This window comes from Streptomyces sp. NRRL WC-3626 (assembly GCF_000718785.1).
Taxonomy (GTDB): domain Bacteria; phylum Actinomycetota; class Actinomycetes; order Streptomycetales; family Streptomycetaceae; genus Streptomyces; species Streptomyces edwardsiae.
This window is the reverse complement of the sequence record NZ_JOCA01000005.1, coordinates 115,344-230,413: the sequence shown is the minus strand read 5'-3', so window position 1 is coordinate 230,413 and position 115,070 is coordinate 115,344. Positions and strand designations below refer to the sequence as shown.

The window sequence follows — 115,070 nt, the reverse complement described above, 5'->3', positions numbered from 1 at the left end:
CGCAAGGGACGTTTCGGCCGCTCTCGCGGACACCTGGCACGCGGCCGGCGGCGACGCCACGGGCGCGACGTTACCGGGTCCGCCCCCGGCACCGCTCACCGCCCCGGCGCCGCCCGCGCGCGGGGTCCTCGGCCGTGGCCGGAACCGGCGTACGAGTGCCTCCGGCATGGCGGAGCGGACGGCCCGGGATTACCGGAATGTGAATTCTTGCCACTGGCACAACCAACTACCAAGCAGCCGCCGCTTTCCACTGGACGACACGTCGAGTGCGGAGTTTCCTGGCATACGGGGGGTGTGCGGGCGCACTGCACGGGGGCCAGGGAATCGGACACCGCGGCAACTTCTCGGCTGATTGGGGCGCTTACCTATGACACCTACGCTCGTGCGGCAGCACCCGCCTCGCACGGGGGCCGCCCCCCGCGTGGACCCGCGCGCACGCGCGCGTGACTGGTCCGAGATCCAGGAGCGGATGCTCGTACCGCTCTACGAGGCCGTCTACGAGCGACTCGACGTGGGACCCGCGACACGCGTGCTCGGCCTCGGCTGCGGCTCCGGACTGGCCCTGCTGATGGCGGCCTCGCGCGGTGCGAAGGTCACCGGTGTCGACACCTGTGCCGACCGGCTGGACCTCGCACGCGAGCGCCTGCTGCCCGAGGACCGGGACGCGCACACGCGTGACGCCGCGCGCATCGTGCACGGCACGCCCGCACAGGCCGCGCGCGCGGACGCCTACACCGTGGTGACGGCCTTCGAGCCGATCGGCTGCCTCTTCGGCGACGCGGAGGGGCTCGGCGATCTCCTCGCCGAGGCGGTCCCGCTGGCCGGGCGCGGAGCGGCCGTGGTGCTGTCCGGCTGGGGGCCGCCCGAGCGGTGCGCCACGACGTCCGTGCTGCGGGTGGCCGCCAAGCTGGCGGAGCCGCTGCGCGGCACCGGCACCTGGCGCCCCACGGACCGCGACGACCTGGAGCGGGTCGCCGCGCGCGCGGGACTGCGGCCGGACGGCTCCGGGCGGGTGGCCTGCCCGTTCGGCTACGCGGACGTGGACAGCGCGGTACGGGGCCTCAAGTCGACGGGGCTGTTCGACCCGGCGGTCACCGCCACGGACCAGGCGCAGGTCGACAAGGAACTGGCGGAGGCCCTGCATCCGTACCAGCGGCCGGACGGGACCGTGTGGATGCCGAACGTGTTCCGCTACCTCGTCGCACGCACCCCCTGAGAACGGAACCGGGGCGCCCCTCGCACGAGGGGCGCCCCGAAGACGTACCGGTGTGGGCGTCAGCCCATGAACTTCTTGAACTCGTCGGGCAGTTCGAAGTCCTGGCCGCCCTGCTGCGGCAGCCCGAAGGCGTTCCCGCCCTCCGCGGCGGCGGCGCGGCGCGCGGCCTCCTCCTGCTCCTGCTGCTTGCGCTTCATCGGGTTGCCGGAGCGCTGCTTGCCCTTGGCCTGCTTCTGCTTCTTCTTCGTCCGGCCCGGACCGCCGCCCATGCCCGGCATCCCGGGCATCCCCGGCATGCCGCCGCCCTGAGCCATGCGGGACATCATCTTCCGGGCCTCGAAGAACCGCTCGACCAGGCCCTTCACCGCGCTGACCTCGACACCGGAACCCTTGGCGATACGGGCACGGCGTGAGCCGTTGATGATCGTCGGCTCCTGGCGCTCGGCCGGGGTCATCGACTTGATGATCGCCGCGGTGCGGTCGACGTCCCGCTCGTCCAGGTTGTTGATCTGGTCCTTGATCTGACCCATGCCGGGCAGCATGCCGAGCAGCTTCGAGATGCTGCCCATCTTCCTGACCTGCTCCATCTGGGCCAGGAAGTCGTCCAGGGTGAAGTCCTGGCCCTTCTTCGACGCCAGCTTGGAGGCCATTTTCTCGGCCTCTTCCTGACTGAACGTCTTCTCCGCCTGCTCGATCAGGGTGAGCAGGTCACCCATGTCGAGGATGCGGGAGGCCATCCGGTCCGGGTGGAAGGCGTCGAAGTCGCCGAGCTTCTCACCGTTGGACGCGAACATGATCGGCTTGCCGGTGATCTGCCGGATCGACAGGGCGGCGCCACCGCGCGCGTCACCGTCGAGCTTGGAGAGCACCACGCCGTCGAAGCCGACGCCGTCGCGGAACGCCTCGGCGGTGTTGACGGCGTCCTGGCCGATCATCGCGTCGACGACGAAAAGGATCTCGTCCGGGGAGACGGCGTCGCGGATGTCCGCAGCCTGCCGCATCATCTCCTGGTCGATGCCCAGGCGGCCGGCGGTGTCCACGATCACGATGTCGTGGACCTTGGTCTTCGCGAACTCGATGGAGTCCTTGGCGACCTTGACCGGGTCACCCACACCGTTGCCCGGCTCGGGCGCGTAGACGGCGACACCGGCGCGCTCGGCGACGACGCTCAGCTGGTTGACGGCGTTGGGGCGCTGGAGGTCGGCGGCGACCAGCACCGGCGAGTGGCCCTGCTCCTTCAGCCAGTGGCCGAGCTTGCCCGCGAGGGTGGTCTTACCGGCACCCTGCAGACCTGCGAGCATGATCACGGTCGGCGGCTGCTTGGCGAAGCGCAGCCGGCGGGTCTCGCCGCCGAGCACGTGAACGAGTTCGTCATTGACGATCTTGAGAACCTGCTGGGCGGGATTCAGCGCCTTGGAAACCTCGGCGCCCAACGCCCTGTCCTTGACGTTCTTGATAAACGTCCGGACGACAGGCAGGGCAACGTCGGCTTCGAGGAGAGCGATGCGGATTTCACGCGCCGTGGCGTCGATGTCCGCCTCGGACAACCTGCCTTTGCCGCGGAGGTTTTTGAAAGTCGCGCTGAGGCGGTCGGAGAGGGTATCGAACACGGTGGCGTCGGTCCTCGAGGTCGGGGGCGGATCTGGGCTGCCCTCCAGAGTATCCGGCCCGGCAAGCAAATCGCCCCCGCCCACTTCTGCGAGTGGACAGGGGCGGACCCCCGCGTCGGCGGGGAGCAACCGAGGATCGTGATGAGCTCGTCGTTCACGATCGGAACACCCCCGCTTCGGCGGGGAGCACACCCGTTCAACGCCCCGAGAGTCCACGAGGTCACGCCCCCAGCGTCTCCTCCAGCTTCCGTGCCACCGCCACCGCCTCCTCGTCGGGCAGGGGCGTGCCGTCGGGGCCGACCACGTAGAAGGCGTCCACGGCGTTCGCGCCGAGGGTGGAGACGTGGGCGCTGCGGACTCGTACCGCCGCGTCCTCCAGTGCGCGTCCGATGCGGAACAGCAGGCCCGGGGCGTCCTGTGCGCGGACCTCCATCACGGTGGCGTGCCGGGAGGCGGCCGGCGCGACCGTGACGCGGGGCGGGGGCGCGACGCCGCCGCGCCGCCTTGGATACGCGGCGTCGCGTTCGGTGAGGCGGGCGGCGATGTCGAGGGTGCCGTCCAGGGCGCGTACGAGGTCCGCGCGGAGCCGGGTGGCCTGGGGCAGGGAGCCGTACTCGGCGGCGACCCGCCAGTCGAGGAGCAGCACGGAGCCGTCCACGCCGTCCGGGAGGTCCAGGGCCCGCAGTTCCGCGGTGCGTACGGTCAGCCGGTGCATGGCGAGCACCCCGGCCACGGCGGGCAGCACGCCCTCCTGGTCGGGTACGGCGATGCGCAGTTCCACGCCCAGCGGCTCGGGGTCGCCGGAGGCTTCGGTGGACGGTTCGGGCCGGGCCCGCAGGGACAGCACCGGCGCGCCGGTGGCGACGGCCTCGATCGCGAGGCGTTCCTGTTCGGCGGTGGGCGCGGCCTCCTCGGGAGCGTCCGGGGCGTCGCCGGAGAGTACGCCGGAGACCCGGGTGACGAGGTCCGCGACGAGTGAGGCCCGCCAGGTCGACCAGGCCGCCGGTCCGGTGGCGAGGGCGTCCGCCTCGGTGAGGGCGTGCAGCAGTTCGAGAGTGCCCTGGGCGCCGACGGCGTCGGCGACCGCGCGGACGGTCGCCGGGTCGTCCAGGTCGCGCCGGGTGGCGGTGTCGACGAGCAGCAGATGATGGCGTACGACAGTGGCGATCACGGTGACGTCGTGCTGGTCGAAGCCGATGCGGGCGGCCACGTCGCGGGCGATGGTCTCGCCGGCCACCGAGTGGTCGCCGGGCCAGCCCTTGCCGATGTCGTGCAGCAGTGCGGCGACCAGCAGCAGGTCGGGGCGGCTGACGCGGCGGGTGAAGGCGGAGGCGCGGACGGCGGTCTCGATGAGGTGCCGGTCGACGGTCCACAGGTGCACGGCGTTGCGCTGCGGACGGCAGCGGACCCGGTCCCAGTCCGGCAGCAGCAGGCTGACCAGGCCTTCCGCCTCCAGCGCCTCCCAGACGTCGACGGTGGGGCGGCCGGATCCCAGCAGGGTGACGAGCTGTTCGCGCGCCTCGGCGGGCCAGGGCGCGGGCAGGGGGCGTGCGGCGGCCGCCATGCGCCGTACGGCGTGCAGGGAGAGCGGGAGCCCGGCCTGGGCGGCGGCGGCCGCGGCGCGCAGCGGGAGCACGGGGTCGCGTTCGGGGCGGGCGGTGCGGGCGAGCACCGCTTCGCCGTCCTGCTCCACGACGCCTTCGGCGAGCGGGGACCGCTCGGCCGCCGGTTTTCCGCCGCCGAGAATGGCGCGCAGCCGGGGCCGTACCGCGCGGGAGCGCAGGACGCGCCCCACTTCGCGCCAGGTGACGTCACCGGCGTAGGCGATGACGCGCGCGGCCTCGTAGACCTGCCGCAGCAGCGCGTCCGCGTCGAGCAGGCCGAGTTCGGCCGCGACCTGGTCCTGTTCCTGGAGGGCGAGCCGGTCGGTGACGCGCCCTGTGGTGAGGTGGAGGGCGTCCCGTACGTCGAGGAGGCGGCGGCGGGCGTCGGCGAGGCCCTCGCGCGGGGCGTCGGCGAGCCAGGATGCGGCGACCGCGCGCAGGGCGGTGGCGTCGCGCAGTCCGCCGCGGGCCTCCTTGAGGTCGGGTTCGAGGAGGTACTGCAGTTCGCCGTGGCGTTCGGCGCGTTCCTCGCAGAGTTCCCGCAGGGCGGGAAGGCGTTTGGGTGCCTGGTTGCGCCAGTCGGCGAGCACCGTGGTGCGCAGGGCGGTGGTGAGGCCGAGGTCGCCGGCGATGTGCCGGGCGTCCAGCAGTCCGAGCTGGGCCCTGAGATCCTCGGCTGCCGTCTTCCGGGCTTCGGCGGGGGTGCGGACGGAGTGGTCGAGGGCGAGGCCCAGGTCCCAGACGGGGTACCAGAGGCGGTCGGCGAGGGCGGCGACCGCGCCGGGGTCGGAGCCGTCGTGCAGCAGGAGCAGGTCGAGATCGCTGCGCGGGGAGAGTTCCGCGCGCCCGTAGCCGCCCACGGCGATCAGGGACACTCCGCGCGCCCCCTCGGCACCGGCGGCGAACAGTCCGCCGAGCCAGCGGTCGGTGAGGTCCGCCAGGGCGGTACGGCGCGGCGGCCCGGACCGCGCCCCCTCGGTGAGGAGGCGCAGCCGGGCCGCCGCATAGCCGCCGGGTCCCTGGTCCTCTGCTTCTTTCGTCACGTTCGTACTGGTCACCCGGCGACTCCGTTCTCGTGGGTCAGAGCGCGTCCGGGCCGCGCTCGCCGGTGCGTACCCGTACGGCGGTCTCGACCGGGACCGACCAGACCTTGCCGTCACCGATCTTGCCGGTGCGGGCGGCCTTGACCACGACGTCGATGAGCTGTTCGGCGTCGTCGTCCTCGACCAGCACCTCGATGCGGATCTTGGGCACCAGGTCGACGGTGTACTCGGCACCACGGTAGACCTCGGTGTGGCCGCGCTGGCGTCCGTAGCCGCTGGCCTCGGTGACCGTCAGTCCGTGCACTCCGAAGGCCTGGAGGGCCTCCTTGATCTCGTCGAGCCGGTGCGGCTTGACGACGGCGGTGATGAGCTTCATGCGTCCACCTTCTTGCTCTCGGCCGGGGCGACGGGAGCGGTGACGGCGGTACGGGCCGCGCCGCCGCCGGCGCCGCTGAAGTCGTATGCGGTCTCGGCGTGCTGGGCCTGGTCGATGCCGGCCACCTCGTCGTCCTCGGAGACTCGCATACCGATGGTCTTGTCGAGAAGGAAGGCAAGGACCGCGGAGACGACCAGGGAGTAGGCGAGGACGCCGAAGACTCCGGCGCACTGCTTCCAGAACTGGTCGAGGCCGCCGCCGTAGAAGAGGCCCTGGACCTCGGACTGGCCCTTGCCGCTGGCGAAGAGGCCGATGAGGAGCGAGCCGAGGATGCCGCCGACGAGGTGGACGCCGACGACGTCGAGGGAGTCGTCGTACCCGAAGCGGTACTTCAGGCCGACGGCCATGGCGCACAGCACACCGGCGATGAGGCCGACGGCGATCGCGCCGAGCGGGGAGACGGCGCCGCCGGCCGGGGTGATGGCGACCAGGCCCGAGACCGCGCCGGAGGCGGCGCCGAGCGTGGTGAAGGCGCCGTGGCGGATCTTCTCGTAGGCGAGCCAGCCGAGGACGGCGGCGCCGGTGGCGACCTGGGTGTTGACGAACATCAGCGCGCCGACGCCGTCGTCGTTGCCGAGCCAGGAGCCGGCGTTGAAGCCGAACCAGCCGAACCAGAGCAGACCGGCGCCGAGCATGACCAGCGGGAGGCTGTGCGGGCGCATCGGGTCCTTCTTGAAGCCGACACGCTTGCCGATCACCAGGATCACACCGAGCGCGGCGGCACCGGCGTTGATGTGGACGGCGGTGCCGCCGGCGAAGTCGATGACACCGAGTTCGAAGGCCCAGCCGCCGGCGCCCCAGACCCAGTGGGCGACCGGGAAGTAGACGACGGTGGCCCACAGGGCGATGAACAGGGCCCACGCGGTGAACTTCACGCGGTCGGCGAGGGCGCCGCTGATCAGGGCGGGGGTGAGGACGGCGAACATCAGCTGGAAGACCAGGAAGACGAAGACCGGGATGGTGTAGCCGTCCCAGAGTTCGGTGAGGCCGATGTCGCTGAGGCCGACCCAGTCGGAGTTCCAGCCGACGATGCCCCCGGAGTCGGTGCCGAACGCCATGGAGAAGCCGTACAGCACCCACAGGACGGTGACGATCCCGAGGCTGATGAAGCTCATCATCAGCATGTTCAGTGTGCTCTTGACGCGGACCATGCCTCCGTAGAAGAAGGCGAGTCCCGGGGTCATGAGCATCACCAGGGCGGAACAGATGAGCATGAACCCTGTGTTGGCGGCGGACAGCGTGGGCGCGTCTGCGGCCAGGGTGATGGCTGGTGCCATCGGCGTCTCCTCGTCGTTGGTACGGCCCCGTGCGGGCGAAGCCTCGAGCGGATTGAGGGGTGGGCCGGTTATGCGCCATGAGATTGGCGCAGCGCGGTTTCGGTGGAAGCCCCTCGTTGTTTCGCCGCCGTGACGAAGACGCCTGGTGTGTTACGGGTCGGTGAACCGCCGGGGCCGGGGTGCGCCGGTCGTCATCGTGTCGCAGCCTTCGGTGTACGGCGGTGAGCCCTGGCCGGGGAGACACACGACCGGCCGCGGACGGCCTCCGAATGACCTGGCATGGGGGAGCCGAGTCGGGCGGTTCGGGAGGGCCGGCCGCGGCCGGGGCCTGGCGGTTTCTCGGTGGATCAGACCGCGTCCGCGGTCTCGGGCAGTTCGATGGCGAGCCGCTCGGTGAGTTCGACGACGTCGGCGAGGTCGCCGAAGTCGCGTACGGCGGTGTCGACCGTCTTTCGGATACGAGTGTTGACGCGCTCGGAGCGGACCTTCTTGGCCGCCGTGATGGCCTCGGTGGCGAGAACCGCGCTCCGCTCGGGTTCGCGCTGGAGGAGGTGGACGGTGGCCATGCCGATCAGGTTGAGGGCGTAGGAGCGCTGGTGTGCGCCGGCCTCCTGGCCGAACAGCTCGACGGCGCGCCGCATCAGCGGCTCGGCGAGGGAGGCGTAGGTGGGGCTGCGGCCGGCGACATAGGCGAGGTCGCGGTAGGAGTGGGAGTTCTCCGCGTAGAGCTCGGCCTCGGAGAAGAAGCGGATCCAGTCGGGGTCCGGCTCGTCCCACTCGTCGGCCTCGGAGAAGGTGTCCTCGGCCATCCGGACGGCGCGCTTGCAGCGGCCGGGCTGGCCCATGTTGGCGTAGGCGCGGGCCTCCATCGCGTACAGCATGGACTGGGTGCGCGGGCCGGCGCAGTCGCGGCTGCCGTACTGCGCGAGGTGGATCAGCTCCAGGGCGTCCTCGGGCCGGCCGAGGTGGATCATCTGACGGCTCATGCTGGACAGCACGTACGAGCCGAGCGGCCGGTCGCCGGCCTCCTTGGCGGAGTGCAGGGCGAGCACGAAGTACTTCTGCGCGGTGGGCTGGAGTCCGACGTCGTACGACATCCAGCCGGCCAGTTCCGCGAGTTCGGCGGCGACCTTGAACAGGCGGCGGGTGGTGGACTCGGGCTGGGGTTCCTGGAGCAGGTCGGTCACCTCGTGCAGCTGGCCGACGACGGCCTTGCGGCGCAGGCCGCCGCCGCACTGGGCGTCCCACTGCCGGAACATCATGGTGGTGGTCTCCAGCAGGTCCAGCTCCGGCTTGGAGAGCCGGCCGCGGGCCCGCGCGGCGGAGGACGCCGGGTCGGCCTCGGGCCGGGCCGGCACGGCGGACGGGGAGGGGACCAGCCAGCGCTGCATGGGCTCGATGAGGGACGGGCCCGCGGAGAGGGCCAGCGAGCTCCCGAGGAAGCCGCGCCGCGCCAGCATCAGGTCGCTGCGCGAGAACTCACTGAGCAGGGCCACGGTCTGCGGGCCCGTCCAGGGCAGGTCGACACCGGTCGCGGAGGGTGCGGGGCGGGTGGTGCGCAGGCCCAGGTCCTCGACGGAGACGACGACGCCGAAGCGTTCGGAGAACAGCTCGGAGAGGATTCTGGGGATCGGCTCGCGCGGGTTCTCGCCGTCCAGCCAGCGGCGTACGCGTGAGGTGTCGGTGGAGATGTGGTTGGCGCCCAACTGGCGTGCCCTGCGGTTGACCTGGCGGGCGAGCTCGCCCTTGGACCAGCCGCTGCGGACGAACCATGACGCGAGCAGCTCGTTCGGGCGTTTCTCCGCGCCCGCCGCATTCGTCCCGCCGCCGCCGTTGCCGCTCACTGGAACGCCCCCATCCCTGAAGACCACTTGTCGCCGAGTGCGCCAAGCCCTATCAGAATGCCGGTTGTCGGGGCCGCCCGTCCGACGGTTGTCACCCTTCGAACGGAAAGCCGAGTTGCCACCGGCATACCCACGAGTGCATGTGCCCCAAGAAGCCGTGCACACACAGTAACCCTACGATCACCCGTCCCACCATGGCGGAACCGCAATCGCCACCATTCGCCACCCCTTCGAATGAACTCACCGTTGCCATCTCACGATTCACTTGACACTGCACAGCCAAAAGTGAGTGCGGCGATGCATTGAGGGGCACGCGACAGCGGGCGCACCACCCCGCGCGCTCCCAAGCGCCGGTTGGGCGGGGCGGCGCCGGGAAGTCCGAAACAGAGAGTCATGACGCGCGTTCGCTACGTAACCATCGGAACGCCGGACCCGTTGGAGGGGGCATGGGCTTCACGATCGGTATCAGTCGGGGTATCCGCGACATCCGGTCCGGTTCGCGTCGCCGGAGCCGCTCCTCGGACGCCACCGTGGTGGCGGAGTGCACCGGGCTGTGGGGCTGGGACGTGGTGCCGGGGGTACGGGCTACGGCGGGCGCCTGCTCCTGTGGTGACGCTGGGTGTCCGGCACCGGGGGCGCATCCGCTGGCCCTCGCGCCGGTGATCCGCGCCGGGGCGCCGCTGGACGAGGTGACGGCGGTCTGGTCGGAGTTCCCGGGGGCCGCGCTGATGCTGCCGGTGGGGCGGGCGTTCGACGTGATCGACGTCGCGGAATCCGTGGGACGTCATGCGCTGGCCCGGCTGGAGCGCATGGGCCTGCCGGTCGGCCCGGTCGCCGTCACCCCGGACGGCCGCGCCCACTTCTTCGTCGCCCCGGGGGCTGCCGGCGCGCTCCCCGAACTGCTCTACCGCACGGGCTGGGACGACCCGGCCGCCCTGGACCTGCACGGCCTCGGCCCCGGCACCCACATCACGGCCCCACCCTCCGACCGAGCCGGCCTCGGCCCGGTCCACTGGCTCCGCTCCCCCGCCCTGGACTCCCCCGCCCACCCCCCGGAAGCCCGCCTCCTCCTGGGCACCTTGGCCTACGTGGCCCACCGTTCAGCAACGTAACCCGCCCCGCCACTCCCGCCGGCAGTCGTGCCGCAGGGCGGCGATCCCACCCCCGTCCCGCCACTCCCGCCCGCATCCGCGCCGCAGGAGCGGCGAACCCACCCCGTCCCGCCGTTCCCGCGGGCAATCGTGCCGCAGGGCGGCACGGGTGGGCGCGACGGCACCCCGCAAGCGCCGGGCAGCGCGAACCTCCCCCGGCCCGCCCCCACGCACCGCACCGCACCGCACCGCACCCGCACCCCGTACACCCCCGCACACGGCGAAGCGCCCGCCCCCCGAAGGGCCGGGCGCTTCCGCACGTCCACCGAATCCGACGAAGCCGGAGTCAGAACCTCACTCCCCGATGAGCGCGTCCACGAACGCCCCCGCCTCGAACGGCGCCAGATCGTCCGCCCCCTCCCCGAGCCCGATCAGCTTCACCGGCACCCCCAGCTCCCGCTGCACGGCGACCACGATGCCCCCCTTCGCCGTACCGTCCAGCTTCGTCAGCACGATGCCCGTGATGTCGACGACCTCCGCGAACACCCGCGCCTGCACCAGCCCGTTCTGCCCGGTCGTGGCATCGAGCACCAGCAGCACCTCGTCCAGCGGCGCCTGCTTCTCGACGACCCGCTTGACCTTGCCGAGCTCGTCCATCAGCCCGGTCTTGGTGTGCAGCCGCCCCGCGGTGTCGATGAGCACCGCGTCGGCGGCCATCTCCTTGCCCTCCTTGACCGCGTCGAACGCGACGGAGGCGGGGTCACCGCCCTCCGGCCCGCGCACGGTGTGGGCCCCGACCCGCTCACCCCAGGTCTGCAGCTGATCGGCGGCGGCGGCACGGAACGTATCGGCCGCGCCGAGCACGACCGTGTTGCCGTCGGCGACCAGGACCCGGGCGAGCTTGCCGGTGGTGGTGGTCTTGCCGGTGCCGTTGACCCCGACGACCATGACGATGCCGGGCCCGCCGGCCGCGTTCTCGGTGTGCACGGTGCGGTCCATCTCGGGACCGACCAGCGTGACCAGCTCCTCGCGGAGCAGCCCGCGCAGCTCCGCCGGTGTACGCGTACCGAGCACCTTCACGCGCTCGCGCAGCCGCTCGACCAGTTCCTGGGTGGGCTGCACACCGACGTCCGCGGTGAGCAGGGTGTCCTCGACCTCCTCCCAGGTGTCCTCGTCGAGGTGCTCGCGGGACAGCAGGGTGAGCAGGCCCTGGCCCAGGGCGTTCTGCGAGCGGGAGAGACGGGCGCGCAGCCGGACCAGCCGGCCGGCGGTGGGCTCCGGGATCTCGATCTCGGGAGCCTCGGCGGCGGGCGGTTCCTCGATGACGACGGGACCGGCGCCCGCCGGAAGATCAACCTCCTCGATGGTGCGCCGCGGTTCCTCCCGCGGCGTCTCGGCCTCTTCGCCGACGTGCGGCTCGGCCGGAGGGGCGGTGATGTCGGGCGCGGCGGGCGGCGGCGGGGGCAGCGGCTTCTTGCGCCGGCTGCCGACGATGAGCCCGCCGAGCGCGCCGAGCACGACCACGGCGATGACTACAGCAAGGATGACGATGTCCATAACGCGTCCAGTATCGGCCATGGGTCCCCCGGTGGCACCGATGCGGACCCGTGGCGGACGGGTGCGCGCCGCGCACGGCGGGGCGCCGTCCCGTTACGGCGGACAGACCGCCGCCCCGGCCCGGGGATGACCCGGGCCGGGGCGGCGGTGAGGGTACGAGGAGAGGGGCGGCGGGGACTTGAGCCCTTCTCCCCGGACTGTGGGGGCCGTCGGCTCAGCCCATCTCCTCCAGCGCCTTGCCCTTCGTCTCCTTCACGAACTTCAGGACGAACGGGATCGAGAGCGCGGCGAAGACCGTGTAGATCACGTAGGTGGCCGACAGGTTCCAGTCGGCGAGCGAGGGGAAGCTCGCGGTGATGGCCCAGTTGGCGATCCACTGCGCGGCGGCGGCGACACCGAGGGCGGCGGCGCGGATCCGGTTGGGGAACATCTCGCCGAGCATGACCCAGACGACCACGCCCCACGACAGGGCGAAGAAGAGGACGAAGACGTGCGCGGCGATCAGGGCGACCCAGCCCTGGGTGGCGGGCAGCTGCCCGTCGACGAGGTCGAAGGAGAAGGCCCAGGCCTCCAGGGCGAGGCCGATCACCATGCCGACGGAGCCGATGATCGCGAGCGGCTTGCGGCCGATGCGGTCGACGAAGATCATCGCGATGACGGTGCCGACGATGTTGATGATCGACGTGGTGAACGAGTAGAGGAACGAGTCCGTCGGGTCGACGCCGACCGACTGCCACAGCGTCGAGGAGTAGTAGAACGCGACGTTGATGCCGACGAACTGCTGGAACACCGACAGGCCGATACCGATCCAGACGATCGGCTTGAAGAAGAAGCTGCCGCCGAGCAGGTCCTTGAAGCTGGACTTCTCCTCGCGGTGCATCGCCGACTCGATCTCGGTGACGCGGGCGGTGAGGTCGATGTTCTTGCCCTCGACCTCTTCGAGGATCTGCCGGGCGCGCTCGTGCTTGCCGACGGAGATCAGGTAGCGCGGGGACTCGGGGATGGCGAAGGAGAGCAGGCCGTACAGGACGGCGGGTACGACCATGACGCCGAGCATGACCTGCCAGGCCTCCAGGCCCATCAGCTCACCGCGCTGGTCGCCGTCGGCGGCGTTCAGGATGCCCCAGTTGACCAGCTGCGAGACGGCGATGCCGACCACGATCGCGGCCTGCTGGAAGGAGCCGAGCCGGCCGCGGTAGGCGGGCGGCGCGACCTCGGCGATGTAGGCCGGGCCGATGACGGAGGCCATGCCGATCGCGAAGCCTCCGACGACCCGCCAGAAGGCGAGGTCCCACAGCGCGAAGGGCAGCGCGGAGCCGATGGCGCTGACGGTGAACAGGACCGCGGCGATCTGCATGCAACGGATGCGGCCGATGCGGTCGGCTATGCGGCCTGCGGTCGCGGCGCCGATGGCGCAGCCGATCAGGGCGACGGCGATGACCTGTGCGAGTGCGGCGGAGCCGATGTCGTAGCGGTCGCGGATGGCCTCGACGGCGCCGTTGATCACGGAGCTGTCGTAGCCGAAGAGGAAACCGCCCATCGCGGCCGCGGCCGCGATGAAGACGACGTGCCCGAGATGTTCGGGGTGAGCCGTTCTGGCTCCTGACTGCGGTGCCTGCGGTGTGCTGGTCACGTGTACTCCTCGGGCCACCGGCAACATCGCCGGGTGGGGGTCAGCCCTTCGAGGTCCAGCGGTGGGTACCTGAAGGTAAGAACAACATTGCAGAGACTATGTCTTCAATTGTTGAAGTCAACAGTCGCTTCGCTGTGAGATTCAAGACGCACGAGGGGAGAGTTCGTTCAGGACTTGAAGATTCGGTGCCGGTCTAGCGCAGGCGCTGGCTGATGACCTTGGACACGCCGTCGCCCTGCATGGAGACGCCGTAGAGGGCGTCGGCGACCTCCATGGTGCGTTTCTGGTGCGTGATCACGATCAGCTGCGAGGCTTCCTGCAGCTCCTGCATGATCCGGATCAGCCGCTGGAGGTTGGTATCGTCGAGGGCCGCCTCGACCTCGTCCATGACGTAGAACGGGCTGGGCCGCGCCTTGAAGATCGACACGAGCATCGCCACGGCGGTCAGCGACCGTTCGCCGCCCGACAGCAGGGAGAGCCGCTTGACCTTCTTGCCCGGCGGGCGCGCCTCGACGTCCACGCCCGTGGTGAGCATGTTGTCGGGGTCGGTCAGCACCAGGCGCCCCTCTCCGCCCGGGAACAGCCGGGAGAAGACGCCCTCGAACTCGCGCGCCGTGTCGCGGTAGGCCTCGGTGAAGACCTGCTCGACGCGTTCGTCGACCTCCTTGACCACCTGGAGCAGATCCGCGCGGGTCTTCCTCAGGTCCTCCAGCTGTTCACTGAGGAACTGGTGGCGTTCCTCCAGCGCCGCGAACTCCTCCAGGGCGAGCGGGTTGACCTTGCCGAGCTGCTGGTAGGCGCGTTCGGCGGCCTTCAGCCGCTTCTCCTGCTCGGCCCGCACGAACGGGCGGGGCCGGTTGCGCGGGTGCTCCCCCGCGGCGGAGCCGCCAGGGGAATCGGTGTCCGGCAGCTCTTCGCCCTCGGCGGGGGGCGGGGCCGGCACCGGCTGGTGCGGGCCGTACTCCGACACCAGTCCGGCCGGTTCCACACCCAGTTCCTCCAGCGCCCTCGTCTCCAGCTGCTCCATCCGCAGCCGCTTCTCGGCGCCGAGTACCTCGCCCCGGTGAACTGAATCCGTCAACTTGTCGAGCTCCGCCTTGAGATCGCGCCCCTCGGTGCGGGCACGGGCGAGTTCCTGCTCGCGGCGGGCCTTGGCGGCGTCGGCCGCGGCGCGCTCCTCGTCGGCGCGCGTGAGCGAGATCTCCACGTGGGCGAGGAGGGTGCGGGCGCCGTCGGCGACGGCCGCGGCGACGTCCGCCTCGTGGCGCAGCCGGGCCCGGCGCTGTTCGGCACGCGCGCGTGCGTCGCGTTCCGCGCGGGCGGCGCGGTCGAGGGAGTCGGCCCGTCCGGCGAGCCCCTTGACCCGTTCCTCGTGCGTACGGACCTGGAGGCGGGCCTCCATCTCGGTCTGCCGGGCGTTGGCCCCGTCGGCGGCGAGCCGGTCGCGTGCGAACGTGTCCGGCTCCTCCTCGTACGGCGTCTCCTCGGCGACCTCGAGCCGCTCGGCGAGTTCCTCGGCGTCGGCGAGGGCCTTGTCGAGGGCGTCCTGGGCGCGGGCCGCGGCGGCGGAGGCACGTTCGGCCTCGCCGGCGGCGCCGCGCGCCTGGCCGGCGAGGCGGCCGAGCTGCTGGGCGACGGAGGACTTCTCGCGGTCCGCGGCACGGCGGTGCTCGCCGGTCTCCTCGACGCGGGCGGCGCACTCCCGGCGGTGGGCGGCCGCGGCGTCCTGCGCGGCGGCGAGCCCGTCGCAGCGGACGGCCAGTTCCTCCAGCGCCGCGGCTGCCTCGTCCACGGACGCCTGTACTTCCAGCAGGCTGGGGGCGCCCGCGGAGCCGCCCTGGGCGAAGTGCGCGCCGAGGAGGTCGCCTTCGGCGGTCACGGCGGTGAGGTGGGGGTGGATGTGGACGAGGTCCACGGCGTCTTCGAGGGTGTCGACGACCACGATGCCGTGCAGCAGCCGTCGCACGGCGGGCATCAGGCCGGAGGGTCCGCTGACGAAGTCCGCGGCGGGGGGTGCGGGTGGGTGGGGGTTGTTCGCGCAGTTCCCCGCGCCCCCTGGCGGCGTTGCCGTCGCGGTGTTCGGCTGGGCCGTGGGGGGATGCACGGCGGCGGGTGCGGGTTCGTGGGGGCTGGGCGCGCAGTTCCCCGCGTCCCTTGGGGGCGTTGCCGTCGCCGGGATTGGCGGGGCCGTGGGGGCATGCGGCTCGGCGGGGGCGGGGTCGTGGGCGGCGCTCGCGTCCCTTGGGGGCGTTGCCGTCGCCGGGTCCGGGGTGTTGGTGAGGAGGAGGGTGGCCCGGCCCGCGTCTTGTTTGCGGAGGAGGCGGATGGCGTCGGCCGCGGCTGAGGGGGAGGTGGCCGCCACCGCGTCCGCGGCTGCGCCGAAAGCTGCCGCCAGGGGGGTTTCGTAGCCGGGGGTGACTGTCAGGAGTGCGGCGGCCGGGCCCAGCAGGCCCGTGAGGGTGTCGCGTGCGTCCAGCAGGGCGCCGGTGCCGTCCTTGCGGCGCAGGCCGAGGGCCAGGGCCTCGTGGCGGGCCTGGGTCGCGGCGCGCTGTCGTTCCGCGCCGGTGACCGCCTCCCGCGCGGCGGTGAGGGCGGTTTCCGCCTCGGCGAGCCGCCGCCTGGCCTCCTCGTGCCGCTCGGCGAGTTCCGCGTCGCCCGCGTCGAGGCCGTCGACCTCGGCCTGGAGGGCCTCGTACTCCTCCTGAGCGGTGACGGCCCGTTCCTGGGCCTCGTCGCGGGCGGCGGCCAGCCGCTCGATCTCGGCCTGGGCCGCTGCCGCCCGTGAACGGGCCGCGCCGACCTGTCCCTTGAGCCGGGCGAGCCCTTCACGGCGGTCCGCGATGGCGCGCGCGGCGTCCTTGAGCCGCCGTTCCTCCTGGGCGAGTGCGTTCTCGAGCTCCGCGCGGTGGGCGACCGTGTCCTCCAGGGCGCGTTCGGCAGCCTCCAGGGCGGCCTCCAGTTCGGCCTCCTGCTCACGGACGCGGGCGGCCTCGCGCTCCATGTCCTCGGGGTCCCGGCCGCGCCGCTCCTCGGGGGGCGCGGAGATCGCGCTCTTCACGCGCGCGTCGGCGAGGGAGATCGTGCCGCGCACCCGTTCGGCGAGCTGGGAGAGCTCGTACCAGGTCTGCTGGGCGTTCTGGAGCCGGGGAACGAGCCGGCGTACCTCGTCCTCCAGCTGTCCCTCGCGCTGGAGGGCCTTCTTCAGCTCGGCCTCGGCGGTTTCCTTGCGCTCCTTGAGGGCCGCCTCGTCGGCGATCTCGGCCCGCAGCGCCTCCCGCAGCCGTACGAGATCGTCGGCGAGGAGGCGCAGCCGGGCGTCGCGGAGGTCGGCCTGGATGACGGCGGCCCGCCGGGCGACGGCGGCCTGCCGGCCGAGCGGCTTGAGCTGGCGGCGCAGCTCGTCGGTGAGGTCCTGCACGCGGGCGAGGTTGGCCTGCATCGCGTCCAGTTTCCGCAGCGCCTTCTCCTTGCGCTTGCGGTGCTTGAGGACGCCGGCGGCCTCCTCGATGAAGGCGCGGCGGCCCATGGGATCGGCGTGCAGCACGGAGTCGAGCTGGCCCTGGCCGACGATGACGTGCATCTCCCGGCCGATGCCGGAGTCGGAGAGCAGTTCCTGGATGTCGAGGAGCCGGCAGGTGTCACCGTTGATCTGGTACTCGCTGCCGCCGTTGCGGAACATGATCCGCGTGATGGTGACCTCGGCGTACTCGATGGGGAGGGCGCCGTCGGAGTTGTCGATGGTGAGGGACACTTCGGCGCGGCCCAGAGGGGGGCGGCCGGTGGTGCCGGCGAAGATGACGTCCTCCATCTTGCCGCCGCGCAGCGACTTGGCGCCCTGCTCGCCCATGACCCAGCTGAGCGCGTCCACGACGTTGGACTTGCCCGAGCCGTTCGGACCCACGACGCAGGTGATCCCCGGTTCGAACCGGAGCGTGGTCGCGGAAGCGAACGACTTGAAGCCGCGGAGCGTCAGGGCCTTGAGGTGCACGCCGCCGGACTCTACCCGCCGGGCATGTCTCACTCCATGAACGAACGGTTTCGCGGGTGAACGCGAAGGGCACACCAGACGTTGAAGACGGTGAAAGGATGCGCGGGGCAGCGAGTGCCGGAGGCGGAGCGCGGGGGCGCGGACGCCGGGGTGAGGACGCGAGTCGCGGAGGCTTGAAGAAAGAAGGGACGCCGGGGCGTCCCTTGCTGTTCTGACCGCGTGGCGGTGGTGACGGGCAGGCCCGAACCACTGCTGTGCGGTTGGTGCAGCGGTGAAGTGATGCGAAGTGATTCAGCGGATGCAGTGATCAGGTGAGCGCAGGCTCCGCCTGGTGTGCGTCAACGCTCTCCATGATCCTGTCGTGAGAAGCGGCAGCCGTCAGCTCGTCGTTCTCCGCCTGGATCCGTCCGAGCTCGGATTCCAGGTCCTGGACGCGCTGCTGGAGCCGTCGCATCTCGGCGAGGAGTCGCGGGTCGGAGCCGCCGACGTAACCGAGAAGCGCCTTTGCCATGATGGATGGTCCTCCACAATGAGTGACCGACCGATGCGGTGTGGGTCGTGAGGGATTCGCACCCGCGATGCTTGACAGGCCTGGAGTTGTACTGCCGTTCAGCCATGCCAAACAGCTAAGGTGCGCGGGGCTTTCAGCGTCTCACCAAAAAGTTTGAGGGTCAACACGATCACGCCCCGTATCGGCGGACAACCGGCTGCGCACGGCCTGTGTACGACGGCGGCGCGAGTCTCCCGGGTCCTCGGAGCGTGGCGATCATCCTGGCGTCCGGCGCCCCCTGCGGCAAGCCCTTCTCGCCGATCACCAGGACTTTTTCGTCGGCGGGGACGCGTGTCGCGCGCCGGCCGGGGCCTGCCGGGCGGCCGGAGCGGGCGGGATCAGCGGATGGCGAAGCCCTCGTAGCCGCCGCGCGGTGTGTCCCATATCTCGGTGACCCCGTCCACGTGTCCGGGCGTGTCGCCGGTCTGGAGCCAGTCGAGCAGCCCCTCGCAGCGCTCGCGGGCGCCCTCGGCGACCACCTGGACCCTGCCGTCGCCGAGATTGAGAGCAAAACCACTCAGCTCGCCGATCTCCAGCGCCTTGGCCCGGGTGAACCATCGGAAACCGACACCTTGTACCCGGCCGCGCACCCAGGCGACCAGTCGCACATCGTCACTCATGGCTGCAACCTAACCGGACAAAGTCACCGGGGGCACACCCGACCCAGGCGCCATGCGGTAGCGTCCCGAGCCATGAATCTCATATGAAACTCACTCGTTGGTGTGAGTTTCGTGATCATCGAGTTTCGGGTTGGTCGCGAGGACGAGTCGACCGACGGACGAGGAAGGCCAGGGACATGGGACGCCACCGACGCTCCGCCGCCGGCCGCGCCGCCACGGGCCGCGCCACCGGGGTCACCCACGACGACCTGTACGACGGCGGCCCGTATCCGGGGGGTGACCGGGGGGACGGCCCGCCCACGATGGGCACGGCTCCGTATCTGAACCCGGAGGCGTACGCCGAGACGTACGCGCGGAGCGCGGAGTACCTCTACGCGACGGCCGACGCCACGGCCCCCGCCGGAGGCACCGACTTCGCCGCCCCCGCCGCCGGCTTCCCGGAGGCCGACTTCGGCGCCCCCGCCGCCGGCTTCCCCCGGACCGACGTCACCACCACCATCCCCGCCCCCGCCCACGGCGGCTTCCCGGAGGCCGGTTTCTCCGCGCGCCGGGACCGGATCGGCCCCGCCTTCCCCGGCGACGGCTCCGCGGCCGACCCCGACGGGCCGCGCCCGGACCGGCACCGGCGCCGCAAGAAGAAGGCCGCGACCCCGGTCCGTACCGGACTGCTCGGTGTCTCCGCCGCGGTGGCCCTCGGCACGGTGGCGGTCGCCACCGGAGCGGTCCCCGGGCTGGAGAACTACAAGCTCGGCGGCGACCGCACCCCCGGCGACAGCGTGCAGGCCGGTGGCGTCGCCACCAACGCGCCCACCGAGCAGGGCGGTACCGCGGGCAGCCTGGAGAACCCGGGCCGTGACGCAGGCACCCCGGCGAGCCGTGGCGGCGAGCGCTCCGCCTCCCCGGAGCCGTCAGCGCCCGCCTCGCCGACGAAGACACCGGAGAAGAAGGAGAGCGCGGAGAAGACGAAGACGCCGGAGAAGAAGGAGACCGCGGCGGCTCCCGAGAAGACCGCCGAGGAGGCCCCGTCCCGCACGGCCGAGCCCGAGCCGGAGAAGCAGAGGACGACCGCTCCGGTCGCCGGCTCCGCGGAGGCCGTCGCCGGCGCGGAGGTGCTCCGGCTGGTCAACGTGGAGCGGTCCAAGGTGGGCTGCAGCCCCGTCACCTCGAGCGACGCGCTGACCGGCCTGGCGACGGCGTTCAGCGACGACATGGCCGAGCGGGACTTCTTCGACCACACGGACCCCGACGGCGACACCCCGTGGGACAGGGCCGAGACGGCCGGCATAGCCAACCTCGGCGGCGAGAACATCGCCCGGGGCCAGGCCGACGCCGAGGCCGTGATGCAGGCCTGGATGGACAGCCCCGGTCACAAGGCGAACATACTGAACTGCGACTTCAAGACGCTCGGGGTGGGCGTCCACATGGGTTCGGGCGGCCCCTGGTGGACCCAGAACTTCGGCTACTGAGCCGGGGGCGGCGCTGACCGGTGGTCGGCGCCGCCCTGGCGTAATCTTGGGTTCATGACGACCGTGCCGCGACCGGAGGAGCGGGAGCTCCCCTTCAACGTGTTCGCCAAGGCGTGCCCGTCCCGCGGCACTCTGGAGCATGTGACCGGGCGCTGGGGCGCGCTGACGCTCGGCGCGCTCCACGAGGGCTCGCTGCGGTTCAACGAGCTGCGCCGCCGGGTCGACGGGGTGAGCGAGAAGATGCTCTCCCAGACGCTGCAGGCGCTGGAGCGCGACGGGCTGGTGCACCGCGAGGCCCAGCCGACCAATCCGCCCCGCGTGGACTACGAACTGACGCCGCTGGGCCATGAGGTCGCCGGGCGCCTGCTGGCCCTCATCCAGTATGTCGAGGGCAGCATGGACGCCGTACTCGAGGCGCGTGAGCGCTACGACGAGACGCGCGGCGCCCGCTGACACGCCGGGCAGAAGTAGCTGGACCGGTTCATCCACGCCTTCCGGCGCATCGGTGTGCCGCAGCGGCGGCAGGGCAGGCCCTCACGGCCGTACGCGTCCAGGGACCGGTCGAAGTAGCCGGACTCTCCGTTGACGTTGACGTAGAGGCTGTCGAAGCTGGTGCCGCCCACGGCGAGGGCCGCGTTCATGACGTCCCGGACATGGCCCAGCAGGAGCAGGGTGCGCGGGCGGGTGAACCCGGCCGTCGGGCGCTCGTAGTGGACGCGGGCCCGCCACAGCGCCTCGTCGGCGTAGATGTTGCCGACGCCGCTGATCAGTGACTGGTCGAGCAGGGCACGCTTGACGGTGGTGCGCTTGCGGCGCAGGGCCTGGTGGAACGCCTCCTCGTCGAAGAGCGGGTCGAGGGGGTCCCGGGCGATGTGGGCGATGACGTCGGGCAGTCCGTCGGGGGTGGTGTCGTGCAGCGACAGACCGCCGAAAGTGCGCTGGTCGACGAAGCGGAGTTCGGTGTCCAGGGCGTCGGTGAAGCGGACGCGCACGCGCAGATGCCTCTCGTCCGCCGCCGCGTGCGGCTGGACCAGCAACTGGCCGCTCATGCCGAGGTGGGCGAGGACGGCCTGGCCGGTGTCCTCCAGGGGCAGCCACAGGTACTTGCCGCGGCGGCCGGGCACGCCGACGCGGTGCCCCTCGAGGCGGTGCGCGAAGTCGTCGGGGCCCGCGAGGTGACGGCGTACCGCGCGCGGGTGCAGCACCTCGGCGTCGGCGACGGTCCGGTGGGCGACCCACCGTTCCAGTCCGCGCCGTACGACCTCGACCTCGGGCAGCTCGGGCATGCTCTCCCCTTCACGGGCGGGTGTACGACCGCCGAGCGCCCGCCCCGGTACGGGGGCGGGCGCTCGGGTCGTCCGGTGGGTCAGGCGGAGGCCGACGGGGTGTCGGCGCTCGTGCCGGAGGCGTCGGCTTCGGCGGCCCGGACGGCCTCCTCCGCTTCCGTGGCGGCCTTGGCGCGCTCGTCCGCCGCGGCCCGGATGGACCGCCAGGCGGACTCGGCGGCCTGCTGCTCCGCCTCCTTCTTGCTGCGGCCGGTGCCGGTGCCGTACGAGACGCCTCCGACGCGGGCGGCAGCAGTGAAGGTCTTCTCGTGGTCGGGGCCGGTCTCCGTGACGAGGTACTCGGGTACTCCGAGCCCTTCGGTCGCGGTGAGTTCCTGGAGACTGGTCTTCCAGTCCAGGCCGGCACCGAGGTTCGAGGACTTCTCGATCAGCGGGTCGAACAGGCGGTGCACCAGTTCGGAGGCCGCGTCGAGCCCCTGGTCGAGATAGACGGCGCCGATCACCGCTTCGAGGGTGTCGGCGAGGATGGATGCCTTGTCCCGCCCGCCCGTGCCCTCTTCACCGCGGCCCAGCCGGATGAAGGAGCCCAGTTCGAGCCCGCGGCCCACTTCCGCCAGCGCACGCGAGTTGACCACCGCGGCCCGAAGCTTGGCCAGCTGGCCCTCGGGCAGATCGGGGTGGGTGGTGTACAGCGTGTCCGTGACGACGAGGCCGAGCACGGAGTCCCCGAGGAACTCCAGCCGCTCGTTCGTCGGCAGGCCGCCGTTCTCGTACGCGTAGGAACGGTGGGTCAGCGCACGCACCAGAAGGGCGGACTCGAGCTGATAGCCGAGCCGCCCTTCCAGAAGCGTGTGGGACGAGGCCTGGTTTTCCGCTGAGTTCTTCTTCGGCGTCGACACAGTGCCTCTCACCAGCCGCTCAGACCTCGAGGACCTGGCGCTTGTTGTAGGTGCCGCAAGACGGGCACGCGATGTGCTGCAGCTTGGGCTCGTGGCAGCGCTCGCACGCAACCAGGGTGGGGACCGCAGCCTTCCACTGCGACCGGCGGTGGCGCGTGTTGCTGCGCGACATCTTCCGCTTCGGAACAGCCACGGCTACTTCTCCTGCTTCTCGTCGACGCCAGGTTCGGCGCCGCTCATCTCGTCCTTCTCGCCGTCCTTCATGGTGCCGGCGAGTCCCTGCAAAGCCGCCCAACGGATGTCGACGGCGTCATGATGGTGATCCGGGTCGTCCGCGAGCCGCGCTCCGCACTCGGAGCACAGACCCGGGCAGTCTTCCCGGCACACCGGCTGCATCGGCAGTGCGAGCACCACCGCGTCGCGCAGCACGGGCTCGAGGTCGAACAATCCGTCCTCGAGGAAGAGCCTGTCCTCGTCGTCCTCGGCGTCGTCGCCCGGTTCCGCGGTCACGCGGCCCCGGTCGTCGGCGTCAGGGTACGAGAACAGCTCCTGGAAGTCCGCCGTGAGCTCCCGCTCCAGCGGCTCCAGACACCTTACGCACTCCCCCTCGGCCCCGGCACGGGCGGTGCCTGTGACGAGCACACCCTCCATGACCGACTCGAGGCGGAGTTCCAGCTCCACCGGGGCGCCTTCCGGCACTCCGATGACGTCCTTGATCCCAAAGTCCTTGGGGGCGTCGACCGTACGGGTCAGGCGCTGCTGCGCACCGGGCCGCCGCCCCAGCTCGTGTGTGTCGAACACGAGGGGGTTCCGGTGGTCGAGGCGGGCGTTCAGGGCCATTCCTGCTTTCGGTCTTCGAGCTCAGAGGTACCACTGCCCCGCGATGTTCCCGGGCAGCGTGGATCGCGGACGTAAGCGCGACCGAAGAGCCAGGATACTGGACCTTTCGCTCTCGGCCCAATCCGCCCCTACAGACCCCGCTCGCGCTCGTACGCCCGCAGCTGCTCGGGCGTGATCATGCTGGTGTCGAAGAGGCTGGTCTCGTCCAGGGCGTAGCCCTGCTGGGACTGCTGCGCCTGCTGGTCGTGGCCGGGCTGCTGCTGCGCCTGGCCCGGGTCGTACGCCTGCGCGTCGTAGCCCTGGTAGGCGCCGTACGGATCGGGCTGCTGCTGATAGCCGTAGGCGTCCTGCTGACCGCCGTACTGCTGCTGGTAGCCGGCGTACGGGTCCGGCTGCTGCTGCTGGTAACCGTAGGCGGGCTCCGGCTGGGCGTACGTCTGCTGTTGCTGCTGCGGCTCGGGCTGCCGGGCGGCCGGGGTGTCCTGCTCGGCGAGGTCCGCGAGGCCGGCGAGGTAGTCGGCGTCGCTGGAGTGCTGGACGGTCGACGGGTCGTCGGCGAGGGCGCCGAGGTCGTCGGAGGCGATCCGGCCGTGCAGTTTCTGCCGGCCCCGTCCGACCGCCTCCAGGGTCTTGGCGAGGACCGCCTCGAAGGCGCCGAGCTTGACGTCGACGTACTCGTCGGCACTGCGGCGCAGGGTCTCCGGGTCGTGGCTGCGCTCGGGGGCGTCCTCGTCCTCGTAGCCCTGCTCGTCGAGGCCGGGGCCGGTGCCGAGCAGCTTCTCGCGGCCGCGGCCGACCGAGCCGAGCGTCTTGGTGAGGACGACCTCGAAGTTGGCGAGCTTGGAGTCGACGTAGTCGTCGGCCTCCGCGCGGACCTCCTCGGCCTCCTTGCGGGCCTCGCCGAGGATCCGGTCGGCCTCGGCCTGGGAGCGGCGGGCGACCTCGGTGTCGGAGACCAGGGAGCCGCGCTGGGCGTGCGCGCCCTCGATGATCCGCTCGGCCTCCTGGCGGGCCTGCTCGACCATCTGCTCCCGGCCGCCGATCAGTTCCTCGGCCTGGGCGAGGGAGTCGGGCAGGGCCGCGCGCACCTCTTCGAGCATCGAGAGCAGGTCGGCGCGGTTGACCACGCACGAGGCCGACATGGGCATCGACCGGGCACTGGAGACCGCGGCGACGATCTCATCGAGCTTCTTCTGCACGTCCACCGTGTGCTCGCCACTCTCTACAGCTGTGTTGGAGACGGACGGGACCGACTGTACGGCCATGGGGCGTTCGGGGGACACCGGTTGACGGTCCGGCGGGCACCGGGACGCCCCCGGCGGTCAGTCCCCGCGCAGCCGTTCGGTCAGGGCGCTCAGGACCTCCGGCGGCACCAGGTGGGCCACGTCGCCGCCCCAGGCCGCCACCTCTTTGACGAGCGAGGAGGACAGGAAGCTGTAGGTGGGGTTGGTGGGGACGAAGAGGGTCTCCACGCCCGAGAGTCCGTTGTTCATCTGGGCCATCTGCAGCTCGTAGTCGAAGTCGCTGACCGCGCGCAGGCCCTTGACGATGGCGGGGATCTCGCGCTGCTTGCAGAAGTCGACGAGCAGGCCGTGGAAGGCCTCGACGCGTACGTTGCCGTACTCGGCGGTGACCCGGCGGATCAGGTCGATCCGCTCCTCGATCTCGAACAGGCCCTTCTTGGACTGGTTGATCATCACCGCGACGTAGACCTCGTCGTACAGCCGGGAGGCCCGGGCGATGATGTCGAGGTGTCCGTTGGTGATCGGGTCGAACGACCCGGGGCATACGGCGCGGCGCACTTGTGATCCCTCGCTCTCCGGTCCGGTCATCGTGCGTCTTCGCACGTAGAGGCGGCGCGACCGTACCAAAACGTTCCCTCGCCGTAGCGGCGGGAGCGGATCGCCTCGAACCCGGGCGGCCAGCCGAATTCCCCTCCTCTGGTGCTGCGCTCCACGGTGACGAGGGCTTCGCCGCTGAGCCAGCCCCCCGTACGGAGTGTGAGCAGGATCTCGCGAAGATCGTCGTCCTGGACGGCGTAGGGCGGGTCGAGGAAGACGACGTCGTACGGCTCCCGGGGGGGCGCGGTGCGGATGATCTGTTCCGCTTTGCCGGATACGGCCTCGGCGCCGGGGAGTCCGAGCGATTTCACGTTCTCCCGCACCGTGCGGGCGGCGCGGGCGTCGGCCTCGACGAGCAGGACGTGTCCGGCGCCGCGGGACAGCGCCTCCAGGCCGACGGCGCCGGAGCCGGCGTACAGGTCGAGGACGCGTTCGCCGTCCAGCGGGCCGCCGAGCAGGGACTGCCAGGTGGAGAACAGGCCCTCGCGCGCACGGTCGGAGGTGGGGCGGGTCCCCTGGCCGGGCGGAACGGCCAGGCGGCGTCCGCCGGCCTTGCCGGCGATCACGCGGGTCATGTCCTCGGTCCTTGTCGGTCTGTGCTGGTCGGTGGCCGTACCAGTCTGTCAGCCCTTCTCCAGGTACTGCTCCCGCTCCTCGTCCAGCAGGGCGTCCAGTGCCGTGCGCAGCGCGGGGAGGCCGGTCAGGTCCGGGTCGGCGGCGACGATCCTCACCGCCTCCTCCCTCGCCTCGGCGATGATCTCCTCGTCGTCGATGACGGCGAGCATGCGCAGACTGGAGCGGGTGCCGGACTGGGCCTGCCCCAGCACATCGCCCTCGCGGCGCTGCTCCAGGTCGATACGGGAGAGCTCGAAGCCGTCCAGCGTGCGGGCGACGGCGTCGAGCCGCTGCCGGGCCGCGCTCGCCTCGGGCATCTCGGTGACCAGCAGACACAGTCCCGGCGCCGAGCCGCGGCCGACCCGGCCGCGCAGCTGGTGCAGCTGGGAGACGCCGAAGCGGTCGGCGTCCATGATCACCATCGCGGTGGCGTTGGGGACGTTGACCCCGACCTCGATGACGGTGGTGGCGACCAGGACGTCGACGTCCCCGGCGGTGAAGCGGCGCATGACGGCGTCCTTGTCGTCGGGCTGCATGCGCCCGTGCAGCACCTCGACCCCGAGCCCCTTCAGCGGCCCTCGCGCGAGCTGCTCCGCGATGTCCAGGACGGCGAGCGGGGGGCGCTTCTCCGCCTCGTCCTCGGGGAGCTTCTTCCTGCCGGACTTCTTCGGGTCGTCCTCCTCGTCGCCGATGCGGGGGCAGACCACGTACGCCTGGTGGCCGTTCGCCACCTCCTCGCGGACCCGCTCCCACGCGCGGGCGAGGAAGTGGGGTTTGTCGGCGGCCGGGACGACATGGCTGGCGATGGGCGAACGGCCGGCCGGGAGCTGGTCGAGTACCGAGGTCTCCAGATCGCCGAAGACCGTCATCGCCACCGTGCGCGGAATGGGGGTGGCGGTCATGACCAGCAGGTGCGGGGGCTGTTTGCCCTTGCCGCGCAGGGCGTCGCGCTGCTCGACACCGAAGCGGTGCTGCTCGTCGACGACGACCAGGCCCAGGTCGTGGAACTTGACCTTGTCCTCGATCAGCGCGTGGGTGCCGATGACGATGCCGGCCTCGGCGGTGGCCAGGTCGAGCAGCGCCTGGCGGCGGGCCGCCGTTCCCATGGACCCGGTGAGCAGTGTCACCTTGGTCCCGGTCTCCGCTCCCCCGAGCATCCCTCCTTCGGCGAGCTCCCCCATCATCTCGGTGACCGACCGGTGGTGCTGCTGGGCGAGCACCTCGGTGGGCGCGAGCATCGCGGCCTGCCCGCCCGCGTCGACGACGGCGAGCATGGCGCGCAGCGCGACCATCGTCTTCCCGCTGCCGACCTCGCCCTGGAGCAGGCGGTGCATGGGGTGTTCGGTGGCGAGGTCGGTGAAGATCTCGGCGGAGACCTTCTGCTGGCCCTCGGTGAGGGTGAAGGGGAGACGGTCGTCGAAGGCGGCGAGGAGACCGTCGGGCTCGGGGCGGCGGGCGACGGCGGGAAGCTGCGCGTCGGCGTGGCGGCGGCGGGCGAGGGCGACCTGGAGGACGAAGGCCTCGTCCCATTTGAGGCGGGCGCGGGCGTCCTCGATGTCCGCCTTGGTGTGCGGGCGGTGGATCTTGAGGAGTGCCTCGGGGAGGGCGACGAGTCCGCGGCCCGCGCGCAGGGAGTCGGGCAGGGGGTCGACGGCCTCCTGGGCGCTGGGCAGGACCGTCTGGAGGGCCTTGCCGATCTTCCAGGACTCCAGTTTGGCGGTGGCGGGGTAGATCGGGATGAGGGCGCCGGCCCAGGTCTCCACGGTCTCCTCGGCGTCACCGCGCAGCAACTCGTACGCCGGGTGGGCGAGTTGCATGCGGCGGTTGAAGACGGAGACCTTGCCGGCGAACATCGCGCGGGTGCCCGGCAGGAGTTCCTTGTGCGGTTTGTGGACACCGGCGCCGAAGAAGACCAGTTGCAGCCGGCCGCTGCCGTCCGTGATCGTCACCTCCAGGCGCTGGCCCTTGCCGCGCGGGGCCTTGGCGGAGGCGAAGGTGTGCAGCCGGGCGTCGGCGACCTGGGCAACCACCGTGACGTGCTCGTCCATGGGGAGGTCGGCGAGGTGGGTGAGCTGGCCGCGCTCCTCGTATCTGCGCGGGTAGTGGTGCAGGAGGTCGCCCACGGTGTGCAGGCCGAGGTGCTCGGCCATCACCTTCGCGGTGGCGGGGCCGAGCACCTTCTTCAGTGGTTCGTCCAGTGCGGGCACGGCATCCATTGGACACCACACCACTGACAACGGGCGTCACTCCACCCCGATGAGCAGCAGGGCTCCCTGTCTGCCGCCGTGGTACACCACCGTGTCGACGGCGAGGTAGCCCTCGCGGACACGGGTCTCCAGGTGGGCGGCGACGGCTTCGGGGGCGTCGTCGCCGAGGACGAGGGTGACCAGTTCGCCGCCGGCCGCGAGCATGCGGTCCAGGACGGCCTCGGCGATCGCCGTGACGTCCTGCCCGATCACGGCCACGTCCCCGTCGACGAGGCCGAGGACGTCCCCGGCCTGGCAGATGCCCGCCATGGTCCAGGACTGCCGCTCGGCGACGGCGACCTCGGCGTAGCGGGTCGCTCCGGCCGCCGACGTCATCGACACCACGTCCTCGTCGAAGCGGCGTTCCGGCTCGTGCACCGCGAGGGCGGCTATGCCCTGGACGGCGGAGCGGGTCGGGATGAGGGCCACCCTGATCCCCTCGGCCCGCACCTGCTCGGCGGCAGCGGCGGCGGTGTGGCGCAGATCGGCGTCGTTGGGCAGCAGGACGACCTCCCGCGCGTGCGCACGCCGTACCGCCTGGACGAGTTCTCCGCTGGCGGGCGGTTCCCCGGGACGGGCGAGCACGGTGGTCGCTCCCGCCTCGGTGTAGAGCCCCGCCAGGCCCTCGCCGGGCACCACGGCCACGACGGCCCGCTGTGCGCGTTCCCCGCGCGCGGCCGGTTCGGCTCCGGTGGTGTGGACGTCCTCCGCGCCGAAGTGGGTGATCCGGATCCGGTACGGCCGTCCCGCCTCGACCCCGGCCTCCACGGCGGCGCCCGCGTCGTCGGCGTGCACATGGACGTTCCACAGGCCGTCGCCGCCGACGACCACGAGCGAGTCGCCCAGCGCGTCGAGCCGGTCCCGCAGCCGTGCGACGGCGTCGTCGTCGGCCTCCAGGAGGTAGATCACCTCGAAGGCGGGTCCGCCGGCCCCGTGCGGGGCGCCGCCGTCCGCGCACTCGCCGAGGCCCTCGGCCCGCTCCACGCCCGCGTGCGGCACGGGACCGGTGGTGCGTACGGAGCCGGTCCACGGGCCGCCGACGGCCGGCAGGCCCCGCGGCGCCTCGCCCGTGAACGTCTCCACCAGCGCCGCGAGCACCGCGACCAGCCCCCTGCCGCCCGCGTCCACCACCCCGGCGCGCCGCAGGACGGCCAGCCGGGCCGGGGTCTCGGCGAGCGCCGCGCGGGCTCCGTCGTAGGCGGCCCGCGCCACCGCCCCGCAGTCGCCCTCCGCCGCGCCGGCCGCGTCGGCGGCGGCCGAGGCGACGGTCAGGACCGTGCCCTCGACGGGGTGCGCGACCGCGTGGCGCGCGGAGTCGGCCGCGTGCCGCAGCGCGTTCCGCAGGCCCTCGCCGTCGGCGTGCGCCGGGGCCTCGTCGCCGGCCAGCACCTGGGCCATGCCGCGCAGCAGCTGCGCCAGGATCGTCCCGGAGTTCCCGCGCGCGCCGATCAGCGCGCCGTGGGCCATGGCCCGTACGGCGTCGGCCAGCGCCGGCTCCCGGTCCCCGCCGGCCCGGTGTCCGTCGAACACCGCCTCCACCGCCGCGGTCGCCGACTCGAGGGTCAGATAGAGGTTCGTGCCGGTGTCGCCGTCCGCCACCGGATAGACGTTGATCGCGTCGATCTCCTCGCGGGAGCGCCCCAGCGCATCGAGCGCGAGACCGCACCAGGAACGCACCGCGAGAGCATCGAAGAATGTCTGCGGCACCTGCGCCACCTGCGCCTCCCTGAGCTGCCGGCCGTGGCAGGCAGCGTAGACCGTGGGACGCCGTCCGCCGGAAGAGGGCCGGGGGCGGGGGCCCGGGCCACCGTGGTAGTTTCGTTCTACGGGAGCAGCCGTTGTATGCTGCTCCGGTTGCCCGATCCGATCGGGCCTCTCCCCCGGCACCGCCACTCAGATTCCATCAGGGCTCCTCGGAGTCCGGAATTCGATCCCGGCATGTCGGGATCAACCGTAAGTGCATCTGAAGTCTTTGGAGTGACCCGTGGCTGCCAACTGCGACGTCTGCGGCAAGGGGCCGGGCTTCGGCAACAACATCTCGCACTCGCACCGCCGTACGCCCCGTCGCTGGAACCCGAACATCCAGCGCGTGCGTACCGTGGTCGGCGGGACGCCGAAGCGCGTGAACGCCTGCACCTCGTGCATCAAGGCCGGCAAGGTCTCGCGCTGACGCTTTCGCTGAGCGCGTGGCCACGTCGGTTTCGCCGCAATAGCCGGTCCACCTCGGGTGGGCCGGCTTTTTGCTTTGGGGTGAGCGGGGGCGTTCGCGCAGCCGCGCATCTGTGAGACGGGTTGTTCGCACCGCCCGGTGGGGGCGCGAGCCGGGAGGCGTTCGCGCGGCCCGGCGCTTGCGGGGTGCCGTCGCGCCCACCCGTGCCGCCCCAGCGGCACGACTGCCCGCGGGAGCGGGGATGGGGAGCGGCCGCGAGCCCGCGAGAGCCGAGGCGCCCGCAGAGGGCGGGGGTGGGCCCGCGGGAGCGGGGGGCGAGGGCGGGAGCGGAGGGTCGAGGGCGGCCGCGGGCCCGCGGGAGCCTAGGCGCCCGCGGAGGGCGGGGGTGGGCTCGGGGGGCCGCTGTGGCAGCTCCCCGAGGGGCGCGGGGAACTGCGCGACCGGCCCCCACCGGGCCGCACCCGGCGGCCCCCCCGTTACCGGAGGTTCCAGGCGTGGTCCACCGGGCCCAGGCCCCTGCCCAGGGCGAAGCCCGAGGCGATCGCGCCGGTGACGTAGGCCTTCGCCGCTGCCACCGCCTCCGGGACCGTACGGCCCTTCGCCAGTTCCGACGCGATCGCCGAGGCCAGGGTGCAGCCCGTGCCGTGGGTGTGGCGGTTGTCGTGCCTCGGGGCCCGAAGCCAGTGCTCCGAGGAGCCGTCGGTCAGCAGGTCCACCGCGTCGCCGGGCAGATGACCGCCCTTGATCAGCGCCCAGCGCGGGCCGAACGCCAGGATCGCCTCCGCCGCCCGGCGCATACCGGCTTCCGAGTCGACGTGGACGGACGTGAGTTGCGCCACCTCGTCCAGGTTCGGGGTGGCGACCGTCGCCGCCGGCAGCAGCCTGGTCCGTACGGAGTCCAGCGCGGAGGCCGCCAGCAGCGGGTCACCGTGCTTGGAGACCCCCACCGGATCCACCACCACCGGCACGTCCGTGCCGGTGATCAAGTCGGCGACCGTCTCGACGAGTTCGGCGGAGGACAGCATGCCGGTCTTGACCGCCTGCACACCGATGTCGTCGACGACACTGCGGTACTGGGCCCGGACCGCCTCCGCGGGCAGTTCCCAGGCGCCCTGCACGCCGAGCGAGTTCTGCGCGGTCACCGCGGTGAGCACGCTCATGCCGTGCACCCCGAGCGCCAGCATCGTCTTCAGATCGGCCTGGACGCCGGCCCCGCCGCCCGAGTCGGAGCCGGCCACGGTGAGCACCCGGGGCGGCGCGCTCATGACTCGATGTCCCCGAAGTGGTCCCAGCCGCCCTGGGTCGTCCAGGGCGCCCCGTCCACCGTCACCTGGGGCAGCGCCGACGGGTTGAGCACCTCGCCGATCACCTTCCAGCGGGCGGGCAGCTTCACGTCCGGCGGGAAGGTCGCCACGATCGCGTGGTCCTCTCCCCCGGTCAGCACCCACTGCATGGGGTCGACGCCGACGGCCTGACCGATGTCGTTCATCTGCGAGGGGATGTCGATCGCGCCGGAGCGCACGTCGATGCGGACCTTGCTGGCCTCGGCGATGTGCCCGAGGTCGGCGATCAGCCCGTCGCTCACGTCGCACATCGCGGTCGCGCCCAGACCGGCGGCGGCCGGGCCCGCGTGGTACGGCGGTTCGGGGCGCCGGTGCGCCTCGACGAAGGCGCGCGGTGAGCGGAAACCGCGGGAGAGCACCGCGTGCCCGGCCGCGGACCAGCCCAGCCAGCCGGTGACCGCGACGAGGTCGCCGGGCTGGGCCCCGCCCCGGGTCACGGGCTCCTGGTTGCGCAGATCACCGAGCGCGGTGATCGACACCATGATCGTGTCGCCGCGTACGACATCGCCGCCGACGACCGCCGCGCCGGCCACCTGGCATTCGTCGCGCAGGCCGTCCATCAGCTCGCTGGGCCAGGTCACCGGCAGTTCCGCCGGGACGACGAGGCCGAGCAGCAGGGCGGTCGGCACGGCGCCCATGGCGGCGATGTCGGCGAGGTTCTGTGCGGCGGCCTTTCGGCCGACGTCGTAGGCCGTGGACCAGTCGCGGCGGAAGTGCCGGCCCTCCAGCAGGATGTCGGTGCTGGCCACGACCCTGCGGTCGGGCGCGGAGACCACGGCGGCGTCGTCGCCGGGGCCGACCCGGACCGCCGGGGTGGTGGTGAGGCGGGAGGTGAGCTCCCTGATGAGCCCGAACTCGCCGAGCTCACCAACAGTGCCCTTCATTTCCCTTTCGACCCTTCTATCCCTGTCCGTGCCCGGTCGCGAGCGGTCCGAGTCCTCGCTACGGTCGAGGTGACCGTCAACTTCTCCCCTGTCTGTACCCCGGCGCGCAAGGCCCGGTTCCCGCAGGTCTCCCCGCGAGGAGCGGCGACGCGATACCGTGGCGTTCCTTTTCCCCACATGATCCTCGTGGCCGCCCTGGAGGTTCCGTGGTACAGGCTTACATCCTGATCCAGACGGAGGTCGGCAAAGCGTCGACCGTCGCCGATCTGATCGGCAAGATCCCTGGAGTGATCCAGGCCGAGGACGTGACCGGACCGTACGACGTGATCGTGCGCGCCCAGGCCGACACCGTCGACGAACTGGGCCGCATGGTGGTCGCCAGAGTCCAGCAAGTGGACGGCATCACCCGCACCCTGACCTGCCCGGTCGTCCATCTGTAGCCCCCGTCTACCCTGTGCCGGTGAACTCCTTCCGTCACCGGCACGCCGTCCTCTCCGCACTCGCGGTGCTGATCACCGCCGCGGGCTGCTCCTCAGCAGACGACAGCGCGTCCGCGGCGGTTCCCAGCCCGGACGCGAAGGTCACCCAGCTGTGCCAGAACCTGGACAAGGCCCTGCCGGCGAAGGTGGACGGTGAGAGTCGCGACGATCCCGAACCCGCGTCCGAACTGACCGCGGGCTGGGGCGGCGTGGCGATCATACTGCGGTGCGGAGTCGAGCGGCCGCCCAAGATGGCCGACCCCAAGGTGGCCAACGGGCAGGACGCCGACGCCGTACCGGGCGGGGTCGAGGGGGTCGACTGGCTGATGGAGCGGCAGGGCGACGACGCGTACCGCTTCACGACCGCCAACCGCGAGGCGTACGTCGAGGTCCGGGTGACCGGCGGACGGGACAGCACGGGTGTGCTGATCGATCTCGCCCCGGCCGTCAGGAAGGCGATCCCCGAGGGGATCGCCTTCTGATGCGCGCGCGGGCTCAGCGCAGGCCGGTCGGGCGGCGCAGCGCCGCCCGCACCAGCAGGTCGACCAGCTCCGGGTAGCTCACGCCGGTGGCCTGCCACATCTGCGGGTACATCGAGATGGGCGTGAAGCCGGGCATGGTGTTGATCTCGTTGATCACGAACTCGCCGTCCTCGGTGAGGAAGAAGTCCGCGCGCACCAGCCCTTCGCAGGAGGCCGCGTCGAACGCCTCCACCGCGAGCCGCCGCACCTCGGCCGTCTCCGCGTCGGTGAGCGGCGCGGGCACCAGGCCGGGCGTGGAGTCGATGTACTTGGCCTCGAAGTCGTAGTACGCGTGCGTGTCCGGCGGCGGGATCTCGGCCGGCAGCGACGCGCGCGGGCCGTCCTCGAACTCCAGCACGCCGCACTCGATCTCGCGGCCGCGCAGCGCCGCCTCGACGAGGATCTTCGGGTCGTGGCGCTGGGCCTCGGCGATGGCCTCGTCCAGGCCGGACAGGTCGTCGACCTTGGTGATGCCGATCGACGAACCCGCGCGGGCGGGCTTCACGAACAGCGGCCAGCCGTGCTCGCCGGCGAACTCGACGATCCTTGCGCGGGCCGCGGACTCGTCGTGCTGCCACTCGCGCGGCCGGATCACCAGGTACGGGCCGACCTTGAGCCCGAAGGAGGTGAACACCCGCTTCATGTACTCCTTGTCCTGGCCGACGGCCGAGGCGAGCACGCCCGAGCCCACGTAGGGGACGCCGGAGAGCTCCAGGAGGCCCTGGAGGGTGCCGTCCTCGCCGTAGGGGCCGTGCAGCACCGGGAAGACCACGTCGACCTCGCCGAGCGCCTTGGGCACCGAACCCGGCTCGCTGTAGACGACTTCACGGTCGGCCGGGTCGACGGGGAGCACCACACCGCCCTCCGTCGACTCGGCGAGCTCCTCGACGCTGGGCGTACGGCGGTCGCTGATCGCCATGCGTTCCGGTTCGTCGGCGGTGAGCGCCCAGCGGCCGTCCCGGGTGATGCCGATCGGCAGGACATCGTACGCGGTCCGGTCGATGGCCTTGAGGACGGCGCCGGCGGTGACCACGGAGATCCCGTGTTCGGAGCTGCGCCCGCCGAACACGACGGCCACACGCGGCTTGCGGGGCGGCTGCTCGGGGCTCTGGGGGAGGTTCTCGGTGCTCATATCGCGATGAGGGTACCTGCCCCCGGGGCCCGGACACAGCGCCCGAAACGCCGCCGGTGGGCCGAACGGCGGGGGGCGTCGCTCAGCGTCGTTCGGGCTTCGCGCTGCGCGACATCAGCTCCTTGACGGCGACCATCGGGGGCTTGCCCTCGTGCACGATGGAGACGACCGTCCCGGTGAGCGGCATGTCGACGCCGTGCCGGCGGGCCAGATCGAGCACCGACTCGCAGGACTTGACGCCCTCGGCGGTCTGCCTGGTGACCGCGATGGTCTCCTCGAGGGTCAGGCCCTTGCCGAGGTTGGTGCCGAAGGTGTGGTTGCGCGACAGCGGGGAGGAGCAGGTGGCCACCAGGTCGCCCAGGCCCGCGAGCCCGGAGAAGGTCAGCGGGTCGGCGCCGAGCGCGACCCCGAGCCGGGTGGTCTCGGCGAGACCGCGGGTGATGAGCGAGCCCTTGGCGTTGTCCCCGAGCCCCATGCCGTCGGCGATGCCGACCGCCAGCCCGATCACGTTCTTCACCGCGCCGCCCAGTTCGCAGCCGATGACGTCGGTGTTGGTGTACGGCCGGAAGTACCGGGTGTGGCAGGCGGTCTGGAGCCGCCGGGCGACGTCCTCGTCGGTGCAGGCGACCACGGCGGCGGCCGGCATCCGGGCGGCGATCTCCCGGGCCAGGTTGGGCCCGGTGACGACGGCGACGCGCTCGGGGCCGACCTTGGCGACGTCGTCGATCACCTCGCTCATCCGCATCGCGGAGCCGAGTTCGACGCCCTTCATCAGCGACACCAGGACCGTGTTCGGCGCGAGCAGCGGCGTCCAGTCGGCGAGGTTGGCGCGCAGGGTCTGCGAGGGGACCGCGAGGACGGTGAAGTCGGCGCCGCGCGCGGCCTCGGCGGCGTCCGTGGTGGCCCGCACGTTCCCGGGGAGTTCGATCCCGGGCAGGTAGTCGGGGTTGGTGCGGGTGGAGTTGACCGCCTCGGCGAGTTCGGGGCGCCGCCCCCACAGCACGACGTCGCAGCCCGCGTCGGCGAGGACCATGCCGAAGGCCGTCCCCCACGATCCGGTGCCGAAGACGGCCGCCTTGACCGGCTCGCTCACGTGCCCAGCCCCTCTTCCCGCGCGGTGGGCCTGGTGCCCCGCACCCGCTCCTCCCGCTTCTGTGTGTGCGTCCTGCGGCCCTGCTCGATCCGTTCGCGGCGCGGGTCGTAGGGCGTCTGGGGCGCCTTCTCGCCGCGGATCTCCTCCAGGTGGCGGGTGACGGCCGCCATGATGGCCTCCGTCGCCTGCTTGAGCAGTTCCGGGGTCATCTCACGGTCGTAGAACCGGTCGAGGTCCACCGGCTCCCCGGCCAGCACGCGGTGCGTCTTGCGCGGCAGCAGGCTGGGCTTCTTCGCGTACGGGGGCAGCAGTTCGTTGGCGCCCCACTGGGCGACCGGGATCACGGGGCACCTGGTCTGCAGGGCGACGCGCGCGGCACCGGTCTTGGCGGTCATGGGCCAGCCGTCGGGGTCACGGGTGAGGGTGCCCTCGGGGTAGAAGGCGACGCATTCGCCGCGCTCCACGGCGTCGATCGCGGCCCGGAAGGCGCTGAGCGCGTCGGTGCTCTCGCGGTAGACGGGGATCTGTCCGGTGCCGCGCATCGCGGCGCCGATGAATCCCTTGTTGAAAAGACCGCTCTTCGCCAGGAATCGCGGGACGCGTCCGGTGTTGTACTGAAAGTGCGCGTAGGCGAAGGGGTCGATGTGCGAATTGTGGTTCACCGCGGTGATAAAGCCGCCCTCAGCCGGAATGTTCTCCATTCCGCGCCAGTCCCGCTTGAGCAGAACCACCAGCGGTGGTTTGCAGAGAACCGCGGCGAAGCGGTACCAGAAGCCGATTCTGCGGCGCGGCACGAGTACACCTTCCTCTTACGAATGTCAGGCCCCGGGCCCGGACCCGGAGGCCGGGCGGGCCGCACAAGTGTCGCCCCGGGCCGCCGGTCTGTCGAGAACACCGTACGCCCCGGCACCCGCGGCACCCGGGGCTCCGGGTGACAATGAGCGCGACAAGAGAGGGACGTAACACTCGTGCAGTGGACCTTGGTGGTACCCCTGAAGCCGCTGGCCCGCGCCAAGAGCAGGCTCTCGGACACCGCGGACGACGGTCTGCGCCCCGGCCTCGCGCTCGCCTTCGCCCAGGACACGGTGGCGGCCGCGCTGGAGTGCCCGGCGGTACGGGGTGTGGTGGTCGTCACGGACGACGCCCTGGCCGCGCGCGAGCTGGCCGCGCTGGGCGCCCGGATCGTCCCGGACGAGCCGCGTGACGGTCTGAACGCGGCGCTCACCCACGGCGCGACGGTGGCGGGCGCCTCCCGGCCCGCGGCGCGGGTGGCGGCCCTCAACGCCGATCTGCCGGCGCTCCGCCCGGCGGAACTGGCCCGGGTTCTCGAGGGGGCCGCGGAATTCCCGCGCGCTTTTCTCGCCGATGCCGCCGGATTCGGCACGACTTTGCTGACCGCGGGCCGGGGGCTGGAATTGCGCCCGTTGTTCGGCCCCGATTCGCGGGCCCGGCACCGCGCGTCCGGAGCGGTCGAACTGTGCCTCGACGACGTGGATTCGGTACGGCAGGACGTGGACACCGGCGCCGATCTGCGGGCGGCGCTGGCACTGGGCACGGGTCCCCGCACGGCCGCCGTCGCCGCGCGGTTGCTCATCACCGAGCAGTAGGCTGCCGGTATGCACGCCACCGCGTACACCTACGACGCCGACAGCCGCAGCGGTCAGGTGCTGCTGGACGACGGCACCCCGGTGCCCTTCGACGCCCCGGCGTTCGACGCGGGCGGCCTCAGGCTGTTGCGGCCCGGTCAGCGGGTGCGCGTGGAGACCGAGGGCGAGGGCACGGCCCTGCGGATCACGCTGGTGACCCTCCAGACCTTCTGAGCGCGCACCTTCCGGGCGCCCGGACGCCGGCGTCCGATCCGGAACACACCGCGGGCCGGACTCCCGAGGGAGTCCGGCCCGGTGCGTGAGTACCCCTCGGAGGCCTACTTCTTGCGTGCGGTGGTCTTCTTGGCGGTGGTCTTGCGCGCGGTGGACTTCTTCGCGGGCGCCTTCTTGGCCGTCGCCTTCTTCGCGGGGGCCTTCTTGGCGGCCGTCTTCTTCGCGGCGGCGGTCTTCGCCGTCGTCGTCGTCTTGGCGGGCGCCTTCTTGGCCGTGGTCTTCTTCGCCGCGGCCGTCTTGGTGGTGGCCTTCTTGGCCGTGGTCTTCTTCGCGGCCGTCCTGGTGGCGGCCTTCTTCGCCGTCGTCTTCTTCGCGGCGGCCTTCTTCACCGTGGCCGAAGCGCCGCCGGTCAGGCTGCCCTTGGGCGCCTTCTTGACCGAGACCTCGCCACCGCGGGGCAGCTTCTTCGAACCGCTCACCAGGTCCTTGAAGCCCTGGCCTGCACGGAAGCGCGGCACGGAGGTCTTCTTGACGCGAACCCGCTCGCCCGTCTGGGGGTTACGGGCGTAGCGGGCCGGGCGGTCGACCTTCTCGAACGAACCGAAGCCGGTGACCGAGACCCGCTCCCCCGCGACGACCGCGCGGACGATGGCGTCCAGTACGTGGTCGACGGCTTCGGCGGCCTGCTGGCGGCCGCCCACCTTGTCGGCAATCGCTTCTACGAGCTGCGCCTTGTTCACGTCTTCCCCTTCGGAGACATCGCCAGAACGAATGTGTTCAAGCTTTTTCGCACGTTAGGCAGATATATACCGCAAATCAAACACGAAACGGGCTAATCACCCTTGTGCCGCAACGGACTCGGCTGTCCCGACCGGTTCAGCGTTCCTCTTCGGGCATTCGACCCTCGTCGAGGTCCTCGGTGAACCGCTCCAGACGCCTTGCCGTACCGGCGAGATCATGTTTGGCCGCGGCCGTAATGACCAGCAGCTTCCGGGTCAGCGCCATCCGTACGCCCTCCGGGACTTGCAGTGAGCGCACTTTTGCGTGCGCTTCTTTGAGCTGGACCGCGACCGCCGCATAGAGCTGGAGTTGGCCGTCGTGTTCCATGCACAGATTGTGCCATCTGGGGCGAGTTGTCGCCTGCGCAGGGGGCAACTGCCGCCCCGGACGGCCGTCGGGGCACACGCGTCGATCACGGGCACGTGACACGTGTACCCCGGCAACCACCTTCCTAACGTGGCAAGTTGGGTAGTCCCAAGACGGCGCGCGGGGCCGAACGGGTGCAGACGTGCGCGTACCCCCGATCGGGGTGATCGGGGGTACGGGAGGGACGTCGCGGTGGCCGAAAGTCGCCCTCCGGCGAGGACTTCGGCCGCGGCGGGGTCAGGCGGTGAGCGTCCTCGGCTTGAACGAGGGGCGCTTCGCCTCGTACGCGGCGATGTCCGCCTCGTTCCGCAGGGTGATGGAGATGTCGTCGAGCCCGTTCAGCAGCCGCCAGCGGGAGTTCTCGTCGAGCTCGAAGGAGGCGGTGATGCCCTCGGCACGCACTTCGCGGGCCTCGAGGTCGACGGTGATCTCCGTGGCGGGGTCGGCTTCGGTGAGGGCCCACAGCGCGTCGACGGTCTGCTGGTCGAGGACGACCGTCAGCAGGCCGTTCTTCAGCGAGTTGCCGCGGAAGATGTCGGCGAAGCGGGAGGAGATCACGGTCCGGAAGCCGTAGTTCTGCAGCGCCCAGACGGCGTGCTCACGGGAGGAGCCGGTGCCGAAGTCGGGGCCGGCGACCAGTACGGTCGCGCCCTGCCGCTCGGGCTGGTTGAGGATGAAGGACGCGTCCCTGCGCCAGGCCTCGAAGAGCCCGTCCTCGAACCCGTCGCGGGTCACCTTCTTGAGCCAGTGGGCGGGGATGATCTGGTCCGTGTCGACGTTGCCGCGGCGCAGCGGGACGGCCCGGCCGGTGTGGGTGGTGAATGCTTCCATGGCTGATCAGACTCCAGCGGGCGTGCGGTCGTCGGCGGCGAGGTCGGCCGGGGAGGCCAGGTGACCGAGGACCGCGGTGGCGGCGGCGACCTGCGGGGACACCAGGTGGGTACGGCCGCCCTTGCCCTGCCGGCCCTCGAAGTTGCGGTTGGAGGTGGAGGCGGAGCGCTCACCGGGGGCGAGCTGGTCGGGGTTCATGCCCAGGCACATCGAGCAGCCCGCGTGCCGCCACTCGGCGCCCGCCTCCTTGAAGACCACGTCCAGGCCCTCGGAGACGGCCTGCAGACCCACCCGCGCGGAGCCGGGGACGACCAGCATCCGTACGCCGTCGGCGACTTTGCGGCCCTTGATGATGTCCGCGGCGGCGCGCAGGTCCTCGATGCGGCCGTTGGTGCAGGACCCTACGAAGACGGTGTCCACACCGATGGAGCGCAGCGTCTGACCGGCCTCCAAGCCCATGTACTCCAGGGCCTTTTCGGCGGCGAGCCGCTCCGAGGCGTCCTCGTACGAGGCGGGGTCGGGGACGGACGACGAAAGCGGGGCGCCCTGGCCGGGGTTGGTGCCCCAGGTGACGAACGGCGACAGTTCGGCGGCCTCGATGACCACCTCGGCGTCGAACTCGGCGTCCTCGTCGGACCTGAGCGTCTTCCAGTAGGCGACGGCCGCGTCCCAGTCCTCGCCCTGGGGGGCGTGCGGCCGGCCCTCGAGGTAGGCGAAGGTCGTCTCGTCGGGGGCGATCATGCCCGCGCGGGCGCCGGCCTCGATCGACATGTTGCAGATGGTCATCCGGGCCTCCATCGAGAGCTTCTCGATGGCCTCGCCGCGGTATTCCAGGACGTAGCCCTGGCCGCCGCCGGTGCCGATCCTCGCGATGATCGCGAGGATCAGGTCCTTGGCCGTGACGCCGTCGGGCAGTTCGCCCTCGACGGTGATCGCCATGGTCTTGGGGCGGGCCATCGGCAGCGTCTGGGTGGCCAGTACGTGCTCGACCTGGGAGGTGCCGATGCCGAACGCGAGTCCGCCGAAGGCGCCGTGCGTGGAGGTGTGGGAGTCGCCGCAGACGACGGTCATACCGGGCTGGGTGAGCCCCAGCTGCGGGCCGACGACGTGGACGACGCCCTGCTCGACGTCGCCCAGCGGGTGCAGCCGGACGCCGAACTCCGCGCAGTTCGCCCGCAGTGTCTCCAGCTGGACCCGGGAGACCGGGTCGGCGATGGGCTTGTCGATGTCGAGGGTGGGGGTGTTGTGGTCCTCGGTGGCGATGGTGAGGTCGAGACGGCGCACCCGGCGGCCGTTCTTGCGGAGGCCGTCGAAGGCCTGCGGGCTGGTCACCTCGTGCAGCAGGTGCAGATCGATGAAGAGGAGGTCGGGCTCGCCCTCGGCGCGCCGGACGACATGGTCGTCCCAGACCTTCTCCGCGAGTGTCCTACCCATCGCTTTCCCTCCGGCCGGCATGGTGCGCCGGCCCAACTAGTTCTCTGGGGAGACAGCGCCCGCGCCCCTGATTCCGGGCGTCCGCCGCCATGGCCCGGTGGTCCACGGGGCCCCTTTGCTTCCGTGCTTCCAGAGTGGCGTGTTCCACGGAAAATTGAACTTGCGTTTCACAGAGTGAGACGCAAGTATCGTTGCATGGACAACAGTAGCGGCGTCGGCGTTCTGGACAAGGCGGCCCTCGTCCTGAGCGCTCTGGAGTCCGGTCCGGCCACCCTCGCGGGTCTGGTCGGTGCCACCGGACTGGCACGACCCACGGCCCACCGTCTGGCCGTGGCACTGGAACACCACCGTATGGTGGCGCGCGACATGCAGGGCCGTTTCATTCTCGGCCCGCGGCTGGCCGAACTGGCGGCCGCGGCGGGCGAGGACCGGCTGCTCGCCACGGCGGGACCGGTGCTCACGCATGTGCGCGATGTGACGGGTGAGAGCGCCCAGCTCTACCGCCGCCAGGGCGACATGCGTATCTGTGTCGCCGCGGCCGAGCGGCTTTCGGGCCTCAGGGACACGGTGCCGGTGGGTTCCACGCTCACGATGAAGGCCGGCTCCTCGGCGCAGATCCTGATGGCCTGGGAGGAGCCGGAGCGGCTGCACCGGGGCCTGCAGGGCGCCCGGTTCACGGCGACGGCCCTGTCGGGCGTACGGCGCCGGGGCTGGGCCCAGTCGATCGGCGAGCGGGAGCCGGGCGTGGCGTCCGTCTCCGCGCCGGTGCGCGGCCCGTCGAACCGTGTGGTGGCCGCCGTATCCGTCTCCGGACCCATCGAGCGGCTGACCCGTCATCCGGGCCGGATGCACGCGCAGGCCGTCATCGACGCCGCCGCCCGCCTTTCCGAGGCGCTGCGCCGCTCCTGACCACCTTTCCGCCCCGTTTCAGGGGAAAGGGCCCGCCTCAACGCCGCGGCGGGCTCTTCCGCTGTCTCCGGACGCCGCCCCGGAAACGCCGAAAGCCCTCCACCGAAGTGGAGGGCTTTCACCGTGTACCCCCGACCGGATTCGAACCGGCGCTACCGCCTTGAGAGGGCGGCGTGCTAGGCCGCTACACAACGGGGGCGTGGATCACGCGTTGCCGCGGATCCTGCTGGTCTACCTGGACTCGAACCAAGACTAACTGAACCAGAATCAGTCGTGCTGCCAATTACACCATAGACCAATGATGGTTTAGACCAGACAGTACCCCCGACCGGATTCGAACCGGCGCTACCGCCTTGAGAGGGCGGCGTGCTAGGCCGCTACACAACGGGGGCCCTAGCGATCCTGCATCGAGGACAGTGGGAGCTACCCTTGCTGTCCCCGCGGGAAGGATCTGTACCCCCGACCGGATTCGAACCGGCGCTACCGCCTTGAGAGGGCGGCGTGCTAGGCCGCTACACAACGGGGGCTTTGCGGATGAGATCCGCGGTGCAGATGAGCTCTGCGAGCTGGCCTACCTGGACTCGAACCAAGACTAACTGAACCAGAATCAGTCGTGCTGCCAATTACACCATAGGCCACTGGAACGCAAGCCCCTGAAGGGTTCTTGTTCTAGTTCGACGCCTGGGGTTCCGGCCTTCCGGCCCGCTCCCCGCGGCGCAGGAAGAACATTACCCGAAGGTGGACGGGGCTCCAAAACGAGTATCGGCGGCGAGCAGCGCGGGGAGTTCGTCGAGGGAGGCGATACGGCGCGGCCCTTCGGGCGGCACGACGGTCGCGTGGTCACCGCCGCGGTCGATCCACACCGACAGCAGTCCGGCGTCGGCGGCGCCCCGCCCGTCGATCTCCGGGTGGTCACCCACGTACGCCACCTGGTCCGGGGGCAGCGCCAGTGCGTCGCAGGCGGCGAGGAAGGCACCGGCCTCCGGCTTGGAGACGCCCAGTTCGGCGGCGCACAGGATGGTCTCGAAGCGGTCGTGGACGCCGAGGACGCGCAGTTTGCGGTCCTGGACGTGGAGGCTGGAGTTGGAGAGCACGGCGTGGCGGTGGCTGGCGGCGAGGGCGTCGAGGACGGGCAGTACGTCCGGGAAGAGGCTCCAGGCGGACTCGTAGTACGTGACGTACCGCAGGAACCAGTCGTCGGCCTCGGTGTCGGTCATCTCACGCCGCAGGAAGACCCGGGTGCGGTCGCGCCGCTGCGTCTCGAAGTCGACCTCCCGCGCGGCGAACCGCGCCCACTGCTCCCGCGTCACCTCCCGCCACCGCTCCAGCGCCTCCTCCACGGAGCCGTACCCCGCGAGCAGCCCCTCGGCCACGAGATGCGCGCGCATGCCCTCGCGGTCGGCGGTGGTGTAGTCGAAGAGGGTGTCGTCAACGTCCCAGACAACTGCTCGGATGTCCATGGGACCGACCGTACCGGGGAACGTGAGGGGGCGGCGTCCGGATGGTTCCGGGCGCCGCCCCCTCAGGCGTACGAGAGGCTACGCGGCGAGCCTCGTCAGGGCCGCGTCGATCCGGCCCAGGGTCTTCTCCTTGCCCAGGACCTCCAGGGACTCGAAGAGCGGGAGGCCGACCGTGCGGCCTGTGACGGCCACGCGGACCGGGGCCTGGGCCTTGCCGAGCTTGAGGCCGTGGGCCTCGCCGGCGGCCAGGACGGCCTCCTTGAGGGACTCGGGGGAGGTCCAGTCCGCCGCGTCCAGCTTCTCGCGGGCCGTGCGGAGCAGGGCGTCGCTGCCCTCCTTCATGGCCTTGGCCCAGGACGCCTCGTCGAGGACCGGCTCCGGCAGGAACAGGAAGTCGACGTTGTCCGTGATCTCCGACAGCACCTTCAGGCGGGTCTGCGCGTGCGGCGCGATGGCCGCCCACTTGGCCTCGTCGAAGGCCTCCGGGGCCCAGGGCGCGAAGGGCGCCTTGAGCCAGGGCGCGCAGCGCTCGGTGAAGTCCTTCACGTCGAGCATGCGGATGTGGTCGCCGTTGATCGCCTCGCACTTCTTGAGGTCGAAGCGGGCCGGGTTGGGCTGGACGTCGGTGACGTCGAAGGCGGCGACCATCTCGTCGATGCCGAAGACGTCCTGGTCGGCGGAGAGCGACCAGCCCAGCAGGGAGAGGTAGTTGAGCAGGCCCTCGGGGAGGAAGCCGCGCTCGCGGTAGAGGTTGAGCGAGGACTGCGGGTCGCGCTTGGAGAGCTTCTTGTTGCCCTCGCCCATCACGTACGGCAGGTGGCCGAAGGCGGGGGTCCCCTTGGCGACGCCCAGCTCGGTGAGCGCCTTGTAGAGGGCGATCTGGCGCGGGGTGGAGGAGAGCAGGTCCTCGCCGCGAAGGACGTGGGTGATCTCCATCAGGGCGTCGTCGACCGGGTTGACCAGCGTGTACAGCGGGGCGCCGTTGGCGCGGACGATGCCGTAGTCCGGGACGTTCTCCGGGAGGTAGGTGATCTCGCCGCGGACCAGGTCGGTGAAGGTGATCGTCTCGTCGGGCATCCGGAAGCGGACGATCGGCTCACGGCCCTGGGCCTCGTACTCCGTGACCTGGGCGTCGGTGAGCTCGCGGCAGTGGCCGTCGTAGCCGGAGGGCTTGCCGGCGGCGCGGGCGGCCTCTCGGCGGCTGTCCAGCTCCTCCTGGGAGCAGTAGCAGCGGTAGGCGTGGCCGGCGTCGAGGAGCTTGGCGGCGACGTCCTTGTAGAGGTCCATGCGCTGCGACTGGCGGTACGGCGCGTGCGGGCCGCCGATCTCGGGGCCCTCGTCCCAGTCGAAGCCGAGCCAGCGCATCGAGTCCAGCAGCTGGTCGTACGACTCCTCGGAGTCGCGGGCCGCGTCGGTGTCCTCGATACGGAAGACCAGGGTGCCGCCGTGGTGCTTGGCGAACGCCCAGTTGAACAGGGCGGTGCGGACCAGGCCCACATGGGGGTTACCGGTGGGCGACGGGCAGAAACGGACGCGTACGGGAGTGCCGGATGCGCTAGCCACGCTTGACAACCTTGTTGGTGAGAGTGCCGATGCCTTCGATGGTGACGGCGACCTCGTCGCCGACGTTGAGGGGGCCGACCCCAGCCGGGGTGCCCGTGAGGATGACGTCGCCCGGGAGCAGGGTCATGGCCTCGGAGATGTTGACGATCAGGTCCTCGATGGGGTGGATCATCTCGCTGGTGCGGCCGAGCTGGCGCTGGGCGCCGTTGACCGTGAGCTGGACGGTCAGGTCGCCGGCGGCGGCGAGGTCGATGTCCGTCTCCACCCAGGGGCCGAGCGGGCAGGAGGTGTCGAAGCCCTTGGCCCTGGCCCACTGCTTCTCGCGCTTCTGGACGTCGCGCGCGGTGATGTCGTTGGCGCAGGTGTAGCCGAAGATCACGTCCTTGACGCGGGCGCGCGGGACCTCGCGGCACATCCGGCCGATCACCACGGCCAGCTCGGCCTCGTGGTGCACCTCCTGGGAGAAGGAGGGGTACTGGATCTCGTCGCCGGGGCCGATCACCGAGGTGGAGGGCTTGAAGAAGGCGAACGGGGCGTCGGGCACCTCGTTGCCGAGCTCCCTGGCGTGTTCGGCGTAGTTGCGGCCGAAGGCGATCACCTTGCTGGGGAGCACCGGGGGCAGCAGCCTGACCTTGCTCACCGGGACCTTGGTGCCGGAGAGCTCGAAGTCCGCGAACGGGATGCCCTTGATGATGTCCAGGACGAGTTCGTCCTGCTTCTCGCCCTCGACCGCGCCGAAGGCGACGTTCCCGTCGATGGAGAATCTGGCGATGCGCACGGGATGCTTGTCCCCTTGAACGAGCGGCTGACGTCTGACGCCCCAGGCTAACGCGACCACCCGGCGCGTCCCGCGCAAGCACAAGGGGCGTCCCCGTTGCCGTGGGGACGCCCCTTGAGTGTTTCGCGGCCGGTGCGCGTATGGACCGGTGTCACTTCGCGGCGGTGGCCGCGACCGGGATCTCCATCAGGACGGTGCGCTTGGGGTTGGCAGTCTGGGCCGGGAGTTCGACGGTGTGCTCCAGCTGGACCGGCGTCTGCGGCCCGTCGGCGCCTTCGAGGTGCGCCAGCGTGGTGCGCCGGGGGTTCGCGATCTTGTGGAACATCGTCGTCGTCTTCACTGTTTACGTGACCCTGTTCTGTGAAGGGGCGCCCAAAGGGGGTCAAGGACCCCCACAAGGGCGCGGGTTGTCGGTTTTGCCATCCCTGTAAAGCGCCAGGCTAAACATGTGATTCCCCGGCGACCTCGGCCGAAGGGCTTGATCGGGTGTGAGTTTCCTCACGAGTCGCGGGATAAATCGGCCTTAACGGGCCGGGTTCCGGGGTGGAGAAATCGGACATCAACCCCCTGAAGCCCTTATTCCGCTCCTGATCATGGCGACTGGGACACGGGGGCCGCCCCTCCGGTTCGCGGTCATACGTCCCTTATTGACGAGATCACTTTCTACCCCCGGTGACTCGCCACTCACGCGGTGTCACGTATCTCACGGGTAGGGCCTCGGGCCTTGTTGGAGATCCTGCACTGTGCTGGAATTCCACGGACCGCCGCTGGATCGAGCCGGCGCACAGGGGGCGCACAGACGCGCCGAGCGGCGGTTGAGAAGGGGGAACCAGCGCCGGTCACTCACGACCACCACGGGGACGTTTTCAGGGCGCCCCTATGACGCCGACACCGTGCCTCGCCGTTCACGCGGAGGGGTGCCTGGTTCAGAGGTTGCGACGCTAGTGCAGGGACGTTTCAAGAGGGATGGCAGCGCTTCGGCGGAGCCGGAGCCGCAGGGCGGGACTGGCCCCAAGGCCGTCAGCTCCTCGCCCCAGCACGCCCAGGGCCAGGGCCCGACCGCGGCCGGGAACGGCGGTGAGGGCGCCGGCGCGCCGAACGCCGAGCCGGCTGCCCCCAAGGCGGGGCCGTCCGGTCCGGGGTCGCGCATAGCCCTGCGGAACTGGCGGATCTCGACCCGTCTGGTGTCGCTGCTCGCCCTGCCGGTGGTCGCGGCCACCTCGCTGGGTGGACTGCGTATCAGCCAGTCGATGGACGACATCCAGCAGCTCGACAACATGAAGCTGCTCACCGACATGACCAAGCAGGCCACCGAACTGGCCCACGCGCTCCAGGAGGAGCGCGACCAGTCGGCCGGCCCGCTGGCGCACGGCGGCAAGGCCACCGACTTCTCGGTCAAGGGTTTCCGCGACAAGACCGACCGCGCACGCAACGTCTTCATCGACAGCTCCGAAGAGATCGACGAGGCCAGTAAGGACGGCAACCTCAAGGGCGTCCGCGACAACCTGGTGCAGCTCGCCGGCGACCTCGGCGAGCTCGAGAAGATCCGCAACACGGCCTTCGCGTCGGAGCGGAACTCCAGCCAGACCGTCGACGGCTACCACCGTCTGATCGTGAACCTGATCGACCTCTCGCAGGACATGGCGGAGGCGACCAGCAACCCGGACATGATCCAGCGCACGCGTGCGCTGGCGTCCTTCTCCGCCGCCAAGGAGTACGCGTCGATCCAGCGCGCGGTCCTCGCCGCGGCGCTGCCCGCCAGCAACACCACCAAGGGCGAACTCGCCGAGAACGACCGGCTGTACGCCGAGTCGGCCCTGGCGAGCCAGAAGTCCGAGCTCCGCAGCTTCAAGAGCATCTACGGCGACGTCGACGCCACCGCGCTGCTGCAGCCGATCGAGGACGGCAACAGCACGATCAAGGCCACCGACGAGTACGCCGGGCGTGCCCTGGCCTCGGAGTTCGGCCTCGCCTCGGTGGGCGAGCGGTCCTACCGTGACTGGCTGGACGACAGCGGCACCAAGATCCAGCAGATGAAGAACATCGAGCTCACGCTGCTCGAGGACATGGAACAGAAAGCCCGTGAGCTGCGCAGCGCCACCGAGCGCGACGCGATCATCGCCGGTGTGCTGATCCTCCTCGTCCTCGGTGTGTCGCTCGTCGGCGCCTTCGTCGTGGCCCGCTCCATGATCCGCTCGCTGCGCCGGCTGGAGGACACGGCCACCAAGGTCGCCCAGGAACGTCTGCCCGAGCTGGTCAAGCAGCTCTCCGAGTCCGACCCCCAGGACGTCGACACGTCCGTGGAGTCGGTCGGTGTGCACTCCCGGGACGAGATCGGCAAGGTGGCCGCGGCCTTCGACGACGTGCACCGCGAGGCGGTCCGCCTCGCCGCCGAGCAGGCCCTGCTGCGGGGCAACGTCAACGCGATGTTCACCAACCTCTCGCGCCGCTCCCAGGGCCTCATCCAGCGTCAGCTCTCGCTCATCTCCGAACTGGAGTCCCGCGAGGCCGACCCGGACCAGCTGTCCTCGCTGTTCAAGCTCGACCACCTCGCCACGCGTATGCGCCGTAACGGTGAGAACCTCCTCGTCCTCGCGGGTGAGGAGCCCGGCCGCCGGTGGACCCGTCCGGTCCCGCTGGTCGACGTGCTCCGCGCCGCCGCGTCCGAGGTGGAGCAGTACGAGCGCATCGAACTGGCGTCGGTGCCGAGCACCGAAGTGGCCGGCCGTGTGGTCAACGACCTCGTGCACCTGCTCGCCGAGCTGCTGGAGAACGCGACATCGTTCTCCTCGCCGCAGACGAAGGTGAAGGTCACCGGTCACGCGCTCCCCGACGGCCGGGTGCTGATCGAGATCCACGACACCGGCATCGGTCTGTCGCCGGAGGACCTGGCGGCGATCAACGAGCGGCTCGCCTCGCCGCCCACCGTGGACGTCTCCGTCTCCCGCCGCATGGGTCTGTTCGTGGTCGGCCGTCTGTCGCAGCGCCACGGCATCCGTATCCAGCTCCGCCCGTCCGACTCCGGTGGTACGACCGCGCTGGTCATGCTGCCCGTCGATGTCGCCCAGGGCGGCAAGAAGCCCCAGGGCAAGCCCGGTCAGCCGGGTGCGGGCGGCGGTGGCCCCGCCGCCGCGCAGGCCGCCGCGGGTGCCGCGGCCGCACGGCGCGCCGCAGGTGCCGGGCAGCCCTCCGGTGGTGCTCTCGGTGCCGGCGCTCCCGGCGGTGGCCGGCTGGCCGCCGGTCAGGGTCCGCGTGCCGCGCTGCCCCCGCGCGACGGCGCGGGCCGGCCCGACGGGGCCCGGGGGCCGCAGGGCCAGCCGGGCAACGCCGCGCCTTCGCTCTTCGACCGCGGTGCTCCCGGCGGCGCTCCGCAGGGCCGTCCGGCTCCGGCCGGCGCGGGTGCCGGCTTCGGTGGCCAGATGCCCGGTGCCCCGCAGGGGATGCAGGCCTCGGGTCCGGGCGGACAGCAGCAGGACCAGGACGCCTTCGGCGGCGGTCGTGGCCAGGTGCCCCCGCAGCGCGGGGGCGGCAAGCCCGAGCGTTCCCGTCGTCCGCAGCTGCCGCCGCGCGGTGGCGCGCGTCCGGAGCTGCCCGGCGGTGACCAGCAGCAGCCGCGGCCCAGCTGGAGCGACGAGAACGCCCAGCCGCCGGTGCCGCGTGCCTCGCTGGACGCCCCGCGCGGCCACGAGGAGCCGGACGTCGCCCGGACGTCGGCCATGCCCCGGTTCGACGACCGGCAGGGCCCCGGTGTGACGGCGGAGATCCCCCGGTTCGACGAGCGCCAGAACCCGGGCGCCTACGGCGGTCCCGGTGCCGACGCCCCGCAGAACACCGGCCAGTACGCCCAGCCGGGCGCCAACGCCGTCCAGAACCCGGGCCAGTACGCTCCGCCCGGTGCGAACGGTGCCCAGAACACGGGCCAGTTCGTCCGCGGCGACATCTTCGGCGCCCCGCAGGGCCGTCCGGGCGGGCAGAACCCGGCCGGGCCGGGCCAGTTCCAAGCCCCGCAGGGCACGGGCCAGTTCCCCGCCCCGCAGCAGGGCTACGGCAACGGCTCCACCGGCCAGTTCCAGACGCCGGCCCAGGACAACGGTGCCACCGGCCAGTTCGAGCGTCCGCAGGTGAACGGCGCGCACGGAGCCGGACAGGGCGCCCCGCGTCCGCCGGCCCCGCAGCAGCGGCCCGTCCACCAGGAGCCGCAGCAGGGCTACGGCGGTGCCGCGCCGCGGCACGACGACCGCGCGCTGTCCGACGCCTGGGCGCTGCCCCCGGCGTCCGGTCCCGGTGACGGCCGTACGCCGCTGTACGACACGCTGGAGACCAACTGGTTCCACGGTGGCGGCGGGCAGGAGCAGGGCAATGGCTCGGCCCCGGCGCCGCAGCAGCCCCAGCAGGCCCCCCAGCAGGCCCCGCAGTCCCAGCACCCCCAGCAGCAGCCGCAGCAGCCGCAGGGCCCCACCGGCCCGCAGCGGTCCGCGGCCACCTGGCGCAGCTCGCCCAACGACGAGCTGGTCCGGCAGGCCGAACGCGTCCGGCAGCCGGCCGCGGGCGGCGTCACCACGTCCGGCCTGCCGCGCCGGGTGCCCAAGGCGAACCTCGTCCCGGGTACGGCTCAGCAGCAACAGCACCAGAGCGGTCCTCAGGTCTCGCGCGCCCCCGATGACGTGCGCGGCCGGCTGACCAATCTCCGTCGGGGTATCGCACAGGGTCGTCAGGCCGGTACCACCCAGACCGGCAGCTTCCCGAACCCCACTCACCAGCAGGAGCGTTAGTTGAGCCCGATGAGCCAGGCGGCACAGAACCTCAACTGGTTGATCACCAACTTCGTGGACAACACCCCCGGGGTGTCCCACACCGTCGTCGTGTCCGCCGACGGTCTTCTGCTGGCCCTGTCCGAGGGGTTCCCGCGTGATCGCGCGGATCAGCTCGCGGCCGTCGCTTCGGGACTGACCTCCCTGACGGCCGGCGCCTCACGGATCTTCGAAGGCGGCAGCGTGGCCCAGACGGTCGTCGAGATGGAGCGGGGATTCCTTTTCCTCATGTCCGTCTCGGACGGCTCGTCCCTGGCCGTTCTCGCGCACCCCGAGTGCGACATCGGCCTCGTCGGCTACGAGATGGCGCTCCTGGTCGACCGAGCGGGCGCGGTCCTCACCCCGGACCTTCGCGCCGAACTACAAGGAAGTCTGCTCCACTGATCGGCCCCGGCACCACCCGTCTCACCAAATCACCGTCCGGCCGCCACATTCCCCCCACCGGCCCCGTCAGACGGCTTGACTGACCGACTTGCTGTCCCGCCCGGAGGATCCATGACCCCGCCCACCGCCTCTCATGATCCGTACGCGGAGCCGTACGAGGACGAGGGCGACCAGCCGCTGGTGCGTCCGTACGCGATGACCGGCGGCCGGACCAGGCCGCGTTATCAGCTGGCCATCGAGGCACTGATCAGTACGACGGCAGACCCGGCCGCGCTCATGGGGCTCCTTCCGGAGCACCAGCGCATCTGCCATCTGTGCCGTGAGGTGAAGTCGGTCGCCGAGGTCTCGGCGCTGCTCAACATGCCACTGGGTGTTGCCCGGATCCTGGTGGCCGACTTGGCGGAGGCGGGTCTCGTCGCCGTGCACCAGCCGGGCGGCGACGAGACGACCGGCGCCCCCGATGTGACACTGCTCGAAAGGGTGCTCAGTGGACTTCGCAAGCTCTAGCGGCGGGGCGGTCTCCGAAAACCGTGCCACCACATCCGCGAAGATCGTGGTGGCCGGCGGCTTCGGCGTGGGCAAGACCACGTTCGTCGGCGCCGTCTCGGAGATCAATCCGCTGCGTACCGAGGCCGTGATGACCTCCGCCAGCGCGGGCATCGACGACCTCACCCACACCGGGGGCAAGACCACCACCACGGTGGCCATGGACTTCGGCCGTATCACGCTGGACCAGGACCTGATCCTGTACCTGTTCGGTACTCCCGGCCAGGACCGCTTCTGGTTCATGTGGGACGACCTGGTGCGCGGCGCCATCGGCGCGGTGGTCCTGGTGGACACCCGCCGGCTGGCGGACTGCTTCCCGGCGGTGGACTACTTCGAGAACAGCGGGCTGCCCTTCGTGGTCGCCCTCAACGGCTTCGACGGCCAGCAGCCCTATCAGCCCGAGGAGGTGCGCGAGGCGTTGCAGATCGGGCCCGACACCCCGATCATCACCACCGACGCCCGGCATCGCGCGGATGCGAAGAGTGCGCTGATCACCCTGGTCGAACATGCTTTGATGGCACGTCTCAGGTAAGCCAAGCAATAAGCGGCATACGGCAGTTGTCGTAGAAATACCGGAGCCGGCCGTGTCGTTCGACACGGCCGGCCCTGGTGTTCATAACGTTTCGGCAGAGGAATCGGGGGAGGTCGACACGCGATGCGGTCGCGCAGTACCGCTGCGCGCACGATCGGCTCGCCTTTTGCCGCCGCTCGCTCTTTTTGACCGTTTTATCTGGGACTTACATCACTCGAATTCATCGCCTTCCAGTGTTTGGAAGAGCGCTGGTCGGCATGCTGGAATGCCTGAACTGCCCATTAGTCAAAGACGTACCCCACTGTCGATGGCGCACCGGGCTCTGAGACACAGCGGCACGACGAAGGTGCCGACCGCCGAGAGGTTGTTGGTCGAGTGAGGCGAAGCAAGAACAGTCCCGAGCCGTCGGCCCGGGGCAACTTCACGCCGCCGCCGCGCACAGCGGCGCCCGCCCCGGTGCCCGGCCCCGAGCCGACCCCCGCGCCCGCCGGCGGCGGAGGCCGTCTGTCCCCGCGCAACTGGCGCGTGACGACCAGGCTGAACGCGATCCTGCTCATACCCGTGCTGGTCGGCCTGGTCATGGGCGGCTTCCAGGTGAAGGGCTCGATCGACACCTGGAACGAGGCCCAGGACGCGGAGAACACCGCGCGTCTGGTGCGTGCCTCCCTCACCTACGCCAACGCCCTCTACAACGAGCGGGACGTCACGGCGGTCCCGCTGCTGCAGGGCAAGGGCAAGGACGACCCGGACGTCGCCAAGGCCCGCGCCGCGACCGACAAGGCCGCCGACGCCTTCGACGAGGCCGCGCGGAGCATGCCGGACAAGCCCGGCCTGAACCGCCGGATGGAGCTGTTCCGCGCGGCGGAGCCCCAGCTGACCGCGCTGCGCGCCGCGGCCTACACCTCCAAGCTCAAGGGTGTCGCGACCGAGGAGGGTTACGTCACCGTCGCCCACCCCCTGATGGAGTTCGCCAACGACCTCGGTCTCGGTACCGGCAACATCACCAGCTACGGACGCACGGTCTACGCGATCTCGCTGACCAAGTCGGCACTGTCGCTGGAGCGCTCCATCGGCATGCACCTGCTGGTGAAGCCCGGCCCGACCGACAGCCAGCTCGCCAGCCAGCGCGTCGCCCTCACCTCCTACGCCTACCTCGAGCGCATCGCCATCGAGGAGTACAGGGGCGGTGGCACCGAGGCCGACGTGGAGAAGCTGGAGCAGACGGCGCAGCGGATCCAGGCCGAGGGCACGGCCATGGCCCGGGAGGCCAAGCAGCAGGACCCCGACTACGTGGCGCCGCCCGCGAAGCCGGAGACGATGATCTCCGAGCTGGGCCGGCTCCCCTCCACCGACGCGGCCGCGCGCGGCGAACTCGCCGCCCAGGGCATCACCCCCGCCAACTGGTGGGCCGTGAGCACCCTCAAGTTCGACGGCTACAGCGAGATCGAGTCCGACCTGACCGACTCCGCGGTGAGCGAGGCCTCGCAGGTCGCCGACGACGCCCAGCGCGACGCCCTCATCACCGGCGCCGCCGTCGTGATCGCCCTCCTCGCCGCGTTCATCCTGGCCGGCATGGTGGCCCGCCAGATGAGCCGCTCCATGCGCCAGCTGCGCAACGCCGCCTTCGGTATCGCCGAGCAGCGGCTGCCGATGCTGGTCGACCAGCTCTCCCGGACCGATCCCGGACGGGTCGACACCCGGGTGCAGGCCATCCCGATCACCTCCACGGACGAGATCGGCGAAGTCGCCCGCGCCTTCGACCAGGTCCACCGTGAGGCCGTCCGGCTCGCCGCCGAGCAGGCCCTGCTGCGGGGCAACATCAACGCGATCTTCACCAACCTGTCGCGCCGCAACCAGTCGCTGATCGAGGGCCAGCTGACCCTGATCACCGGCCTGGAGAACAACGAGGCCGACCCGGACCAGCTGGAGAACCTCTTCCGTCTGGACCACCTCGCGACCCGTATGCGCCGCAACGGCGAGAACCTCCTCGTCCTCGCCGGCGAGGAGCCCGGCCGCCGCTGGGACCAGCCGGTCCCGCTGGTCGACGTGCTGCGCGCCGCCTCCTCCGAGGTGGAGCAGTACGAGCGCATCGAGCTGTCCGGTGTCCCGGAGGCCGAGATCCACGGCCGCGCGGTGACCGACCTCGTGCACCTGCTCGCCGAGCTGCTGGAGAACGCCACCACGTTCTCCTCCCCGCAGACCAAGGTCCGTGTCACCGCGACCCGTCTCCCCGACGGCCGCGTGATGATCGAGATCCACGACAAGGGCATCGGCCTCACCGCCGAGGACTTCGCGGACATCAACCACAAGCTGGCCAACCCGCCGACCGTGGACGCCGCGATCTCCCAGCGCATGGGCCTGTTCGTGGTCGGCCGGCTGTCCGACCGGCACGGCATCCGGGTCCAGCTGCGCCCCTCGGGCGAGCAGGCCGGGACCACCTCGCTGGTCATGCTGCCGGACGCGATCACCCACGGCGGCGGCGGCGAACAGCCGCTGGAGCGCGACGAGTTCACGGTCTCGCAGATCATCCCGGAGCAGAACCTCCCGGGTGAGGACTTCGGCCGGCAGCCGCTGCGCACCGCCGCCGAGCTCGGCTTCGACGACAGCCGCTACACCGAGGTCCCGGACGACATCCGCGACCTGGACCCCGTCGGCCGTTCGCTGATGCGCGAGGAGCGCCGGGCGGCTCTGGACCCCCAGGGGCAGCCCGAGCCGACCGCCGCGAACGCCCAGGAGGCGCCCGAGGCACCCGCCTTCCCGGACGAGTTCGCCGCCCCGCAGGGCTACGACAACGGCCAGGGGTACGACAACGGCCAGGGGTACGACGGCGGCCAGGGCTTCGACGGCTTCCAAGACCAGCGGACCGGCCAGTACGACCAGCAGGCGTACGACAACGGGCAGCAGACGGCGTACGAGGAGCCGCAGCAGCAGTCGTACGGCGAGGGGTACTACGCGCCGAACGGGCAGCTGCCGCAGAACGAGTCCTTCTCCGCGGGCGCCGGCTACCCCGACCCCTCCTACCCGGAGCCGGTCCAGGACGGCCACGCCGCCGCCGGTGCCGTCGACGCGTTCCCCGCCTTCGGCGGCGCAGCGGGACAGACGGACGACTGGCCCCAGCAGGACGGTTACCGCAACGGCTACGCGGACCAGTACGCTGCTCAGACCCCGGAATCGGAAAATACGCAGGCCGCTGACGTACGTGAGCAGGACAGCGTAGGCTTCGACCGTCCGGGACCGGCCGCCTCCGACGGCCACGCGCTGACCGACGCCGGGCTTCCCCGCCGCGGATCCACCGCGGCCGGCGCGAACGGCCAGGGCGGCGCACGGCAGAGGAAGCAGGAGCCGCCGGCCCCGACACCGGACAGCGGCGACGAGAGCGGCTGGCGTTCGGCGAACGACGAGCGCTGGCAGCAGGCATCGTCGCTCCGGAAACCCAAGGCGGGCGGAGTGACGTCCTCCGGTCTGCCGCGACGGGTCCCCAAGGCCAATCTGGTCGAGGGAGCCGCCGAAACCACCTCCCAGGGAGGCCCCCAGGTCTCCCGCGCTCCGGAGGACGTCCGGGGCAGGCTGAGCAACCTTCGCCGCGGTGTCCAAAAGGGCCGCAGCGCCGGCAGTGAAACGAACAACCAGGCCACCAGGAATCAACACGGTGGTCCTGACAGCACCTACAACCAGGAGCGTTAGTGTGAGCCCGATGAGCCAGGCGGCACAGAACCTGAACTGGTTGATCACCAACTTCGTGGACAACACCCCGGGGGTGTCCCACACGGTGGTGGTCTCCGCCGACGGACTCCTTCTGGCGATGTCCGAAGGGTTTCCCCGTGACCGGGCGGACCAGCTCGCGGCCGTCGCCTCCGGTCTGACGTCCCTGACGGCCGGCGCCTCCCGGATCTTCGAGGGCGGCAGCGTGAATCAGACGGTTGTGGAGATGGAGCGGGGATTCCTGTTCCTCATGGCCGTTTCCGACGGGTCGTCGCTCGCAGTTCTCGCACATCCCGAGGCGGACATCGGCCTCATTGGTTACGAGATGGCCCTTCTGGTCGACCGGGCCGGTACGGTCCTGACGCCGGACCTTCGGGCGGAGCTCCAAGGGAGCCTTCTCAACTAGACGACGGACGGTGCGCTTTGGCGTCCCGGGGCCGTAAGGTTTCGGGACGCGGCTCCACAGAGATGGGTGCCAGGCACGGTCGGAGGAGGAGAAAGTGGCAACACCCCCAGACGGTTCATCCGCGGGCAACTGGTCGTACGGTCCCGCCCAGGGCCAGAACGACGGTTCCCAGAACCGGTACGGATACCCCTCCGCGCCACGCCACGGCCAGCCGTACGCGCCGCAGGGCCCCGGCCCTTCGCCGTACGACCAGCCGCATGCCCCGCGCATCCAGCCGGTGCAGCCGCAACGCCGAGCACCCGAGCCGGCGCCCGCCGGGGCGTCGAACAATCCCCTGGTGCGCCCGTACGCCATGACGGGCGGCCGCACCAGGCCGCGGTACCAGCTCGCCATCGAGGCGCTGGTGCACACCACCGCGCAGCCGCATCAGATGCAGGGCCAGTTGCCCGAGCATCAGCGGATCTGCACCCTCTGCCGGGAGATCAAGTCGGTGGCCGAGATCTCGGCCCTGCTGACCATCCCTCTCGGTGTGGCCAGGATCCTCGTCGCCGACTTGGCGGAGGCGGGACTGGTCGCCATCCATCAGCCCGGCGGCGACGAGAGCGCCGGCGGCCAGCCAGACGTGACACTGCTCGAAAGGGTGCTCAGTGGACTTCGCAAGCTCTAGCGGCGGTCCTTCCCGCTCCACCACCTCGGCGAAGATCGTGGTGGCGGGTGGCTTCGGCGTGGGCAAGACCACGTTCGTCGGGGCCGTTTCGGAGATCAACCCGCTGCGCACGGAGGCCGTCATGACGTCTGCTTCGGCAGGCATCGACGACCTCACCCACACCGGGGACAAGACGACCACGACGGTCGCGATGGACTTCGGCCGTATCACGCTGGACCAGGACCTGATCCTGTACCTGTTCGGTACGCCCGGCCAGGACCGCTTCTGGTTCATGTGGGACGACCTGGTGCGCGGCGCCATCGGGGCGATCGTGCTGGTCGACACGCGTCGGCTGGCCGACTGCTTCCCGGCGGTCGACTACTTCGAGAACTCGGGTCTTCCGTTCGTGATCGCGCTGAACGGCTTCGACGGCCAGCAGCCGTATCAGCCGGACGAGGTGCGGGAGGCGCTGCAGATCGGGCCGGACACGCCGATCATCACGACGGACGCGCGGCATCGGGCCGATGCGAAGTCGGCGCTCATCACCCTCGTGGAGCACGCGCTGATGGCCCGCCTCCGCTGACCCCCGCACGTCCCGCAACGCGCCCCCTGCGACCACGCTGCCGCCGGGGGCTCTTGCATGCGCCTGCGGCCCGGTGGGGGTTTCCCGCGCAGTTCCCCGCGCCCCTTCGGGTGCTTCTTCGCGGCTGCGGGCAGTCGTGCCGCTGGGGCGGCACGGGTGGGCGCAGGCGGCGCCTCGTCAGCGCCGAGCGGCGTCACTCCCCCCGCGGCGTGCCAAGGTGGCCCGCGTATCGGCTCCGGGCACGATGAAGGGCCCCTCCCCGGACGGGAAGGGGCCCTTCATCGGGTCAGCGCCAGCTGTGGGGCGCCCGGAAGCCGTTCTCTCGTTCCAGCCGGCGCCAGCCGGCCTTCGCGCGGCCCCGATGGGCCGGGGCCGCCGGCTGCGCGGCCGCACGGGCCAGCAGGATCGCCGTGAGAGCGGCGACCTCCTCCGGCTCGGCGTGGCCCTTCTCGACGCGAATGTCAGGTGTGCTCATGGCGTGCGTCTCCCTTACTGCGGCGGGTTGCCGTGCTTGCGGGACGGCAGATCGGCGTGCTTGGACTGCAGCATCGCCAGTGAACGGATCAGCACCTCACGCGTCTCGGCGGGGTCGATCACATCGTCGACCAACCCGCGCTCGGCGGCGTAGTACGGGTGCATCAGCTCGGACTTGTACTCCTTGACCATGCGGGCCCGCATGGCCTCCGGGTCCTCGGCGTCGGCGATCTGCCGGCGGAAGATGACGTTGGCCGCACCCTCCGCGCCCATCACGGCGATCTCGTTCGTCGGCCAGGCGTAGGTCAGGTCGGCGCCGATGGACTGGGAGTCCATCACGATGTACGCGCCGCCGTACGCCTTGCGCAGGATCAGCGAGATCCGCGGCACGGTCGCGTTGCAGTACGCGTACAGCAGCTTCGCCCCGTGCCGGATGATGCCGCCGTGCTCCTGGTCGACGCCCGGCAGGAAGCCGGGGACGTCCAGGAAGGTCAGGATCGGGATGTTGAACGCGTCGCACATCTGGACGAAGCGCGCGGCCTTCTCGGACGCCTCGATGTCCAGCACACCGGCCAGCGACTGCGGCTGGTTGGCGACGATGCCGACGACCTGGCCGTCCATCCGGGCCAGCGCGCAGATGATGTTGCGCGCCCAGCGCTCGTGGACCTCGAGGTACTCGCCGTCGTCGACGATCTCCTCGATGACCTTGGCCATGTCGTACGGCCGGTTGCCGTCGGCGGGGACCAGGTCCAGGAGGACGTCGCCGCGGCGCTCCGCGTCGTCGGAGCACTCCATGCGCGGCGGGTTCTCCCGGTTGTTCTGCGGGAGCAGGGAGAGGAGGTAGCGCACCTCGTGGATGCACGTCTCCTCGTCGTCGTAGGCGAAGTGGCAGACGCCCGAGGTCTCGGCGTGCACGTCCGCGCCGCCGAGGCCGTTCTGGGTGATCTCCTCGCCGGTGACCGCCTTGACGACGTCCGGACCGGTGATGAACATCTGCGAGGTGTCGCGGACCATGAACACGAAGTCGGTGAGGGCGGGGCTGTAGGCCGCGCCGCCCGCACACGGGCCGAGCATCACGCTGATCTGCGGGATGACCCCGGAGGCCTTGGTGTTCCGCTGGAAGATGCCGCCGTATCCGGCGAGGGCGGAGACACCCTCCTGGATACGGGCGCCGGCGCCGTCGTTGAGCGACACCAGCGGCGCGCCGGCCGCGATGGCCATGTCCATGATCTTGTGGATCTTGGTGGCGTGGGCCTCGCCCAGCGCGCCGCCGAAGATCCGGAAGTCATGGGCGTAGACGAAGACCGTACGGCCCTCCACCGTGCCCCAGCCGGTGATCACACCGTCCGTGTACGGCTTCTTCTCCTCCAGACCGAAGCCGGTGGCCCGGTGCCGGCGCAGCTGCTCGACCTCGCGGAAGGACCCCGGGTCCAGCAGCAGCTCGATGCGCTCCCGCGCGGTCAGCTTGCCCTTGGCGTGCTGCGCCTGGGTCGCCTTCTCGCTCGGGCCGGCCAGTACCTGGGCACGGATCTCGTGCAGTTCGGCCACGCGTCCGCGCGCGTCGGTCGGCTCACCCGGCGCCTCATCCAAAACGGTCATGTAGTGACCTTACGAAGCGGACCTCGAAATGCGAGCCGTCGACTCCTCACAGTCCTCGGGGTGTTTTCCTGGTGCACCTGAACAGAACCATGGGGACATGCAGCCGTTCTGACTGCTCAGAAGGCGCCCGGCTTGTAGAGGTCACACAAAGGCGTCATCTGAGAGTCACCTCACATTCATGGGTGGTGCATGCACCCGTTCGGGTAACTCCGGCCTGTGCCGGCTCTCAGCCGAAGCGGTTCAGGAGCCGGCGGTAGAGGCGGGGGGTGAGGGCGCGGACCCTGGCCGGGAGGGTGAGCCAGGTGGGGATGTAGGTGTCGTCGCGGCCCTGGGCGACGGCGTTCCAGACGGCGGCGGCGACCCGGCCGGGCGAGGTGGGGCGCGGGTGGGAGCGGTGGTACGGGGTGCCGCGGCGGGCGAAGAAGCCCGTCTCGACGGGGCCGGGCACGACGAGCGTCACGCCCACACCGGTACCGCGCAGTTCCTGCCGGAGCGCCTCGGCGAAGGCGGCGAGTCCGGCCTTGGCGGCGGAGTACACCGCCTCCTCCCGTACGCCGACGGAGCCGGCCACCGAGCCGACGAGGACCACCCGGCCGCTGCCGGCCGCCACCATCGAGGGCAGTACCTCCCGTACGAGGTGCAGCGTGGCGTTGAGGTCCAGGAACAGCACCCGGTCGATGTCGGTGTGCGGCATGGTCAGGAAGGGCCCGGCCCAGCCGATGCCGGCCCCGGCGACCAGCACGTCGACGCGACCGGTCTTCCGCAGTGCGGCCTCCGCCAGCATCTTCGCCCCGTCCGGCGCGGCGAGGTCGGCGGGCAGCAGGACGGCCGAGGTGCCGGATGCCGTCTCCTCCAGCCGGCGCCGGTCCCGGCCGCTGAGCACGAGCTGCCAGCCCCCGGCGGCGAAGCGCCGCGCGGTGGCCGCGCCGATGCCCGAGGAGGCGCCGGTGACGAGGACGACACGGCGGTCGGTGCGGAGCGGCGGTCCGGTGCCGCGCACCGCCGCCGCGGAGGCCGCGGCACGGGCGCGGCCGTGTGCGGGGTCCGCCGGGGGGTCGTAGGTGGAACCGGAGCCGGTGGTGGTCACGAGTCGGTCTCCCATGCGCTGTCGCTGCGGGTTCTCGCCATCCAGGACACCCCCACTCCGGTACCCCGCGCCAGCGCTGGAGCCCGCCGCCCGGACCGCCGCGACCCCCCGCCGACGGGCCGCGTCCGGGCTCCCGGGGCCCGCACGCCACGCCGCAGATCCACCCCTGCGTGCGCGCGGTACCGCCAGGCGGGTGTACGACCCGCGCACCCCCGGAGCAGGGGCACGGAAGCGCGCGCGGCCGGGCCGGGGCGAAGCCATGGGACGGGAGGGGAAAGGGCGGCGGGGACGGCCCGACAGGGGCAGGATGGACCTCGTACCGGCCCCGCGGGGACGGATTCGCGACACCCTCACCAGAGATGGTTGAAACTTGAAGAGAATAGGTCTACGGTAGGTCTCGTTGAGTTAGTTGAACATTCAACGTGATCCCTCACCCCGTATCCACAGGAGAACACCATGGGCATCTTCGGCCGCAAGGACCACGACACCCCCGCCGCGACCACCGACGCCGCGGTGAACCCGGACCTCGCCGCCCTGACCGGCGAGTACACCATCGACCCCGCCCACAGCACGATCGGCTTCGTCGCCCGCCACGCGATGGTCACCAACGTCAAGGGCAGCTTCCAGGACTTCACCGGCACGCTGCAGCTCGACGGCTCCGACCCGGCCAAGTCCACCGCCACCCTCGACGTGGTGATGGACAGCATCACCACGGGCAACGCCGACCGTGACGGCCACCTCAAGAGCTCGGACTTCTTCAAGACGGACGAGTTCCCGACGATGACCTTCCGCACCACCGGCACGGAGGCCCTCGGCGGCGACGACTACCGCATCACCGGTGACCTGACGATCCTCGGCACCACCAAGCCGCTCACCATCGACCTGGAGTTCAACGGCGCCGCGACCGACCCGTTCGGCAACCAGCGCGTCGGCTTCGAGGGCAAGGCGGAGATCCTGCGCTCCGAGTGGGGTCTGACCTGGAACGCGGCCCTGGAGACGGGTGGCGTCCTGGTCTCCGACAAGATCAAGCTGAACTTCGACATCTCGGCGATCCGCAACGCCGCCTGAGAACGCCGAAGGCGCCCACCCGGCGCCCCCGAGCGCGCCCGCCCCCCGTACGGGAGGGCGGGCGCTCGGCGTTCCCGGAAAGGAATCCGGCTCAGAACCCGCCGCCGAAGTCCCCGCCGCCCCCGAAGTCCCCGCCGCCTCCGCCGAAGCCACCGCCGAAGTCACCGGCGTCGAAGTCCGCGCCGGACACATCGCCGCCGCCGTAGCCGCCGAAGTCCCCGTATCCGGCCCCGTAGTCGGCCGCGTAGGAGGGACCGGCCATCATGCCGCCGAGTACGGTGCCGACGAGCAGCCCGGGCAGCAGCCCGCCGCCGAAGTAGCCCCCGGCCCAGGGACCGTACGCGGGGCCGGCGTCCCAGTAGGGGCGGCGCCCGTACTCGGTCTCGACCTCACGCACGGCCGGGTCGAGGCCGTCGTCGAGGCGCGCCCGGTCGGCCGCGCAGACCGGCACCTCGCGCTCGGCCCCGCCCGGTGGCGTCCAGACGGCGTCGGCCACCGAGGGGCCGTGCCGCGGGTCGAAGAAGCAGGGCGGACGCCGCTCCGGCAGCGGGCGTCCCGCCCGGCGGGCGGCGAGCGAGGCGAGGGCGAAGCGGCCGTCCTCCACGGCCTGGGTGACGGCGCGTACGTCCTCCGGCCTGCCGGCCGCCGCCATGTACGACTTGGACTTCTCGTAGGCGTCCAGCGCACGCTCGTAGTCCGCCCGCATCGCGTCGTCCGCACCGGGTTCGCCGGGGTGGAAGTCGAGCCGGTCGAGCTCCTCGCCGAACGCGGTGATGTCCTCGTCGACCACCACCCGCAGCTTCTCCAGCGCGGCCCGCTGCTCCTCCTCGTGGCGCCGCCGGTTGCGGCGGGACACGGCGTAGATGCCCGCACCACCGGCCGCCACCAGCGCTCCGACGGTGATCAGCCCGCCGACGGGGACGTCACGGCCGGCCCCGTCGTTCCATGAGTTCGGCGCCGCGCCGCCGGTGTTGCGCAGCGCGCCGTCGACGAAGTCGTTCAGCTGGGCCTTGGCGTCCCCGGCGCCCTGCACGGAGGCGACCAGGTTCCGTACGCCCTGCCGGCTCAGCACGCTGCCGTCGGCGCGCGCGTCGAACTCGTCGCCGAGCCGGATGCCGTACAGACCGGTGACGCCGGTCTCGGTGCGCAGGTTCTGGAAGAGGTTCCGCGTGGGATAGTCCGCCGGGAGCACGACGACGAAGACGGGTTTGTCCGCGTCCTCGATCTTGCCGGCGAGGGCCTCGGCGTCGGACTCGGCCAGGATGTCCCGGGCCGCGGGGTCGACGTAGACGGGGCTCTCCCGCAGTTGGCTCGCGATCCGGGAGAGATCCGTCTCCGCCTGCGCCCCGGGCGCTCCGGCCATCAGGACCGCCAGCGCGGCGGTCACCGGCACGATCAGCAGGCGTACGAGGGTACGCAGCGGCGCGTCCTTCATATCTTCGAAGCTACCCGAATCCTGCGATAAACGGGCATTCGGACCGGCAGGGGTTCCCGGGGCCGCCCCTGCCGGCACGGAGTTCCTACGCCGCCGGCTCCACGCCGGCCCGCAGCAGCCCGTACGCGTAGGCGTCCTCGAGTGCCTGCCAGGACGCGGCGATGACGTTGTCCGCGACGCCCACCGTCGACCACTCCCCCGCGCCGTCGGACGTGGAGATCAGGACGCGGGTGGTGGACTGGGTGCCGTGCTTGCCCTCGAGGATGCGGACCTTGTAGTCGACGAGCTCCAGCTTGGCGAGCTGGGGGTAGATCTTCTCCAGGGCGACGCGCAGGGCGCGGTCCAGGGCGTTGACCGGCCCGTTGCCCTCCGCGGTGGCGACGATGCGCTCGCTCTTGGCCCACAGCTTCACCGTGGCCTCGTTGGCGTGGCTGCCGTCGGGGCGGTCCTCGACGATCGCGCGCCAGGACTCGACGTCGAAGTACGTCAGCGGCCGGCCCTCGACCTCAGCGCGGAGCAGCAGTTCGAAGGAGGCGTCGGCGGCCTCGTACGTGTAGCCCTTGAGCTCGCGTTCCTTGACCCGCTCGACGACCCGGCCGACCAGTTCGCGGTCGTCCCCGAGGTCGATGCCGAGTTCCTTGCCCTTGAGCTCGATGGAGGCGCGCCCTGCCATGTCGGAGACCAGCATCCGCATGGTGTTGCCGACCTGCTCGGGGTCGATGTGCTGGTAGAGGTCCGGGTCGACCTTGATCGCGGAGGCGTGCAGGCCGGCCTTGTGGGCGAAGGCGGAGACACCGACGTACGGCTGGTGCGTCGACGGGGTGAGGTTGACGACCTCGGCGATGGCGTGCGAGATGCGGGTCATCTCCCGCAGCCGGCCCTCGGGCAGGACCTGCTTGCCGTACTTCAGCTCCAGGGCGGCCACGACGGGGAACAGGTTGGCGTTGCCCACCCGCTCGCCGTAGCCGTTGGCGGTGCACTGGACGTGGGTGGCGCCCGCGTCGACGGCGGCGAGGGTGTTGGCGACGGCGCAGCCGGTGTCGTCCTGGGCGTGGATGCCGAGCCGGGCGCCGGTGTCGGCGAGGACGGTGGCGACCACGGCCTGGATCTGCGCCGGGAGCATGCCGCCGTTGGTGTCGCACAGGACGACGACGTCGGCGCCGGCCTCCGAGGCGGCGCGGACGACCGACTTTGCGTACTCGGGGTTGGCGCGGTAGCCGTCGAAGAAGTGCTCGCAGTCGACGAAGACGCGCCGTCCCTCGCCCTTGAGGAAGGAGACGGTGTCGCGGACCATCTCCAGGTTCTCCTCGAGGGTGGTGCGCAGGGCGAGCTCGACATGGCGGTCGTGGGACTTCGCGACCAGCGTGATCACCTGGGCGCCGGAGTCGAGGAGCGCCCTGACCTGGGGGTCCTTCTCCGCGGTGGTGCCGGCGCGGCGGGTGGCGCCGAAGGCGACCAGCTCGGCGTGCCGGAACTCGATCTCCTGCTGGGCGCGGGCGAAGAACTCGGTGTCCCGCGGGTTCGCGCCGGGCCAGCCGCCCTCGATGAAGCCCACGCCGAACTCGTCCAGGTGCCGTGCGATGGCGAGCTTGTCGGCGACCGTGAGGTTGATGCCCTCGCGCTGGGCGCCGTCGCGCAGGGTGGTGTCGAAGACGTGGAACGAGTCGTCGGGCTCGCTGGTTGCGGTCATGGTCTGAAGGCTCCTGAGTTGATCTCGGTCTACCGGAATGACCGGTTCCACCGTTCCCCCATGGTCCCTTGCGCCCCGTTTCCGGCCGCGGGTGGGGCCAGGAAACAGAAAAACCTCTCGCGGGTGCGAGAGGTCTGCGCGCGGGTCGAGGACGACGGTGTCCGCCCGTACGGTGTCGTACGTGCGGTCACTGCGGACCGGCGCGCCTGCTGCCAATAATCGTGGCGAACGAGAGCACGGGGGCAGTCTGGCACAATCCGCCCCCGCGCTCACGATCCGTCTCAGGATGCGGGCGGTGGGTGTTCACCCGCCCCGGCTAGCCGAGCGGGTGCATCCAGCCGTGCTTGTCCTCGGCGGTGCCGCGCTGGATGTCGAGGAGGGCCTGCCGCAGCCGGGTGGTGACCTCGCCGGGCTCGCCGCCGCTCTGCCGCCACTCGGCGCCGGCCCGCTTCACGGTGCCGACCGGGGTGATGACGGCGGCCGTACCGCAGGCGAAGACCTCGGTGAGGCTGCCGTTCTCGGAGTCGCGCTGCCACTGGTCGACACTGACGCGCTCCTCGACGGCGTCGTAGCCGAGGTCGCGGGCGACGGCCAGCAGGGAGTCACGGGTGACGCCCTCCAGGATGGAACCGCTCAGCGTCGGGGTGACGATCACGGGCTTCGAATTGGATGCGGCGCCGTACACGAAGTAGAGGTTCATGCCGCCGAGTTCCTCGACCCACTTGTGCTCGACTGCGTCGAGGTAGCAGACCTGGTCGCAGCCCTTGGCGGCGGCCTCGGCCTGGGCGAGGAGGGAGGCCGCGTAGTTGCCGCCGGTCTTGGCGTCGCCCATGCCGCCGGGGACGGCGCGGACGCGGTCCTCGGAGACCCAGATGGAGACGGGCTTCACGCCGCCCGGGAAGTAGGCGCCGGCCGGGGAGGCGATGACCAGGAACAGATACTCGTTGGCGGGCTTCACACCCAGCCCGACCTCGGTCGCGATCATGAAGGGGCGCAGGTAGAGGGACTCCTCGCCGCCGTGCGCCGGGACCCATGCCTTGTCCTGCGTGACGAGGGCGTCGCACGCCTCGATGAACGTCTCGACGGGCAGCTCGGGCATCGCGAGCCGCTTGGCGGAGCGCTGGAAGCGTTCGGCGTTCTTCTCGGGGCGGAAGGTGGCGACGGACCCGTCGGGCCGGCGGTAGGCCTTCAGGCCCTCGAAGATCTCCTGCGCGTAGTGCAGGACGGTGGTCGCGGGGTCGAGGGAGAGCGGCGCGTACGGGACGAGCTGGCCGTCGTGCCAGCCGCGGCCCTCGGTCCACTTGATGGTCACCATGTGATCGGTGAAGTGGCGGCCGAACCCGGGGTTGGCCAGGATCGCCTCGCGTTCCGCGTCCGAGAGCGGGTGGGCGGAGGGCTTGAGCTCGATCGTGGGCGTCGTCATGAGTGGTAGTCCTTCACCGGTTGTAGTGACGGGCCGCGCACACGCCCGTACGGCCGATGGCCAGTACTAGGACGTCCGAGCATTCCCTCATTCCGCGGCTCCGCGTTCGATTATCGCCCGTAGGCGACCGCGGACGAAACAGGGTGATTGCGGCCCGGTGGTCGATGGTGACACCCGGCGGGGACAGGAGAAAGCCGCCGGGTGTGTTGCGGCCCGGCGGCTTCGGGGTGGTGCGCCGGGTCAGCCGGCTACTCGTGCGGCGAGCGCGTCGCCGATCTCCGAGGTGCTGCGGGCGGGCAGGGCGCCGCGCTCCGCCAGGTCGGCGGAGACGGCGTCCTCGATGCGGGCCGCCTCGGTGTCGTGACCGAGGTGGCGCAGCAGGAGGGCGACGGACAGGACCGTGGCGCTGGGGTCGGCCTTGCCCTGACCTGCGATGTCCGGGGCCGAGCCGTGCACGGGCTCGAACATCGACGGGTACGCGCGGCTCGGGTTGATGTTGCCGGAGGCCGCGACGCCGATGCCGCCGGAGACGGCGGCGGCGAGGTCGGTGATGATGTCGCCGAAGAGGTTGTCGGTGACGATGACGTCGAAGCGGGCCGGGTCGGTGACGAGGTAGATCGTCGCGGCGTCGACGTGGATGTAGTCGGTGGTGACGTCGGGGTACTCCTCGGCCACCTTGTTGAACACGTTCGTCCACAGGTGGCCGGCGAACGCCAGCACGTTGTTCTTGTGGACCAGCGTCAGCTTCTTGCGGGGGCGGGCCTGGGCGCGGGCGAAGGCGTCGCGGACCACGCGCTCGACACCGAAGGCCGTGTTCACGGAGACCTCGGTGGCGACCTCGTGCGGGGTGCCCTTGCGGATCGTGCCGCCGTTGCCCGTGTACGGGCCCTCGGTGCCCTCGCGCACGACGACGAAGTCGATCTCCGGCTGGCCGGCGAGCGGCGTGGCGACACCGGGGAGCAGCTTCGACGGCCGCAGGTTGACGTGGTGGTCGAAGGCGAAGCGGAGCTTGAGCAGGAAGCCGCGCTCCAGGACGCCGGAGGGAACACCCGGGTCGCCGATGGCGCCGAGCAGGATGGCGTCGTGCCGCTTCAGCTCGTCGAGGTCGGCGTCGGTGAGGGTCTCACCGGTGGCGTGGTAACGCCGGGCGCCGAAGTCGTACTCCTTGGTCTCCAGCTTCACATCCTGCGGAAGGACGGCGGAGAGGACCTTCAGGCCTTCGGCCACGACCTCCTGGCCGATGCCGTCACCGGGGATCACTGCGAGATTGATGCTGCGAGACATGCGGGCACCCTACTCCTCGTCCCACGGGATGACATGCACTGTCCGGCATACGGACGCCGGGGCGTGTCAGTGGCCGGTCGAGCCGCCGTTGTCCCGGCGGTCGAGGGCGCGCTGCAGCGCGGCGGCGGCGTTCTTGCGGTCGGATTCGCTCGTACGGGAGGTGTGGCGGACGCGGCGGCGGACGGTCGTCTCGGCCATGGCGCATCGACTCCTTCGGCATACCTGGAGTGCGGAAAAAGAGGGGGTGCGAGACGCCGAGTCGGGGCGGGGAGCTGCGGACCGCAGGGGTGGCCTGCGCGGGGTCCGGCTCACGACCGCCGTTCGCTTGATCGAGCGGTTCGTTCGGCTCCTACAAAGCTAAGGGAGCCGGGCGCATCTGTCTGCACAATTACTCGGACTTCCTACTATCTGAGACGGCAGACCGGGCCACACCGCTCCCACCTGCGAAAACACCGAACGGGCCAAGGTCGGGGGGTGACCTTGGCCCGTCCGGGGCCTGGGTGGGCGTCAGCCCATGTGCGGGTAGCCGTACTCGGTCGGCGGGACCAGCGTCTCCTTGATGGCGCGGGTCAGGGTCCAGCGCATCAGGTTCTGCGGGGCGCCGGCCTTGTCGTTGGTGCCGGAGGCACGGCCGCCGCCGAAGGGCTGCTGGCCGACGACGGCACCGGTCGACTTGTCGTTGATGTAGAAGTTGCCGGCCGCGTAGCGCAGCTTCTCCATCGTGTACGCCGCCGCCGCGCGGTCGTTCGCGACGACCGAGCCGGTGAGGGCGTAGTCGGACACCGACTCCATCTGGGTCAGCATCTCGTCGTACTTCTCGTCGTCGTAGACGTGCACGGCGAGGACCGGGCCGAAGTACTCGGTGCGGAACACCTCGTTCTCCGGGTCGTCGCACTCGATGACGGTCGGGCGGACGAAGTAGCCGACCGAGTCGTCGTAGGAACCGCCCGCGACGATCGTGCAGGACGCGTCCTGTCCGGCGCGGTCGATGGCGGCCTTGTTCTTGGCGAAGGACCGCTCGTCGATGACGGCGCCGATGAAGTTGGACAGATCGGTGACGTCACCCATCTTGATGCCGTCGACCTCGGCCGCGAACTCCTCCTTGAAGCCGGAGTTCCAGATCGACGCCGGGATGTACGCGCGCGAGGTGGCGCTGCACTTCTGGCCCTGGTACTCGAAGGCGCCGCGGGTCAGGGCGGTCTTGAGGATCGCCGGGTCGGCGCTCGGGTGGGCGACGACGAAGTCCTTGCCGCCGGTCTCGCCGACCAGACGCGGGTAGGTGCGGTACTTCTCGATGTTCTGGCCGACCGTCTTCCACAGGTGCTGGAACGTCCTGGTCGAGCCGGTGAAGTGGATGCCGGCCAGGTCCCGGTGCTCCAGGGCGACCTTGGAGACCTCGATGCCGTCACCGGTGACGAGGTTGATGACGCCCTTGGGCAGTCCGGCCTCCTCCAGGAGCCGCATGAGCAGCACGGCGGCGTGGGTCTGGGTCGGGGACGGCTTCCAGACCACCACATTGCCCATCAGGGCCGGAGCGGTGGGCAGGTTGGCGGCGATCGCGCTGAAGTTGAACGGCGTGATCGCGTAGACGAAGCCCTCCAGCGGGCGGTGGTCCATGCGGTTCCACACGCCCGGGGAGTTGGCCGGGGGCTGCTCGGCGAGGATGCCGCGCGCGTAGTGGACGTTGAAGCGCCAGAAGTCGACGAGCTCGCAGGGGCTGTCGATCTCGGCCTGCTGGGCGGTCTTGGACTGGCCCAGCATCGTGGAGGCGGCGATGGTCTCGCGCCAGGGGCCGGCCAGCAGCTCGGCGGCGCGCAGGATGATCGCGGCGCGGTCGTCGAAGGCCATCGCGCGCCAGGCGGGGGCGGCGGCGAGGGCCGCGTCGATCGCGTCCTGGGCGTCCTGCCGGGTGGCGTTGGCGTAGGTGCCGAGGCGGGCCTTGTGGTTGTGCGGCTGCACGACGTCGAAGCGCTCGCCGCCGCCCATCCGCTGCTCGCCGCCGATGGTGCAGGTGAGCTCGATCGGGTTGTCGGCCAGCTCCTTGAGCTTGGCCTCCAGCCGGGCACGCTCGGGCGTCCCGGGGGCATAGCCGTGCACCGGCTCGTTGACGGGGGTGGGGACCTGGGTCACAGCGTCCATGGGTGGCGTAACTCCTTGTCGTGAGCGGTGTGGCGTCAGCCCTTGGTGATCATGCTTCGCGCGAAGAAGCGCAGGTTCGCCGGCTTCTCCGCCAGACGGCGCATGAAGTAGCCGTACCAGTCCGTGCCGTAGGCCGTGTAGACGCGCATGCGGTGTCCCTCGGCGGCCAGTCGCAGGTGCTCGTCACCGCGGATGCCGTAGAGCATCTGGAACTCGTACTCGTCGAGCTTGCGTCCGGCGGTGCGGGCCAGCTCCTGGGCGATGGAGATCAGGCGCGGATCGTGGGACCCGATCATCGGGTACCCCTCGCCCTCCATCAGCGTCCGCAGGATGCGCACATACGCCTTGTCGATCTCGTGCTTCTGCTGGTAGGCGACCTCGGCGGGCTCCTTGTAGGCGCCCTTCACCAACCGTACGCGACTGCCGGCCGCGGCGAGCCTGCGCGCGTCCTCCTCGGTGCGGAAGAGGTAGGCCTGGATGACGCAGCCGGTCTGCGGGACGTCCTTCCGCAGCTCCTCGTGGATGGCGAACATCGAGTCGAGGGTGGTGTGGTCCTCCGCGTCCAGCGTGACCGTGGTGCCGATCCCGGCGGCGGCCTCGACGACCGGGCGGACGTTGGCGAGCGCCAGCTCGTGGCCGCCGTCCAGCGCCTGCCCGAACATCGACAGCTTCACCGACATCTCCGCGCGGGTACCGAGCTCCAGCGGCTTCAGCCGGCCGATCAGCTCCAGGTACGCGTCGCGGGCGGCGGCAGCCTGCTCGGGGGTGGTGATGTCCTCGCCGACGACGTCCATGGTGAGCTCCAGGCCGTTGCCGGTGAGCTCCTGGATGATCGGCAGCACCTCGTCGACGGTCTCACCGGGGATGAAGCGGTCGACGACCTGCTTGGTCACCGGGGCCGCCGAGACCAGGCGGCGCATCCGGTCGCTGCGCGACGCGGCGAGAATCACGGGACCCAGCAAGGGGCACCTCCACAAGCTGCACGAGGCCGTCACCCGACGTTTCGGATACGGCACGGAGAACCACCGTGAAACCTACGGATGCCCCCGATCGTCGGCCATCGACAGCTGTCACGCATCCGTGCCGCAGATCTCAGACAGATGTATGAAGGCGGCGGGACTTTGGGGCAGAATGCCCGGGTGACGTCGGAACACAGGGCTGACTACCAGGAGCTGGTGGACGAGATCTCGGAGCTGCTGGGCGCTCCGGCGACCCTGGAGAACCGCGATTTCGAGCTGATCGCCTTCGGGGCGTACGACAGTGAGGGCGACCTCGATCCGTCGGCCCTCGACCCGGTGCGCACCCGCTCGATCCTGACCCGCCGTTCGACGGCCGCCGTCCGCGCCTGGTTCGAGGGCTTCGGCATCACCCGGGCGACCGGCCCGGTCCGTGTCCCGCGCACCCCGGAGGCGGGCGTGCACCGGGGGCGCATCTGTCTGCCGGTACGGCATCGGGGTGTCGTGCTCGGTTACGTCTGGCTGCTCGACTACGACCCGGGCCCCTCCGAGGGGCAGCTGGACGCGGCCATGCGGGTGACCGGCCGGATCGGCGCGCTGCTCGCGGACGAGGCGCAGCACGGCGCCGATCTCACGCGCGAGCTGCGGGCGGTGCTGACGGCGGAGCGGGACTGGCAGCGGGAGATGGCGGTCGCGGAGCTGCGCACCGCTCTCGGCGCCCGCGCCGACGGCCCGTACACGGTGGTCTGTGTCGCCCCGTGGCCCTCCGCGGACCCGGACGACGCGCCGTCGGTGCGTACGGTGCCGGGCGCGACGGCGCTGTGCACCCTGCCGTGGGGTGTGGCGGGCTCGGCCCTGGCCCTGCTGCTGCGGCTGCGCTCGCCGGAGGTGCTGACCCCGGCGGCCACGGCGGCCTCACGCCTGCTCGAGCGGGCGGACGGCACGGGCGGGTCCCCGGTGGCGGCGGGGATCGCCGCACCCCGCGCGGGTCTCGCCGCGCTGGGCGCGGCCTGGGAGGAGGCGTCGGCGTCGGCGCGGGCGGCGCTGGCCGAGCCCCGGTTCGGCCCGGTCGCCCGGTGGGCGTCGATCGGCCCCTTCCGCCTGCTGACCGCGTTGCCGAGGGAGGTCGCCCGGGACCCCGCCGTGGGCCCGCTGCTCGCCCCCGCGCAGGCCGAACTGGCCCGCACCGCCGAGGTCTACCTGGACCGCGCGGGACAGGCCGGCCGTACGGCGGCCGAGCTGGGCATCCACCGTCAGACCCTCTACTACCGCCTGTCCCGCATCGAGCAGCTCACCGGCCTGGACCTCGACGACGGGGAGGACCGGCTGCTGCTGCACATGGCCCTCAAGGCCTCGCGTCTGTAGCGGCCTCGGTCACCCGGCGCAGGCCGGCGGTCAGCTGCCCGGCGCGGGGCGCGGACTTCGGGTCGAAGGTCCACTGGGCGATGAGACCCGTCATCAGGGTCACGTAGAACATGCCGAGGGTGTCCGCGGTCTCGTCGGAGACGTCCTCCTCACGGCCGCCCATCAGCAGCGGGATCAGTCCGCGCCCGGCCTCCCGCTGGGCGATGACGAGATGGTCGCGGACCTCGGGCAGCCGGTCGCCGAACGCCAGCACCTCCATGCTGAGCCGCCAGACCGAGCCGGGCTCCTTCATGGTCCCGATGATGTTCGACCACACCCGCTCGAAGCGCTCCAGGGAGCCGGGCCCGGTGTCGTCGACATCGACCTCGAAGGCGCCGCCCATCCCCTCGACCAGGGAGATGTAGGCCTGGGCGAGCAGCGCGTCCTTCGAGCCGTAGTGGTAGCCGATGGACGCCAGGTTGGTCCCCGACTCCTTGACGATGTCCCGCGCCGTGGTGCCCACGAAACCCTTGGCGAGCAGGCAGCGCTTGGCGCCCTCCAGCAGATCCTCACGGTGTCCCATGCCCTCACCCTACCGGGCTTGCCATACAGCCGTCTTAGACAGACGTTCTAGACAACCGTATAAGACGTGCGTACAGTCGCCGTCATGACAACGAACCCGACCCGCGCCGGCCGCCGCGAATGGACAGCGCTCGCCGTGCTGATGCTTCCGCTGCTGCTGGTCTCGATGGACGTCTCCGTCCTCTACTTCGCGATCCCGGAGATCAGCGCCGACCTGGAACCGAGCGGCACCCAGCAGCTGTGGATCTTCGACATCTACGGCTTCGTCCTGGCCGGCCTGCTGATGACGATGGGCGCGCTGGGCGACCGCATCGGCCGCCGCCGGCTGCTCCTCATCGGCGCGGCCGCCTTCGGCGCCGCCTCGCTCCTCGCCGCCTACGCGCACACCGCCGAAACCCTGATCGCGGCCCGCGCGGTCCTCGGCATCGGCGGCGCGACCCTGATGCCGTCGACGATGGCCCTGGTCCGCACGATGTTCACCGACCCCGCCCAGCGGGCGAAGGCGATCGGGCTGTGGTCCGGGGTGATGACGGCCGGGGTCGCGCTCGGCTCGGTGATGAGCGGTGTCCTCGTCGAGCACTTCTGGTGGGGCTCGGTCTTCCTCGTCAACCTGCCCGCGATGGCCCTGCTGCTGGTCCTCGGCCCGGTGCTGCTCCCGGAGTCGAAGAACCCCTCCCCCGGCCGCTTCGACCTGCTGAGCGTCCCGCTGTCGATGGCGGCGGTCCTGCCCGTGGTCTACGGCCTGAAGGAACTGCCCTCCGAGGGCTGGAACGTCCGCTACGTCGTCTCGATCACCGTCGGCCTGCTGTTCACGGCGCTGTTCGTGCGCCGGCAGCGCACCACGGCCTCACCCCTGATCTCGCCCGCCCTCTTCCGCGGGCACGGCTTCTCCCCGGCGCTCACCCTCAACACCCTGTCGGCCTTCGGGCTGATGGGCTCGGCGTACTTCACCACCCAGTACCTCCAGTCGGTCCTCGACAAGAGCGCGCTGGAGGCCGCGCTGTGGAGCCTGCTGCCGTCGGTGCTGATCGGCGTGGCCGCCCCCGTCGCGACCCGGCTCGTCCAGCGGGGCGTCGAGCGCGCCTACGTCGTGACGGCCGGCTTCGTGATCTCGGCGGGCGGCTACGGGCTGCTGGCCCTGGCCGGGACGGACTCGCTGTGGCTGGTGCTGGCCGCGTGCGGGGGGATGGCCTCGGGCATCGTCATCGTGATGTCGCTCCTCACCGACCTGGCCCTGAGCTCGGCCCCGGTCGAGAAGGCGGGGGCGGCGTCCTCCCTGCTGGAGACCGGCACGGAGTTCGGCGGCGCGCTGGGCATGGCCGCGCTCGGCTCCATCGGTACGGCCGTCTACCGCCACGAGATGCCGGACGCGGCGCCCGCCGCGGCCCAGGAGACCCTGGGCGGCGCGCTCGCCGTCGCCGCCGAACTGCCGGGGCGCGCGGGGGACGCCCTGGCGACGGCGGCCCGGGAGGCGTTCACCAGCGGCATGCAGGGAGCGGCGGTCGCGGGCGCGTTGCTGCTGCTGAGCGCGGCCGGGCTGGCGGCGCTGGGACTGCGCGGGATCCGGGTACGCGAGCAAGCCGAAAACGCCGGACAGGCTGAATCGCTCAGCCCGTCCGGCGTTTGAGGACGAGGTCCGATCGGGGTTCCGGGGGCCCCGGAATCTCAGACCAGGTTGACCGACCGGGCGGAGGTCGCCCCGATCTCCGCGCCGAGCTCCCCGAGGACCCCGGCGGAGACCGTGTCGTCGACGGTCAGTACGGCGAGCGCCTCGCCGCCGACCGTCGCCCGGGCGACCTGCATCCCGGCGATGTTGATACCGGCCTCGCCGAGGATGCGGCCCACGGTGCCGACGACGCCCGGACGGTCCTCGTAGCGCAGGACGACCATGTGGTCGGCGAGCGCGAGGTCGACGTCGTACTCGCCGACCGCGACGATCTTCTGGACGTGCTTGGGACCGGCCAGCGTGCCGGAGACCGAGATCTCCTCGCCGTCGGCGAGGGTGCCGCGCACGGTGACGACGTTGCGGTGGTCGGCCGACTCGGAGCTGGTGGTCAGCCGGACCTCGACACCGCGCTCCTGGGCGAACAGCGGGGCGTTGACGTAGGACACCGTCTCGTCGACGACGTCCTCGAAGACGCCCTTGAGCGCGGAGAGTTCGAGGACCTTCACGTCGTGCTGGGTGATCTCGCCGTACACCTCGACGTCGAGGCGGGCCGCGACCTCACCGGCGAGCGCGGTGAAGATCCGGCCGAGGCGCTCGGCGAGCGGCAGACCGGGCTTGACGTCCTCGGCGATGACCCCGCCCTGCACGTTCACCGCGTCCGGGACCAGCTCGCCGGCGAGGGCAAGGCGCACCGAGCGGGCGACCGCGATACCGGCCTTCTCCTGCGCCTCGTCGGTGGAGGCACCCAGGTGCGGGGTGCAGACGACCTGGTCGAACTCGAACAGCGGCGAGTCGGTGCACGGCTCCTTGGCGTACACGTCGAGGCCGGCGCCGGCGACCCGGCCCTCCTTCAGCGCCGAGTACAGCGCCTCCTCGTCGACGATCCCGCCGCGCGCGGCGTTGATGACCCGCACGCTCGGCTTGACCTTGCGCAGCGCCTCGTCACCGATCAGGCCGACGGTCTCGGGGGTCTTGGGCAGGTGGACGGTGATGAAGTCGGAGACCTCGAGCAGCTCGTCCAGCGAGAGCACCTTGACGCCCATCTGCGCGGCGCGCGCGGGCTGGATGTAGGGGTCGTAGGCGACGACCTTCATGCCGAAGCCGGACATGCGCTGCGCGACGAGGGCGCCGATGCGCCCCAGACCCACGACACCGAGGGTCTTCTCGGCGAGCTCGACGCCCGTGTACTTGCTCCGCTTCCACTCGCCGTTCTTCAGCGCGGCGTTGGCCTGCGGGATGTGGCGGGCGGTGGCGACGATCAGACCGCAGGCCAGCTCGGCGGCGGTCACGATGTTCGACGTGGGGGCGTTGACCACCATCACGCCGGCCTTGGTGGCGGCGGACACGTCGACGTTGTCCAGGCCGACGCCGGCGCGGGCGACGACCTTCAGCTTGCTCGCGGCGGCGATCGCCTCGGCGTCGACCTTGGTGGCCGAGCGGATCAGGATCGCGTCCACCTCGGCGATGGCCGGGAGCAGTTCGGCGCGGTCCGCGCCGTTGCAGTGGCGGATCTCGAAGTCCGGGCCGAGTGCGTCGACGGTCGCGGGCGACAGCTCTTCAGCGATGAGTACGACGGGTTTCGAGCTCACGTGAGTCCTCACAAGTCCAATGCGGACGGCCGTCCCGACGGCCGCAGGCGGTGAAGAAGTGCTAGCCGCGTGGAAGACGCACGACGCTGTGGGCCTGACGCGTTTGTTGTGCAGCAGTGTAGTGGCGCGGGGCGGGGCGTCTTGCGCCTCAGCGGATCGATCACCCGGAAGAGGCGGTGGGAGAAGGCCCCTCCGGCGTTCGAGGAGCGGGGTCCGGGGCGCAGCTCCTCGACGGCGCCCCGGAAACCGGTGGCGCCGTCGCGGAGCGAGGCCGCTTACGCCTCTTCGTCGACCCAGCTCATGAGCTTGCGCAGCTCCTTGCCGGTGGTCTCCAGCAGGTGCTCGGAGTCCTGCTTCTTGTACTCGTTGTACTTCTTCAGACCGCCGTGGTACTCGTCCATCCAGTTCTTGGCGAACGTGCCGTCCTGGATCTCGGCGAGGACCTGCTTCATCTCGGCCTTGGTGGCGTCGGTGATGATCCGCGGGCCGGTGACGTAGTCGCCCCACTCGGCGGTCTCGGAGATCGACCAGCGCATCTTCTCCAGGCCGCCCTCGTACATGAGGTCCACGATCAGCTTCAGCTCGTGCAGGCACTCGAAGTACGCGATCTCCGGCTGGTAACCGGCCTCGGTCAGCGTCTCGAAGCCGGCCTTGACCAGCGCGGCCGTACCACCGCAGAGGACGGCCTGCTCACCGAACAGGTCGGTCTCGGTCTCCTCGGTGAAGGTCGTCTTGATGACACCCGCGCGGGTGCCGCCGATGCCCTTGGCGTACGACAGGGCCAGGGCGAAGGCGTCGCCCGTGGCGTCCTGCTCGACGGCGGCGATACACGGAACGCCGCGGCCCTCCTCGTACTGACGGCGCACCAGGTGGCCCGGGCCCTTGGGGGCGACCATGCAGACGTCCACGCCGGCCGGGGGCTTGATGAAGCCGTAGCGGATGTTCAGCCCGTGACCGAAGAACAGCGCGTCGCCGTCCTTCAGGTTGTCCTTGATGTCCTTCTCGTAGACCTCGGCCTGGATCGGGTCCGGGACCAGGATCATGATGACGTCGGCCTCGGCGGCGGCCTCCGACGGGGTCACCACGCGCAGGCCCTGCTCCTCGGCCTTGACCTTGGACTTGGAGCCCTCGTGCAGACCGACACGGACGTCGACACCCGAGTCACGCAGCGACAGCGCGTGGGCGTGGCCCTGGCTGCCGTAACCGATGACCGCGACCTTGCGGCCCTGGATGATGGACAGGTCGGCGTCGGCGTCGTAGAACAGCTCGGCCACTGGGTTCACTCCTTGTGTGCGGGTGTTGCGTCCCACCGTATGACGGTGAGGGAGGGGGAAGGTGGGGGGTCTCGCCATACGGGCGGCGGGTCGTCTCCCGGCCGCCCGTTTTCGGCCTTACGCCGACCGGTCCAGGGCGCGCAGCGACCGGTCGGTGATCGAACGGGCACCTCGCCCGATCGCGATCGTGCCGGACTGGACGAGCTCCTTGATGCCGAACGGCTCCAGCATCTTGAGCATGGCGGACAGCTTGTCGCTGCTGCCGGTGGCCTCGATGGTCACGGCCTCCGGGGAGACGTCCACCGTCTTGGCGCGGAACAGCTGGACGATCTCGACGATCTGGGAGCGCGTCTCGTTGTCGGCGCGCACCTTCACCAGAACGAGTTCGCGCTGGACGGCCTGCCCGGGTTCGAGCTCGACGATCTTCAGCACGTTGACGAGCTTGTTGAGCTGCTTGGTGACCTGCTCCAGCGGGAACTCCTCGACGCTCACCACGATGGTGATGCGGGAGATGTCGGGGTGCTCGGTGACCCCGACGGCGAGGGAGTCGATGTTGAAGCCGCGGCGGGAGAACAGGGCGGCGATCCGGGCGAGGATGCCGGGGGTGTTCTCCACCAGGACGGAGAGCGTGTGCTTGGACATGATCTGCTTCCTCTGCTTGAAAGTCCTGACGGCTCTCAGTCGTCGCTGTCGCCGAAGTCGGGGCGGACGTCCCGGGCGGCCATGATCTCGTCGTTGGAGGTGCCGGCGGCGACCATCGGCCACACCATCGCGTCCTCGTGGACGACGAAGTCCACCACGACCGGGCGGTCGTTGACGGAGTTCGCCTCCTCGATGACCTTGTCGAGGTCGGCCGGGTCCTCGCAGCGGATCGCGTAGCAGCCCATGGCCTCCGACAGCTTCACGAAGTCGGGGACGCGGGTGCCCCTCGCCTCCGGGTTGACGTCGTCGGGGCCGGAGTGCAGCACCGTGTTGGAGTACCGCTGGTTGTAGAAGAGGGTCTGCCACTGGCGGACCATCCCGAGGGCGCCGTTGTTGATGATGGCGACCTTGATCGGGATGTTGTTCAGGGCGCAGGTGGTGAGTTCCTGGTTGGTCATCTGGAAGCAGCCGTCGCCGTCGATCGCCCAGACGGTGCGGTCGGGGACGCCGGCCTTGGCGCCCATGGCGGCCGGGACGGCGTAGCCCATGGTTCCGGCACCGCCGGAGTTCAGCCAGGTGGCGGGCTTGTCGTACTGGATGAAGTGCGCGGCCCACATCTGGTGCTGGCCGACGCCGGCCGCGAAGACCGTGCCCTCGGGCGCAAGCTGTCCGATGCGCTCGATGACCTGCTGCGGGGAGAGCGAGCCGTCGCCCGGCTGGTCGTAGCCGAGCGGGTAGGTCTCGCGCCAGCGGTTCAGATCGTTCCACCAGGCGGTGTAGTCGCCGCGGTGGCCCTCCGCGTGCTCCTTCTGGACGGCCAGCACGAGGTCGGCGAGGACCTCGCGGGCGTCACCGACGATCGGCACGTCGGCGGCGCGGTTCTTGCCGATCTCGGCCGGGTCGATGTCGGCGTGGACGATCTTGGCATACGGGGCGAAGCTGTCCAGCTTGCCGGTGACGCGGTCGTCGAAGCGGGCGCCGAGGGCGACGATCAGGTCGGCCTTCTGCAGCGCGGTGACGGCGGTGACCGCACCGTGCATGCCCGGCATTCCCACGTGCAGCTCGTGGCTGTCGGGGAACGCGCCGAGTCCCATCAGGGTGGTGGTGACGGGGGCTCCGGTGAGTTCCGCGAGGACCTTCAGCTCGGCGGTGGCCCGCGCCTTGAGGACGCCGCCGCCGACGTAGAGGACCGGCCGCTTCGCGGCGGTGATCAGCTTGGCGGCCTCGCGGATCTGCTTGGCGTGCGGCTTGGTGACGGGCCGGTAGCCGGGCAGATCGGTGGCGGGCGGCCAGGAGAAGGTCGTCTGCGCCTGCAGCACGTCCTTCGGGATGTCGACGAGGACCGGGCCGGGGCGGCCGGTCGAGGCGATGTGGAACGCCTGCGCGATCGTCTTCGGGATGTCCTCGGCCTTGGTGACGAGGAAGCTGTGCTTGGTGATCGGCATCGTGATGCCGACGATGTCCGCCTCCTGGAAGGCGTCCGTGCCGATCGCCTTGGTGACGACCTGGCCGGTGATCGCGACCAGCGGCACCGAGTCCATGTTGGCGTCGGCGATCGGCGTCACCAGGTTGGTGGCGCCGGGGCCCGAGGTGGCCATGCAGACGCCGACCTTCCCGGTCGCCTGGGCATAGCCGGTGGCCGCGTGGCCCGCTCCCTGCTCATGGCGGACGAGCACATGGCGCACCCGGTTCGAGTCCATCATCGGGTCGTACGCGGGAAGGATCGTGCCCCCGGGAATGCCGAATACGGTGTCGACCCCGACCTCCTCGAGCGAGCGGATGAGGGACTTCGCACCCGTGACGTGCTCGACGGGGGCGGACTGTCCTCCGGATCGGGGCCGGGGCTGCGGGTGATGGGCCCCGGTGGCCTGCTCGGTCATCGGCATTCTCTTCTCGATGCTGAGGGTTTTTGCGAGGTTCGTGCGGGTCACGCGTGCTGCTCGGCAGGTGCCTGTGCAACAAAAAACCCCTCGTGCCGTAAGGCAAGCGAGGGGAGCGCGCCGGGAGGTGGTCGCTGAGCGGTCGAGGCTCAGCGTCAGCCGACGCGCTTTCCAAGTACGAGAATTCGGGTGCGCATGGCACTGACCCTCCCCCCGGCGCGCACCCACTGTCAAGTGGGTGGGACGGGAGTCTCATTATGTGAGCGCAGTGCCGTACCGCCCTGGAGTACGGCGGTCACCCCGGCGGAGTACACCCCCGTGCTCCCGCTCCCGCCCCCGCCCACGAAAACGGGCTCGGCCGGGGCGTGCGGTACCGGATAGTGCCCGGCGGCCAGCGCTCTGCGCAGCCGGTACTCGTCCAGCGCCAGGGAGAACGCTCCGCCCTGCCCGTGCGTGCAGCCCATCGCGCGCAGGGCGGCCACCTGCTCGGGCAGGTCCACGCCGTCGGCCACGGACTGCATTCCGAGGTCGGAGGCGATCCGCAGCAGCCCGCTGGTGATCTTGTGCAGCCGGGCGGACTCCAGCACACCGTCGACCAGGCCCCGGTCGAGCTTCAGCACGTCGACGGGGAGCCGCCTGAGGGCCGTGATCGCCGCGAAACCGCTGCCGAAGCCGTCGAGCGCGATCCGCACGCCGAGCCGCTTGAGCACGGTCAGCCGGCGCTCCAGTTCGTCGAGCGACGCCCTGGGGTCGGTGTCGGCCAGTTCGACCACCAGGGAGCCGGACGGCAGTCCGTGCCGGGTCAGCAGGGCCTCGATCGAGCCCAGGGGCAGTGACCGGTCGAGCAGCCGGTGGGCGCTCAGCCGGACGGCCACGGGCACGGGCAGACCGGTCGCGTGCCGTTCGGCGGCCTGCTCCACGGCCTCCTCCAGCACCCAGCGGCCCAGCTCGGCGGTCTTCTCGCTGTCCTCCGCCACGCGCAGGAACTCCGCCGGGGTGAACAGCACGCCCTGGGAGGAGCGCCAGCGCGCCTGGGCGCAGACCGATGTGATCCGGCCGTCCGCCAGGGACACGACCGGCTGGTGCAGCAGGGCGAACTCGCCGTGGTGCAGTGCCGCGCGCAGCCGGGTGGCCAGCTCCGCCCTGCGCACCACGTCCTGCTGCATCTGTGGCCGGTACAGCTCCACGCGGCCCTTGCCGGCGGCCTTCGCGCGGTACATCGCCAGGTCGGCGTTGCGCAGCAGCTCGCCCGCGCCGAGGCCGGGTTCGGCGAAGGCGACGCCGATGGAGGCGTTGACCCGGACATCGTTGCCGTCGATGGCGTAGGGCTGCGAGAGGGTCGCTCTGAGGCGGTCGGCGAGCTCCACGATGTGCCGCTCGCGCGCGTCCCGGTCACGGACGCCGTCCCCGGCGATCAGGGCCGCGAACTCGTCGCCGCCCAGCCGGGAGGCGGTGTCGCCCTTGCGGACCGCGTCCTGGAGTCTGCGGGCGGCCTGGACGAGCAGCTCGTCACCGGCCTGGTGCCCGATGGTGTCGTTGACGCCTTTGAAGCCGTCGAGGTCGATGAAGAGCACGGCCGTGCCCCTGAGGGCGGCTCCGCGGTCCGAGGAGCGGCGGCCGGACAGGGCCTGCTGGACGCGCCGGGTGAACAGGGCGCGGTTGGGCAGGTCGGTGAGCGGGTCGTGCTCCGCGTTGTGCTGGAGCTGGGCCTGGAGCCGCACTCTCTCGGTGACGTCGCGGCTGTTGAAGATCAGGCCGCCGTGGTGCCGGTTGACGGTCGACTCGACGTTGAGCCAGCCTGCGCCGCCGCCGGAACGGAAGCGGCACTCGATACGGGTCGTGGGTTCCTCGACGGGGTCGGCGGCGAGGAAGCGGCGCACCTCGTGCACGACGCAGCCGAGGTCCTCCGGGTGGATGAGACCGGCCAGTTCGGTCCCCTCCAGCTCCTCCGCCGGACGGCCGTAGACACCGGCGGCGGCCGGGGAGACGTAGCGGAGGATGCCGCTGGGGGCGGCGATCATGATGACGTCGCTGGAGCCCTGCACCAGGGAGCGGAAGTGGTTCTCCTTCTGCGCCAGTTCCTGGGTGAGGGTGATGTTGTCGAGCAGCATGATGCCCTGCCGCACCACGAGCGCCAGGACGACGGTGCCCCCGGTGATCAGCACGACGCGGTCGACGCTGCGCCCGTTGAGGACGTTGTAGAGGATTCCGAGGGTGCATACGGCGGCGGCGAGGTACGGGGTGAGCGCGGCGAGGGAGCCGGTGATGGGCCGGGAGAGCGGATGCCGGGCGGGCTCACCGGGCGGCGGTCCGTGGTGGTGGTCCGGTGCGCCGTGCCGCCCGGGCAGGTGCTCGCGGACCACGCGGGTGTGTCCCTCCCGCTCGGGCCGTCCGCCGCGCGGCGCGGCCCAGGGGGCGTACGCCAGGAGGAGCGAGCCGGCGAACCAGCCCGCGTCGAGCAGTTGTCCGGAGCTGTAGTCGGCGTGCAGCAGCGGGGAGGTGAACAGGGCGTCGCACATGACGGTCAGCGCGAGCGCGCCGATCGCGGTGTTGACCGCGGACCGGTTGACCGACGAGCGCCGGAAGTGCAACGCGAGCACCATGCTGACCAGGGCGATGTCGAGCAGCGGGTACGCCAGTGACAGCGCGGTGTGCGCGACGCCGGGCCCCTCGGCCTGGGCGGCCTGGGCGAGTGCGAGGCTCCACGCCAGGGTGAGCAGGGAGCCGCCGATCAGCCAGGCGTCCAGGGCGAGGCAGACCCAGCCGGCCTTGCTCACGGGCCGTTTGGCGAGCACCAGGAGCCCCACGATGGCGGGCGGCGCGAAGCACAGGAAGAACAGGTCCGCGTAGCTGGGGGTGGGTACGGGAAGCCCGAGGACGACCTCGTACCACCCCCAGACCAGGTTGCCCAGGGCGGCCATGGCGGAGGAGAGGCCGAACATCAGCCAGGCCGGTCGAAACCGGGTGCGGGGGCTGCGGCCGTAGAGGAAGCAGGACACCGCGGCCGTAGCGGCGGCGGCGCTCAGTCCGAAGTCGCCCATGATCAGCGCGAGCCGCTCGGAGCCCCAGCCGGACGCGGCGCCGACGGCGTAGGCACCGCAGACGAGGGCGAGGACGAGCTGGGCGCCCGGGCCGGGCCGGCGCACGACGGCCGGCGTGCCGGACAGCAGCGCCGTCGGCGCGGGCTGCTGCCGCAGTGTTCCCTCGAGCGGGGAGGTCTGGGTGGGTGCGCTCACCGGTACCTCCCGGTGCGCTCCGCTCCCGGGTCCTTCGGCCTCCGGTGCACCGGGCGGGCGTGCCTTCGGCGACCGCCGTACCCGTGGGGGTGGCGGCCGGGACCGGGGTCGGGGCCGCCGCGCCTGGTGTGGTGGCCGCCGTGGTGCCCGCGGCTGCGCGCGGTCGTGCGACATGGTCGTCGCCGACGGCTCCGCCGCGTCGGATCGCTCGTCCACAGGCCGTGCATCGTCCGTCGCCCCCCTCACTGTCCGCAGTGTTCCTGCCCCTGCGCCGTTGGTCGGCGGCGCAGCCCCTGTCGGGACGATACACCAGGATCGTCACTCAGGGACATAGGTTCTCTACGCTCCGTAACGATCACTGGATAGATGAGTACCCACCGCGCCCGGGGAAACGCGGACGGTACCCGAAGCGGACTACCGGGCCTCCGCTCCCGTCACCAGGACCACGTTCCCGGGCTCCTCCTGGTTCAGGTAACGGCGCAACTGATTGACCAGCAGCCGCTCGGCGCGCGGGCGGAAGGCGGAGGTGGGCCCGCCGACGTGCGGGGTGACGAGGACGCCCGGGGCCCGCCACAGCGGATGCTCCGACGGCAGGGGTTCGGGATCGGTGACGTCGAGGGCCGCGGTGATGCGGCCGCTCTCCACCTCGGTGAGCAGCGCCTTGGTGTCGACGACCCCGCCGCGGGCCACGTTGACCAGCAGGGCGCCGTCCTTCATACGGGCCAGGAAACCGGCGTCCACGAGGTGCCGGGTGGTCTCGGTCAGCGGGGTGGACAGGACGACGACGTCCGCCTCGGGGAGCAGGGCGGGCAGTTCGGTGAGCGGGTGCACCGGCCCGCGCTCCGTGGTGCGTGCGGAGCGCGCGACGCGCGCCACCCGCGCGAGCTCGAACGGAACGAGCCGGTCCTCGATGGCGGCGCCGATCGAGCCGTACCCCACGATGAGCACGTTCCTGTCGGCGAGCGCGGGTCGGAACCCGCCGCGCCACTCGCCCTTGTCCTGTGCCCGCACGAAGTCGGGGATGCCGCGCAGGGAGGCGAGGATCAGCGCGAGGGTGAGTTCGGCGGTGCTGGCCTCGTGCACTCCGCGCGCGTTGCACAGCCGGACACCCGCGGGCAGGTCCTTCAGGCCTGGCTCCACATGGTCGGTGCCGGCCGACAGGGTCTGTACGACGCGGACGGAGCGCATCAGCGGCAGCGGGCGGATGCCGACGCCCGGGGGCTTCATGTAGGGCACGACGTAGAAGCCGCAGTCGGCCGGGTCGGCGGGGAACTCGTCGGCCCCGTCCCAGTGGCGGTAGCGCGGCCCCTCGGGAAGACCCTCGATCTCGTCCGGCGGGATGGGAAGCCATACGTCAGCAGTGGTCATGGTCCGGAGGCTAGTTCAGATGTGCGGAACGGCAGAGGTTAGGTTGGGGGGCCGGAGAGGGAGGGTCACGAGCAGGTGGAGCGCAGGACGATCGGCGCGGGGGCGCTCGCGGTGGGCGCCGTCGGACTCGGGTGCATGCCGATGAGCTGGGCGTACAGCACGTCGCGGCAGCGTGGCGAGGAGTCGCTCAGGGCGGTGCACCGGGCGCTGGACCTGGGCTCGACACTTCTCGACACCGCCGACATGTACGGCCCGTTCACCAACGAGCTGCTGCTCGGCCGGGTGTTGAAGGAGCGGCGCTCCGACGCGTTCGTGTCCACGAAGGTCGGTCTGCTGGTGGGTGACCAGCACATCGTGGCCAACGGCCGCCCCGGGTACGTGAGAAGGGCCTGCGACGCGTCGCTGCGCCGGCTGGGGACCGATGTCATCGACCTGTACCAGCTGCACCGCGCCGATCCGGAGGTCCCGGTGGAGGAGACCTGGGGCGCGATGGCGGAGCTCGTACGGGCGGGGAAGGTACGGGCGTTGGGGCTGTGCGCGGTGGGGGCGCGCGCGTCCCGGCGGCCGGGGGCCCGGCTGCACGACGCGACGGTGCGGCAGCTGGAGCGGGTGCAGCAGGTCTTCCCGGTGAGCGCGGTGGAGGCGGAGCTGTCGGTGTGGTCGCCGGAGGCGCTGGAGACGCTGCTGCCGTGGTGCGAGTCTCGCGGGGTCGGGTTCCTGGCGGCGATGCCGCTGGGCAACGGCTTCCTGACCGGGACGCTGACACCGGGCGTGGGGTTCGAGGCGGACGATCCGCGCGCCCGGCACCCGCGCTTCACGGCCGAGATGATGGCCGCGAACCAGCCCCTCGTGGTCGGCCTGCGCCGCGTCGCCCGCCGCCACGGCGACCACGTCACCCCGGCACAGGTGGCGTTGGCCTGGGTACTGGGCCGGGGCCGCCAGGTGATCCCGGTCCCCGGCGCCAAGCAGGAGCGCTGGGTCACGGAGAACGCGGCGGCGGCGGGTCTGCGGCTGACGGGACGCGACGTCGCGGAGATCGCGGAACTGCCCGCGGCACAGGGGTCCTGGGACTGAGCGCGGCCTCGTGGACGGTGGGCCCGGGGTTCGAGGTTGCGGGATCGGGAACCTGGGAGGCGCGAGCGGTGTATGACAGGTAGAACCGCCGCGTCGAAGGGACGAGATCGTGCAACGACGAGCCGTGTCGGCCGTACTGGCCGCCGCCGCGCTCCTGCTGACCGCCGGCTGCTCCTCCGGCGACGGGGGACCGCCGGGCGAGGACGGCAGCGCCACCGCCACACCCACCGGGACGGCTGCCGGCTCGTCGTCGCCGGAGGGTTCCCCGGAGGAGACACCACCCGCGAAGGGCTCGGTGAAGGTGGCGCGTACGGTCGCCACGGGCCTGAGCACCCCCTGGGGCCTGGCCCCGCTGGCCGACGGCGACCTGCTGGTGTCCTCGCGGGACGAGGCGACGATCACCCGGGTCGACGGGAGGACCGGCGAGAAGACCGAGCTGGGCGAGGTGCCCGGGGTCTCCCCGTCGGGCGAGGGCGGCCTGCTCGGTATCGCCCTCTCGCCCGAGTACGCGTCGGACCACATGGTCTACGCCTACTTCACCTCGGCCTCCGACAACCGCATCGTCCGCATGATCTACGACGAGGGGAAACCGGCCGGTGAGCAGCTGGGAGCGCCGGACACGGTGTTCCGGGGCATCCCCAAGGGGATGATCCACAACGGCGGCCGGATCGCGTTCGGCCCGGACAGGATGCTGTACGCGGGCACGGGCGAGAGCGGTGACACGGGTCTGTCCCAGGACAAGGAGTCCCTGGGCGGCAAGATCCTGCGGCTGACCCCGGACGGCGAGCCGGCGCCGGGCAACCCGTTCCCGGACTCCCCGGTGTACTCGTACGGGCACCGCAATGTGCAGGGGCTGGCCTGGGACGGCAAACAGCGGCTGTTCGCCTCGGAGTTCGGCCAGGACACCTGGGACGAGCTGAACGCGATCAAGCCGGGTGACAACTACGGCTGGCCGGAGGCGGAGGGCGAGTCGGACGACGGCGGCTTCCACAACCCGGTCGACCAGTGGACCACGGACGAGGCCTCCCCCAGCGGTATCGCCTACGCCGCGGGCTCCATCTGGATGGCGGGCCTGGGCGGCGAGCGGCTGTGGCGCATACCCCTCAAGGGCACCGAGGCGTCGGCGGACCCGCAGGCCTTCCTGGAGGAGGAGTACGGCCGGCTGCGCACGGTGGCCCCGGCGGGCAAGAACAAGCTCTGGCTGGTCACCAGCAACACGGACGGGCGCGGCGACCCGAAGGAGGACGACGACCGCATCCTGGAGCTGGAGGTGAGCTAGCCGGCGCTCAGGTCTCTTCGCCGGGTTCCTCCTCCGGAGTGGCCGGCGGGCGCACGGTGACCTTTCCGGACGCGAGGTCTATCGGCCCGCGTCCGGGGTCGGCGTCGCCGACGTCCTGCCGGCTCAGCTCCAGACGTTTCCGCTCGTCCCGGGTGTGTTTACGGCCGGGTGCGAACAGTTCCTCGAAGGCGTTGAACATCGCTTCCCTTCCCCGGGACGAATGGGTCGTACGGCTAGTGTCCCGCGCCGCGCCGTTCACGCGTCTGCGTCGTCGGGAACAGGCCGAGCCGGTGTGCGACGGCCGCCGCCTCGCCCCGGCCGGAGACGCCCAGTTTGGCGAGGATGTTGGAGACGTGGACGCTGGCCGTCTTCGGGGAGATGAACAGTTCCTCGGCGATACGGCGGTTGGTGTGGCCTGCGGCCACCAGGCGCAGGACGTCGCGCTCCCGGCTGGTGAGGCCGAGCGATTCGGCCGGGTCGGCGGTAGCCTGCTCGCGGCGGGCGGGCGCCAGTGCGAGGCGGGCGCGCTGTGCCAGGAGCGTGGCGGAGCGGGCCAGCGGTGCGGCGCCGAGATGGCCGGCGACGGCGGTCACCAGCCGCAGCAGTTCGGTGGCGCGGGCGCGTTCGTCGTCGCCGGCGCCGGAGGCGAGCAGTGCCTCGGCGAGCCGGAACCGGACGCGTGCGAGGTCGAAGGGCCGCTCCAGTGGCTCGAAGGCTTCGACGGCGGTGGACCAGGCGTCCGGGTCGGTCCTGCCCTCGGCCCGCAGCAGCTCGGCGCGCAGCCATGCGTCGTGGGCCTGCCATACGGGCACGCCGGTCGCCAGGGTCTTGGCGGCCTTGCGGATGCGTTCCAGGATCTCCGGGCGGCCGGGTGCGGTCGCCGGGGAGCCGTGCGCGTCGGCCTCGGCGGTCGTGGCGGCGAGCAGGAGGGGCCAGCCGTAGCGCTGGGTTCCGGGCGGGAGTCCGTTGTCGAGGGTGGTGAGCAGTTCGGCACGGGCGTCGGGGAGCCGGCCCTCGGCGGCGGCTATCCCGAGGGCGACCCATGTCATGGGGAGGGCGTACTGCGGCATCGGGTCGTGGGTGCCGAAGAAGGTGCGGGCGTCGGCGAGCCGGCGGGCCGCCTCGTCCATGTCCCCGCGGTCGTATGCGAGGTGTGCCAGCCGCACGGAACCGCCGGCGCGCGGTTTGGCGCTCTGTCCCAGCCGGTGCGCGCTGGCCGCGGCGCGCGCCGCCTCGTCCCAGCGGCCGAGGGAGTGGAGGGACTCGGCGAGGTTGCCCCACACCCAGCCCTCGGAGTCCAGCAGACCGAGCCTGCGGGTGACGTGGACGCCTTCCTGGAGGAGCCGCGCGGCCTCCTCGGATCGGCCGACGCCTTCGAGGACGGACGGGAGGTTCACATAGGCGCGGGCCAGCACCATGTCCACGCCCAGTTCGGTCGCCCCTTCCTTGACCTCGTACATCCCGGTGAGCCCGGTGTCGATGTCGCCGGCGTCGACGACGAGGCTGCCGAGGGTGAGCCGGGCGTTGAGTTCGATGTCGTGGGCGCCGACCATGCGGGCGTACTCGACGGCGCGTTCGGCGGCGGCCATGGCGTCCGGCCCGGGTTCGTGCAGCATGGACCAGCTGGCGGCGGAGGCGAGGACCTCGGCGTGCACCTCGGACGGGGGCAGTCCGCGCACCAGGGCCTGTGCGGTGCCGAGTTCGGCCCAGCCGTCACCGCGGGCGAGGGACTGGGTGATCCGGGAGCGCTGTACCCAGAACCAGGCGGCGCGCAGGGGGTCCGGGTCCTCCTCGAGGAGGCGCAGCGCCCGTTTGGTGATCTTCAGGGAGCGTTCGCGTTCCCCGCAGAGGCGGCCGGCGACGGCGGCTTCGGCCATCAGGTCGAGATAGCGCAGCGGCGTCGTCTCGGGGTCGCAGCCGCAGGGAGGGTAGGCCTCGGCGTAGTCGAGGGGGCGCAGGGTGGCCCGTACGGTGTCGGGGACGGCGTCCCAGAGTTCCATGGCCCGTTCCAGCAGCCCGAGTTGTTCGGAGTAGGCGTGGCGCCGGCGGGCCTCGACGGAGGCGTCGAGGACGGCGGGGAGGGCCTTGGCCGCGTCGTGGGCGTGGTACCAGTAGCTGGCCAGGCGGGTGACGCGCTCGTCGGCGGGGACGAGGGCGGGGTCGGCCTCCAGGGCCTCGGCGTAGCGGCGGTTGAGGCGGGAGCGTTCGCCGGGCAGCAGGTCGTCGCTGACGGCTTCGCGGACCAGGGAGTGGCGGAAGCGGTAGCCGTCCCGGTCGGGGGCGGGGGCGAGGATGCTGGCGTTCACGGCGGCGCGCAGGGCCTCGATGAGGTCGTCCTCGCCGAGCCCGGCGACGGCGGCGAGCAGCCGGTCCTCGACGGTGGAGCCGCCCTCGGCGACGATCCGGGCGACCCGCTGGGCGCTCTCCGACAGGCGCTCGACCCGGACGAGGAGGAGGTCGCGCAGGGAGTCGGTGAGTCCGGTGCGGCAGCCCTCGTCGGCGGCGACGGCGAGTTCCTCGACGAAGAAGGCGTTGCCGTCGGAGCGTTCGAAGATGTCGTCGACGCGGCCGGGTTCGGGTTCGCGGGCGATGATGCCGGCGACCTGCCGGGCGACCTCCTCGCGGTTGAGGCGGCCGAGTTCGATGCGCTGGACCGTGCGGAGGCGGTCGAGTTCGGCGAGGAGGGGGCGCAGGGGGTGGCGGCGGTGGATGTCGTCGGAGCGGTAGGTGGCGAGGACGACGAGGCGGCCGGTGCGCAGGGTGCGGAAGAGGTAGGAGAGGAGGTGACGGGTGGAGGCGTCGGCCCAGTGGAGGTCCTCCAGGGCGAGGACGACGGTGTGTTCGGCGGTGACGCGTTCGAGGAGGCGGGCGGTGAGCTCGAAGAGGCGGGCCATGCCCTGTTCGTCCCGGCGGGCCTCTCGGGCGGCGGCGGTGGTGCCGAGTTCGGGGAGGAGGCGGGCGAGTTCCTCCTCCTGTCCGTCGGCGGCGGCGGCGAGTTGCCCGGGCAGTTCGCGGCGGAGTTGGCGCAGGGCGGTGGAGAAGGGGGCGAAGGGGAGTCCGTCGGCGCCGATCTCCACGCAGCCGCCGAGGGCGACGATGGCGCCCCGGCGGCGGGCGGTGGTGGCGAACTCCTCGACGAGGCGGGTTTTGCCGATGCCGGCCTCGCCGCCGATGAGGAGGGCTTGGGGATCGGTGGTGGCCCGGGTGAGGGCGGTGTCGAGGGTGTCGAGTTCGGGGCGGCGGCCTACGAAGACGGGGCTGAGGGACTTGGTCTCCACGTGGTTGAGCATGGCATGCGCCTTGGTGGCGGGGTCACCGGTTTTCGGGTGGGCGGGGGTGTGGTGCGGCCCGGGGGCGGTCACGCGGCGCGGTGCTTGCGGGTGCCGGGGGTCGGGGCTGGGCGGGGGGTGTCGCGCGGCCCGGCGCCGGCGGGGCGCCGTCGCGCCCACCCGTGCCGCCCCAGCGGCACGACTGCCCGCGGTCTGCGGGCGGATCGGCGGCGGGCTTCCCGGGCCTGGCGTTCGTCGGCCGCCTGGCGGAGGAGGTCTTCGTGGTGGAGGCGGTGGAGGGCGTACTCGAACATCTCGGGGTTCCTTGGAGGAGGCGGTGGTTGGTGTCTTCACCTTCGTCTCCAAGGCGGGGTCGGCACATCGGGAGGGTGCCGTATCTTGTGCGCGGGGCGGGGCCTTAGAAGGTGCTTAGTTGCTGGGCGACCAGGCCCGCCGCGCCGGCGACCGCGAGGGCCATGGCCGCCGTACGGGTGTGGCGGGCGTCGAGCCGGCGGGTGAGCGGGCCGGCGAGGAGCACGCCCGCGACGGCCGCCGGTGCGAGCAGCGCCGTGCGGTGCAGGGTGTGCGCCCCGACCGCGCCGGCCGCCGACAGCGCGACCAGACTCATCAGTGAGCCCGCCAGGAAGAACGCGCTCATCGTGGCCCGCAGTCGGGGTCCGCTGAGCCGCTGCCACACCATCGCCATCGGCGGGCCCCCGATGGAGGTCGCCGTGCCCATCACCCCGGACGCCATCCCGGCGAGGAACACCGAGGAGCGCCGCACCCGGGGCACGTATCCGGCCGCGCTCACCGCGACGCCGGTGAGCACCACGGCGGCGATGAGCAGTGCGAGGTACTTCGCTGGCAGCATCACCACGAGCAGGGCTCCGGCGGCCACGCCCGGGACCCGTCCGACGAGGGCCCAGCCGCAGCCGCGCAGATCCACCGAGCCGCGTTCGCGCACCAGGACCGCCGCCGTCACGCCGGCGGCGAGCAGCAGGACGACGGTCGGGGCCAGGGTGGGGTCGACCAGGGAGAACACCGGCGCGGCGATCATGCCGAGGCCGAAGCCCACGGACACCTGGAGCACCGCGCCGACGCCCACCGTGAGGGAGAGCAGGGCGAACTCCGTGCCGGTCATGCCCACGCAGACCGGGCCTCCAGGGGGAAGTGGCACAGGGCGGTGTGGTCGTCGCCCGCGCCCTCGGACGGGCGGACGACGAGCGGGGGTGCCTCGGTGGCGCACGTGTCCTGCGCGCGCCAGCAGCGGGTGCGGAAGCGGCAGCCGGAGGGGATGTCGAAGGGTGAGGGGATCTCGCCCTTGAGCTGGATCTCCTGGTCGTGGGCGGCGCGGGAGGCGTCCAGGACCGGCGCGGCCGACATCAGCGCGGCGGTGTAGGGGTGCTGCGGCCGGTCGAAGACGTCCTCGGTCTCGCCGTGTTCGATGACCTTGCCGAGGTACATCACGGTCACGCGGTCGGCGATGTACCGCACCACGGACAGGTCGTGGGAGATGAAGACGTAGGCGACGCCGAGCCGGGACTGGAGTTCGGAGAGCACGTTGAGGACCTGGGCCTGCACGGACAGGTCGAGGGCGGAGACGGGTTCGTCGCAGACGATGAGGTCGGGGTCGAGGGCGAGCGCGCGGGCGATGCCGATGCGCTGGCGCTGTCCGCCGGAGAACTCGTTGGGGTAGCGGTGGGCGTCGCCGTCCCGCAGTCCGACCAGGGACAGGAGTTCGCGGATCCGCTTCTCGCGGGCCTTGGCGTCGGGGACGACGTCCGGGTGGGTGCGCCAGGGCTCGCTGATCAGGTCGGCGGCCGACATTCGGGCGTTGAGGGAGGCGAAGGGGTCCTGGAAGACCATCTGGACGCGGCGCCGCCAGTTGAGCAGTTCCTTGCCGCGCAGGGCGAACGGGTCGACACCGTCGTAGCGGACCGTGCCGGCGTCGGGGCGTTCCAGGCCGAGCAGGACCCGGGCGAGGGTGGACTTGCCGCAGCCGGACTCGCCGACGAGTCCGAGGGTCTCGCCCCGGCCGAGCCGTACGTCGACGCCGTCCAGGGCGGTCAGCCGGCGGCGTCCGCCGCCGAAGGACTTGGTGACGCCGCTGACTTCCAGCAGCGGCGGGTTCTCCCCGGCCGGGGCCCCGGGGGCCGCGGTGGTGGTGCGGGACTCAGTCACGGGCGAGCTCCTCGGAGAAGTGGCAGGCGGCCGACCGTGCGTCGCCGGTGGCGCGCAGCACCGGCCGCTCCGACACACAGCGCTCGCGCACCAGCGGGCAGCGGGCCTGGAAGACACAGCCGGACGGCACGGCGCTCAGTTCGGGCGGGCTGCCGGGGACGGCGGGCAGCGGCTGTCCGCGTTCGGCGTCCTCGGGGACGGAGTCGAGCAGTCCGCGGGTGTAGGGGTGGCGGGGCGCGGAGAAGACCTCGCGCACGGTGCCCTGTTCGACGACCGTTCCGGCGTACATGACGGCGACGTCGTCGGCGCGCTGGGCGACCACGGCGAGGTCGTGGGTGATCAGTACGACGGCCATGTCCCGTTCGTCCTGGAGGTCCCGCAGCAGCCGCATGATCTGGGCCTGCACGGTGACGTCGAGGGCGGTGGTGGGTTCGTCGGCGATGAGGACGTCGGGGTCGAGGGCGACGGCCATCGCGATCAGCAGCCGCTGGCGCATGCCGCCGGAGAACTGGTGCGGGTACGACTTGGCCCGCTGTCTCGGCTCGGGGATGCCGACGCGGGTCATCAGCTCGATGGCCTTCTCCCGCGCCTCGCGCCGGGAGAGTCCGCGGTGGATGCGGAACGGTTCGCCGATCTGCCGGCCCACCGGCTGCACCGGGTTGAGGGCGGTCAGGGCGTCCTGGAAGACGATCGACAGCACGGGTCCGGCGAGTTTGCGGCGCTCGGCCGCGCTCAGCCGCAGGGTGTCCTCGCCCCTGACCCGTACGGCGCCCCCGGTCACCTCGGCGGCGGGGTCGAGCAGTCCGACGACCGACAGCGCGGTCATCGACTTGCCGCAGCCGGACTCGCCGAGGAGGGCCAGGGTGCGGCCGCGGCGGACGCTGAAGCTGACGCCGTCCACGGCGCGCACGGTCCCGGAGGCGGTGCTCAGGTCGACGCACAGCCCTTCGACGTCGAGGGCGGGGTCGGTGGCGGATGTGGTCGTCACGGGATCATCTCCGGGGGTACGGCGGCGGAGGCACCGCGGCGCTTGCGGGGCAGCGTCAGCCGCCAGCGCTGGGCGGGGTCGGTGGCGATGCGGGCCCAGGCGGCGAGGACCGTGGCGGACACGGTGGTGAGGACGATGGCCAGCCCGGGGAGCACGGTGATCCACCAGGCGGTCTGGAGGTACTGCCGGCCCTGGGCGACCATCAGGCCCCAGCTGACGTCCGGCGGCTGGATGCCGATGCCGAGGAAGCTCAGCGAGGACTCGGTGAGCATCACGAAGCAGAAGTCAAGGGTGGCGACGGTCAGCAGGGTGGGCAGGGCGATCGGCAGGATGTGCCGCTGGATGATGTGCCGGCTCGGGGTGCCGAAGGTGCGGGCCGCGTCGACGAACAGACGGCTTCTCAGCTCGGCCGCCTCCGCGCGGGAGGTGCGCAGGTACACCGGGATCCGGGCCACGGCGAGGATCAGCACGATGTTGAGCGCGGAGGGCGAGAAGACGTAGAGCACGACGACGGCGATGAGCAGGGAGGGGAAGCTGAGGATGATGTCGGCGACGCGCATGGCGACGCTTTCCCTGCGGCCCCCGTGGTAGCCGGCCCACAGGCCGATCGCCGACCCGATCACCAGGGAGCAGAGGACCGCGGGGACGGCCACGGACAGGGTCGTCGCCGCCGCGTCGATCAGCCGGGCCAGCACGCTGCGTCCGAGGACGTCGGTGCCGAGCAGTCCGTAGAAGCCGTCGCCCAGGGAGGGGGCGCGCAGGGAGGCGTCGAGGTTCTGGCGCTGGGCGTGGTCGCCGATGAACAGCCGGCCGAAGAGGGCGACCAGGACGACCAGGCTCAGGACGACGGCCGCGACGGCGGCGGGGCGGTCCCGGCCGAGCAGCAGCCACCAGCGGGGCGGGCCCTTGCGGGCGGGGGCGGTCTGCGGGCTGTCCTCGCGCCCGTCCGCGGCGGGGAGCTCTTCCGTGGTCATGATGCTTCCTTCGCTCACGCCGGCACCGCCTGACGCACTCGGGGGTCGGTCAGCGCATGGCAGACGTCGACGAGGATGTTCAGCGCGAAGATCGTCACGGCGGTCATCAGGACGGCCGCCTGCAGGACCGCGAAGTCGCGCTGGAGGATGGAGTCGATCATGAGCTTGCCGATGCCGGGCCAGCCGAAGATCGTCTCCACGATGACGGCGCCGTTGACCAGGCCCACGGTCAGGTCACCGGCGACGGTGAGGACGGGGGTCACGGCGTTGCGCAGGGCGTGGCCGAAGATGACCCGGCGGGGTGTGGCGCCCTTGGCGCGGGCGATCTTGACGTAGGGCGCGGAGAGCGCGGCGACCATGCTGCCGCGCACCACCTGGACGAGCACGCCGAAGGGGCGGATCAGCAGGGTCGCGACGGGCAGGACCCAGACCTCGGGTCCGCCGAGGGTGCCGGAGGTGGGCAGCAGGTCGAGGCTGACGCCGAAGACGAGGACGCCCATGACGGCGAACCAGAAGTCGGGGATGCTGGCGGCCGTCATCGACAGCAGGCTGGCGACGCGGTCCATCAGGGAGTTGGGCCGGTAGGCGGCGAGGCTGCCGATCAGTACGGCCCCGCTGATCGCCAGGAGCATGGTGACGCCGGCGAGCTGGAGGGTGACGGGGAAGGCGTCGAGCACCATCTCGGTGGCGGACTGCCCGGTCCGCAGCGAGGTGCCGAAGTCCAGGTGGGCGGCGTCGACGAGGTAGTTCCACAGCTGGGCCGGGACGGAGAGGTCGAAGCCCTGGGCGGCGGAGAACTCGGCGCGCTGTTCGGCGGTGGCGCTGAGCGGGAGGTAGAGGTCGACCGGGTTGCCGGTCATCCGGGCCAGGAAGAACACGCCCAGGACCACGCACACCAGGGGGACGGCGCTGGAGAGGATGCGTTTGCGCAGAAAGATGATCATCAGTGCTGTCCCGCCTTCGCCGGGCTGACCTCTGCCAGCCGCATCTCGTCGCCGGTGGCGGAGTTCGGCTCGTACCGGATGGACGGTGACAGGCCGAGCAGTCCGCTCATATGGGCCAGGTGGGCGTATTGCACGACCGACCTGTTCTGGTCCACGAGCAGGTCGGCGAAGGCCTTCTGCCGCTGGTCGCCGGAGAGTGCGCCGGCGTCGGCGATGCGCCGGTCGAGCTCCTCGGTGCCGAAGGTGGACTGGGGGCCGTCGCTGAGCAGGTACTGGCTCGTGGTGAAGGCCGCGTCACCGGCCTGGTTGCCGTGCATGATCAGCAGGGCGATGGGCCCGACGTCCTCGGGCAGCGGCCGGAGCTGGTACTGGAGCTGGGTGGCGGTGTCCGCCATCCGGACCTTGACGTTCAGTCCGATCTTCTGCATCTGGTACTGGAGTGCCTCGGCCGTCTCGGACACCCCGGCGAACATGCCGTTGCGGGCGACGAGGGTGATCTGCCGGTCGACGGGTACGCCGTCGGCCTCGGCCTCGTCGATCAGGGCCGTGGCCTCTTTCACGTTCTGCGGGGTCGGTTCGATCTCCTCGTTGTGTCCGACCACTCCGGGCGGGACCAGTTGTCCGGCCGGTTCGGCGAGTCCGCCGAGCAGGGCGTCGATGATGCCGTCCCGGTCCACGGCCAGGTCGACGGCGCGGCGTACGCGGATGTCGTCGAGCGGGGCTTCGCGGCCGTCCAGCCGCAGCGCGGTGGTCTCGTTGTTGGGGAAGGCGACCGTGGTGTCCTTCTCGGCCTCGACGGGGTCGAGCGCCACGGCGATCTCCGCCTCCCCCTTGTCGATCATGGCGGCGCGGACGCTGGCGTCGCTGCGCCAGACGTAGCGGGCGCGGGGGAAGTCGGGGGCGTCGCCCCAGTAGTCGTCGTAGCGGCTGAGGTTGATGGCCGCTCCGGGCTGCCAGGAGGCGACGGCGTAGGGGCCGGTGCCGACCGGGATACGGACCTTGGCGTCGGCGTTCGTGGTGCGCGGCACGATCTCCACGAAGCTCAGGCGCAGCGGCAGGATCGGGTCGGGCTGCTCGGTGGTGACGGTCAGCCGGGTGTCGCTCTCCGCCGTCACCTTCAGGTCCTCGTCGCCGAAGACATAGCCCTCGACGTTGCAGGCGAGGTCGGAGTTGACCGCCCGGTCGATGGAGAAGGCGGCGTCCTCGGCGGTGAAGGGCTCGCCGTTCTGGAAGGTCACCCCCTCGCGCATGTCGAAGGTCCAGGTGCGGTCGTCGCGCTGTTTCCAGCCGGTGGCGAGCAGGGGGTGCAGTTCGCCGGAGTCGGGGTCGCGTTCGACGAGGGGCTCGGTGATGTTGGACCGGACGACGACGCCGGTGCCGGTCAGCGAGGCCTCGCAGGGTTCCAGGGTCGGTGGTTCCTGGGTGAGCACCACGCGCAGGGTGCGGCCGTCGGCACGGCCGGCGTCACCGGCGGCGCTGCCCGCCACGGCGCAGCCACTGGCCAGCAGCACCGTGCCCGCCAGGAGCGTCGCCGTGGTCGCGCGGTACCGCCGTCGCCCGGTGGGCGGGGTGGAGGAAACGGAGAACTTCATCGTCGGCCTGTCTCCGGTAGGTGCTGGTGTGTCGCGTTCCACGTACGTCGACTGCGAGAGGCTGTCTACACTTGCGTACTCGGTCCGCATCTGTGAACGCCGAAGCTAAACCGGCACCGTGGCAGCGTCAAGACATGCGCAGGAACGGATCCGTACGGCCCTCCCCGCCCGGACACCTCGCCGACACCTCCCGAGCTCCCGGCAGCGGGCGGAGCGCCACATTCCGGTATGCGCCGAAGAACAGGAGAACACCATGGCCAGTCCCCGCACCACCCCCACCGTGCTGCAGGTGTCCCCGCTCCTCCCCGACCTGGAGCGGGCCCTCGCCGAACGCCACCGCACGGTACGGCTGCACGAACTGCCCGACCCGGAGCGTTTCCTGCGCGAGCGGGGCGGGGACGTGGTCGCCGCCGTGACCAGCGCGCGCTTCGGGGTCGGCGACGAACTGATGGACGCGCTGCCGCGGCTGGGCGCGATCGTGCACTTCGGCGTCGGGTACGAGACCACGGACGTGGCCCGCGCCCGGGCGCGCGGCATCGACGTGAGCAACACCCCGGACGTGCTCACCGACTGCGTGGCGGACCTGGCGGTCGGCGCGCTGATCGACGTGATGCGCCGGCTCTCGGCGGCCGACCGTTTCGTGCGGGCCGGCGAGTGGAGCACGGCGGCGTTTCCGCTGGCCACGCGGGTGAGCGGGAAGCGGGTCGGCGTCCTCGGACTGGGCCGGATCGGCCGTGCGGTGGCGCGTCGGCTCGAGGGGTTCGGTGTGGAGGTGTCGTACTGCTCGCGCACGCCGGTGCCCGGTGTCGCGTACCGCCGTCTGCCGACCGTGCGGGAACTGGCCGGGGCGTGCGACGCGCTGGTCGTCACCGTCGCGGGAGGCGCGGGCACGGAGGGTCTGGTCGACGCCGCGGTACTGGACGCGCTCGGCCCCCGGGGCCATCTGGTGAACGTCGCACGCGGCAGTGTGGTCGATGAATCCGCCCTGGTCACGGCCGTGAAGGAGGGGCGGATCGCCGGAGCGGCGCTCGACGTCTTCGCCGACGAACCGAACGTGCCGTCGGCGCTCCTGGACTCGGACCGGGTGGTTCTGCTCCCGCACATCGCCAGCGCCACCCGGGAGACCCGAGCGGCCATGGGTGACCTGGCGCTGCGCAATGTGGAGCGGTTCCTCACCGAGGGGGTCCTGCTCACCCCCGTCCCGGGGGCCGCCCATTGACATCCCTCACCCGGCTGTCTACAAATGAGAACGCCGACTACATATGAGGATGGCATTCATGGTTCGGACCTCAGAGCGGATCGCCGCCGTCACCGTGACCCCCGTGGCCTTCCGGGACTACCCCTTGCTGAACACGGTCGGGGTGCACGAGCCCTACGCGCTGCGCACCATCGTGGAGATCACCACCGAGTCGGGTGTCAGCGGCCTCGGCGAGACATACGGCGGCACGGTGCATCTGGAGCGGCTGCGGCGGGCCGCCGACGCCCTGACCGGCATGGACGTCTGGAGCCTCAACGACCTGATCGCCCGTACCTCCCGCGCCCTCGGCAAAGACACCGGCGGCGGCGACGGCATGTCCGGCATGGTCACGGGCAGCAGCACCGTGGACCGGGTGATGTCCCCGTTCGACGTGGCCTGCCTGGACATCCAGGGCAAGCTGGTCGGCCGCCCGGTCAGTGATCTGCTGGGCGGGGCGGTGCGCGACTCGGTGCCGTACAGCGCGTACCTCTTCTACAAGTGGGCCGGCCACCCCGGCCAGGAGGACGACGACTGGGGTCCGGCCCTGGACCCGGCGGGGCTGGTCGAACAGGCCCGCCGCATGATCGGCACCTACGGCTTCACCTCCATCAAGCTCAAGGGCGGTGTCTTCCCGCCCGACGAGGAGATCGCCGCGATCAGGGCGCTGCGCGAGGCGTTCCCCGAACTCCCCCTGCGCCTCGACCCGAACGCGGCATGGAGTACGCAGACGTCACTGCGCGTCGCCCGGGAGCTGGACGGCGTCCTGCAGTATCTGGAGGACCCGACCGAGGGCATCGGGGGCATGGCCGCCGTGGCCCGCGGCACCTCGACCCCGCTGGCGACCAACATGTGCGTGGTCTCCTTCGACGACCTCGCCCCGGCGGTGTCCGAGGGCGCGGTGGGCATCGTCCTGTCCGACCATCACTTCTGGGGCGGGCTGCGGCGCTGCGGACAGCTCGCCGCGATCTGCGAGACCTTCGGCCTGGGTCTGTCGATGCACTCCAACTCGCATCTCGGCGTCAGCCTCGCGGCCATGACCCATCTGGCCGCCGCGACCCCGCGGCTCACCTACGCCTGCGACACGCACTGGCCCTGGAAACGGCCCGACGAGGACGTCGTCGACCCCGCGCCGCTGCGGTTCACCGAGGGCCGGCTCGCCGTACCGACGGCTCCGGGCCTCGGTGTGGAACTGGACCGGGACGCCCTCGCGCGGCTGCACCGGCAGTACCTCGACTGCGGACTGCGCGACCGCGACGACACCGGCTACATGCGCCGTTTCGAACCGTCCTTCCCGACCGAGACCCCCAGGTGGTGACCGCCCGATGCGCGTCATGCTGAACCACCGCATCCTCGGCCGCTTCCACGACCGGCTCAAGGCGTCCACCCGGGGCGACCACGCATGGCTGGAGGCCTTCGACCTGGACGCCGCACAACTCTCCGAGGCCGTCGGTGACATCGACGTCTACGTCGGCTCGAAGCTGACCCCCGAGGACGCCCGGCGCGCGAAGCGCCTGCGGCTGGTCCACGTCGTGGGCGCCGGCTACGACGGCATCCCGCTGGACGCGCTCCACCCCGGGGTGACGGTCGCCACCACCCACCACCACGGCCGTTCCATCGCCGAGCATGTGCTGATGTCGGTCCTGATGCTCTCCCGCGACGTCCTGGGCGCCGACCGTGCCCTGCGCGCCGGGCGGTGGCGCAATGTGGCGGTCGACCCCGCGCTGCCGTTCGGGACCACCCTGGAGGGCCGCCGGGTCGGCATCGTCGGCTTCGGCGAGACCGGCACCGAGGTCGCCCGGCTGTGCCAGGCCGTGGGCCTGCGCGTCCGCGCCGTACGGCGCGACCCCACCGCCCCCTTTCCCACCGGTCTGCGGCCCGACTGGATCGGCGGCGACGAACAGCTCCCGGACCTCCTCGCCGACTCCGACATCGTCGTGGTCACCGTCCCGCTCACCCCCGCCACCCGCGGACTGATCGGCCCCGCCGAACTGAAGGCCATGGGGCCCAAGGCGCTGCTGGTCAATGTCGCCCGCGGACCGGTCGTCCAGGAGGAGGCCCTGTACGAGGCGCTGAGCTCCGGCACGATCGCGGGCGCCGCGCTGGACGTGTGGTGGGCGGGACCGCCCGACGCGCCGAGCCGGCTGCCCTTCCGGGACCTGCCCAACGTACTGATGACCCCGCACCACTCGGGCCACACGGCCGACACCTTCGCCGCTCGCGCGGAAGAGATCGCCGCGAACATCGACCGGCTGGAGCGGGGGGACGCGCTCACCCACGTGGTGCGCGCTCCCTTCCCCGACCACTGACGACACTCCTCCCGTCCCTCACCCAGAGTAGGAAAGCACCCATGCTCGAAGGCGTTCTCTTCTTCCCCGTCACCCCGTTCACCGAGTCCGGTGACGTCGACCTCGACGCCCTGCGCCGGCACATCGCGGGCCGGGTCGACGCCGGCCCGGGCGGAGTGTTCGTCGCCTGCGGCACCGGCGAGTTCCACGCCCTGGACCACGAGGAGTACGGCGCGGTCGTCCGTACCGCCGTGGAGGCCGTGGCCGGGCGCGTCCCGGTGTACGCGGGGGCCGGCGGCGCGCTCGGCCAGGCCCGCCGGCTGGCGCGGGCGGCCGCGGAGGCGGGTGCGGACGGCCTGCTGCTGATGCCGCCGTACCTGGTCGAGTCCACCGCCGAAGGCCTCGTCGCCTACACCCGTGAGGTGGCCGGCGAGACCGGACTGCCGCTGATCGTCTACAACCGGGCGAACGCGCGCTTCGACGAGCGCTCGGCGGCGGCGATCGCCCAGCTGCCCACGGTCGTCGGCTTCAAGGACGGCACCGGCGACCTCGATCTCCTCGCGCGGATCATCCCCGCCGTGAACGAGGCGCTCGACGGGACCGGCAAGGAGTTCCAGTTCTTCAACGGCATGCCCACCGCCGAGGCGAGCCAGCCCGCCTACCGGGCGCTCGGGGTGGAGCTGTACTCCTCGGCCGCCTTCGCGTTCGCGCCCGACGTCTCCCTCGCCTTCCACCGCGCGGTGCAGGCGGGCGACCAGAAGCGGATCGACGCGCTGCAGCGCACCTTCTTCCACCCCCTGGTCCGGCTGCGCCAGCGGGTTCCCGGGTACGCGGTGGCGCTGGTGAAGGCCGGGGTCACCCTGGAGGGCCTGGACGCCGGACCGGTCCGCCCGCCGCTGACGCCGCTCACCGCGCCGGAGACCGAGGAGCTGGCGGCCATCCTCGCGGAGGCACGCGCGGTACTGGCCTCCTGACACACGCGTGAGGGGGGTCCCGGGAGACCCCCCTCACGCGTGTGCGGATCAGCCGGTGGCCGGCAGTCCCAGCAGTACGTCGGTGTACTTGAGGACCGCCAGCAGCAGCCCGACGACGCCGAGCGACACACCCGCCCAGGCGACCGACTTGATCCAGGGCGCCTGGACCGTCCGGCCGGGCGTCCCGAAGGCGGGCCGCGCCAGCACCACCACGCCGACGATCAGCGCGGTCAGCGCGAACAGGCCGCCCCACAGGGCGCTGGTCTGCCAGGCGTCGCCGTACACCTCCTTGACCTGGGTCGCCACACCGGCGTCGGCGGCCGTCTCCAGCTGGCCGACGAGGGTCTCGCGGGCGGCGGCCACGGTGCCGACCCAGCTCCCGGTGAGCGAGACGAGGCCGAGGGCGACGGAGACCACGGCGGCGGCACCCTGTCCGACACCGGAAGGGGTCTCCTCCTCGGTCCCGGAGGCGCCGGGACCGTCCTGTGAGGCGTCCGTCGTCGTATCGGGCTCGGTTCCGGTGGCGTCCACCGCTGTCTCGTCGTGCTCGGTTCCGGTTTCGGCTCCGGTCCCGGCTGCGGTCTCGTCCACTGTCTTGGTTCCCATGCCCGGCACCGTACGGACGTCGTCTGAGAGTCCGCTTAATGATCGTCGCGCGCGCGCCACTCCGGGGCCAGCACCGACCACACCTCCAGGTCATGGCGTACGCCGTGATGGAGCTGGGCCTCCCGGCGCACCCCGTCCCGGGTCATGCCGAGCCGGCGGGCGACGGCGATGCTCTTCACGTTCCCGGCCGCCGCGACCCATTCGACCCGGTGGATGCCGCGCTGCTCGACCGCCCAGTCGATGAGGATCCGCATCGCGCGGGTGATGAGCCCGCGCCCGGTGGCGGCGGGCTCCAGCCAGCAGCCGACCTCGCAGTTGCCGCCCGCGGCGTCGAAGTTCAGGGTGAGCACCCCGCCGAGGAGCGTGCCGTCCAGCCAGATCCCGTGCAGGGAGGCCGTGTCCGCGGCGCGCCAGTCGGCGTACCGCTGGAGCACCTCCCGGGCACCGGCCACGTCCGTGACCCGGGAGCCGAAGGGGACGTACTGGTTGATGAACTCCCGGCCCCGGTCCAGATGGGCCAGGTACTCCTCCGCGTGCCAGGGCTCCAGCGGGCGCAGTTCGGCTCCGTCGTCACCCAGTCGTATCGCGTACATCCCGCTGCTGCTCCTCTTCGGCCAGCACGTCCGCCACGCCGGCGTCCGTGGCGGCGGCCAGCCTCTCATGGGCGGCACGGGCCTCGGGCGGCTCGATGCTGATCCGGGGCAGGATCCGGTCCAGCCAGCCCGGCAGCCACCAGTTGGCGCTGCCGAGGAGGTGCATCAGCGCGGGCACGAGCAGGGTGCGCAGGACGAAGGCGTCGAGGGCGACGGCCGCGGCGAGCGCGATGCCGAACATGGCGATCACGCGGTCGCCGCTGAGGACGAAGGCCAGGAAGACCGAGATCATGATCACGGCGGCCGAGTTGATCACCCTGCCGGTCTCCGCGAGGCCGACCCGGACGGACCGCCGGTTGTCGCCGGTCTCCAGCCATTCCTCGTACATCCGGCTGACCAGGAAGACCTGGTAGTCCATGGAGAGCCCGAAGAGGACCGACACCATGATCACGGGCAGGAAGGGTTCGATGGGGCCCGCGCTGCCGAGGCCGAGCAGTTCGCTGCCCCAGCCCCACTGGAAGATCGCGACGACGACACCGAAGGCGGCGGCGACGGCGGCCACGTTCATCGCGGCGGCCTTGAGCGGTATGCCGATCGAGCGGAAGGCCAGCAGAAGCAGCAGACAGCCCAGTCCGATCACCACACCGACGAACAGCGGCAGCTTCTGCACGATGACGTCGGCGAAGTCGTCGTATCCCGCCGTGACGCCGCCGACGTGCACATCGAGCGAGGTGCCCGACTCCGCCCGCGGCAGCACGTCGTCCCGCAGCCGGTCGACGAGGTCACTGGTCTGCTTCGACTGCGGCGACGACTCCGGTACGACGGTGAGGTACGCGGTGTCGCCCCCGGCGCCGTAGGTCGCGGGCGACACGGACGCGACGCCCTCGGTGCCGCGCAGGGTGGCGTCGAGGTTGTCCAGCGCGAGCCGGTCCTGCGCTCCGTCGACGTGGGTGACCAGGGTGAGGGGGCCGTTCACCCCGGGGCCGAAGCCGTCGGCGAGGAGGTCGTAGGCCTGGCGTGTGGTGGACGCCTTGGGGTCGTTGCCCTGGTCGGAGGTACCGAGGTGGAGGGAGAGCGTGGGCAGCGCGAGGACGGCCATGACGACGACCGCGACGGCACCGAGCAGCTTGGGGTGGCGCTCGACGAACGCCGACCAGCGGGCGGCGAGCCCGGTCGGCAGCTCCGGCTCCGGCCCGTGCTCCACCAGCCGGCGCCGCTCCCTGCGGCTGAGCGCGCGCATGCCGATGAACGACAGCAGGGCGGGCAGCAGGGTGACGGAGGCGGCGACCGTCAGGACGACGGTGAGCGAGGCGGCGACGGCGACGCCGTTGAGGAAGTTCAGCCGCAGGATGAGCATGCCCAGCAGGGCTATGCAGACGGTGGCGCCCGCGAAGACGACCGCCCGTCCGGTGGTGGCGACGGCGTTGACGGCGGCCTCGGTGACGCTCAGGCCGCGTTTCAGTCCGCGCCGGTGCCGGGTGACGATGAACAGGGCGTAGTCGATGCCGACGCCGAGCCCGATCAGCATGCCGAGCATGGGCGCGAAGTCGGCGACGGTCATGACGTGACCGAGCAGCACGATCCCGGCGTAGGCCGTACCGACGCCGACCAGGGCGGTGGCGATGGGCAGCAGGGACGCGGCGAACGAGCCGAAGGCGAGGAACAGGACGACGGCGGCGACCAGCACACCGACGATCTCGGCCGTGTGTCCGCCGGCGGACTCGCTGAGCTCTACGGCGCCGCCGCTCAGCTCGACCTCGAGTCCGTCGGTCTCGGCGGCCTTGGCCGTCTTCACCACCTCGGCGGCCTGGCCCGCGTCGATGTCCTTGGACTGGGCGTCGAAGGTGACGGTGGCGTAGGCGGTGAGGCCGTCCGCGCTGACCCGGCCGGCGCCGTGGTCGTCGTACGGGCCGCTGACCACGGCGACGCCGGGCAGCTCCTCGATACGGTCCAGGGTGCGGGTCATGCTCTGCTCGACGCCGCTGTCGCGGACGCTGCCGGACGTGGTGTGCCAGACCACGTTGTCGCTGTCGCCGCCGAGATCCGGGAAGCCCTCCTTCAGCAGCTCGGTGGCCCGCCCCGACTCGGTGCCGGGCACCTTGTAGTCGTTCGAGTAGGCGGAGCCGGCGAGGAACGCGCCGGCGGATATCCCGATGAGGGCCAGAAGCCAGAGCAGAACGGTGAAGGGACGGCGTTGGACACACCAGCGAGCGAGGGCTGCCACGAATGTGCTCCCGTAGTGACTCGGTGTGGATCTTTGACCGGGAACAGCCGAGGATGACGGAACAGCCCGCAAAGAACGCATGAGCAATGCACTGACACTGTTGCAGGCATGTCTGATCGTTTGTCGCTTTCGTGGCGTTCTTCACACCGCTTCGACCAGCGGTTCCGCTCAGTCGAACTGGTCCCCCAGCGCCATGGTCATGAGCCCCGCGATCAGCAGCCACAGGGCCCTGCGGGTACGGCCCCGGGAGCCCAGCACCGCGGCGAGGGCACAGACGGCGGCGCCACAGGCGTACGCGACGGGGACGAGGACCGGCGCGGAGCCGGCGAGACGCAGTACGGCGGCGGCCGCACCGGCGAGGGCGAGCACGCTGCCGGTACCGAGAGCGGTCCACCGGGCCCGCCGCACCTCGTGCTCGACGTCTTCGGCGTCGGCGTCGGCGTCGGCGGCATCCACCCGCTGGTCCAGGGGCGGATCGTCGGAATCGGCGCGTCCACTCATGTGGCGCGAGCGTAGCGCCCCACCACCGGAAACCCGGATGCGGGGGTGCGGGGCCGGCTGCTAGCGTCCGTCGGTCCGACGTCCCACGGCAGTCCGCCGCCGGCCGAAGCAGGTGCTTTGATGCTTGTCCGCCCGATCTCCGACGAGACCCTCATCCCCGTCACGGCCCCAAGGAGCCCGTTCACCGATGTCGGACATCACATCGAACACCCCGCACGACGACCTCACTAGCCGCCTCACCCTGCCCCGGTACCCCCGCAGCAGCGCCTACGACGCCCGCTGGACCATCGAGAACGGGATGGGCCCGCACGCGCTGTGGCTGCTGGAGTGGCTCGCCCCGGCCCTCGGCCTCGACACTCTGCGCCCCGGCGCCCGCGTGCTCGACCTGGGCTGCGGCCGCGCCATGACCTCGGTCTTCCTGGCCCGGGAGTACGACCTCCAGGTCACCGCGGCCGACCTGTGGATCGAGCCGGACGACAACGCGCGCCGCATCGCCGATGCGGGCGTCGCCGACCGGGTGTTCCCGGTCCACGCCGAGGCCCACGACCTGCCCTTCGGACAGGAGAGCTTCGACGCGATCGTCTCGATCGACGCGTACCAGTACTTCGGCACCGACGACCTCTACCTGCCGACGCTGACCCGGCTGCTGAAGCCCGGCGGGCGGATCGGGGTCGTCGTCCCGTCGATGCCCGAGGAGATCGAGGGCAGCGAGCCGCCGGAGCACATGAAGCCGTACTGGGACCCGGCGTTCTGGTGCTTCCACAGCCCCGCCTGGTGGCGCCGCCACTGGGCCCGCAGCGGCGCCGTGAAGGTGGAGACGGCGGACTGGCTGGAGGACGGCTGGCGGGAGTGGCTGCTCTGGTGCGACGTGGTCGCCGAGGAGAGCGCGGAGGAGTTCCACGTACGGATGAGCCGGGAGAGCGCGCGGATGCTGCGCGCGGACCGGGGCCGCACGCTGGGCTTCACGCGGGTGGTGGCCCGCCGCACCTGACCGCGTGAAGGAGGGGGCGCACCGAACCGGTGCGCCCCCTCCCCCGCTTTCCGCGGTCAGCCCTCGGCGACGCCGAGCTTCTCCAGGATCAGCTCCTTCACGCGGGCGGCGTCCGCCTGTCCGCGCGTGGCCTTCATGACGGCGCCGACCAGCGCGCCCGCGGCGGCGACCTTGCCACCGCGGATCTTGTCCGCGATGCCCGGGTTGCCGGCGATGGCCTCGTCGACGGCGGTGCCCAGGGCACCCTCGTCGGAGACGACCTTCAGACCGCGCTTGTCGACGACCTCGTCCGGCGTGCCCTCACCGGCGAGGACGCCCTCGATGACCTGGCGGGCCAGCTTGTCGTTCAGATCGCCCTTGACGACCAGCTCGGCGATCCGCGCGACCTGCTCCGGGGTGATCGCCAGCTCGTCCAGCGCCGTGGCGGACTCGTTGGCGGCGCGGGCCAGCTCGCCCATCCACCACTTGCGGGCGGAGGCCGCGTCGGCACCGGCGTCGATCGTGGCGACGATCGGGTCCAGCGCCCCGGCGTTGAGGATGGACTGCATGTCGGTGCCGGAGATCCCCCACTCCTCGCGGAGCCGGTTGCGGCGCACCAGCGGCAGCTCGGGCAGGGCGGAACGGATCTCCTCGACCCACTCGCGCGAGGGCGCCACGGGCACCAGGTCGGGCTCCGGGAAGTACCGGTAGTCCTCGGCCTCCTCCTTCACGCGGCCCGAGGTCGTGGACCCCGTGTCCTCGTGGAAGTGCCGGGTCTCCTGGATGATCGTGCCGCCGCCGTCCAGCACGGCCGCGTGCCGCTGGATCTCGAAGCGGGCGGCGCGCTCGACGGACCGCAGCGAGTTGACGTTCTTGGTCTCGCTGCGGGTGCCGAACTTCTCCCGGCCGTGCGGGCGCAGCGACAGGTTCACGTCGCAGCGCATCTGGCCCATCTCCATCCGGGCCTCGGACACGCCGAGGGCGCGGATGAGCTCGCGCAGCTCACGGACGTAGGCCCGCGCGACCTCGGGGGCTCGCTCGCCCGCTCCCTCGATCGGCTTGGTGACGATCTCGATGAGCGGGATGCCGGCCCGGTTGTAGTCCAGCAGCGAGTGGGACGCGCCGTGGATACGGCCGGTGGCGCCGCCGACGTGCGTCGACTTGCCGGTGTCCTCCTCCATGTGGGCGCGCTCGATCTCCACGCGGAAGGTCTCGCCGTCCTCCAGCTGCACGTCGAGGTAGCCGTTGAAGGCGATCGGCTCGTCGTACTGGGAGGTCTGGAAGTTCTTCGGCATGTCCGGATAGAAGTAGTTCTTCCGGGCGAAGCGGCACCACTCGGCGATCTCGCAGTTCAGCGCGAGACCGATCCTGATCGCCGACTCGACGCCGATCGCGTTGACGACCGGGAGCGCGCCGGGCATGCCGAGACAGACGGGGCAGGTCTGGGTGTTCGGGTCGGCACCGAGCGCGGTGGAACAGCCGCAGAACATCTTGGTGCGGGTGCCGAGTTCGACATGGACCTCGAGGCCCATGACGGGGTCGTACGACGCGAGTGCGTCCTCGTACGACACCAGGTCAGTCGTGGTGGTCACGGTGAAACTTCCCTCTCAGCCCAGCAGGACGTCGTCGTCGCCGAGGCGCTTCACCTCGCGGTAGAGGATGGCGAGGTTGGTGATCACGGCGGCGCCGGTGACGACGGCGTCGAGCAGCCGCAGTGTGTCGTTCTCGCCGCGCGCCTTCTTGATCTGCTTGTACACACCGACGGCGCCGAACGCCGAGGTGGCCATGGAGACGTACAGACCGGACTTGGACTTCTTGAAGCCCTTGGCCTTGGACAGTGCGCTCACAGTGACGGTGCCTCCTCGATCAGCGGGTGCCCCCACTTTTCCACGAAGGCGGCCTCGACCGCGGCGCCGACCGTGTAGAGCCGGTCGTCCTTCATGGCGGGGGCGATGATCTGCAGACCCACCGGCAGGTTGTCCTCGGGCGCGAGGCCGCAGGGCAGCGACATGGCCGCGTTGCCGGCCAGGTTGGTGGGGATGGTGCACAGGTCGGCGAGGTACATCGCCATCGGGTCGTCGGCGCGCTCGCCGATCGCGAAGGCGGTGGTCGGGGTGGTCGGGGAGACGATCACGTCGACCTGCTCGAAGGCCCGCTCGAAGTCCTGCGTGATGAGGGTGCGGACCTTCTGGGCGCTGCCGTAGTACGCGTCGTAGTAGCCGCTCGACAGGGCGTACGTGCCGAGCATGATGCGGCGCTTGACCTCGTCGCCGAAGCCGGCCTCACGGGTGAGCGAGGTGACCTCCTCGGCGGAGTGCGTGCCGTCGTCGCCGGTCCGCAGGCCGTAGCGCAGGCCGTCGAAGCGGGCGAGGTTGGAGGAGCACTCGGAGGGTGCGATGAGGTAGTACGCCGACAGCGCGAGGTCGAAGGACGGGCAGTCCAGCTCGACGATCTCGGCCCCGAGACCCTTCATCATCTCGACGGCCTCGTCGAACCGCTGGACGACACCGGCCTGGTAGCCCTCGCCGCGGAACTGCTTGACGACGCCGACGCGCAGGCCGGCGACCGAGCCGTTGCGCGCGGCCTCGACGACCGGCGGGACCGGGGCGTCGATGGAGGTGGAGTCGAGCGGGTCGTGCCCGGCGATCACCTCGTGCAGCAGGGCTGCGTCCAGGACCGTACGGGCACACGGCCCGCCCTGGTCGAGGGAGCTGGAGAAGGCGACCATGCCGTACCGGGAGACGGCACCGTACGTCGGCTTGACGCCGACGGTGCCGGTGACGGCGGCGGGCTGGCGGATGGAGCCGCCGGTGTCGGTGCCGATGGCGAGGGGCGCCATGTGGGCGGCGAGCGCGGCGGAGGAACCGCCGCCGGACCCGCCCGGGATCCTGGTGAGGTCCCACGGGTTGCCGGTCGGCCCGTAGGCGCTGTTCTCGGTGCTGGACCCCATGGCGAACTCGTCCATGTTGGTCTTGCCGAGGATGACGACGTCGGCGTCCTTGAGCCGCTTGGTGAGCGTCGCGTCGTACGGCGGGATCCAGCCCTCGAGCATCCTGGAGCCGACGGTGGTCGGGATGCCCTCGGTGGTGAAGATGTCCTTGAGCGCGAGGGGTACGCCGGCCAGCGGACCGAGCTTCTCCCCCTTGGCGCGCTTGTCGTCGACGGCGCGGGCCTGGGCGAGGGCGCCCTCACGGTCGACGTGCAGGAAGGCGTGCACCTTCTCGTCGACGGCCTCGATCCGGGCGAGGTGGGCCTCGGTGACCTCTACGGCCGTGAGCTCGCCGGACGCGATCTTCTCGGCGGTCTCGGCGGCGGTGAGCCTGATGATGTGATCGCTCATGGCGGGTTACTCCTCCCCCAGGATCTGCGGCACCTTGAAACGCTGCTGCTCCTGGGCCGGGGCGCCGGAGAGCGCCTGCTCGGGGGTGAGCGAGGGACGGACCTCGTCCGCGCGCATGACGTTCGTCAGCGGGAGCGGGTGCGAGGTCGGCGGTACGTCTTGGTCGGCGACCTCGCTGACGCGGGCGACCGCGCCGATGATGTCGTCGAGCTGGCCCGCGAAGTGGTCGAGCTCTTCGGGCTTCAGCTCCAGACGCGCCAGCCGGGCGAGGTGGGCGACCTCCTCGCGCGTAATGCCAGGCATGCAGCGATCCTCTGGGTGAGTGTGTGTGTTTTGGGGCCAATCCTATGGGGCGGGGGGCAGTGTCCGTGAAACCGCACCGCCCCACCGGACCGGCCGCCCGCACCGCGGGCATCCCACCCACCCGGACAGGCCCTAGTCCTCCGCCGTGGTCACCGCCGGGAGGGCGGCCGCGGGGCGTTGCCAGCCTCGGGAGCCCCGGGCGAGGAGCCACGCCGTCGTCTCGTCCGGCGGCATCGCCGCCGCGACCAGCCAGCCCTGCACCGCGTCGCACCGAAGGTCCCGCAGCCGCTCCCACGTCTCGTCGTCCTCCACCCCCTCCGCGACGACGAGCAGCCCCAGCGAGTGCGCCAGATCGACGGTGCACCGCACGATCTCCGCGTCCTCGGTGTCCACCGCCAGCCGGGCCACGAACGACCGGTCGATCTTCAGTTCGCTCACCGGCAGCCGCCGCAGGTGCACCAGCGACGAGTACCCGGTTCCGAAGTCGTCGAGCGACATCTTCACCCCGTGCCCGGTCAGCGCGTTCAGCGTGTCGGCCGCCTTCTGCGGGTCCTCCAGCAGCACATGCTCGGTGATCTCCAGCTGCAGCGCCCCCGCCGGCACCCCGTGCCGGGCCAGCCGCGCCGCCACGGAGCCGGCGAACCCGGGCGTGTGGACGTCGCGGGGCGAGACGTTGACGGCGACCGGCACGAACAGCCCCTGCGCGCGCCATCTCGCTACCTGCGCCAGCGCGGTCTCCAGCACGTACTCGGTGAGGTGCGGCATCAGCCCGGACGACTCGGCGATCGCTATGAACTCGTCCGGCGGCACCCTCCCCCGCTCCGGGTGCACCCACCGCACCAGCGCCTCCAGCCCCGCCACCTGCCCGTCGAAGCGCACCTTCGGCTGGTAGTGCAGCTCGACCTCGTGGGCGTCCAGCGCCCGCCGCAGATCGCCCAGCAGCCCCAGCCGGTCGGGGGTGTTGGAGTCCCGCTTGGACTCGTACGCCTCGACCCCCGTACGGTCCCGCTTGGCCTGATACATCGCCACGTCGGCCCGCCGCAGCAGCCCTTCCGCGTCGTCCGCGTGGTCCGGGAACACGGCGACCCCCGCGCTCGCCTCCAGGACGAGGGTGAGCCCGTCGAGGTCGAGCGGGGAGCTGAGGGCGGAGACGAGGCCGCGGGCGACCCGGGTCGCGGAGGTCGTGGAGTCGGCGACGGGCAGTAACACGGCGAACTCGTCGCCGCCGAGCCGCGCGGCCTCCGCCCCGCGCGGCAGCGCGACTCTGAGCCGGTCGGCTATCTGCAGCAGCAGCCGGTCACCGGCGAGATGCCCGAGCGTGTCGTTGACGGACCGGAAGCGGTCCAGGTCGATCAGCATCAGAGCCGCGCGCGCACCGATCCGCTCCGCGTCGTCCAGCGCGGTCCAGATGCGTTCGAGCAGCCACTGCCGGTTGGGCAGTCCGGTCAGCGGGTCACGCAGCTGCTCCTCGGCACGCGCGCGGGCTATCCACAGGGTGGAGTCGAGGGCGATCAGCGGAATGGAGAAGAGCGGCAGCAGCACGGGCTTGGCGACGGCGACGACACACACCAGGGGCGCTATTCCCAACAACGCGACGGCGACGAGCCCCTGCCGCACCAGCGCGGTACGCGCCACGGTCGGCAGCCCCGCACGAGGGGTGTGGAGGTACCAGAGCAACGCGCGCGTGACCAGGAGATAGGTGGCGGCGACGAGCACGACGCCCGGCGCGGTGTAGAGCGTCCAGGTCTCGGGGGTGGAGGGCGACTCGACGGACGGTACGAAGCCGAACGCGGCCAGCACCAGCGCCCCGGCGCCGATGCCGAGCAGGTCCACCGCGCCGTGCAGCACACCCTGCCGCCAGCGGCCCCGCCGGGCGATGCCGACGAGCACGACGACGGTGAGGCTGACCATCCCGGCGGAGACCCAGCCGTACAGCAGCAGCACCGCGAGGGTCAGGGCGGCGCCGGAGCCCGTACCGCCCCACCACCGGGAGCGGCCCAGCATCACGAGATGGCCGACGATGATGCCGGTCAGGACCGCCAGCGACCAGCCGACGGTGCCGGACGGGAAGAGCGCGTGGCCTCCGGTGAACGCCCGCAGGACGCCGGCGCCCAGGACGAAACCGGCCGCCGCGACGACCGCGGTGGGCAACGCGGGCCAGGACGGATGCCGTTCGGCGTCCACGTCGGACAACGCGGCGCCCCGCATACCGCCGGCGCGCAGATCCACGCCGCGCGCGTCCGCGCCCCGTACACCCCCGCCGCGTACGGTCGCGCCACGCGCATCGACCCCGCGCACATCCGCGACGCGCGCTCCGGAGCGCCCCATTGCGCCCGGTCGCCCCGCGGGCCGCCCGCTCTCACGTCCGCGCCGCCATGCGACCGCCATGCGGCGCAGACGCGGCCGTGAGCCCGGGGCGGCGCTCTCGGTCGGTTCCATTCCCGTCCCTCTCCCAGCCGGCGGTGCCCACGCCACGCGGCCCGATGCCCGACGACCCTCAGCGGCTCCGCGGTGGAAAGCCCTTACCCCGAACCCCTCACGGGTCCGGGCTGCCCCGACCGCGGCTGGGCACGGCAGGCGCACATCTCAACAGTAGGCCGCAGAGGGCTTCCAGGGGCACCGGTCGCCGACGGTTGCCCGAATGCGCCCCAGCCACCCGTATGCATCTGGTATGCGTCGATCCGACGGTCTTCAACCGCTACTCCTCGGCCGAAAGAGCGGCCTCCGCGGCGGCTTTCGGCCCCTGTTCCAGCAGGACGCCGAAACCGTCCTCGTCCAGGACGGGAACCTTGAGCTGCATCGCCTTGTCATATTTCGTACCGGGATTGTCGCCGACGACGACGAAGGACGTCTTCTTGGAGACGGATCCGGTCACCTTCGCCCCCTGGCGCTGCAGCGCCTCCTTCGCGCCGTCCCGGGTGAACTTCTCCAGCGTCCCGGTCACCACGACGGTGAGCCCTTCCAGCGGACGCGGTCCCTCGTCCTCGCCGGACCGTTCCTCCTCCATGCGGACGCCGGCCGCCCGCCACTTGCGGATGATCTCGCGGTGCCAGTCCTCGGCGAACCACTGCTTGAGCGAGGCGGCGATGATCCCGCCGACCCCCTCGGTGCCCGCCAGTTCCTCCTCGGTGGCCTGCTCGATGCGGTCGACGGAGCGGAACTCCCGGGCCAGCGCCTCCGCCGCGACCGGGCCGACATGACGGATCGACAGACCGGTCAGCACACGCGCCAGCGGACGCTCCTTGGCGGCGGCGATGTTCGCGAGCATCGCGACCGCGTTCTTCCTGGGCTCGCCCTCCTGGTTGGCGAAGACGGTGGCGATCTTCTCCTCACCGGTCTTCGGGTCCCGCTTGGGCAGCCCGCTGTCCTGGTCGAGGACGTACGCCTTGATGGGCAGCAGCTGTTCCAGGGTGAGGTCGAACAGATCGCCCTCGTCCCTCAGCGGCGGCTCCGCGGGCTCCAGCGGCCTGGTCAGCGCCGCCGCGGCGACATAGCCGAAGTGCTCGATGTCCAGCGCCTTGCGCCCGGCGAGATAGAACAGCCGCTCACGCAACTGGGCCGGGCAGGCACGGGCGTTGGGGCAGCGCAGGTCGACGTCGCCCTCCTTCATGGGCCGCAGCGCCGTACCGCACTCGGGGCACTCGGCCGGCATCACGAACGCGCGCTCGCTGCCGTCCCGCAGGTCGGCGACCGGCCCGAGGATCTCCGGGATCACCTCACCGGCCTTGCGCAGCACCACGGTGTCCCCGATGAGCACGCCCTTGGCCTTGACCACGTCCTGGTTGTGCAGGGTGGCGAACTCGACCTCGGATCCGGCCACCGTGACCGGTTCCACCTGTGCGTACGGCGTGACCCTGCCCGTACGGCCCACTCCCACGCGGATGTTGAGGAGCCTGGTGTTGACCTCCTCGGGCGCGTACTTGTACGCGATGGCCCAGCGCGGGGCGCGCGAGGTGGAGCCGAGACGGCCCTGGAGGGGGATCTCGTCGAGCTTGACGACGACGCCGTCGATCTCGTGCGCCACGGAGTGCCGGTTCTCGCCGTAGTTCGCGATGAACTCCCGTACGCCCGCGAGGTCCTCGACCACCCTGTTGTGCGGGGAGGTCGGCAGGCCCCACGTCTTGAGCAGGTCGTACGCCCCGGAGAGGCGGGTGAGACCGCTGAAGCCCTCCAGGGTCCCGATGCCGTGCACGACCATGTGCAGCGGCAGCGTCGCCGTGACCTTGGGGTCCTTCTGGCGCAGTGAACCCGCGGCGGAGTTGCGCGGGTTGGCGTAGGGCTTCTCCCCCGCGGCGACCCGGCGGGCGTTGAGCCCCTGGAACTCCTCCATCGGGAAGTAGACCTCGCCGCGGATCTCCACCAGGTCGGGCACCTCGTCGCCGCGCAGCCGGTCCGGGATCTCGGCGATGGTGCGCACGTTGGGCGTGATGTCCTCGCCGGTGCGGCCGTCGCCCCGGGTGGCCGCGCGGACGAGCCGGCCGCGCTCGTAGGTGAGGTTGACGGCGAGGCCGTCGACCTTCAGCTCGCACAGGAAGTGGTACTTCTGCGTGCCCAGTTCGCGGTGGATGCGCTCCACCCAGGCGGCGAGGTCGTCGTCGTTGAACGTGTTGTCGAGGGAGAGCATGCGCGAGGGGTGCTCGACGGAGGTGAACTCCGTCTCGTACGCCCCGGCGACCTTCTGGGTCGGCGAGTCCGGGGTGCGCAGCTCCGGATGCTCCTCCTCCAGCGCCTCCAGCTCGCGCAGCAGGCGGTCGAAGTCTGCGTCGCTGATGACCGGGGCGTCGTTCACGTAGTACCGGAAGCGGTGCTCCTCGATCTGCTCCGCGAGCCTGGCGTGCTGCTCCCGTGCCTCGGCGGGCACGCTCGTCGTCTCCGCTTGCTTGTCGCCGGCCACCGTGGGTCCTTCCGTCACTCCGGGTTGTCCGCGAGGGATCTCGCCGCCCGGACGCAGTGGGCGTAGGCGGTGCGCGCGTACTGCGGGGAGGCCCCCGCGAGTCCGCACGCCGGGGTGATCGTGACCGCCTCCGGGAGTAGTCCCGGCCGCAGCCCCAGCCTGCGCCAGAGCGTCCTGACCCCCATGACGCTACCGGCAGGGTCCGACAATGCGGTGTCGGTGCCGGGGACGACACCGGCGAACAGCCGGGTGCCGTTCTCCACCGCTTCCCCGATAGCCTCGTCGTCACGCTCGGTGAGGAGGGAGAAGTCGAAGGAGACCGCCGCCGCGCCCGCCCGGCGCAGCAGGGCGAACGGGACGTCCGGTGCGCACGAGTGGACCACGACGGGCCCGCCGTCGTGCACCCCGACGACGTCCCGCAGGGTGGCCTCGACGAGCTGACGGTCCACCGCGCGGTGGGTGCGGTAGCCGCTGGCGGTCTTCACGTGTCCGCGCAGTACGGCGGTGAGGGAGGGTTCGTCGAGCTGCAGGACGGGGCGCGCGCCGGGGATGCGGCGTCGCACCTCGGCGAGGTGGAGGCGCAGGCCCTCGGTGAGGGAGGCGGCGAGGTCGCGGCAGGCGCCGGGGTCGGAGAGGGCGGACTCGCCGTTCCTCAGCTCCAGGGCGGCGGCGAGGGTCCAGGGGCCGACCGCCTGGACCTTCAGGGGGCCCTGGTAGTCCTGGGTGAACTCCTCCAGTGCGTCGAGGTCCTCACCGAGCCAGGAGCGAGCGCGTTTCGTGTCCCGGCCGGGGTGGTCGCCGATGCGCCAGCCGCTGGGTTCGACGCGGGCGTACAGCTCCACGAGCATGCCGGCCGTGCGGCCGATCATGTCCGCGCCGGGGCCGCGGGCGGGGAGTTCGGGGAGGTGGGGGAAGGTCTCGAAGCTGCCGGTGACCGTTCTGGCGGCTTCTCTGGCGTCGCCGCCGGGGAGGGAGCCGACGCCGGTGGCGGGGGCGAAGGGGGGCTGGCTGTTTTCGCTCACCCGTAGAGCCTACGCAGGGGGCGGCCGGATGTTCTCGCCCCCGCCGCCCCTTCCCGTCCCGGCCCCGGGGGCTCCGCTCCGGACCCCGCTCCTCAAACGCCGGAGGGGCCGGATCTCACCGTCCCGGTCGCACCGTCACGTCGTTGATCTCCGCGTCCCTCGGGAGGTCCAGGGCCGTCACGATCGTGGTCGCGACCGATTCCGGGTCGATCCACCGCGACGGGTCGTAGTCCTTGCCCTCCTGGCGGT

The 115,070-nt window shown here is 71.5% G+C and carries 97 protein-coding genes and 5 tRNA genes (1 of these 102 only partly in view); 28 read left to right on the top strand and 74 right to left on the bottom strand.

The window, feature by feature from the left end:
- Positions 1–367: 367 nt before the first annotated feature.
- On the top strand, positions 368–1,216 hold the full coding sequence (locus tag IF28_RS0110085) for a class I SAM-dependent methyltransferase (protein WP_078621018.1): 849 nt from the start codon (positions 368–370) through the stop codon (positions 1,214–1,216).
- A 59-nt stretch (positions 1,217–1,275) separates the two neighbouring features.
- Here the strand turns inward: IF28_RS0110085 and ffh are convergent, their stop codons facing one another.
- From ffh to IF28_RS0110060, 5 genes are all read right to left on the bottom strand, one after another.
- Complete coding sequence (gene ffh, locus IF28_RS0110080) at positions 1,276–2,826, bottom strand: signal recognition particle protein (protein WP_030216604.1); 1,551 nt, start codon at positions 2,824–2,826, stop codon at positions 1,276–1,278.
- 220 nt (positions 2,827–3,046) lie between these two features.
- Positions 3,047–5,488, bottom strand: coding sequence for a [protein-PII] uridylyltransferase (locus IF28_RS0110075; RefSeq protein WP_030216603.1), 2,442 nt, complete (start codon positions 5,486–5,488; stop codon positions 3,047–3,049).
- Positions 5,489–5,510: 22 nt separating this feature from the next.
- Positions 5,511–5,849: a P-II family nitrogen regulator gene (locus IF28_RS0110070; protein ID WP_004924863.1), complete on the bottom strand. Its 339-nt coding sequence runs from the start codon at positions 5,847–5,849 to the stop codon at positions 5,511–5,513.
- The gene (locus IF28_RS0110065; RefSeq protein ID WP_030216602.1) at positions 5,846–7,186 is read right to left on the bottom strand and encodes an ammonium transporter; all 1,341 of its coding nucleotides are present in this window, start codon (positions 7,184–7,186) and stop codon (positions 5,846–5,848) included. Before IF28_RS0110065 ends, IF28_RS0110070 begins: the two co-directional genes overlap by 4 nt.
- Before the next feature lie 347 nt (positions 7,187–7,533).
- Positions 7,534–9,030 (bottom strand): hypothetical protein, encoded by a 1,497-nt coding sequence (locus tag IF28_RS0110060; RefSeq protein WP_030216601.1) that lies wholly within the window; start codon positions 9,028–9,030, stop codon positions 7,534–7,536.
- A 446-nt stretch (positions 9,031–9,476) separates the two neighbouring features.
- On the opposite strand from IF28_RS0110060, the gene IF28_RS0110055 reads away from it, so the two are divergent.
- Positions 9,477–10,142: a bifunctional DNA primase/polymerase gene (locus IF28_RS0110055; protein WP_030216600.1), complete on the top strand. Its 666-nt coding sequence runs from the start codon at positions 9,477–9,479 to the stop codon at positions 10,140–10,142.
- A gap of 333 nt (positions 10,143–10,475) precedes the next feature.
- Here IF28_RS0110055 and ftsY read toward each other — a convergent pair whose 3' ends face one another.
- The 5 genes from ftsY to IF28_RS0110030 all read right to left on the bottom strand — a co-directional run bounded on the left by ftsY (position 10,476) and on the right by IF28_RS0110030 (position 18,469).
- Complete coding sequence (gene ftsY / locus IF28_RS0110050; RefSeq protein WP_030216599.1) at positions 10,476–11,678, bottom strand: signal recognition particle-docking protein FtsY; 1,203 nt, start codon at positions 11,676–11,678, stop codon at positions 10,476–10,478.
- Between the two features lie 214 nt (positions 11,679–11,892).
- Positions 11,893–13,311 (bottom strand): sugar porter family MFS transporter, encoded by a 1,419-nt coding sequence (locus tag IF28_RS0110045; RefSeq protein ID WP_030216598.1) that lies wholly within the window; start codon positions 13,309–13,311, stop codon positions 11,893–11,895.
- A 193-nt stretch (positions 13,312–13,504) separates the two neighbouring features.
- Positions 13,505–17,299: an AAA family ATPase gene (locus tag IF28_RS0110040; RefSeq protein ID WP_030216597.1), complete on the bottom strand. Its 3,795-nt coding sequence runs from the start codon at positions 17,297–17,299 to the stop codon at positions 13,505–13,507.
- 307 nt (positions 17,300–17,606) lie between these two features.
- Positions 17,607–17,810 carry a hypothetical protein gene (locus IF28_RS0110035; RefSeq protein ID WP_030216596.1) on the bottom strand — a complete coding sequence of 68 codons (204 nt, stop codon included), beginning with the start codon at positions 17,808–17,810 and terminating at the stop codon, positions 17,607–17,609.
- A 377-nt stretch (positions 17,811–18,187) separates the two neighbouring features.
- Complete coding sequence (locus IF28_RS0110030; RefSeq protein ID WP_030216595.1) at positions 18,188–18,469, bottom strand: acylphosphatase; 282 nt, start codon at positions 18,467–18,469, stop codon at positions 18,188–18,190.
- Positions 18,470–18,645: 176 nt separating this feature from the next.
- Here IF28_RS0110030 and IF28_RS0110025 point away from each other — a divergent pair, with 176 nt between their 5' ends.
- Together IF28_RS0110025 and IF28_RS0110020 are read left to right on the top strand one after the other, a co-directional pair.
- Complete coding sequence (locus tag IF28_RS0110025; protein WP_030216594.1) at positions 18,646–19,935, top strand: CAP domain-containing protein; 1,290 nt, start codon at positions 18,646–18,648, stop codon at positions 19,933–19,935.
- Positions 19,936–19,989: 54 nt separating this feature from the next.
- Positions 19,990–20,388, top strand: coding sequence for a winged helix-turn-helix transcriptional regulator (locus IF28_RS0110020; RefSeq protein ID WP_030216593.1), 399 nt, complete (start codon positions 19,990–19,992; stop codon positions 20,386–20,388).
- On the opposite strand, the gene mutM is transcribed toward IF28_RS0110020, so the two are convergent.
- From mutM to IF28_RS0109975, 9 genes are all read right to left on the bottom strand, one after another.
- Entirely contained in the window at positions 20,361–21,221 is an 861-nt protein-coding gene (gene mutM / locus IF28_RS0110015; protein ID WP_030216592.1) for a bifunctional DNA-formamidopyrimidine glycosylase/DNA-(apurinic or apyrimidinic site) lyase, read from the bottom strand. The genes IF28_RS0110020 and mutM overlap by 28 nt on opposite strands.
- 80 nt (positions 21,222–21,301) lie before the next feature.
- The gene (rnc, locus tag IF28_RS0110010; protein ID WP_030216591.1) at positions 21,302–22,120 is read right to left on the bottom strand and encodes a ribonuclease III; all 819 of its coding nucleotides are present in this window, start codon (positions 22,118–22,120) and stop codon (positions 21,302–21,304) included.
- A 19-nt stretch (positions 22,121–22,139) separates the two neighbouring features.
- Positions 22,140–22,313 carry a 50S ribosomal protein L32 gene (rpmF, locus tag IF28_RS0110005; protein WP_007493396.1) on the bottom strand — a complete coding sequence of 58 codons (174 nt, stop codon included), beginning with the start codon at positions 22,311–22,313 and terminating at the stop codon, positions 22,140–22,142.
- 2 nt (positions 22,314–22,315) lie between these two features.
- Positions 22,316–22,960, bottom strand: a complete 645-nt coding sequence (locus IF28_RS0110000) for a YceD family protein (protein WP_030216590.1) — start codon at positions 22,958–22,960, stop codon at positions 22,316–22,318.
- 128 nt (positions 22,961–23,088) lie between these two features.
- On the bottom strand, positions 23,089–24,165 hold the full coding sequence (locus IF28_RS0109995; RefSeq protein WP_030216589.1) for an ATP synthase F0 subunit B: 1,077 nt from the start codon (positions 24,163–24,165) through the stop codon (positions 23,089–23,091).
- Between the two features lie 117 nt (positions 24,166–24,282).
- The gene (coaD, locus tag IF28_RS0109990) at positions 24,283–24,762 is read right to left on the bottom strand and encodes a pantetheine-phosphate adenylyltransferase (protein WP_030216588.1); all 480 of its coding nucleotides are present in this window, start codon (positions 24,760–24,762) and stop codon (positions 24,283–24,285) included.
- A 26-nt stretch (positions 24,763–24,788) separates the two neighbouring features.
- A complete protein-coding gene (rsmD, locus tag IF28_RS0109985; protein ID WP_030216587.1) occupies positions 24,789–25,376 on the bottom strand; it encodes a 16S rRNA (guanine(966)-N(2))-methyltransferase RsmD in 588 nt (195 codons plus the stop codon).
- A 48-nt stretch (positions 25,377–25,424) separates the two neighbouring features.
- Positions 25,425–27,632, bottom strand: a complete 2,208-nt coding sequence (gene recG / locus IF28_RS0109980; RefSeq protein WP_030216586.1) for an ATP-dependent DNA helicase RecG — start codon at positions 27,630–27,632, stop codon at positions 25,425–25,427.
- A 27-nt stretch (positions 27,633–27,659) separates the two neighbouring features.
- Positions 27,660–29,378 carry a DAK2 domain-containing protein gene (locus IF28_RS0109975; RefSeq protein ID WP_030216585.1) on the bottom strand — a complete coding sequence of 573 codons (1,719 nt, stop codon included), beginning with the start codon at positions 29,376–29,378 and terminating at the stop codon, positions 27,660–27,662.
- Between the two features lie 268 nt (positions 29,379–29,646).
- Here IF28_RS0109975 and rpmB point away from each other — a divergent pair, with 268 nt between their 5' ends.
- Positions 29,647–29,832, top strand: coding sequence for a 50S ribosomal protein L28 (rpmB, locus tag IF28_RS0109970; RefSeq protein ID WP_004924906.1), 186 nt, complete (start codon positions 29,647–29,649; stop codon positions 29,830–29,832).
- Positions 29,833–30,308: 476 nt separating this feature from the next.
- Here the strand turns inward: rpmB and thiD are convergent, their stop codons facing one another.
- A complete protein-coding gene (gene thiD / locus IF28_RS0109965) occupies positions 30,309–31,097 on the bottom strand; it encodes a bifunctional hydroxymethylpyrimidine kinase/phosphomethylpyrimidine kinase (protein ID WP_030216584.1) in 789 nt (262 codons plus the stop codon).
- On the bottom strand, positions 31,094–32,059 hold the full coding sequence (locus IF28_RS0109960; protein ID WP_030216583.1) for a thiamine-phosphate kinase: 966 nt from the start codon (positions 32,057–32,059) through the stop codon (positions 31,094–31,096). The genes thiD and IF28_RS0109960 overlap by 4 nt, the downstream gene beginning before the upstream one ends.
- 206 nt (positions 32,060–32,265) lie before the next feature.
- On the opposite strand from IF28_RS0109960, the gene IF28_RS0109955 reads away from it, so the two are divergent.
- Both IF28_RS0109955 and IF28_RS0109950 read left to right on the top strand, forming a co-directional pair.
- Entirely contained in the window at positions 32,266–32,499 is a 234-nt protein-coding gene (locus IF28_RS0109955) for an Lrp/AsnC family transcriptional regulator (protein WP_030216582.1), read from the top strand.
- 20 nt (positions 32,500–32,519) lie between these two features.
- Entirely contained in the window at positions 32,520–33,020 is a 501-nt protein-coding gene (locus IF28_RS0109950; protein ID WP_030216581.1) for a DUF3515 domain-containing protein, read from the top strand.
- Between the two features lie 13 nt (positions 33,021–33,033).
- Here IF28_RS0109950 and IF28_RS0109945 read toward each other — a convergent pair whose 3' ends face one another.
- From IF28_RS0109945 to IF28_RS0109935, 3 genes are all read right to left on the bottom strand, one after another.
- Positions 33,034–34,191 (bottom strand): D-alanine--D-alanine ligase family protein, encoded by a 1,158-nt coding sequence (locus IF28_RS0109945; RefSeq protein WP_030216580.1) that lies wholly within the window; start codon positions 34,189–34,191, stop codon positions 33,034–33,036.
- 82 nt (positions 34,192–34,273) lie between these two features.
- Complete coding sequence (locus IF28_RS0109940) at positions 34,274–35,284, bottom strand: NAD(P)H-dependent glycerol-3-phosphate dehydrogenase (RefSeq protein WP_030216579.1); 1,011 nt, start codon at positions 35,282–35,284, stop codon at positions 34,274–34,276.
- Complete coding sequence (locus tag IF28_RS0109935; RefSeq protein ID WP_030216578.1) at positions 35,281–36,078, bottom strand: lysophospholipid acyltransferase family protein; 798 nt, start codon at positions 36,076–36,078, stop codon at positions 35,281–35,283. The genes IF28_RS0109940 and IF28_RS0109935 overlap by 4 nt, the downstream gene beginning before the upstream one ends.
- Before the next feature lie 174 nt (positions 36,079–36,252).
- Here IF28_RS0109935 and cofC point away from each other — a divergent pair, with 174 nt between their 5' ends.
- Positions 36,253–36,891: a 2-phospho-L-lactate guanylyltransferase gene (cofC, locus tag IF28_RS0109930; protein ID WP_030216576.1), complete on the top strand. Its 639-nt coding sequence runs from the start codon at positions 36,253–36,255 to the stop codon at positions 36,889–36,891.
- A gap of 9 nt (positions 36,892–36,900) precedes the next feature.
- Entirely contained in the window at positions 36,901–37,104 is a 204-nt protein-coding gene (locus IF28_RS0109925) for a hypothetical protein (protein ID WP_030216575.1), read from the top strand.
- A gap of 104 nt (positions 37,105–37,208) precedes the next feature.
- On the opposite strand, the gene IF28_RS0109920 is transcribed toward IF28_RS0109925, so the two are convergent.
- From IF28_RS0109920 to leuC, 4 genes are all read right to left on the bottom strand, one after another.
- On the bottom strand, positions 37,209–37,844 hold the full coding sequence (locus IF28_RS0109920) for an HU family DNA-binding protein (protein WP_030216574.1): 636 nt from the start codon (positions 37,842–37,844) through the stop codon (positions 37,209–37,211).
- Positions 37,845–37,980: 136 nt separating this feature from the next.
- A complete protein-coding gene (locus tag IF28_RS0109915) occupies positions 37,981–38,211 on the bottom strand; it encodes a hypothetical protein (protein ID WP_030216573.1) in 231 nt (76 codons plus the stop codon).
- A 276-nt stretch (positions 38,212–38,487) separates the two neighbouring features.
- On the bottom strand, positions 38,488–39,081 hold the full coding sequence (gene leuD / locus IF28_RS0109910) for a 3-isopropylmalate dehydratase small subunit (RefSeq protein ID WP_030216572.1): 594 nt from the start codon (positions 39,079–39,081) through the stop codon (positions 38,488–38,490).
- A gap of 6 nt (positions 39,082–39,087) precedes the next feature.
- Positions 39,088–40,515 carry a 3-isopropylmalate dehydratase large subunit gene (gene leuC / locus IF28_RS0109905; protein ID WP_030216571.1) on the bottom strand — a complete coding sequence of 476 codons (1,428 nt, stop codon included), beginning with the start codon at positions 40,513–40,515 and terminating at the stop codon, positions 39,088–39,090.
- Positions 40,516–40,710: 195 nt separating this feature from the next.
- Here leuC and ndgR point away from each other — a divergent pair, with 195 nt between their 5' ends.
- The gene (gene ndgR / locus IF28_RS0109900; protein ID WP_030216570.1) at positions 40,711–41,424 is read left to right on the top strand and encodes an IclR family transcriptional regulator NdgR; all 714 of its coding nucleotides are present in this window, start codon (positions 40,711–40,713) and stop codon (positions 41,422–41,424) included.
- A gap of 126 nt (positions 41,425–41,550) precedes the next feature.
- On the opposite strand, the gene IF28_RS0109895 is transcribed toward ndgR, so the two are convergent.
- From IF28_RS0109895 to IF28_RS39155, 9 genes are all read right to left on the bottom strand, one after another.
- Positions 41,551–41,623 (bottom strand) — tRNA-Glu (locus tag IF28_RS0109895).
- Positions 41,624–41,650: 27 nt separating this feature from the next.
- Positions 41,651–41,722, bottom strand: a tRNA-Gln gene (locus IF28_RS0109890).
- Between the two features lie 21 nt (positions 41,723–41,743).
- A tRNA-Glu gene (locus tag IF28_RS0109885) sits at positions 41,744–41,816 on the bottom strand.
- Positions 41,817–41,878: 62 nt separating this feature from the next.
- Positions 41,879–41,951: transfer RNA gene (locus IF28_RS0109880), tRNA-Glu, on the bottom strand.
- A gap of 39 nt (positions 41,952–41,990) precedes the next feature.
- Positions 41,991–42,062 (bottom strand) — tRNA-Gln (locus tag IF28_RS0109875).
- A 90-nt stretch (positions 42,063–42,152) separates the two neighbouring features.
- Positions 42,153–42,884, bottom strand: a complete 732-nt coding sequence (locus IF28_RS0109870) for an HAD family hydrolase (protein ID WP_030216569.1) — start codon at positions 42,882–42,884, stop codon at positions 42,153–42,155.
- Between the two features lie 78 nt (positions 42,885–42,962).
- On the bottom strand, positions 42,963–44,447 hold the full coding sequence (gene gltX / locus IF28_RS0109865) for a glutamate--tRNA ligase (protein WP_030216568.1): 1,485 nt from the start codon (positions 44,445–44,447) through the stop codon (positions 42,963–42,965).
- Positions 44,440–45,225 (bottom strand): fumarylacetoacetate hydrolase family protein, encoded by a 786-nt coding sequence (locus tag IF28_RS0109860; RefSeq protein ID WP_030216567.1) that lies wholly within the window; start codon positions 45,223–45,225, stop codon positions 44,440–44,442. Before IF28_RS0109860 ends, gltX begins: the two co-directional genes overlap by 8 nt.
- A 151-nt stretch (positions 45,226–45,376) precedes the next feature.
- A complete protein-coding gene (locus tag IF28_RS39155) occupies positions 45,377–45,565 on the bottom strand; it encodes a hypothetical protein (RefSeq protein WP_158713670.1) in 189 nt (62 codons plus the stop codon).
- 604 nt (positions 45,566–46,169) lie between these two features.
- Here IF28_RS39155 and IF28_RS0109850 point away from each other — a divergent pair.
- The 8 genes from IF28_RS0109850 (at position 46,170) to IF28_RS0109815 (ending at position 56,835) form a co-directional block, all read left to right on the top strand.
- Positions 46,170–49,997 (top strand): nitrate- and nitrite sensing domain-containing protein, encoded by a 3,828-nt coding sequence (locus tag IF28_RS0109850; RefSeq protein ID WP_030216566.1) that lies wholly within the window; start codon positions 46,170–46,172, stop codon positions 49,995–49,997.
- A gap of 9 nt (positions 49,998–50,006) precedes the next feature.
- A complete protein-coding gene (locus IF28_RS0109845; RefSeq protein WP_030216565.1) occupies positions 50,007–50,420 on the top strand; it encodes a roadblock/LC7 domain-containing protein in 414 nt (137 codons plus the stop codon).
- A gap of 111 nt (positions 50,421–50,531) precedes the next feature.
- A complete protein-coding gene (locus IF28_RS0109840) occupies positions 50,532–50,927 on the top strand; it encodes a DUF742 domain-containing protein (protein WP_004924977.1) in 396 nt (131 codons plus the stop codon).
- Positions 50,908–51,498, top strand: a complete 591-nt coding sequence (locus IF28_RS0109835; RefSeq protein ID WP_030216564.1) for a GTP-binding protein — start codon at positions 50,908–50,910, stop codon at positions 51,496–51,498. The genes IF28_RS0109840 and IF28_RS0109835 overlap by 20 nt, the downstream gene beginning before the upstream one ends.
- Before the next feature lie 375 nt (positions 51,499–51,873).
- Positions 51,874–55,182, top strand: a complete 3,309-nt coding sequence (locus IF28_RS0109830; protein WP_030216563.1) for a nitrate- and nitrite sensing domain-containing protein — start codon at positions 51,874–51,876, stop codon at positions 55,180–55,182.
- 10 nt (positions 55,183–55,192) lie between these two features.
- Positions 55,193–55,606: a roadblock/LC7 domain-containing protein gene (locus tag IF28_RS0109825; RefSeq protein ID WP_030216562.1), complete on the top strand. Its 414-nt coding sequence runs from the start codon at positions 55,193–55,195 to the stop codon at positions 55,604–55,606.
- Positions 55,607–55,700: 94 nt separating this feature from the next.
- Positions 55,701–56,273, top strand: coding sequence for a DUF742 domain-containing protein (locus IF28_RS37250; protein ID WP_030216561.1), 573 nt, complete (start codon positions 55,701–55,703; stop codon positions 56,271–56,273).
- On the top strand, positions 56,254–56,835 hold the full coding sequence (locus IF28_RS0109815) for a GTP-binding protein (RefSeq protein ID WP_030216560.1): 582 nt from the start codon (positions 56,254–56,256) through the stop codon (positions 56,833–56,835). Before IF28_RS37250 ends, IF28_RS0109815 begins: the two co-directional genes overlap by 20 nt.
- 286 nt (positions 56,836–57,121) lie before the next feature.
- Here IF28_RS0109815 and IF28_RS0109810 read toward each other — a convergent pair whose 3' ends face one another.
- From IF28_RS0109810 to IF28_RS0109800, 3 genes are all read right to left on the bottom strand, one after another.
- On the bottom strand, positions 57,122–57,310 hold the full coding sequence (locus IF28_RS0109810) for an acyl-CoA carboxylase subunit epsilon (protein WP_030216559.1): 189 nt from the start codon (positions 57,308–57,310) through the stop codon (positions 57,122–57,124).
- Positions 57,311–57,324: 14 nt separating this feature from the next.
- Positions 57,325–58,908: an acyl-CoA carboxylase subunit beta gene (locus IF28_RS0109805; protein ID WP_037892929.1), complete on the bottom strand. Its 1,584-nt coding sequence runs from the start codon at positions 58,906–58,908 to the stop codon at positions 57,325–57,327.
- Between the two features lie 226 nt (positions 58,909–59,134).
- On the bottom strand, positions 59,135–59,995 hold the full coding sequence (locus IF28_RS0109800; RefSeq protein WP_030216557.1) for an SDR family NAD(P)-dependent oxidoreductase: 861 nt from the start codon (positions 59,993–59,995) through the stop codon (positions 59,135–59,137).
- Between the two features lie 456 nt (positions 59,996–60,451).
- On the opposite strand from IF28_RS0109800, the gene IF28_RS0109795 reads away from it, so the two are divergent.
- Positions 60,452–61,063 carry a YceI family protein gene (locus IF28_RS0109795; RefSeq protein WP_030216556.1) on the top strand — a complete coding sequence of 204 codons (612 nt, stop codon included), beginning with the start codon at positions 60,452–60,454 and terminating at the stop codon, positions 61,061–61,063.
- A gap of 91 nt (positions 61,064–61,154) precedes the next feature.
- On the opposite strand, the gene IF28_RS0109790 is transcribed toward IF28_RS0109795, so the two are convergent.
- From IF28_RS0109790 to IF28_RS0109760, 7 genes are all read right to left on the bottom strand, one after another.
- Positions 61,155–62,498, bottom strand: a complete 1,344-nt coding sequence (locus tag IF28_RS0109790; RefSeq protein WP_030216555.1) for a hypothetical protein — start codon at positions 62,496–62,498, stop codon at positions 61,155–61,157.
- 85 nt (positions 62,499–62,583) lie between these two features.
- Positions 62,584–64,188, bottom strand: coding sequence for a citramalate synthase (cimA, locus tag IF28_RS0109785; protein ID WP_030216554.1), 1,605 nt, complete (start codon positions 64,186–64,188; stop codon positions 62,584–62,586).
- A gap of 316 nt (positions 64,189–64,504) precedes the next feature.
- Positions 64,505–65,611, bottom strand: a complete 1,107-nt coding sequence (locus IF28_RS0109780) for a branched-chain amino acid aminotransferase (RefSeq protein ID WP_030216553.1) — start codon at positions 65,609–65,611, stop codon at positions 64,505–64,507.
- Positions 65,612–65,851: 240 nt separating this feature from the next.
- Positions 65,852–66,895 carry a 3-isopropylmalate dehydrogenase gene (locus tag IF28_RS0109775; RefSeq protein ID WP_030216552.1) on the bottom strand — a complete coding sequence of 348 codons (1,044 nt, stop codon included), beginning with the start codon at positions 66,893–66,895 and terminating at the stop codon, positions 65,852–65,854.
- 66 nt (positions 66,896–66,961) lie between these two features.
- Positions 66,962–67,093, bottom strand: coding sequence for a hypothetical protein (locus IF28_RS40155; RefSeq protein ID WP_106982032.1), 132 nt, complete (start codon positions 67,091–67,093; stop codon positions 66,962–66,964).
- A 309-nt stretch (positions 67,094–67,402) separates the two neighbouring features.
- The gene (pruA, locus tag IF28_RS0109765; RefSeq protein WP_030216551.1) at positions 67,403–69,034 is read right to left on the bottom strand and encodes an L-glutamate gamma-semialdehyde dehydrogenase; all 1,632 of its coding nucleotides are present in this window, start codon (positions 69,032–69,034) and stop codon (positions 67,403–67,405) included.
- Between the two features lie 35 nt (positions 69,035–69,069).
- Positions 69,070–69,996, bottom strand: a complete 927-nt coding sequence (locus IF28_RS0109760; protein WP_030216550.1) for a proline dehydrogenase family protein — start codon at positions 69,994–69,996, stop codon at positions 69,070–69,072.
- 138 nt (positions 69,997–70,134) lie between these two features.
- On the opposite strand from IF28_RS0109760, the gene IF28_RS0109755 reads away from it, so the two are divergent.
- The gene (locus tag IF28_RS0109755; RefSeq protein WP_199808974.1) at positions 70,135–71,355 is read left to right on the top strand and encodes a PucR family transcriptional regulator; all 1,221 of its coding nucleotides are present in this window, start codon (positions 70,135–70,137) and stop codon (positions 71,353–71,355) included.
- Here the strand turns inward: IF28_RS0109755 and IF28_RS0109750 are convergent.
- Positions 71,336–71,917, bottom strand: a complete 582-nt coding sequence (locus IF28_RS0109750; protein ID WP_030216548.1) for a TetR/AcrR family transcriptional regulator — start codon at positions 71,915–71,917, stop codon at positions 71,336–71,338. The two genes, IF28_RS0109755 and IF28_RS0109750, sit on opposite strands and share 20 nt — an antisense overlap.
- Before the next feature lie 84 nt (positions 71,918–72,001).
- Between IF28_RS0109750 and IF28_RS0109745 the strand changes: the two genes are divergently transcribed.
- Positions 72,002–73,543 carry an MFS transporter gene (locus IF28_RS0109745; protein WP_030216547.1) on the top strand — a complete coding sequence of 514 codons (1,542 nt, stop codon included), beginning with the start codon at positions 72,002–72,004 and terminating at the stop codon, positions 73,541–73,543.
- Between the two features lie 38 nt (positions 73,544–73,581).
- Here IF28_RS0109745 and serA read toward each other — a convergent pair whose 3' ends face one another.
- From serA to IF28_RS0109715, 6 genes are all read right to left on the bottom strand, one after another.
- Entirely contained in the window at positions 73,582–75,171 is a 1,590-nt protein-coding gene (serA, locus tag IF28_RS0109740; RefSeq protein WP_030216546.1) for a phosphoglycerate dehydrogenase, read from the bottom strand.
- Positions 75,172–75,446: 275 nt separating this feature from the next.
- A complete protein-coding gene (ilvC, locus tag IF28_RS0109735) occupies positions 75,447–76,445 on the bottom strand; it encodes a ketol-acid reductoisomerase (RefSeq protein ID WP_030216545.1) in 999 nt (332 codons plus the stop codon).
- A 117-nt stretch (positions 76,446–76,562) separates the two neighbouring features.
- Positions 76,563–77,087, bottom strand: a complete 525-nt coding sequence (gene ilvN, locus IF28_RS0109730; RefSeq protein WP_030216544.1) for an acetolactate synthase small subunit — start codon at positions 77,085–77,087, stop codon at positions 76,563–76,565.
- A gap of 35 nt (positions 77,088–77,122) precedes the next feature.
- Positions 77,123–78,967, bottom strand: a complete 1,845-nt coding sequence (locus tag IF28_RS0109725) for an acetolactate synthase large subunit (RefSeq protein ID WP_030216543.1) — start codon at positions 78,965–78,967, stop codon at positions 77,123–77,125.
- Positions 78,968–79,197: 230 nt separating this feature from the next.
- Positions 79,198–82,203 (bottom strand): putative bifunctional diguanylate cyclase/phosphodiesterase, encoded by a 3,006-nt coding sequence (locus IF28_RS0109720; protein ID WP_030216542.1) that lies wholly within the window; start codon positions 82,201–82,203, stop codon positions 79,198–79,200.
- 414 nt (positions 82,204–82,617) lie between these two features.
- Positions 82,618–83,571: a 2-hydroxyacid dehydrogenase gene (locus IF28_RS0109715; protein WP_030216541.1), complete on the bottom strand. Its 954-nt coding sequence runs from the start codon at positions 83,569–83,571 to the stop codon at positions 82,618–82,620.
- A 75-nt stretch (positions 83,572–83,646) separates the two neighbouring features.
- On the opposite strand from IF28_RS0109715, the gene IF28_RS0109710 reads away from it, so the two are divergent.
- Both IF28_RS0109710 and IF28_RS0109705 read left to right on the top strand, forming a co-directional pair.
- Positions 83,647–84,645: an aldo/keto reductase gene (locus IF28_RS0109710; RefSeq protein ID WP_030216540.1), complete on the top strand. Its 999-nt coding sequence runs from the start codon at positions 83,647–83,649 to the stop codon at positions 84,643–84,645.
- Positions 84,646–84,754: 109 nt separating this feature from the next.
- Positions 84,755–85,924: a PQQ-dependent sugar dehydrogenase gene (locus IF28_RS0109705; RefSeq protein WP_234325075.1), complete on the top strand. Its 1,170-nt coding sequence runs from the start codon at positions 84,755–84,757 to the stop codon at positions 85,922–85,924.
- A gap of 7 nt (positions 85,925–85,931) precedes the next feature.
- Here IF28_RS0109705 and IF28_RS0109700 read toward each other — a convergent pair whose 3' ends face one another.
- The 8 genes from IF28_RS0109700 to IF28_RS0109660 form a co-directional block, all read right to left on the bottom strand.
- Positions 85,932–86,123, bottom strand: a complete 192-nt coding sequence (locus tag IF28_RS0109700) for a DUF6191 domain-containing protein (protein WP_030216538.1) — start codon at positions 86,121–86,123, stop codon at positions 85,932–85,934.
- Positions 86,124–86,157: 34 nt separating this feature from the next.
- Positions 86,158–89,214: a helix-turn-helix transcriptional regulator gene (locus tag IF28_RS0109695; RefSeq protein WP_030216537.1), complete on the bottom strand. Its 3,057-nt coding sequence runs from the start codon at positions 89,212–89,214 to the stop codon at positions 86,158–86,160.
- Between the two features lie 397 nt (positions 89,215–89,611).
- The gene (locus tag IF28_RS0109685) at positions 89,612–90,334 is read right to left on the bottom strand and encodes a sulfite exporter TauE/SafE family protein (protein ID WP_030216535.1); all 723 of its coding nucleotides are present in this window, start codon (positions 90,332–90,334) and stop codon (positions 89,612–89,614) included.
- Positions 90,331–91,374 carry an ABC transporter ATP-binding protein gene (locus tag IF28_RS0109680; protein ID WP_078621016.1) on the bottom strand — a complete coding sequence of 348 codons (1,044 nt, stop codon included), beginning with the start codon at positions 91,372–91,374 and terminating at the stop codon, positions 90,331–90,333. Before IF28_RS0109680 ends, IF28_RS0109685 begins: the two co-directional genes overlap by 4 nt.
- Positions 91,367–92,362, bottom strand: a complete 996-nt coding sequence (locus IF28_RS0109675) for an ABC transporter ATP-binding protein (RefSeq protein WP_030216533.1) — start codon at positions 92,360–92,362, stop codon at positions 91,367–91,369. Before IF28_RS0109675 ends, IF28_RS0109680 begins: the two co-directional genes overlap by 8 nt.
- The gene (locus IF28_RS0109670) at positions 92,359–93,336 is read right to left on the bottom strand and encodes an ABC transporter permease (RefSeq protein ID WP_030216532.1); all 978 of its coding nucleotides are present in this window, start codon (positions 93,334–93,336) and stop codon (positions 92,359–92,361) included. The genes IF28_RS0109675 and IF28_RS0109670 overlap by 4 nt, the downstream gene beginning before the upstream one ends.
- A gap of 14 nt (positions 93,337–93,350) precedes the next feature.
- Positions 93,351–94,280, bottom strand: a complete 930-nt coding sequence (locus IF28_RS0109665; protein ID WP_030216531.1) for an ABC transporter permease — start codon at positions 94,278–94,280, stop codon at positions 93,351–93,353.
- Positions 94,280–95,872 (bottom strand): ABC transporter substrate-binding protein, encoded by a 1,593-nt coding sequence (locus IF28_RS0109660; protein ID WP_234325074.1) that lies wholly within the window; start codon positions 95,870–95,872, stop codon positions 94,280–94,282. Before IF28_RS0109660 ends, IF28_RS0109665 begins: the two co-directional genes overlap by 1 nt.
- 253 nt (positions 95,873–96,125) lie before the next feature.
- Here IF28_RS0109660 and IF28_RS0109655 point away from each other — a divergent pair, with 253 nt between their 5' ends.
- From IF28_RS0109655 to IF28_RS0109640, 4 genes are read left to right on the top strand one after another with little or no spacing between them, the layout of a single operon-like run.
- Positions 96,126–97,091: a 2-hydroxyacid dehydrogenase gene (locus tag IF28_RS0109655; RefSeq protein ID WP_037892921.1), complete on the top strand. Its 966-nt coding sequence runs from the start codon at positions 96,126–96,128 to the stop codon at positions 97,089–97,091.
- Between the two features lie 58 nt (positions 97,092–97,149).
- Positions 97,150–98,424, top strand: a complete 1,275-nt coding sequence (locus tag IF28_RS0109650) for a glucarate dehydratase family protein (RefSeq protein ID WP_106982029.1) — start codon at positions 97,150–97,152, stop codon at positions 98,422–98,424.
- Positions 98,425–98,431: 7 nt separating this feature from the next.
- Positions 98,432–99,415 carry a 2-hydroxyacid dehydrogenase gene (locus IF28_RS0109645; protein ID WP_030216527.1) on the top strand — a complete coding sequence of 328 codons (984 nt, stop codon included), beginning with the start codon at positions 98,432–98,434 and terminating at the stop codon, positions 99,413–99,415.
- Complete coding sequence (locus IF28_RS0109640) at positions 99,412–100,368, top strand: 5-dehydro-4-deoxyglucarate dehydratase (RefSeq protein WP_267883055.1); 957 nt, start codon at positions 99,412–99,414, stop codon at positions 100,366–100,368. The genes IF28_RS0109645 and IF28_RS0109640 overlap by 4 nt, the downstream gene beginning before the upstream one ends.
- A 48-nt stretch (positions 100,369–100,416) precedes the next feature.
- Here the strand turns inward: IF28_RS0109640 and IF28_RS0109635 are convergent, their stop codons facing one another.
- The 4 genes from IF28_RS0109635 to IF28_RS0109620 form a co-directional block, all read right to left on the bottom strand.
- Positions 100,417–100,974: a hypothetical protein gene (locus tag IF28_RS0109635; RefSeq protein ID WP_030216525.1), complete on the bottom strand. Its 558-nt coding sequence runs from the start codon at positions 100,972–100,974 to the stop codon at positions 100,417–100,419.
- A gap of 35 nt (positions 100,975–101,009) precedes the next feature.
- A complete protein-coding gene (locus tag IF28_RS0109630; RefSeq protein ID WP_030216524.1) occupies positions 101,010–101,567 on the bottom strand; it encodes a GNAT family N-acetyltransferase in 558 nt (185 codons plus the stop codon).
- Entirely contained in the window at positions 101,545–103,791 is a 2,247-nt protein-coding gene (locus IF28_RS0109625) for an MMPL family transporter (RefSeq protein WP_030216523.1), read from the bottom strand. Before IF28_RS0109625 ends, IF28_RS0109630 begins: the two co-directional genes overlap by 23 nt.
- 168 nt (positions 103,792–103,959) lie before the next feature.
- Positions 103,960–104,292 (bottom strand): hypothetical protein, encoded by a 333-nt coding sequence (locus tag IF28_RS0109620; RefSeq protein WP_030216522.1) that lies wholly within the window; start codon positions 104,290–104,292, stop codon positions 103,960–103,962.
- A 187-nt stretch (positions 104,293–104,479) separates the two neighbouring features.
- On the opposite strand from IF28_RS0109620, the gene IF28_RS0109615 reads away from it, so the two are divergent.
- Positions 104,480–105,283, top strand: a complete 804-nt coding sequence (locus IF28_RS0109615) for an SAM-dependent methyltransferase (RefSeq protein WP_030216521.1) — start codon at positions 104,480–104,482, stop codon at positions 105,281–105,283.
- Between the two features lie 56 nt (positions 105,284–105,339).
- Here the strand turns inward: IF28_RS0109615 and gatB are convergent, their stop codons facing one another.
- From gatB to IF28_RS0109575, 8 genes are all read right to left on the bottom strand, one after another.
- Positions 105,340–106,854, bottom strand: a complete 1,515-nt coding sequence (gene gatB, locus IF28_RS0109610) for an Asp-tRNA(Asn)/Glu-tRNA(Gln) amidotransferase subunit GatB (protein WP_030216520.1) — start codon at positions 106,852–106,854, stop codon at positions 105,340–105,342.
- A gap of 15 nt (positions 106,855–106,869) precedes the next feature.
- Positions 106,870–107,109 carry a hypothetical protein gene (locus IF28_RS0109605; protein WP_030216519.1) on the bottom strand — a complete coding sequence of 80 codons (240 nt, stop codon included), beginning with the start codon at positions 107,107–107,109 and terminating at the stop codon, positions 106,870–106,872.
- Positions 107,106–108,602, bottom strand: a complete 1,497-nt coding sequence (gene gatA / locus IF28_RS0109600; protein WP_030216518.1) for an Asp-tRNA(Asn)/Glu-tRNA(Gln) amidotransferase subunit GatA — start codon at positions 108,600–108,602, stop codon at positions 107,106–107,108. Before gatA ends, IF28_RS0109605 begins: the two co-directional genes overlap by 4 nt.
- Before the next feature lie 6 nt (positions 108,603–108,608).
- Positions 108,609–108,905: an Asp-tRNA(Asn)/Glu-tRNA(Gln) amidotransferase subunit GatC gene (gatC, locus tag IF28_RS0109595; RefSeq protein ID WP_006130840.1), complete on the bottom strand. Its 297-nt coding sequence runs from the start codon at positions 108,903–108,905 to the stop codon at positions 108,609–108,611.
- Positions 108,906–109,037: 132 nt separating this feature from the next.
- The gene (locus tag IF28_RS0109590; RefSeq protein WP_030216517.1) at positions 109,038–111,344 is read right to left on the bottom strand and encodes a putative bifunctional diguanylate cyclase/phosphodiesterase; all 2,307 of its coding nucleotides are present in this window, start codon (positions 111,342–111,344) and stop codon (positions 109,038–109,040) included.
- 259 nt (positions 111,345–111,603) lie between these two features.
- A complete protein-coding gene (gene ligA / locus IF28_RS0109585) occupies positions 111,604–113,799 on the bottom strand; it encodes an NAD-dependent DNA ligase LigA (protein ID WP_030216516.1) in 2,196 nt (731 codons plus the stop codon).
- A 14-nt stretch (positions 113,800–113,813) separates the two neighbouring features.
- Positions 113,814–114,821 (bottom strand): methionine synthase, encoded by a 1,008-nt coding sequence (locus tag IF28_RS0109580; RefSeq protein WP_030216515.1) that lies wholly within the window; start codon positions 114,819–114,821, stop codon positions 113,814–113,816.
- A gap of 115 nt (positions 114,822–114,936) precedes the next feature.
- On the bottom strand, positions 114,937–115,070 hold the 3' end of the coding sequence (locus IF28_RS0109575) for an SDR family oxidoreductase (RefSeq protein WP_030216514.1). It continues 565 nt past the right edge of the window; 134 of the gene's 699 nt are visible here — the last part of the coding sequence; its start codon lies beyond the right edge, outside the window; it ends in the stop codon at positions 114,937–114,939.

Coding starts and splice junctions, on each gene's coding strand:
- IF28_RS0110085 (WP_078621018.1), top strand. CDS start 368: ATGACACCTACGCTCGTGCGGCAGCACCCGCCTCGCACGGGGGCCGCC.
- IF28_RS0110070 (WP_004924863.1), bottom strand. CDS start 5,849: ATGAAGCTCATCACCGCCGTCGTCAAGCCGCACCGGCTCGACGAGATC.
- IF28_RS0110065 (WP_030216602.1), bottom strand. CDS start 7,186: ATGGCACCAGCCATCACCCTGGCCGCAGACGCGCCCACGCTGTCCGCC.
- IF28_RS0110055 (WP_030216600.1), top strand. CDS start 9,477: ATGGGCTTCACGATCGGTATCAGTCGGGGTATCCGCGACATCCGGTCC.
- ftsY (WP_030216599.1), bottom strand. CDS start 11,678: ATGGACATCGTCATCCTTGCTGTAGTCATCGCCGTGGTCGTGCTCGGC.
- IF28_RS0110035 (WP_030216596.1), bottom strand. CDS start 17,810: ATGGCAAAGGCGCTTCTCGGTTACGTCGGCGGCTCCGACCCGCGACTC.
- IF28_RS0110030 (WP_030216595.1), bottom strand. CDS start 18,469: ATGAGTGACGATGTGCGACTGGTCGCCTGGGTGCGCGGCCGGGTACAA.
- IF28_RS0110025 (WP_030216594.1), top strand. CDS start 18,646: ATGGGACGCCACCGACGCTCCGCCGCCGGCCGCGCCGCCACGGGCCGC.
- IF28_RS0110020 (WP_030216593.1), top strand. CDS start 19,990: ATGACGACCGTGCCGCGACCGGAGGAGCGGGAGCTCCCCTTCAACGTG.
- mutM (WP_030216592.1), bottom strand. CDS start 21,221: ATGCCCGAGCTGCCCGAGGTCGAGGTCGTACGGCGCGGACTGGAACGG.
- IF28_RS0110000 (WP_030216590.1), bottom strand. CDS start 22,960: ATGGCCCTGAACGCCCGCCTCGACCACCGGAACCCCCTCGTGTTCGAC.
- rsmD (WP_030216587.1), bottom strand. CDS start 25,376: ATGACCCGCGTGATCGCCGGCAAGGCCGGCGGACGCCGCCTGGCCGTT.
- recG (WP_030216586.1), bottom strand. CDS start 27,632: ATGGATGCCGTGCCCGCACTGGACGAACCACTGAAGAAGGTGCTCGGC.
- thiD (WP_030216584.1), bottom strand. CDS start 31,097: ATGAGCGCGCCGCCCCGGGTGCTCACCGTGGCCGGCTCCGACTCGGGC.
- IF28_RS0109960 (WP_030216583.1), bottom strand. CDS start 32,059: ATGAAGGGCACTGTTGGTGAGCTCGGCGAGTTCGGGCTCATCAGGGAG.
- IF28_RS0109945 (WP_030216580.1), bottom strand. CDS start 34,191: ATGAGCACCGAGAACCTCCCCCAGAGCCCCGAGCAGCCGCCCCGCAAG.
- IF28_RS0109925 (WP_030216575.1), top strand. CDS start 36,901: ATGCACGCCACCGCGTACACCTACGACGCCGACAGCCGCAGCGGTCAG.
- IF28_RS0109915 (WP_030216573.1), bottom strand. CDS start 38,211: ATGGAACACGACGGCCAACTCCAGCTCTATGCGGCGGTCGCGGTCCAG.
- leuD (WP_030216572.1), bottom strand. CDS start 39,081: ATGGAAGCATTCACCACCCACACCGGCCGGGCCGTCCCGCTGCGCCGC.
- leuC (WP_030216571.1), bottom strand. CDS start 40,515: ATGGGTAGGACACTCGCGGAGAAGGTCTGGGACGACCATGTCGTCCGG.
- ndgR (WP_030216570.1), top strand. CDS start 40,711: ATGGACAACAGTAGCGGCGTCGGCGTTCTGGACAAGGCGGCCCTCGTC.
- IF28_RS0109870 (WP_030216569.1), bottom strand. CDS start 42,884: ATGGACATCCGAGCAGTTGTCTGGGACGTTGACGACACCCTCTTCGAC.
- IF28_RS0109845 (WP_030216565.1), top strand. CDS start 50,007: ATGAGCCAGGCGGCACAGAACCTCAACTGGTTGATCACCAACTTCGTG.
- IF28_RS0109840 (WP_004924977.1), top strand. CDS start 50,532: ATGACCCCGCCCACCGCCTCTCATGATCCGTACGCGGAGCCGTACGAG.
- IF28_RS0109825 (WP_030216562.1), top strand. CDS start 55,193: ATGAGCCAGGCGGCACAGAACCTGAACTGGTTGATCACCAACTTCGTG.
- IF28_RS0109810 (WP_030216559.1), bottom strand. CDS start 57,310: ATGAGCACACCTGACATTCGCGTCGAGAAGGGCCACGCCGAGCCGGAG.
- IF28_RS0109805 (WP_037892929.1), bottom strand. CDS start 58,908: ATGACCGTTTTGGATGAGGCGCCGGGTGAGCCGACCGACGCGCGCGGA.
- IF28_RS0109795 (WP_030216556.1), top strand. CDS start 60,452: ATGGGCATCTTCGGCCGCAAGGACCACGACACCCCCGCCGCGACCACC.
- IF28_RS0109790 (WP_030216555.1), bottom strand. CDS start 62,498: ATGAAGGACGCGCCGCTGCGTACCCTCGTACGCCTGCTGATCGTGCCG.
- cimA (WP_030216554.1), bottom strand. CDS start 64,188: ATGACCGCAACCAGCGAGCCCGACGACTCGTTCCACGTCTTCGACACC.
- IF28_RS0109780 (WP_030216553.1), bottom strand. CDS start 65,611: ATGACGACGCCCACGATCGAGCTCAAGCCCTCCGCCCACCCGCTCTCG.
- IF28_RS0109775 (WP_030216552.1), bottom strand. CDS start 66,895: ATGTCTCGCAGCATCAATCTCGCAGTGATCCCCGGTGACGGCATCGGC.
- IF28_RS40155 (WP_106982032.1), bottom strand. CDS start 67,093: ATGGCCGAGACGACCGTCCGCCGCCGCGTCCGCCACACCTCCCGTACG.
- pruA (WP_030216551.1), bottom strand. CDS start 69,034: ATGGACGCTGTGACCCAGGTCCCCACCCCCGTCAACGAGCCGGTGCAC.
- IF28_RS0109755 (WP_199808974.1), top strand. CDS start 70,135: ATGTATGAAGGCGGCGGGACTTTGGGGCAGAATGCCCGGGTGACGTCG.
- IF28_RS0109750 (WP_030216548.1), bottom strand. CDS start 71,917: ATGGGACACCGTGAGGATCTGCTGGAGGGCGCCAAGCGCTGCCTGCTC.
- IF28_RS0109745 (WP_030216547.1), top strand. CDS start 72,002: ATGACAACGAACCCGACCCGCGCCGGCCGCCGCGAATGGACAGCGCTC.
- ilvN (WP_030216544.1), bottom strand. CDS start 77,087: ATGTCCAAGCACACGCTCTCCGTCCTGGTGGAGAACACCCCCGGCATC.
- IF28_RS0109725 (WP_030216543.1), bottom strand. CDS start 78,967: ATGACCGAGCAGGCCACCGGGGCCCATCACCCGCAGCCCCGGCCCCGA.
- IF28_RS0109715 (WP_030216541.1), bottom strand. CDS start 83,571: ATGACCACTGCTGACGTATGGCTTCCCATCCCGCCGGACGAGATCGAG.
- IF28_RS0109700 (WP_030216538.1), bottom strand. CDS start 86,123: ATGTTCAACGCCTTCGAGGAACTGTTCGCACCCGGCCGTAAACACACC.
- IF28_RS0109695 (WP_030216537.1), bottom strand. CDS start 89,214: ATGCTCAACCACGTGGAGACCAAGTCCCTCAGCCCCGTCTTCGTAGGC.
- IF28_RS0109685 (WP_030216535.1), bottom strand. CDS start 90,334: ATGACCGGCACGGAGTTCGCCCTGCTCTCCCTCACGGTGGGCGTCGGC.
- IF28_RS0109670 (WP_030216532.1), bottom strand. CDS start 93,336: ATGACCACGGAAGAGCTCCCCGCCGCGGACGGGCGCGAGGACAGCCCG.
- IF28_RS0109665 (WP_030216531.1), bottom strand. CDS start 94,280: ATGATCATCTTTCTGCGCAAACGCATCCTCTCCAGCGCCGTCCCCCTG.
- IF28_RS0109660 (WP_234325074.1), bottom strand. CDS start 95,872: ATGAAGTTCTCCGTTTCCTCCACCCCGCCCACCGGGCGACGGCGGTAC.
- IF28_RS0109655 (WP_037892921.1), top strand. CDS start 96,126: ATGGCCAGTCCCCGCACCACCCCCACCGTGCTGCAGGTGTCCCCGCTC.
- IF28_RS0109650 (WP_106982029.1), top strand. CDS start 97,150: ATGGTTCGGACCTCAGAGCGGATCGCCGCCGTCACCGTGACCCCCGTG.
- IF28_RS0109645 (WP_030216527.1), top strand. CDS start 98,432: ATGCGCGTCATGCTGAACCACCGCATCCTCGGCCGCTTCCACGACCGG.
- IF28_RS0109635 (WP_030216525.1), bottom strand. CDS start 100,974: ATGGGAACCAAGACAGTGGACGAGACCGCAGCCGGGACCGGAGCCGAA.
- IF28_RS0109630 (WP_030216524.1), bottom strand. CDS start 101,567: ATGTACGCGATACGACTGGGTGACGACGGAGCCGAACTGCGCCCGCTG.
- IF28_RS0109620 (WP_030216522.1), bottom strand. CDS start 104,292: ATGAGTGGACGCGCCGATTCCGACGATCCGCCCCTGGACCAGCGGGTG.
- IF28_RS0109615 (WP_030216521.1), top strand. CDS start 104,480: ATGTCGGACATCACATCGAACACCCCGCACGACGACCTCACTAGCCGC.
- gatA (WP_030216518.1), bottom strand. CDS start 108,602: ATGAGCGATCACATCATCAGGCTCACCGCCGCCGAGACCGCCGAGAAG.
- gatC (WP_006130840.1), bottom strand. CDS start 108,905: ATGCCTGGCATTACGCGCGAGGAGGTCGCCCACCTCGCCCGGCTGGCG.
- IF28_RS0109590 (WP_030216517.1), bottom strand. CDS start 111,344: ATGGAACCGACCGAGAGCGCCGCCCCGGGCTCACGGCCGCGTCTGCGC.